The 83,984-nt window shown below is 73.3% G+C and carries 85 protein-coding genes and 1 pseudogene (1 of these 86 cut by a window edge); 42 read left to right on the forward strand and 44 right to left on the reverse strand.

Annotation, left to right across the window (positions count from 1 at the left end; translation table 11 throughout):
• Window positions 1-188, reverse strand: the start of a protein-coding gene (locus tag BLW04_RS08235; RefSeq protein ID WP_175483956.1) for a lysylphosphatidylglycerol synthase transmembrane domain-containing protein. Its footprint begins 1,018 nt before the window's first position; only the first 188 of its 1,206 coding nucleotides appear in the window; the start codon lies at window positions 186-188; its stop codon lies off the left edge, out of view.
• Between the two features lie 289 nt (window positions 189-477).
• On the opposite strand from BLW04_RS08235, the gene BLW04_RS08240 reads away from it, so the two are divergent.
• The 5 genes from BLW04_RS08240 (at window position 478) to BLW04_RS08260 (ending at window position 3,603) form a co-directional block, all read left to right on the forward strand.
• Window positions 478-963 (forward strand): DedA family protein, encoded by a 486-nt coding sequence (locus tag BLW04_RS08240; RefSeq protein WP_091538465.1) that lies wholly within the window; start codon window positions 478-480, stop codon window positions 961-963.
• Window positions 960-1,967: a histidine kinase dimerization/phosphoacceptor domain-containing protein gene (locus BLW04_RS08245; RefSeq protein ID WP_091538467.1), complete on the forward strand. Its 1,008-nt coding sequence runs from the start codon at window positions 960-962 to the stop codon at window positions 1,965-1,967. Before BLW04_RS08240 ends, BLW04_RS08245 begins: the two co-directional genes overlap by 4 nt.
• Window positions 1,883-2,236 carry a sensor histidine kinase gene (locus BLW04_RS08250; protein ID WP_091538469.1) on the forward strand — a complete coding sequence of 118 codons (354 nt, stop codon included), beginning with the start codon at window positions 1,883-1,885 and terminating at the stop codon, window positions 2,234-2,236. The genes BLW04_RS08245 and BLW04_RS08250 overlap by 85 nt, the downstream gene beginning before the upstream one ends.
• Complete coding sequence (locus BLW04_RS08255; RefSeq protein ID WP_091538471.1) at window positions 2,233-2,907, forward strand: response regulator; 675 nt, start codon at window positions 2,233-2,235, stop codon at window positions 2,905-2,907. Before BLW04_RS08250 ends, BLW04_RS08255 begins: the two co-directional genes overlap by 4 nt.
• Window positions 2,908-3,207: 300 nt before the next feature.
• Window positions 3,208-3,603: a nuclear transport factor 2 family protein gene (locus BLW04_RS08260; protein ID WP_091538473.1), complete on the forward strand. Its 396-nt coding sequence runs from the start codon at window positions 3,208-3,210 to the stop codon at window positions 3,601-3,603.
• 45 nt (window positions 3,604-3,648) lie between these two features.
• Here the strand turns inward: BLW04_RS08260 and BLW04_RS08265 are convergent, their stop codons facing one another.
• The 4 genes from BLW04_RS08265 to BLW04_RS08280 form a co-directional block, all read right to left on the reverse strand.
• A complete protein-coding gene (locus BLW04_RS08265) occupies window positions 3,649-4,512 on the reverse strand; it encodes a dioxygenase family protein (RefSeq protein WP_091538475.1) in 864 nt (287 codons plus the stop codon).
• A gap of 56 nt (window positions 4,513-4,568) precedes the next feature.
• On the reverse strand, window positions 4,569-5,540 hold the full coding sequence (locus tag BLW04_RS08270; RefSeq protein ID WP_091538477.1) for a zinc-binding dehydrogenase: 972 nt from the start codon (window positions 5,538-5,540) through the stop codon (window positions 4,569-4,571).
• A gap of 104 nt (window positions 5,541-5,644) precedes the next feature.
• Window positions 5,645-6,376, reverse strand: a complete 732-nt coding sequence (locus BLW04_RS08275; protein ID WP_175483957.1) for a citryl-CoA lyase — start codon at window positions 6,374-6,376, stop codon at window positions 5,645-5,647.
• Window positions 6,373-7,572, reverse strand: coding sequence for a CaiB/BaiF CoA transferase family protein (locus tag BLW04_RS08280; RefSeq protein WP_091538480.1), 1,200 nt, complete (start codon window positions 7,570-7,572; stop codon window positions 6,373-6,375). Before BLW04_RS08280 ends, BLW04_RS08275 begins: the two co-directional genes overlap by 4 nt.
• Before the next feature lie 240 nt (window positions 7,573-7,812).
• On the opposite strand from BLW04_RS08280, the gene BLW04_RS08285 reads away from it, so the two are divergent.
• Both BLW04_RS08285 and BLW04_RS08290 read left to right on the forward strand, forming a co-directional pair.
• Window positions 7,813-9,303, forward strand: coding sequence for an amidohydrolase family protein (locus BLW04_RS08285; RefSeq protein ID WP_091538696.1), 1,491 nt, complete (start codon window positions 7,813-7,815; stop codon window positions 9,301-9,303).
• 115 nt (window positions 9,304-9,418) lie between these two features.
• Complete coding sequence (locus BLW04_RS08290) at window positions 9,419-10,249, forward strand: IclR family transcriptional regulator domain-containing protein (protein WP_091538482.1); 831 nt, start codon at window positions 9,419-9,421, stop codon at window positions 10,247-10,249.
• Window positions 10,250-10,494: 245 nt separating this feature from the next.
• Here the strand turns inward: BLW04_RS08290 and BLW04_RS29530 are convergent.
• Window positions 10,495-10,791: pseudogene (locus BLW04_RS29530) on the reverse strand (FGGY-family carbohydrate kinase); the annotation flags it as partial.
• A gap of 80 nt (window positions 10,792-10,871) precedes the next feature.
• Entirely contained in the window at window positions 10,872-11,660 is a 789-nt protein-coding gene (locus BLW04_RS27430) for an FGGY family carbohydrate kinase (protein ID WP_371327779.1), read from the reverse strand.
• A 420-nt stretch (window positions 11,661-12,080) separates the two neighbouring features.
• Here BLW04_RS27430 and BLW04_RS27435 point away from each other — a divergent pair, with 420 nt between their 5' ends.
• From BLW04_RS27435 to BLW04_RS08350, 10 genes are all read left to right on the forward strand, one after another.
• Complete coding sequence (locus BLW04_RS27435) at window positions 12,081-12,728, forward strand: TfoX/Sxy family protein (RefSeq protein WP_217630917.1); 648 nt, start codon at window positions 12,081-12,083, stop codon at window positions 12,726-12,728.
• Between the two features lie 134 nt (window positions 12,729-12,862).
• Window positions 12,863-13,000, forward strand: coding sequence for a hypothetical protein (locus BLW04_RS27440; RefSeq protein ID WP_217630918.1), 138 nt, complete (start codon window positions 12,863-12,865; stop codon window positions 12,998-13,000).
• 74 nt (window positions 13,001-13,074) lie between these two features.
• Window positions 13,075-14,700: an acyl-CoA synthetase gene (locus BLW04_RS08315; RefSeq protein ID WP_091538489.1), complete on the forward strand. Its 1,626-nt coding sequence runs from the start codon at window positions 13,075-13,077 to the stop codon at window positions 14,698-14,700.
• Between the two features lie 61 nt (window positions 14,701-14,761).
• Window positions 14,762-14,950 carry a hypothetical protein gene (locus BLW04_RS08320; RefSeq protein WP_091538492.1) on the forward strand — a complete coding sequence of 63 codons (189 nt, stop codon included), beginning with the start codon at window positions 14,762-14,764 and terminating at the stop codon, window positions 14,948-14,950.
• Window positions 14,951-15,035: 85 nt separating this feature from the next.
• The gene (locus BLW04_RS08325; protein ID WP_091538496.1) at window positions 15,036-16,139 is read left to right on the forward strand and encodes a zinc-dependent alcohol dehydrogenase; all 1,104 of its coding nucleotides are present in this window, start codon (window positions 15,036-15,038) and stop codon (window positions 16,137-16,139) included.
• A gap of 89 nt (window positions 16,140-16,228) precedes the next feature.
• Window positions 16,229-17,314: a glycosyltransferase family 4 protein gene (locus BLW04_RS08330; RefSeq protein ID WP_091538500.1), complete on the forward strand. Its 1,086-nt coding sequence runs from the start codon at window positions 16,229-16,231 to the stop codon at window positions 17,312-17,314.
• Window positions 17,311-18,300: a Gfo/Idh/MocA family protein gene (locus BLW04_RS08335; RefSeq protein ID WP_091538506.1), complete on the forward strand. Its 990-nt coding sequence runs from the start codon at window positions 17,311-17,313 to the stop codon at window positions 18,298-18,300. Before BLW04_RS08330 ends, BLW04_RS08335 begins: the two co-directional genes overlap by 4 nt.
• 121 nt (window positions 18,301-18,421) lie before the next feature.
• Window positions 18,422-19,489, forward strand: a complete 1,068-nt coding sequence (locus BLW04_RS08340) for an extracellular solute-binding protein (protein ID WP_091538510.1) — start codon at window positions 18,422-18,424, stop codon at window positions 19,487-19,489.
• Window positions 19,490-19,492: 3 nt separating this feature from the next.
• Window positions 19,493-21,127, forward strand: coding sequence for an ABC transporter permease (locus BLW04_RS08345; protein WP_091538513.1), 1,635 nt, complete (start codon window positions 19,493-19,495; stop codon window positions 21,125-21,127).
• The gene (locus BLW04_RS08350; protein WP_091538517.1) at window positions 21,117-22,094 is read left to right on the forward strand and encodes an ABC transporter ATP-binding protein; all 978 of its coding nucleotides are present in this window, start codon (window positions 21,117-21,119) and stop codon (window positions 22,092-22,094) included. Before BLW04_RS08345 ends, BLW04_RS08350 begins: the two co-directional genes overlap by 11 nt.
• A 3-nt stretch (window positions 22,095-22,097) precedes the next feature.
• On the opposite strand, the gene BLW04_RS08355 is transcribed toward BLW04_RS08350, so the two are convergent.
• The 14 genes from BLW04_RS08355 to BLW04_RS08415 all read right to left on the reverse strand — a co-directional run bounded on the left by BLW04_RS08355 (window position 22,098) and on the right by BLW04_RS08415 (window position 32,287).
• Window positions 22,098-22,862: a DUF6390 family protein gene (locus BLW04_RS08355; RefSeq protein WP_254781178.1), complete on the reverse strand. Its 765-nt coding sequence runs from the start codon at window positions 22,860-22,862 to the stop codon at window positions 22,098-22,100.
• 44 nt (window positions 22,863-22,906) lie between these two features.
• The gene (locus BLW04_RS08360) at window positions 22,907-23,176 is read right to left on the reverse strand and encodes a HypC/HybG/HupF family hydrogenase formation chaperone (RefSeq protein WP_091538524.1); all 270 of its coding nucleotides are present in this window, start codon (window positions 23,174-23,176) and stop codon (window positions 22,907-22,909) included.
• A gap of 1 nt (window position 23,177) precedes the next feature.
• Complete coding sequence (locus BLW04_RS08365) at window positions 23,178-23,666, reverse strand: hydrogenase maturation protease (protein WP_254781179.1); 489 nt, start codon at window positions 23,664-23,666, stop codon at window positions 23,178-23,180.
• A gap of 1 nt (window position 23,667) precedes the next feature.
• On the reverse strand, window positions 23,668-23,934 hold the full coding sequence (locus BLW04_RS26600) for a hypothetical protein (protein ID WP_254781180.1): 267 nt from the start codon (window positions 23,932-23,934) through the stop codon (window positions 23,668-23,670).
• Window positions 23,935-24,026: 92 nt separating this feature from the next.
• Window positions 24,027-24,230: a hypothetical protein gene (locus tag BLW04_RS25810; protein ID WP_139306776.1), complete on the reverse strand. Its 204-nt coding sequence runs from the start codon at window positions 24,228-24,230 to the stop codon at window positions 24,027-24,029.
• Window positions 24,231-24,249: 19 nt separating this feature from the next.
• The gene (locus tag BLW04_RS29535; protein ID WP_091538531.1) at window positions 24,250-24,369 is read right to left on the reverse strand and encodes a DUF6893 family small protein; all 120 of its coding nucleotides are present in this window, start codon (window positions 24,367-24,369) and stop codon (window positions 24,250-24,252) included.
• Window positions 24,366-25,838 (reverse strand): hypothetical protein, encoded by a 1,473-nt coding sequence (locus tag BLW04_RS08380; RefSeq protein WP_217630919.1) that lies wholly within the window; start codon window positions 25,836-25,838, stop codon window positions 24,366-24,368. The genes BLW04_RS29535 and BLW04_RS08380 overlap by 4 nt, the downstream gene beginning before the upstream one ends.
• Window positions 25,835-26,476: a DUF6084 family protein gene (locus BLW04_RS08385; RefSeq protein ID WP_091538533.1), complete on the reverse strand. Its 642-nt coding sequence runs from the start codon at window positions 26,474-26,476 to the stop codon at window positions 25,835-25,837. Before BLW04_RS08385 ends, BLW04_RS08380 begins: the two co-directional genes overlap by 4 nt.
• On the reverse strand, window positions 26,473-27,141 hold the full coding sequence (locus tag BLW04_RS08390; protein ID WP_091538537.1) for a DUF5947 family protein: 669 nt from the start codon (window positions 27,139-27,141) through the stop codon (window positions 26,473-26,475). Before BLW04_RS08390 ends, BLW04_RS08385 begins: the two co-directional genes overlap by 4 nt.
• Complete coding sequence (locus BLW04_RS08395) at window positions 27,138-28,100, reverse strand: NifU family protein (protein WP_254781181.1); 963 nt, start codon at window positions 28,098-28,100, stop codon at window positions 27,138-27,140. The genes BLW04_RS08390 and BLW04_RS08395 overlap by 4 nt, the downstream gene beginning before the upstream one ends.
• 8 nt (window positions 28,101-28,108) lie before the next feature.
• Window positions 28,109-29,899 (reverse strand): nickel-dependent hydrogenase large subunit, encoded by a 1,791-nt coding sequence (locus BLW04_RS08400; protein WP_091538540.1) that lies wholly within the window; start codon window positions 29,897-29,899, stop codon window positions 28,109-28,111.
• A gap of 46 nt (window positions 29,900-29,945) precedes the next feature.
• A complete protein-coding gene (locus tag BLW04_RS08405; protein ID WP_254781182.1) occupies window positions 29,946-30,956 on the reverse strand; it encodes an NADH-quinone oxidoreductase subunit B family protein in 1,011 nt (336 codons plus the stop codon).
• Window positions 30,957-31,149: 193 nt separating this feature from the next.
• Window positions 31,150-31,866: a hydrogenase nickel incorporation protein HypB gene (hypB, locus tag BLW04_RS08410; RefSeq protein ID WP_254781183.1), complete on the reverse strand. Its 717-nt coding sequence runs from the start codon at window positions 31,864-31,866 to the stop codon at window positions 31,150-31,152.
• A gap of 91 nt (window positions 31,867-31,957) precedes the next feature.
• Entirely contained in the window at window positions 31,958-32,287 is a 330-nt protein-coding gene (locus tag BLW04_RS08415; RefSeq protein WP_091538546.1) for a hydrogenase maturation nickel metallochaperone HypA/HybF, read from the reverse strand.
• Window positions 32,288-32,393: 106 nt separating this feature from the next.
• Between BLW04_RS08415 and BLW04_RS08420 the strand changes: the two genes are divergently transcribed.
• Both BLW04_RS08420 and BLW04_RS08425 read left to right on the forward strand, forming a co-directional pair.
• The gene (locus BLW04_RS08420; protein ID WP_254781184.1) at window positions 32,394-33,695 is read left to right on the forward strand and encodes a hydroxyacid-oxoacid transhydrogenase; all 1,302 of its coding nucleotides are present in this window, start codon (window positions 32,394-32,396) and stop codon (window positions 33,693-33,695) included.
• A complete protein-coding gene (locus BLW04_RS08425) occupies window positions 33,692-36,532 on the forward strand; it encodes an FAD-binding and (Fe-S)-binding domain-containing protein (protein WP_217630920.1) in 2,841 nt (946 codons plus the stop codon). Before BLW04_RS08420 ends, BLW04_RS08425 begins: the two co-directional genes overlap by 4 nt.
• On the opposite strand, the gene BLW04_RS08430 is transcribed toward BLW04_RS08425, so the two are convergent.
• Together BLW04_RS08430 and BLW04_RS08435 are read right to left on the reverse strand one after the other, a co-directional pair.
• The gene (locus BLW04_RS08430; protein ID WP_091538552.1) at window positions 36,529-38,661 is read right to left on the reverse strand and encodes an alpha/beta hydrolase; all 2,133 of its coding nucleotides are present in this window, start codon (window positions 38,659-38,661) and stop codon (window positions 36,529-36,531) included. The genes BLW04_RS08425 and BLW04_RS08430 overlap by 4 nt on opposite strands.
• A gap of 50 nt (window positions 38,662-38,711) precedes the next feature.
• Window positions 38,712-39,839, reverse strand: a complete 1,128-nt coding sequence (locus tag BLW04_RS08435) for a class I SAM-dependent methyltransferase (protein WP_091538555.1) — start codon at window positions 39,837-39,839, stop codon at window positions 38,712-38,714.
• Between the two features lie 103 nt (window positions 39,840-39,942).
• Between BLW04_RS08435 and BLW04_RS08440 the strand changes: the two genes are divergently transcribed.
• Window positions 39,943-42,687 (forward strand): ATP-binding protein, encoded by a 2,745-nt coding sequence (locus BLW04_RS08440; RefSeq protein WP_091538709.1) that lies wholly within the window; start codon window positions 39,943-39,945, stop codon window positions 42,685-42,687.
• 18 nt (window positions 42,688-42,705) lie between these two features.
• Here BLW04_RS08440 and BLW04_RS08445 read toward each other — a convergent pair whose 3' ends face one another.
• From BLW04_RS08445 to BLW04_RS08455, 3 genes are read right to left on the reverse strand one after another with little or no spacing between them, the layout of a single operon-like run.
• The gene (locus BLW04_RS08445) at window positions 42,706-43,500 is read right to left on the reverse strand and encodes a glycerophosphodiester phosphodiesterase (protein ID WP_175483959.1); all 795 of its coding nucleotides are present in this window, start codon (window positions 43,498-43,500) and stop codon (window positions 42,706-42,708) included.
• A 40-nt stretch (window positions 43,501-43,540) separates the two neighbouring features.
• Window positions 43,541-44,365, reverse strand: a complete 825-nt coding sequence (locus tag BLW04_RS08450) for a DUF2182 domain-containing protein (RefSeq protein WP_091538562.1) — start codon at window positions 44,363-44,365, stop codon at window positions 43,541-43,543.
• Between the two features lie 4 nt (window positions 44,366-44,369).
• Complete coding sequence (locus BLW04_RS08455) at window positions 44,370-44,972, reverse strand: DUF1326 domain-containing protein (RefSeq protein WP_091538565.1); 603 nt, start codon at window positions 44,970-44,972, stop codon at window positions 44,370-44,372.
• A 212-nt stretch (window positions 44,973-45,184) separates the two neighbouring features.
• On the opposite strand from BLW04_RS08455, the gene BLW04_RS08460 reads away from it, so the two are divergent.
• Genes BLW04_RS08460 through BLW04_RS08480 form a run of 5 tightly spaced genes read left to right on the forward strand, consistent with a single transcriptional unit; the run spans window position 45,185 to window position 50,074 of the window.
• Entirely contained in the window at window positions 45,185-46,402 is a 1,218-nt protein-coding gene (locus tag BLW04_RS08460) for a substrate-binding domain-containing protein (RefSeq protein ID WP_091538568.1), read from the forward strand.
• A gap of 10 nt (window positions 46,403-46,412) precedes the next feature.
• On the forward strand, window positions 46,413-47,216 hold the full coding sequence (locus tag BLW04_RS08465; protein ID WP_175483960.1) for an ABC transporter ATP-binding protein: 804 nt from the start codon (window positions 46,413-46,415) through the stop codon (window positions 47,214-47,216).
• Window positions 47,213-48,070: an ABC transporter ATP-binding protein gene (locus BLW04_RS08470; RefSeq protein WP_217630921.1), complete on the forward strand. Its 858-nt coding sequence runs from the start codon at window positions 47,213-47,215 to the stop codon at window positions 48,068-48,070. Before BLW04_RS08465 ends, BLW04_RS08470 begins: the two co-directional genes overlap by 4 nt.
• Window positions 48,067-48,951 (forward strand): branched-chain amino acid ABC transporter permease, encoded by an 885-nt coding sequence (locus tag BLW04_RS08475; protein WP_091538572.1) that lies wholly within the window; start codon window positions 48,067-48,069, stop codon window positions 48,949-48,951. The genes BLW04_RS08470 and BLW04_RS08475 overlap by 4 nt, the downstream gene beginning before the upstream one ends.
• A gap of 1 nt (window position 48,952) precedes the next feature.
• On the forward strand, window positions 48,953-50,074 hold the full coding sequence (locus tag BLW04_RS08480) for a branched-chain amino acid ABC transporter permease (RefSeq protein WP_139306777.1): 1,122 nt from the start codon (window positions 48,953-48,955) through the stop codon (window positions 50,072-50,074).
• 60 nt (window positions 50,075-50,134) lie between these two features.
• On the opposite strand, the gene BLW04_RS08485 is transcribed toward BLW04_RS08480, so the two are convergent.
• From BLW04_RS08485 to BLW04_RS08495, 3 genes are all read right to left on the reverse strand, one after another.
• Complete coding sequence (locus tag BLW04_RS08485) at window positions 50,135-52,099, reverse strand: helix-turn-helix domain-containing protein (RefSeq protein ID WP_254781185.1); 1,965 nt, start codon at window positions 52,097-52,099, stop codon at window positions 50,135-50,137.
• Window positions 52,084-52,836: a 3-hydroxybutyrate dehydrogenase gene (locus tag BLW04_RS08490; RefSeq protein WP_091538575.1), complete on the reverse strand. Its 753-nt coding sequence runs from the start codon at window positions 52,834-52,836 to the stop codon at window positions 52,084-52,086. Before BLW04_RS08490 ends, BLW04_RS08485 begins: the two co-directional genes overlap by 16 nt.
• Before the next feature lie 122 nt (window positions 52,837-52,958).
• Complete coding sequence (locus BLW04_RS08495) at window positions 52,959-53,987, reverse strand: Atu2307/SP_0267 family LLM class monooxygenase (RefSeq protein WP_091538578.1); 1,029 nt, start codon at window positions 53,985-53,987, stop codon at window positions 52,959-52,961.
• 41 nt (window positions 53,988-54,028) lie between these two features.
• Between BLW04_RS08495 and BLW04_RS08500 the strand changes: the two genes are divergently transcribed.
• Window positions 54,029-55,561 carry an ATP-dependent DNA ligase gene (locus BLW04_RS08500; protein WP_091538725.1) on the forward strand — a complete coding sequence of 511 codons (1,533 nt, stop codon included), beginning with the start codon at window positions 54,029-54,031 and terminating at the stop codon, window positions 55,559-55,561.
• Between the two features lie 15 nt (window positions 55,562-55,576).
• Here BLW04_RS08500 and BLW04_RS08505 read toward each other — a convergent pair whose 3' ends face one another.
• The 4 genes from BLW04_RS08505 to BLW04_RS08520 are packed head-to-tail and all read right to left on the reverse strand — an operon-like array spanning window position 55,577 to window position 58,333.
• Entirely contained in the window at window positions 55,577-56,665 is a 1,089-nt protein-coding gene (locus BLW04_RS08505; RefSeq protein WP_217630922.1) for a sulfite oxidase, read from the reverse strand.
• A gap of 26 nt (window positions 56,666-56,691) precedes the next feature.
• Window positions 56,692-57,258 carry an MBL fold metallo-hydrolase gene (locus BLW04_RS08510; RefSeq protein WP_091538582.1) on the reverse strand — a complete coding sequence of 189 codons (567 nt, stop codon included), beginning with the start codon at window positions 57,256-57,258 and terminating at the stop codon, window positions 56,692-56,694.
• Window positions 57,165-57,536 carry an MBL fold metallo-hydrolase gene (locus BLW04_RS08515; protein ID WP_091538584.1) on the reverse strand — a complete coding sequence of 124 codons (372 nt, stop codon included), beginning with the start codon at window positions 57,534-57,536 and terminating at the stop codon, window positions 57,165-57,167. The genes BLW04_RS08510 and BLW04_RS08515 overlap by 94 nt, the downstream gene beginning before the upstream one ends.
• A 29-nt stretch (window positions 57,537-57,565) precedes the next feature.
• Window positions 57,566-58,333 carry a polyphosphate kinase 2 family protein gene (locus BLW04_RS08520; protein ID WP_091538587.1) on the reverse strand — a complete coding sequence of 256 codons (768 nt, stop codon included), beginning with the start codon at window positions 58,331-58,333 and terminating at the stop codon, window positions 57,566-57,568.
• A gap of 99 nt (window positions 58,334-58,432) precedes the next feature.
• On the opposite strand from BLW04_RS08520, the gene BLW04_RS08525 reads away from it, so the two are divergent.
• Window positions 58,433-59,293, forward strand: a complete 861-nt coding sequence (locus BLW04_RS08525) for an NAD-dependent epimerase/dehydratase family protein (RefSeq protein WP_091538590.1) — start codon at window positions 58,433-58,435, stop codon at window positions 59,291-59,293.
• Window positions 59,294-59,314: 21 nt separating this feature from the next.
• On the opposite strand, the gene BLW04_RS08530 is transcribed toward BLW04_RS08525, so the two are convergent.
• On the reverse strand, window positions 59,315-60,703 hold the full coding sequence (locus tag BLW04_RS08530) for an AAA-type ATPase lid domain-containing protein (RefSeq protein WP_254781186.1): 1,389 nt from the start codon (window positions 60,701-60,703) through the stop codon (window positions 59,315-59,317).
• 227 nt (window positions 60,704-60,930) lie between these two features.
• Here BLW04_RS08530 and BLW04_RS08535 point away from each other — a divergent pair, with 227 nt between their 5' ends.
• From BLW04_RS08535 to BLW04_RS08545, 3 genes are read left to right on the forward strand one after another with little or no spacing between them, the layout of a single operon-like run.
• On the forward strand, window positions 60,931-61,974 hold the full coding sequence (locus BLW04_RS08535) for an amidohydrolase family protein (RefSeq protein WP_091538593.1): 1,044 nt from the start codon (window positions 60,931-60,933) through the stop codon (window positions 61,972-61,974).
• Window positions 61,974-62,738, forward strand: a complete 765-nt coding sequence (locus BLW04_RS08540; protein WP_091538596.1) for a metal-sulfur cluster assembly factor — start codon at window positions 61,974-61,976, stop codon at window positions 62,736-62,738. Before BLW04_RS08535 ends, BLW04_RS08540 begins: the two co-directional genes overlap by 1 nt.
• A complete protein-coding gene (locus tag BLW04_RS08545; protein WP_091538599.1) occupies window positions 62,735-63,760 on the forward strand; it encodes an NAD(P)-dependent alcohol dehydrogenase in 1,026 nt (341 codons plus the stop codon). The genes BLW04_RS08540 and BLW04_RS08545 overlap by 4 nt, the downstream gene beginning before the upstream one ends.
• 18 nt (window positions 63,761-63,778) lie before the next feature.
• Here BLW04_RS08545 and mug read toward each other — a convergent pair whose 3' ends face one another.
• The 4 genes from mug to BLW04_RS08565 form a co-directional block, all read right to left on the reverse strand.
• Window positions 63,779-64,282, reverse strand: a complete 504-nt coding sequence (mug, locus tag BLW04_RS08550; RefSeq protein ID WP_091538604.1) for a G/U mismatch-specific DNA glycosylase — start codon at window positions 64,280-64,282, stop codon at window positions 63,779-63,781.
• 7 nt (window positions 64,283-64,289) lie between these two features.
• The gene (locus BLW04_RS08555) at window positions 64,290-64,907 is read right to left on the reverse strand and encodes an LURP-one-related family protein (RefSeq protein ID WP_091538607.1); all 618 of its coding nucleotides are present in this window, start codon (window positions 64,905-64,907) and stop codon (window positions 64,290-64,292) included.
• Between the two features lie 97 nt (window positions 64,908-65,004).
• On the reverse strand, window positions 65,005-65,382 hold the full coding sequence (locus tag BLW04_RS25815) for a hypothetical protein (protein ID WP_139306778.1): 378 nt from the start codon (window positions 65,380-65,382) through the stop codon (window positions 65,005-65,007).
• Between the two features lie 73 nt (window positions 65,383-65,455).
• Window positions 65,456-66,562, reverse strand: a complete 1,107-nt coding sequence (locus tag BLW04_RS08565) for an isocitrate/isopropylmalate dehydrogenase family protein (RefSeq protein ID WP_091538613.1) — start codon at window positions 66,560-66,562, stop codon at window positions 65,456-65,458.
• Between the two features lie 88 nt (window positions 66,563-66,650).
• Here BLW04_RS08565 and BLW04_RS08570 point away from each other — a divergent pair, with 88 nt between their 5' ends.
• The 4 genes from BLW04_RS08570 (at window position 66,651) to BLW04_RS26605 (ending at window position 70,042) form a co-directional block, all read left to right on the forward strand.
• The gene (locus tag BLW04_RS08570) at window positions 66,651-67,340 is read left to right on the forward strand and encodes a GntR family transcriptional regulator (RefSeq protein WP_091538617.1); all 690 of its coding nucleotides are present in this window, start codon (window positions 66,651-66,653) and stop codon (window positions 67,338-67,340) included.
• Window positions 67,337-68,557 carry an MFS transporter gene (locus BLW04_RS08575; protein ID WP_091538620.1) on the forward strand — a complete coding sequence of 407 codons (1,221 nt, stop codon included), beginning with the start codon at window positions 67,337-67,339 and terminating at the stop codon, window positions 68,555-68,557. Before BLW04_RS08570 ends, BLW04_RS08575 begins: the two co-directional genes overlap by 4 nt.
• Entirely contained in the window at window positions 68,554-69,024 is a 471-nt protein-coding gene (rraA, locus tag BLW04_RS08580; protein WP_091538624.1) for a ribonuclease E activity regulator RraA, read from the forward strand. The genes BLW04_RS08575 and rraA overlap by 4 nt, the downstream gene beginning before the upstream one ends.
• 712 nt (window positions 69,025-69,736) lie before the next feature.
• Window positions 69,737-70,042, forward strand: coding sequence for an HNH endonuclease signature motif containing protein (locus BLW04_RS26605; RefSeq protein WP_175483962.1), 306 nt, complete (start codon window positions 69,737-69,739; stop codon window positions 70,040-70,042).
• A gap of 13 nt (window positions 70,043-70,055) precedes the next feature.
• On the opposite strand, the gene BLW04_RS08590 is transcribed toward BLW04_RS26605, so the two are convergent.
• The gene (locus BLW04_RS08590) at window positions 70,056-70,493 is read right to left on the reverse strand and encodes a cupin domain-containing protein (RefSeq protein ID WP_091538627.1); all 438 of its coding nucleotides are present in this window, start codon (window positions 70,491-70,493) and stop codon (window positions 70,056-70,058) included.
• Window positions 70,490-70,807 (reverse strand): putative quinol monooxygenase, encoded by a 318-nt coding sequence (locus BLW04_RS08595; RefSeq protein WP_091538631.1) that lies wholly within the window; start codon window positions 70,805-70,807, stop codon window positions 70,490-70,492. Before BLW04_RS08595 ends, BLW04_RS08590 begins: the two co-directional genes overlap by 4 nt.
• Before the next feature lie 72 nt (window positions 70,808-70,879).
• On the opposite strand from BLW04_RS08595, the gene BLW04_RS08600 reads away from it, so the two are divergent.
• Both BLW04_RS08600 and BLW04_RS08605 read left to right on the forward strand, forming a co-directional pair.
• Window positions 70,880-71,965 (forward strand): Ldh family oxidoreductase, encoded by a 1,086-nt coding sequence (locus BLW04_RS08600; RefSeq protein ID WP_091538635.1) that lies wholly within the window; start codon window positions 70,880-70,882, stop codon window positions 71,963-71,965.
• Window positions 71,962-72,684, forward strand: coding sequence for a GntR family transcriptional regulator (locus tag BLW04_RS08605; protein ID WP_091538638.1), 723 nt, complete (start codon window positions 71,962-71,964; stop codon window positions 72,682-72,684). The genes BLW04_RS08600 and BLW04_RS08605 overlap by 4 nt, the downstream gene beginning before the upstream one ends.
• Here the strand turns inward: BLW04_RS08605 and BLW04_RS08610 are convergent.
• The 3 genes from BLW04_RS08610 to BLW04_RS08620 are packed head-to-tail and all read right to left on the reverse strand — an operon-like array spanning window position 72,678 to window position 75,268.
• Window positions 72,678-73,073 (reverse strand): universal stress protein, encoded by a 396-nt coding sequence (locus BLW04_RS08610; protein ID WP_091538643.1) that lies wholly within the window; start codon window positions 73,071-73,073, stop codon window positions 72,678-72,680. The two genes, BLW04_RS08605 and BLW04_RS08610, sit on opposite strands and share 7 nt — an antisense overlap.
• A gap of 45 nt (window positions 73,074-73,118) precedes the next feature.
• The gene (locus BLW04_RS08615) at window positions 73,119-73,826 is read right to left on the reverse strand and encodes a response regulator (RefSeq protein ID WP_091538647.1); all 708 of its coding nucleotides are present in this window, start codon (window positions 73,824-73,826) and stop codon (window positions 73,119-73,121) included.
• On the reverse strand, window positions 73,823-75,268 hold the full coding sequence (locus BLW04_RS08620; protein WP_254781187.1) for a sensor histidine kinase: 1,446 nt from the start codon (window positions 75,266-75,268) through the stop codon (window positions 73,823-73,825). The genes BLW04_RS08615 and BLW04_RS08620 overlap by 4 nt, the downstream gene beginning before the upstream one ends.
• 293 nt (window positions 75,269-75,561) lie before the next feature.
• Here BLW04_RS08620 and BLW04_RS08625 point away from each other — a divergent pair, with 293 nt between their 5' ends.
• The 6 genes from BLW04_RS08625 to BLW04_RS08650 all read left to right on the forward strand — a co-directional run bounded on the left by BLW04_RS08625 (window position 75,562) and on the right by BLW04_RS08650 (window position 83,300).
• Entirely contained in the window at window positions 75,562-76,566 is a 1,005-nt protein-coding gene (locus tag BLW04_RS08625) for a Bug family tripartite tricarboxylate transporter substrate binding protein (protein WP_091538652.1), read from the forward strand.
• Window positions 76,563-77,075, forward strand: coding sequence for a tripartite tricarboxylate transporter TctB family protein (locus tag BLW04_RS08630; RefSeq protein ID WP_091538656.1), 513 nt, complete (start codon window positions 76,563-76,565; stop codon window positions 77,073-77,075). The genes BLW04_RS08625 and BLW04_RS08630 overlap by 4 nt, the downstream gene beginning before the upstream one ends.
• Window positions 77,075-78,661, forward strand: coding sequence for a tripartite tricarboxylate transporter permease (locus tag BLW04_RS08635; RefSeq protein ID WP_091538659.1), 1,587 nt, complete (start codon window positions 77,075-77,077; stop codon window positions 78,659-78,661). Before BLW04_RS08630 ends, BLW04_RS08635 begins: the two co-directional genes overlap by 1 nt.
• A 138-nt stretch (window positions 78,662-78,799) precedes the next feature.
• Window positions 78,800-79,825 (forward strand): 3-oxoacyl-ACP synthase III, encoded by a 1,026-nt coding sequence (locus tag BLW04_RS08640; RefSeq protein ID WP_091538739.1) that lies wholly within the window; start codon window positions 78,800-78,802, stop codon window positions 79,823-79,825.
• Complete coding sequence (locus BLW04_RS08645; RefSeq protein ID WP_254781188.1) at window positions 79,822-82,326, forward strand: alpha/beta fold hydrolase; 2,505 nt, start codon at window positions 79,822-79,824, stop codon at window positions 82,324-82,326. Before BLW04_RS08640 ends, BLW04_RS08645 begins: the two co-directional genes overlap by 4 nt.
• A complete protein-coding gene (locus tag BLW04_RS08650; protein ID WP_091538662.1) occupies window positions 82,323-83,300 on the forward strand; it encodes an NAD-dependent epimerase/dehydratase family protein in 978 nt (325 codons plus the stop codon). The genes BLW04_RS08645 and BLW04_RS08650 overlap by 4 nt, the downstream gene beginning before the upstream one ends.
• Before the next feature lie 394 nt (window positions 83,301-83,694).
• Here BLW04_RS08650 and BLW04_RS08660 read toward each other — a convergent pair.
• On the reverse strand, window positions 83,695-83,984 hold a 290-nt coding region (locus tag BLW04_RS08660; protein WP_139306779.1), incomplete at its 5' end, for an integrase core domain-containing protein.

Genomic DNA, 83,984 nt, shown 5'->3' on the forward strand with positions numbered 1-83,984 from the left:
CTCCCCGCGCCGGTGATTTGCGGTACGACGAGGTACCCGACCACCGCCGCCAGCACGACCCACCTCGCGACCCGGCCGGTCAGCCGTCGCGCCCGCGGGGCGGTGCACGGCAGGGCGCTGGACGGCAGGGCGCTGGACGGCAGGGCCGGCCGGAAGGCGGGGAACGGGAGGACGGACTCGATGACCACGTGCTCAGCGTCGCCCGCCGGCTTCCGTCCGTCGTCGTCCTGCGGCAGGCTCTTTCCGTACTGCGTCCGCTGTACCGGCAGAGCCTGCGGCGGGACGACGACGGCGCACCGCTGGTCGGGGAGAGTCGAGGTATGACACCGCGGAGCCCCGGAACGAGCCGATGAGCGTCCTGGCCGGCGTCACGACGGCCGCAGAACAGGTCGTGGACAGCGTCGGCTACGCCGGCCTCGCCCTGGTGATGCTGGCCGAGAACGTGCTGCCCATCCCGTCGAGGTCGTCCTCCCCGTCGTGGGGCTGCAGGTCTCCGCGGGGCAGCTGCTGTTCTGGGCCGCCGCCCTGTCGGCGACCGCCGGGTCGGTGCTGGGGGCCTGGGCCCTGTACGCCCTGGGCCGGCTCGGCGGCCGGCCGATGGTGCTGCGGCTGCCCCGCTTCCTCGGCGTCACCGGGGACAGACTGGACCGCACGGAGTCGTGGTTCGCCCGGCGCGGGGACGGCATCGTGCTGCTGGCGCGACTGGTGCCCGGCCTCCGCAGCGTGGTGTCGATCCCCGCGGGCACGCTGCGCATGCCCGTGGGGCGCTTCCTGCTCTTCACCGCGGTCGGCTCATTCGCCTGGAACGCCGCGCTGATCGCCCTGGGGACGGCGCTCGCCGCATCGTGGGAGACGGTGCTCACCGCCGTCCTCTCCTCCGCCTCGACCTACGCGCTGGCGGCCATCGCGGTCAGCGGGCTGCTGGTGCTGCGCCGGGGCCGGGCACTCCGGGTGCGGCAGTGACGGCAGACTCCCGGTTCGTGCTGCCCGCCGCCGACGACCGACCTCCCGTGCCAGCGGGCCGCGCCGGGCCGCCGGCCGCTACCGGGGTGGGACCGCTGGTCGGCGCGCGACTGACGGCGCTGCGGCGGTGGACCGCGGCCCATCCGCGCCTGGTGGACGCCACGCTGGCCGCCGCGGTTCTCTTCCTCGCGCTGCCCGGCCAGTCCCGCGGAGATCGGGGCGGCGGGACCGCGGACGCCGGAACCCTGGCCTTGCTGGCCGTCGCCGCGATCGCCCTGGTGCTCCGCCGCAGCCATCCGCTGGGGGTGTGGGCCGTCGCGCTGCTCGCCGGGGTGGCTGCGGTGCTGCACGGCGGCGGGGGTCCCACCCTGGCGCTGCTGACGTTCCTCGCGCTGTACACCGTCGGCAGCCGCGCCCCGCTGCGCAGCACCGTCCTGGCGACGGCCGCCAGCACGGCGGCGTACGCCGTCGCCATGGCCGTGGCGGAGGGCGCGTGGCTGGACGAGCACGGGGACTCACCCGCCCTGTCGATCCTGGCCTTCAGCGGTGCAGCGGCCGCGGTCGGCGTCGCCGTCCGCAGCCAGCGCTCGGCCCTGGAGGCCGCCGAGGCCCGCGCGCGGCAGGCCGAGCTGACCCGTGAGGAGGAGGCCGAGCGCCGCGTCACCGACGAGCGCGTGCGGATCGCCCGGGAACTGCACGACATCGTGGCCCACCACATCTCGGTGATCAACGTGCAGGCCGGGGTGGCCCGGCACCTCCTGACGACCCGCCCGGAGCAGGCCCTGCTGGCCCTGGGCCTGGTCCGCGACGCGAGCAAAACCGTGCTGACGGAGATGTCGGCGGTGGTCGGCCTGCTGCGCACCGACGAGGAGGCGGGCCGACCGAGCCGACGCCGGGTCTGGCCCGCGTCGGGTCGCTCGTGGACTCCGCCCGGCAGGCCGGACTCGACCTCACCGCTACGTTCACCGGCGAGCCGGACGCGCTGTCGTCGATCAGCGACCTGACCGCCTACCGGGTCGTGCAGGAGTCGCTGACCAACGCCGTCAAGCATGGGAGCGGCACCGGAGAGCTGACGATCGACCACACCGCGGGAGGTGTCCGCATCGAGGTGCGCAACCCGGTCAGCGGCACCGGCCCGGCGTCGTCCGGCGGCGGTCATGGCCTGATCGGCATGCGGGAGCGGGTCGAGGCCGTGCACGGCCGGCTCGCCACGGGCCTCGGCCCGGACGGCGTGTTCACCCTGTCCGCCGAGATCCCCCGGGACCGGCCATGACGGTGCGCGTGCTCATCGCCGACGACCAGGTGCTCATCCGGTCGGGGTTCGCGGCGCTGGTCGACAGCGCGCCGGACCTGGAGGTGGTCGGTGAGGCCGGGAAGGGCGAGGAGGCGGTGCGGCAAGCTTTCGCGCTGCGGCCGGACGTCGTGCTGATGGACATCCGGATGCCGGGTATGGACGGGCTGGCCGCATCCCGGCAGATCACCGGGTCACCGGAACTCCCCGACGTACGGGTGATCGTGCTGACCACCTTCGAAGCCGACGAGTACGTCTTCGAGGCCCTGCGCTCGGGGGCCAGCGGGTTCCTGGGCAAGAGCGTCGAGCCCGAGGAGCTGCTCGACGCCATCCACGTGGTCGCCCGTGGGGACGCTCTGCTGACACCCCGGGCCACCCGCAGTCTGATCGCGCGCTTCCTGGCCCAGCCCCCACACGCCTCCCCCGGCCGGCCGGACGCGACGCTCGACGTCCTCACCGACCGGGAACGCGAGATGGTCGCCCTCGTCGCGCACGGGTCGAGCAACGAGGAGATCGCGGCCCGTCTGCACCTCTCCCCGCTGACCGTCAAGACCCACGTCAACCGGGCGATGAGCAAGCTGCGGGTCCGGGACCGCGCCCAGCTGGTCGTGCTGGCCTACCAGACGGGCCTGGTGCGGCCCGGCGACTCCTGACCTCTTCAGGTAGCGGCCACAGGTCCGCGCCGCCGGGCAGGCGCAGGTCGAACAGCGGGCAGTCCCGGCTGAACAGCGGCCGTCCGGTCGCCGAGGCCGGGTCCGGCCGGTCGACGTGGCTGCGCGTCCAGCTGATGGCCACGTCGCCGTCGCACAGCCGGCCGCCCGGCAGCGCCCTCCCGTGAAGCGGGCGGGTCTCCTCCCCCGGTTCCAGCGGAACGACCGTCACCGGAGCGTCACCGCCTCCACGGCGAGGAGTCCGGGCTGCGACTCGGGGTCCAGGTCCGGAATGATCGGCCCATGGGAGAGGGCGACGCGAACGGGTCCGAGGACGTGCGTGCGGTGCTGGCGGCGGAGGACCGCCGCTACCGGGCCATGACCGACGCCGACCTGACGACGCTCGGCGCGTTGTGCGCCGACGACCTGAGCTATGCCCACTCCAGCGGCGCCAGGGACACCAGGGCCGAGTACCTGGACAAGGTTCGCTCCGGCTACTACGTCTACCGCCGCATCGACCACCCGGTGGAACGCGTCGCCGTCGTCGGTGACACCGCGATCGTGGTCGGCAGAATGACCGCCGACCTGGAGGTCGACGGCACGCCCAAGACCATCGACAACCTGGCCCTCGCGGTGTGGACGAGGGGCGCCGGCGACTGGGCGCTGCTGGCCTACGCCCCGACGTCGCTGCCCGCCTGATCCTGGGCCGGCGCCTCAGGATGAGGCTCCTCAGGACCGGGCGCCTCAGGACCGGCGCTGCAGCACGAAGTCGTAGCGGCCCTCGACCCAGGGCGTGGCCGACGTCCCGCCTTCCGGGGTCGCGCCGGGCTCCCGCTGCTCGAACCGGACCACGAGCTCCTCCTTCGTGCCGAAGACGACATCGCTGTCCAGGTACTCCGCCCCCTCCTGGAACAGGTGGGTGATCAGCGGTTCGTGGCCCGGCACGTTGATCAGGAAGTGGACGTGCGCCGGCCGGAAGTGGCTGATCGCGGTTCGCTCAACCAGGTCCCCGACCGGCCCGTCCATCGGGATCGTGTACCCCTTCGGCGCGATGGTGCGCACGCAGTAGCCGCCGTCCTGCCGGGTCGTGTACTTGGCCCGCAGCCGTGCCTCGTCGACATCCGGCAGCTGCGACTCGTAGGCGCCCTCGGTGTCGGCCTGCCAGACGTCGAGCACACCGCCGGCGACCGGGTTCCCGTCGAGGTCGCGGACGGTCCCGGAGAGGTACAGGGGGGTACCGGGCACCCCGTCGGACATGTCCTCCCCGTAGCCGAGTTCGGGCGAGCCCTCGATGTGGAAGGGCCCGAGCACCGTCGCGGGGGTCGCCGCCGGATCGAGCCGGTGGTTCATCTGGACGACGAGCATCGACAACCCGAGGACGTCGGAGGCGAGGATGAACTCCTCCCGCTTGTCGTCGCTGATCTGGCCGGCCCGGGTCAGCCACTGCATCGCGGCCATCCACTCGGCCTCGGTCAGCCGCACCTCCCGGGCGAACTCGTGCAGGTGCCGCACCAGGGCCGTCATGAGCTCGGACAGCCGCGGGTCGCGCGCGGTGGCCCACCGCTCGACGGCCAGCTCGGTGATGTTGTCCTCGGTGACCAGTTGCACGGGGTCCTCCTGTCGGGTCGCACGGCCGGCTGCTGCCGGCCGTGTCGTGGGATGGGTCAGGGCGTCAGGACCAACCGCACGCCGGCCTGGCCGGCCGCCTGACGTCGCCACGCCGCCCGGGCGTCGGCCAGCGGCACCTGCTCGTGGGCCACGGCCAGGCGGCCGGTCCGGGCGTGCCGGAACACCGCCTCGAGCGCCTGCCGGCGCTGGCCGGGGCGCAGCGCGGCGTTGGTGTAGCCGAGGACGTCGACGGTGCGGCTGCGCAGCACGGCGGAGGAGAACTCGGCGAGGTCTCCGGCGGCACCACCGAGGTTGACCAGGCGCCCGCGGTCGGCCAGCACCCGGCAGGCTGCGGTGGCCGCGACGCCGAAGACCGGGTCGACGACGACGTCCGCGCTGCTCCCGCAGGCGTCCCGCAACCGGGCCGTGAGCTCGTCGACGTCCCCGGCGAGCAGCACGACCGCGTCGGCCCCCGCCCGCCGGGCCCGCTCCTGGGCCGCCGCGGACCGGCAGACGGCCACCACCCGCCCGGCGCCCAGCACCTTCGCCGCGGCGACCGCGACCTGCCCCACCGCACCACCCGCCCCGAGGACCAGCACCCGCTCCCCCGGCTGCAGGCGGCCACGCTCAGTGAGCGCCATCCACGCCGCGACGGCCGACATCCCCAGTGCCGCGGCCGCCGCGTCGGGCACCCCGGGGTCCAGGGGGACGACGGCGTCGTCCGGGACCAGGCAACGCTGGGCCAGGCTGCCGTTCCCGGCCCCGATGCCGGCGGACGTGGCGAAGAAGACCCGGGTGCCCGCGGGCAGGACGTCCGACCGGGCCACCACGCCGACGCCCTGGGTGCCCGGCACGTACGGGGTGACGGGCCGGCCGAAGTAGGAGGTGCCGGACGCGACCAGCTGGTCCAGCGGGACGATCGGCGCGGCGGTCACCGAGACCAGCGTGTGCCCGGCGGCCTCGCCCGGCTCGGGGTGGTCTCGGACGACCGGCTCCTCCCCGAGGGTGTCCAGCACTGCGGCGCGCACCGGTCCTCCCTGCGTCAGCCGTCGGCGGGCTCGACGTAGACGGCGTTGCGGTCCACGGCCAGGTACGCCTGCATGCCGATGGGCCGCCGGCGTTCCTCGGCGATCTAACCGAGGAGCCCGGCCGCGCGGGCCAGCAGCGCGAACCCGCGCAGCAGCTCCACCGGCAGGCCCAGGTCGGCCAGCGCCGCGCCGCAGACCCCGGCCCCGTTGAGCGGCAGCCGCCGGCCGAGCACCTGCTCGTGCACGCGGCCGATCGCCTCGAACAGCCGGAGGTGCGGCCCGCGCAGCCCCTCCTCCTCGGCGATCCGGACGAGCACGGGGGTCCGCGGGTCACGCTCCTTGTGCACCGGGTGCCCGAGGCCGGGGACGAACCGCCCGGCGGCACGGGTCTCGGTGACCGCCGCCAGGGCCAGGGCGTCCCAGCCGGCGTCGTCCGCAGGCAGCTCGGCACCCGGTCCGGAGGCGCCGTGCCGCTCGAGCACCTCGTGCAGGTAGGTGCCGCAGTCCTCGGTCACGCCGAGGAACCGGGAGCCGCCGCCGAGCAGTCCGGCGGCGAGCGCGCCCTGTAGGGAGTCCGGCGCGGAGAGGTAGGTCAGCCGGGCCGCGATCGCCGTCGGGGTGAACCCGTGGTCGGCCAGGGCGACCAGCACCGCCTCGAACACGCGGGTCTCCGACGGGGTCGGGCGACGCAGGGCCACCAGCCAGAACGCCAGTTCGCCGAAGCCGACCGACCCCATCAGGTCCGCGGTCAGGTCCTGCCCGAGCAGCCGGATCTCCTCGGCCGTGGAGGTGCCCAACGAGGTCGGGAAGGACAGCCCGGGGGCTTCGTCGGTCACGCGGTTCGCTCCTCGTCAGCGGGGTGGGCCGGCTCGCCCAGCCAGCGGCGGAGCTCGACGCCGTGCTGGTCCAGGGTGGGTGGGGGCAGCCGGTACTCCGCCGCCGTCGCGGAGAAGGTGATGGGGTTGCGCACCGACGGGACGGCGGCGGCCCCCTCCCCCACCGTGACCACGGGGTCCAGCCCCACCTCCTCGGCGAAGGCGACTCCCTGGTCGATGGTGTTGATCGGGCCGCAGGGGACGCCTGCGGCGATGATGTCCCGGAACCAGTCCAGCTTGGGGCGGGTCCGCAGCCGCTCGACCAGCAGCGGGCGGAGTTCGTCCCGGTGGGCGGTGCGGTCCTCGTTGCGCAGGAAGCGCGGGTCGTCGCGGAGCTCCGGCAGGCCGAGGACCTCGCACAGCCGGCGGAACTGCCCGTCGTTGCCCGCGGTGACGATCAGCTCGCCGTCGGCGCACGGCAGCGGCTCGTAGGGGAACAGGCTGGGGTGGCTGTTGCCCATCCGGAACGGCACGACGCCGCCGGCCACGAAAGCGCTGGTCTGGTTCACCAGGCCCGACAGCGCCGAGGACAGCAGGTTCACCTCGACGTGCTGCCCCTGGCCGGTCTCGCGGCGGGAGTTCAGCGCGGCGAGGACGCCGATCGTCGCGTGCATCCCGGCCATGACGTCGAAGAGCGCGACGCCGGCGCGGTACGGCTCGCCGTCGGTGTCGCCGGTCAGGCTCATGAACCCCGAGATGGCCTGCACGATGAGGTCGTACCCCGGCAGCGCCCGGCCCCCGGGACCGCTGCCGAAGCCGCTGATGGACGCGTAGACCAGGCCCGGGTTCCCAGTCGCGACGGTGTCGTAGTCCAGCCCGAAGCGGGCCAGCCCCCCGGGCTTGAAGTTCTCGACGAGGACGTCGGCCCGGCGCGCGAGTTCCCGGGCGAGCTGGGCGTCCGCCGGGTCCTTCAGGTCGAGGGCGACCGACCGCTTGTTGCGGTTGACCCCCAGGTAGTACGTGGCGACACCGTCGCGGACCGGGGGCTGCCAGGTGCGGGTGTCGTCCCCGCCCGGCCCCTCGACCTTGACCACCTCGGCGCCCAGGTCGGCCAGCAGCATGGTGGCGTACGGGCCCGCGAGGATGCGGGAGAAGTCGGCGACGAGCAGTCCGGCCAGCGGGCCGCCCCCGGGCGGATCGGCCAGATCTGCGGTCATCGGTCTCCCAGCGCTCGTCGTCCGGCCCGCAGGATCCCCGGACCATTGTCCGTGCGGCGTGCACCGCAGTGTTGGCGCGGCGACGAAGCGCTGTCAAGCCTCGGCCGATCCGCACTGCGGGCCCACGCCGGAAGCGCTTGACAGGCCCGATCCGGCCCGGCGAAGGTGTCGCTACTGGACCGGTTGACCGCGCAGCGGACGACGGTCCGGTTCCGTGACGACGACGTCCAGGAGGAACCGATGAGCCAGTCCGAGCCCCCGGCCGAGCCCCCCGTCGCAGGACGGCCGGTGGTCCTGCGCGGCGGGACCGTGCTGACCATGGGCGACGCGTCGACGGTCCTTCCCGACGCCGACGTCCTGGTGGTCGGCGACCGCCTCGCCGCCGTCGGATCGGGGCTCGACGTCCCGGAGGGCACCCGGGAGATCGACGCCCGCGGCGGCATCGTGATGCCGGGGATGATCGACACCCACCGCCACATGTGGCAGACCGCCATGCGCGGCTACGGGGCCGACTGGACGCTCACGCAGTACTTCGTCTGGTACTACCTCGAGCACGGCAAGCACTTCCGGCCCCAGGACATCGCCGCCGGCAACCGGCTCTCGGCCATCGAGTCCCTCGACGCGGGCGTGACCACGACCGTCGACTGGTCCCACGGGCTGCAGAGCGTCGAGCACGCCGAGGCCGCGGTCGAGGCGCTCCGATCGGTGCCGGGCCGGTTCGTCCTGGCCTACGGCAACATCCAGGCCGGGCCGTGGGAGTGGACCGCCGACCCCGCCGTCCGTGCGCTGCTGGAGCGGCTGCGCGACGGCGGCGACGACCTGATGGGCGTGCAGATCGCCTTCGACGTCACCGGCGACCCCAGTTTTCCGGAGCGGGCCGCCTTCGAGGCCGCGCGCGAACTCGGCATCCCGGTGACGACGCACGCCGGTGTCTGGGCCGCCACCAACGACGACGGCATCCGGCTCATGCACGAGCACGGGTTCATGACGCCCGAGACCATCTACGTGCACGCGGCCACGCTCACGGCCGATTCCTACCAGCGGATCGCAGCCACCGGCGGGTCCATCTCCGTCGCGACCGAGTCGGAGTGCAGCGCCGGGCAGGGGCACGCGCCCACCGCCCAGGTCCTGCAGTACGGCATCCCGGTGTCGCTGTCGATGGACACCAGCGTGTGGTGGAGCGGTGACATGTTCTCCGCCATGCGGGCGACGCTGAACGCCGACCGCATGGCCGAGCACATGGACGCCCATCTCAAGGGCGACACCATCACCCACCTGCGGCTGCGTGCCCAGCGCGTGGTCGAGTGGGCCACCCGCGGCGGCGCCGCTGCGCTGGGCCGCGACGACATCGGCAGCCTGCAGGCGGGCAAGCGGGCCGACGTCGTCCTGATCAAGAACGACCGCTCCCCCGTGTCGTTCCCGCTGCTGAACCCCTACGGCCACGTCGCCTTCCAGGCCCAGCGCGCCGACGTGCACACCGTCCTGGTCAACGGCCGGGTCGTGAAGTTCGCGCACGAGCTGGTCGGCATCGACCTGGCGCCGGTGCGCACCGAGATCGAGGACACCCTCGACCACCTGCGGTCGACGCTCGGCGAGGAGGTGTGGGCGCACGGGATGTTCCCCGAGCTGCCGTCGGCCGAGGCCGAGGTGCTGGATAACCCGTACCGGTACTCCGACTACAAGGACCAGTCCAAGCGCGCCGGCGGCGAGGAACGGGTCCTCGGGCGCTGAAGAAGGAAAAGGACCCCGCAGCCCCCCACCGCTCGCAGGCTCCCGGCGGGACCCAGCAGCGGGGCCGGGGCGGGGCCCTGCAGGGGGCCGACGAGGCCCAGGTAAGGAGGAGCGCATGGCCGGGCGAGGAGAAGGACCCGACTTCGTGGAGGCACTGGCGCGGGGGCTGGACGTCCTGGCCTGCTTCGACGCCGGCCACCGCAGCATGTCGCTGACGGAGGTCGCGACCGCCGCGGGGCTCGCCCGGCCCACCGCACGGCGGTTGCTGCTCACGCTCGAGGAGCTGGGCTTCGTCCGGTCCGCCGGCGGGGCGTTCCAGCTCACCCCGAAGGTCCTCACCCTGGGCATGGCCTACGTCGGCGCGCTGGGACTGTGGGACATCGCCCGCCCCCATCTGGAGGCGCTGGTCGCCCGCACCGGCGAGTCGTCGTCGATGGCCCAGCTCGACGGCTCCGACATCGTCTACGTCGCCCGGGTGTCGGTGCCGAAGATCATCGCGCTGCGCGTGGAGATCGGCACGCGCTTCCCCGCCGCCCGGACGTCGCAGGGGAAGGTGCTGCTCGCTGCCCTCTCCCCCGACCGGCTCGCCGCGACCCTGGCCGAGCCGAGCCGGTCGGGCCTGCCCCCCCACATCGGCCGGACGCCGGACCAGCTGCGCGACGAGCTGACCGCGATCCGTGCCCGGGGCTGGGCGCTGGCCGACGAGGAACTGGCCCTCGGGGTGCGCTCGGTCGCCGTTCCGGTCCGCGACCGGGACGGTGCCGTGCAGGCCGCCATGAATGTCACCGTGCACGCGGCCGAGACCAGCACCGAACAACTGCTGCGGGAACACCTGCCGCTGCTGCTCCGCGCGGCGGGTGACGTCGGTGCGGAATGGGCCCTGTGGCAGTCCCGGCCGCACGTCGAGGTCGCCCCCCGCAGCGGCGACGGCAGCGCGACCGCCTGAGCGAGGCCCGTGGTCCCGCTCAGTCCCGGCGCCCCGGCCATCCGGCGGCGGCGTGCCAGACGGTCTCCGCGCGGCGGCGTGCCAGACGGTCTCCGCGCCCGGCGTCGGGGTGAACGTCCGGACCTCCTGCGTGGCGCGCAGAACGGTCCCACAGCTCGGGGAGTCCGCCCGCCGGCCCGCCGGCGCGGGCCCGGACGCGCACGTTGCCCAGCGCGGCGGCCCCACCGGCCGGCCAGCACCGGCAGCCCGCAGGCGTCGGCGGTGAGCTGACAGAGCAGGGCGTTGCGGGCGCCGCCGCCGACCAGGTGGACGACGTCGACGTCCCGGCCGGACAGCTCGACCGCGCGGCGCACCGTCGCGCGGTAGGCCAGCGCCAGGCTGTCCAGGATGCAGCGCACCAGAATGCAGCGCACCGTCTCGGCCTGGCTCTGCGGCGGCGGCTGGCCGGTCTCGGCGCACACCTGGGCGATCCGCGCCGGCATGTCCCCCGGTGGCAGCAACCGGGCGTCGTCGCAATCGACGACGGCGGGAAAGGCCGACACCGGGCGGCGGCGTGCAGCAGGTCGGTCAGGTCGGCCGGCAGTCCCACGGCCTGCCAGGTGCGCACCGACTCCTGCAGCAGCTACAGCTCCATCACGGTGCGCAGGTAGCGGACCGTCCCGTCGACCCCGAGCTCGTTGGTGAACCCGGCCCGCCGGCTGGCCTCGCTCAGCACCGGCGCGGGCAGCTCCAGCCCCACCAGCGACCAGGTGCAGCAGGAGACGTAGGCGAAGCGCTCCGTCGCGGCCGGGACCCCCACGACCGCGGACGCCGTGTCGTGCGACCCCACGGCGGTGACCGGCACCGAGCCGGTGAGCCCGCTCTCGGCGAGCACGTCGTCGGTGAGGTGCCCGAGCCGGTCGCCAGGCCGGGTCAACGACGGGAACAGCCCGCGGGGCAGTTCCAGCCGGTCGATCACCTCCCAGGCCCACTCCCCCGTCGTGGCGTCGAGCAGGCCGGTGGTCGAGGCGTTGGTGACCTTAGCGCCCTCGCTCCTGGGCAGCCAGCAGGCCAGCAGGTCGGGCACGAGCAGCGCGCGCCGGGCGGCGGCCAGCCGGGCGGTGCCCCGCAGGGCGGCCAGCTGGAACACCGTGGTGAAGGGCAGGTGCTGCCGGCCGTTGACCCGGTAGAGCTCGTCCGTCGGGACGGCGGCGTGCACGTCGGGCACGGCGGTGGCGTGCCGACGGCGCGGTAGTGCACCGGGTTGCCGAGCGGGGCGCCGTTGGCGTCGAGCAGCCCGACGACCACCGCCCAGCTGTCGATGCCGACGCCGTCCAGGTCCGCCGACCTCCCGCCCGGCGGCGCGGAGGCCGTCCAGCACCCCGCCGTACAACGCCAGCACGTCCCAGTACAGCGTGCCGGCGACCCGCACCGGACGCGGTGGCGGCGACCTGGTACCGCACCGTCATGTGCGTGCCGCCGGCGACCTCTGCCAGGTCCACCCGACCGCGGACCGTCGGCAGGCCGCGGCCCCGCTCACCGAGGAGCCCGGCTCCCGTCGTGCCGGTGGACGAGTCGGCCGGCGAGCCGGCGCGGCAGCCGCCGGGTCGCACGGTGGGGGTCCTGGCGAGCGACTCCGACGCGGCGCCTCGGCTGCGGGAGCTGGGTGCCCGTGTGCGGGACTCGTGGCGCCCGCCCCGCACGCCGCATCCCAGCGGTTGCCAGACCCCGGGCCCGCCCCATCCGCGGGACCGCTCCCCTCCCCGCGATGCGCAGTTGGACGGCGGCGTGCCCTGCACCGGCTGCTGTCCTCGCGAACGCGGCGCGCAGCCGGTCCCGCACGGCCGGAGGCGTGCGGGCGGCTGCGAGCGCCGGCCGCGGGACGGGCGCCGCTCTCTTCTCCCGCTCCCAGCGCGCGGTCGAGCTGCGGGCCAGGGCGATCACGCCGGTCGTGGCGGCCACGAACCCGACGACGGTCACGGTCGGCCAGAACACGTGGGCCACCTCCCGGTGCAGCGCAGCGGTCCCGGCGCCCGGTCGTCCACCGCGCGAGCTGACCATCCCGCCGACGGGGCCGGGCAGCAAGGAGATGGACTCCGACGCAGTCCGAATCGTTGTGAACCGGTGCACGATGACCCGACGGGCGTCCGCCGAGCGCTGCACCCCAGGAGTCGCCATGGCCTACGACGCAGGACTCGCCGCGCGGGTCCATGAAGAGCTCGAGGGCCGTCCGGGCGTGACCCAGAAGGCCATGTTCGGCGGTCTCGCCTTCCTGGTGGACGGCCGGATGGCCTGTTGCGTGACCGGGGACGGTCTCCTGGTCCGACTGGCGCCGGAGGAGGCAGCGGTCGCCCTCGCCGACCCCGCCATCCGGCCGTTCGACATGGGCCGTCGCCGGATGGGGGGATGGGGCATCGTCGAACTCGCCGGCCTGGCCACGGAGGCGGACCTGCGCGGCTGGCTCGACCGAGGTGTCGCCCAAGCGAGCGCGCCCGGCTGATCGACCATCCCGAAGACCGCCGCGCGGCCGCCCGGTCCTACATCGAGTCGGTCGGCGGGCAGCTGCACGGGTTCCGGTACGCCTTCGGCCCCCATGACGGTTACACGCTCTGGTAGGCCCCCGACAACGTGTCCATGGCCGCGGTCGTCCTGGCCATCGGCGCCGGCGGTGCGCTCAACCCGTTGGAGACCACCGTGCTGCTGACGGTCGAGGAGACCATGGAGGCGATGGACAGGGCGCAGCAGGTCCGGTACCGGCCGCCGGGAGCGTAGCGCCTCCCGACGCGTGCGACACCATGTCCCTCCCGGCTCGACGACGAGCCCCCGGACGAGGGACCGCCCACGCCATGGAGCACCTGTTCACCCCGTCGACGTCCGCCGCGATCACCCGCACCCGCCGGCACTCGGTCGGTGACCTGCTGCACCGCACCGCCCGCCGGTACCCGGACAAGCTGGCCGTCGTCGCCGGCGGCCGCCGGTTCACCTTCGCCGAGTTCGACGTCGCGGTGAACCGCGCCGCCTCTGCGCTGGCCGGCCGCGGCCTGCGCAAGGGCGACCGCCTCGCGCTGCTCTCGCACAACTCGTGGCAGTACGCGGTCCTCGTCTTCGCGACGGCGCGGCTCGCGGTGGTCCTCGTCCCGGTCAACTTCATGCTCGGCGCCGACGAGATCGCCTACGTGCTCCGGCACTCGGGCGCGAGCGGCATGGTCGCCGAGGACGCACTCGTGCCCACCGCGGAGCAGGCACTGGCCACCGCCGGCGTGACGGGCGGGGTGCGGGGCTGGATCCCACTGACCGGCTCGGCGCCCGCTGCGGGCTGGGAGGACGTCGACGACTGGTGGACCGCCGGCCCGGACACCGCTCCGGACGTGACCGTCGACGACGACGACCCGCTGCGGCTGATGTACACCTCCGGCACCGAATCGCGGCCCAAGGGCGTGATGCTGTCGAGCCGGTCGCTGATCAGCCAGTACATGAGCTGCGCGATCGACGGCGGCATGAGCGCCGAGGACGTCGAGCTGCACTCCCTGCCGATGTACCACTGCGCCCAGCTGGACTGCTTCTTCTCCGTCGACGTCTACCTGGGCGCCACCAGCATCATCCTGCCCGGCCCGGACCCCGCGACGCTGCTGGCGACGATCGCGCGCGAGCAGGTCACCAAGCTGTTCTGCCCACCGACGGTGTGGATCTCGCTGCTGCGCCACCCGGACTTCGACAACACGGACCTGTCCAGCCTGCGCACGGGCTACTACGGCGCCTCCCCGATGCCGGTGGAGGTGCTGCGCGAGCTGCAGCGCCGGCTGCCGGACGTGCAGCTGTGGAACTTCTACGGCCAGACCGAGATGTCCCCGCTGGCCACGATCCTGCGCCCGCACGAGCAGCTGCCCCGGGCCGGCTCGGCCGGCCGGGCGGCGCTGAACGTCGAGACGATGCTGGTGGACGACGACGGCCACCCCGTGGCGCCCGGCGAGGTCGGTGAGATCGTGCACCGCAGCCCGCACGCCGCCCTGGGCTACTACAACGACGAGGAGAAGACCGCCGAGGCATTCCGCGGCGGCTGGTTCCACTCCGGTGACCTGGGGATCATGAGCGCCGACGGCTACCTGTCGGTCGTCGACCGCAAGAAGGACATGATCAAGACCGGCGGGGAGAACGTCGCCAGCCGCGAGATCGAGGAGACGATCTACGCACTGGACGGCGTCGCGGAGGTCGCGGTCTTCGGCATCAGCCACCCCTACTGGGTCGAGGCGGTCACCGCGGTCGTCGTCCCCAAGGCCGGCGGCGCGCTGACGGTCGAGGCCGTGCACGCTCACGCCGCGGCCACGCTCGCGGGCTTCAAACGGCCCAAGTACGTCGTCCTGGCCGACGCGCTGCCGAAGAACCCCAGCGGCAAGATCCTCAAGCGGGACCTCCGCGAGGAGCACGCCTCCCTCGCGCGGGGGACGGGGTCCGCCGGCACGGCCCAGCGGTAGTGCCCCGACGTCCGGGGACCCGACCCGGAGTGGTCACCGCTTACTGGGGTGGGGGGCGGACATGGCCACGGACCCACACGTCTTCCACCCCGGGCAGATCGTCGAGACCAGCGGCATCTACCGCTGCGACGTGGCGGAGGACGACCACTCCTTCGAGTCCACCGACGTCAAGGGCCATCGCTTCCCACCGCTCCCCCACGGGTGCCAGGGAGGCGGCTGGGTGCTGCAGCAGGCGACCGCGCACCATTGATCCGACGGGACGGGGCAACGGCCGCGGACCGTCACCGCCAGCTACCTGATCGCTGCTGTTCTGATCCGTACGGCGAGGAGACCCGATGGACCAGCGTGCCGTCCGAACGATCGGCGTGGTGGCACCCGGCCGACCGGCCATGCTCGACGACGTCGAACCCGCCCCCGGCCCCGGGCAGGCCTGGGTGTCCACCGAGTGGACCGGGATCAGCGCCGGCACCGAGGTCGCCCTGGTCCGCGGCACCGATCCGCAGCACCGGCTGTGCTGGGACCCGGACCTCCGGTCGTTCTCCTCGCACGGCCCCCCTGCCGGCTATCCGATCCGCGGGTTGGGTTACATGGAGGTCGGCCGGGTCACCGAGAGCCGAACGAAGACGCTCAGCGAGGGCTCGCTCGTCGCGATGGCCTTCGGGCACCGTACGGGGCGCTGTGTCGATCCGGCTGCCACCGTGGCGTTCCCGGTACCCGAGGACATGGACCCGCTGCTGGGCATCTACCTCGCCCAGATGGGCCCGATCTGCGTCAACGGACTGCTGCACGCCGCCGCGGACGTCGCCGGACCGGAGGCCGCGGTCGACGCCGGTGTCCGCGACCGGCACGTCCTGGTGACCGGGGCCGGCGTGATCGGACTGCTCACTGCGCTGCTGGCCGTCCACCACGGGGCCGCCGCGGTCGTCGTGGCGGAACCGTCACCCGAGCGTCGCGCGGTCGCGGAGGCACTCGGGCTGTCGGCCGTCGACGACTCGGACGGCCAGGCGTGGCTCGCTGTCAAGCAGCTGTGGCGGCACGGCCCGGGAGACCGCGGTGCCGACGTCGTCTTCCAGTGCCGGGGGCACGACATCTCCCTGGCCACCGCGCTGAAGGCCCTGCGCCCCCAGGGCACCGTGGTCGACCTCGGCTTCTACCAGGGTGGCGCGCCGTCCGTGCGGCTCGGTGAGGAGTTCCACCACAACGGCCTGGCGATCGTCTGCGCACAGATCTCCCGGGTGCCCCGCGGCATGGCAGTGGCCTGGACCCGGACGGCGCTGGCCACGGTCACTCTCGATCTGCTCCGTGCGCGAGGAGGTGACATCCGCAGGCACCTGGTGACCGATGTCGTTTCCTTCGACAACGGGCCGGAGTTCCTCGCCGATCTCGCCACGCGGCGCCGGGGCGGTTTGCAAGCGGTCCTCCAGGTCACCCCGGCGTGAGCTGGGCACACCCGGGGCGGGCACCGGGAGCTGGGTCGCCCGGACGGCGTTCGATCTGCTTCTACACGCCTTCAACCGAGCCGTCGGGGATGGGCGCGCACATGCTGGACCTGGTGGCGGAGTACGTGCCGGTCGCGGACGTGTCGGTCATGTTCCGCCCGACCGAGGGGGGCCGGCGGCTGTTGGCGGAGGCCGCCGCCCTGGGCGCGCGGACCGTGGCGATCCCGTCGCCGCGCGACCCCGACTTCGGCACCGTCGTCACGGGCTTCCTGACGTCCCATCCCGCGGACGTCTTCCACTGCCACGTCGGCATGGGCGTGGAAGACTTCGACGGCGTTCGCCTCGCGCGAGCGGCCGGCTGCGCGGCGGTCGTGCAGACCCAGCACCAGCCGTTCCTGCTGTCCCACCCCCGCAAGCGCGCCGGATGGCACCACGCCGTGGAGCAGGTGGACCGCCTCATCGCGGTGTCCGAAGCCCTGGGACGCACCTATGAACGGATCGGCGCCGCACCGGGACGCCTCACCACCGTCCCCAACGGCGTCGCCCCGCGGACACACCAGCTCGGCAGGGCAGCGGCCCGCGGCCTGCTGGGCCTGGGCAGGGAGCAGCCGGTCGTGCTGACGATCGGCCGGCTCGCACCCTTCAAAGGGCACCGTCACCTGATCGACGCCATCCCCCAGGTGGCGGCCCAGTTCCCCGAGGTCGTCGTCGTCCTCGTCGGCGACGGCGCACTGCGTGGCGCCCTGGCCAAGCACGCGGCCGGCCTCGGGATCTCCGACCGGGTGTACTTCGCCGGCCACCGACCGGACGCCCGCCTGCTGCTCGACGCTGCTGACGTGTTCGTCCTGCCCTCGCTGCACGAGGGGATGCCCCTGGTGGCGTTGGAGGCGATGGAAGCCGGGTTGCCCGTGGTCGGCACCCGTGTCACCGGAACGGAGGAGGTCGTCGTGGACGGAGAGACCGGTGCCCTGGTCCCGCCGGGGAACGCCACTGCGCTGGCCACGGCGATGGCCGCCCTGCTCCGGAACCCCGACCGGCGACGCGTGTCCGGTGAGGCGGGCCAACGCCGGTACCTGGAGCGCTTCACCCGCGACCGGATGGCCGCGGCCACCTGGGCGGTCTACGACGAGGCACTGCAGGCAGGCCGCAGCGACCCCTGCGGAGTGCAGCCGTGAGCAGGCTGCGGGTCGCCTGCGTCGGCACGGGCTTCATCGCCGGCCGGCACCTGAGCGCGCTGACCGGCTTCGACGACGTCGAGATCGTCGCTGTCGCTGACGCCGTGCCGGAACGCGCAGCGGACACGGCCGCCCGGTACGGAGCCCGCGCGTATCCCGATGGATCGGCGCTCCTGGAGTCCGAGGAGCTCGACGCGGTCTGGCTGTGCGTGCCCCCGTTCGCCCACGGCCCGCTGGAGGCAGCAGCCCTCGAGCGTCGGCTGCCGTTCTTCGTGGAGAAGCCGCTCGCCTCCGACCTGGCGACCGCCGTCCAGATCGCCGGCGCGGTCCGCGAAGCGCACCTGGTCACCGCGGTGGGCTACCACTGGCGGCACCTGGATCTGGTCCACCAGGCCGCCGGACTGCTGGTCGAGACCCCGGCGCAGCTGGTCACCGGCCACTGGCTGGACAAGACACCCCCGGTGCCGTGGTGGTCCCAGCGCACCCGATCGGGCGGGCAGGTGCTCGAGCAGACCACTCACGTCTTCGACCTGGCCCGACTGCTGGTCGGGGAGGTCGACACCATCACGGCCGCCGAGCGGACCGCCTCACGACAGCACGGCGACGACGGCGACGTCCCCACCGCGGCAAGTGCACTGCTCACCTTTGCCTCCGGGGCCGTCGGCACCATCTCCTCCGCGCGCATCCTCGGCCGGCGACACCGGGTGGGGCTGCAGCTCGTGGCCGAGGGCAGGGCCATCGACATCTCGGAGCGGGGGCTCACCGACCACGAACTCCGCGTGGCCACCGCGACGGGCGAGCGGGTCGACCAGTCGATCCAGGACCCGATCAGCCGGGAGGACCGGGAGTTCCTCGACGTGCTCCTCGGCCGGGCACCGCACACCCGGGTTCCCTACCAGGAGGCTCTGCGCAGCCACGCACTCGCCTGGGCAGCTGACCGGTCCGCGCGCGAGGGCGGCCCCATCCGGCCCGACCAACAGATCTGACCCAGGAGCCCGGGCGGTGCGTCGATCGAGCTCACGGTTGATCTCCCGCTGGCAGAACCGCGTCGGGGCCCCTTACATCCACGGCTGCGCGCCCGTAGCCTCCCCCGCGAGGTGAGCTCTCTTGACGGAGTCGGTCGCTCCACCTGCCGGGAGTCGCCGGCCACGCACCGCGCCCGCACTGGCGACTGCCCTGGTGCTGGTGCTCGCCGCCTGCGGTGGGACCAGCACCGGGGCGGGGTCGTCCGGCGGGGCAGGGTCGTCCGGCGGGGCAGGGTCGTCCAGTGAGGCGGCGTCACCAGAGGCGCTTACCCTCTACACCTGCGTCAGCGACACGACGATCCAGCCGGTCCTCGAGGCGTTCGAGAAGAGTCAGCCGGGCAGCACGGTCGACCTGTTTCGCGCCCCCACCGGGGAACTCAACGCCCGGGTGGCGGCCGACGTCCGGTCGGGCGGGCTGCGCGCCGACGTCATCTGGGGGTGTGACCCGCTGACCGTGCAGGCCTTCGTCGACCAGGGCCTCGTCGGCGGCTGGACCCCGCCCGGAGCCGACGCGATCCCCACCCAGTACCGCACCGACGACTACGTCGGCGCCGCCGTCCTCTACCTGGTGGCCGTGCACCGCACCGACGTCCCCGCACCACGTGCCTGGTCCGACCTGACCGGTCCCGACTACACCGGCGCGGTGGCCGTGCCCGACCCCTCCGTCGCCGCCTCGGCGCTCGGCGCGCTGGGCTGGTTCGCGGCGGCACCAGGCTACGGCCTGGACTTCTACCGGGACCTGAAGAGCAACGGGGCCGTCCAGGTGAAGACGCCGGACGACGTCACCACCGGCGTGGCCCAGGGCATCTACGACGCGGGCATGACCACCGCCAACGCCGCCTACGCGGCCCGGGACGACGGCTCCCCCGTGGACGTCGTCTGGCCAGAGCCTGGCGCGGTCGCCATCTATGGACCGGTCGCGCTCGCCACGCACAGCGCCGACTCGCAGGTCGCCCAGGACTTCATCTCCTTCGTCGTCGGCGCCGACGGGCAGCGGGTGCTCGGGGAGGCCGGCTCCTATCCCACCCGGCCCGGCGGGGCCGGCCCCACCGTGCCCGCGGACGCGCCGATCGTCTTCCCGGACTGGGCCACGATCGGGCAGTCCCGGGACACCATCCTCAGTAGCTACCAGCAGCTCTTCGGCGGCTGAGCGGTGCGCGGCGGCGGTTCGGCCCTGCCCCGGGCCGGCGCCACGGCCGCCGTCGTCGTCCCGCTCGCCGCCCTCGTCGCGTTCCCGTTGTTCCGGCTGGTCCAGGTGGCGTGGCAGGAGGGCGGCGGCGATCTCTCGGGCGTCCTCGGCGCGGACGGCCTGGGGACGGCGCTGCGCAACACCGTCGTCCTCGCCGCCGGCGTCACCCTCGCCGCGGTGCCGCTCGGGGTCGTGCTGGCGCTGGTGCTGCGCCGGTCGGACCTGCCCGGTCGAGCGTTCTGGCAGGCCACCGTCCTGGCGCCGGTGGTGGTGCCCGACTTCGTCCTCGGCTACAGCTGGACCCAGGCCTACGCGCGGGCGGGCTTCACCGACACCCTGCTGGGACTGTCCTGGGCCGGCGTCCAGGGCCCGCTTGGGGTGTGGCTCGTGCTGGTCGTCAACGCGTCGCCGCTGGCCTACCTGGTCGTCGCGGTCGGCCTGGCCGCCCGGGCCGAGCCGGACCTCGAACGCGCGGCCCGGGTCTCCGGCGCAGGCTCCGCGACGACGCTGGTCACCATCACGCTCCGGCTCGTGTTCCCGGCAGTGGCCGCCGCAGCCGTGCTGGTGTTCGTGCTGACCCTGGGCACCTTCGCGATCCCGCAGGTCCTCGGCGCGCCCGCCGGGTTCAGCACCGTCACCACGCGGATCTACGCCGACCTCTCCATCGGCGGCGACCCGGCGTCGTTCGTCGAGGCGGTCACTCTCGCCCTGCTGCTCGTCCTCGTCGCCGCGGCCACGGTGGCACCCGCCGACTCGATCCTCGGACCGCGGCTACGGGCTGCCCGGCCGGCCGACGCGCAGGCGGCACACCCGGTGCCCGGACGGCAGACGGTGCGGCGGGCCGAGGCCGTCGTCCTGGGCGGGTACCTGGCGTTCAGCATGTGCCTGCCACTGGCCGCGCTGGCGCTCTCCTCGGTCACCCGGGCCCTCGGGGTGCCGCCCACCCCGGCCAACTGGACCCTGGACTCCTTCCGGGGCGTGCTCACCGTCCGCACCCTCGAGGCGCTCGGCCGGAGCCTGGGCCTGTCCGTCGTCGCGGCGACCCTGCTCGTCGTGCTCGGCGGCCTGGTGGCGGTGGCCGAGCGGCGCCGCGCCGGCCGCGCGACCGCGTCCCTGATCACCCTGACCCTCGTCCTGCCCGGCTCGACGCTCGCAGTCGCGCTGCTGATCGCTTACGGGCGCTGGCTGTCCGGGTCGCTGGCGCTGATCCTGCTGGCCTACCTGGCCAAGCTGTGGGCCTTCGCGCACCGGCCGATCGCCGGCGCGCTGGACCGGCTGCCCCCCGCGGAGCTGTACGCCGCCCGGGCCAGCGGCGCCGGCGTGCTCACCGCCGTCCGCACCGTCGCGCTGCGGCCGTTGGCGCCGGCCCTGCTCGGGGCGTGGCTGGTCTGCTTCCTCACCGCCCTGCACGAGGTCACCATGTCCAGCCTGCTCTACGGCCCGGGCAGCGAGACGCTGGCGGTCATCGTGCTCAACAGCTCCGAGCTCGGCCGGATCGGGCCGACCGCGGCACTGTCCGTCGTCCTCACCCTGCTCGTCGCCGTCCCGGGGATCCTGCTGTGGTGGGCCAGCAACCGGCTGCGGACACGTGCCGGCTGAACCGGCGCTCGAGGTCCGGGACCTCGTCGTGGCCTACGGCCGGACGACGGCGCTGTGCGGGGTGAGCCTCAGCGTCGGGACGGCGGAGGTGCTGGCCCTGCTCGGCCCGTCGGGCTCGGGCAAGTCGACCCTGCTCCAGGCCGTGGCCGGGTTCGTCGTGCCCAGCGCCGGCACCGTCCGGCTGGGCGGGACGACCGTGGCGGGCAACTGCCGGCCGGTCCCACCGGAGCGCCGGGACCTCGGGGTGGTCTTCCAGAACTACGCGCTGTGGCCGCACCTGTCGGCGCTGGACACCGTGGCCTATCCCGCCCGGCGGCGCGGCGTCGGCCGGCCGCAGGCCCGCAGCGAGGCACGGGCAATTTTGGAGCGGCTGCGCATCGCGCACCTGGCCGACCGGAAGCCCGCCGAGCTCTCCGGCGGCGAGCAGCAGCGGGTGGGCCTGGCCCGGGCGCTGGCCCGCCGGCCCGCGGTCTACCTGTTCGACGAGCCGACCGCGCACCTGGACACCCACGTGCGCGGGGTCTTCCTCGCCGAGCTGGTCGCCCGCCAGCGCGAGGCCGGCGCCGCCGCCGTGTACGCCACGCACGACGCGGAGGAAGCGCTGGGGCTGGCCGACCGGGTCGCCCTGCTGTCCGAGGGACGGCTGTTGCAGATCGGCACGCCTCAGCAGGTCTACGACGAGCCCGTGGACCTGTTCGCCGCCCGGCTCACCGGCCCCGCGTCGCTGATCGACGCCCCGGACGGTGGGGGCACGGTGCTGGTGCGGCCCGGCTGGGCGCGGCTCGGGGGCCCGCTGGAGGCCGAGGTGCGCGCGGTCTGGTTCCGCGGCCCGCACTCCGACCACCTGGTCGCCGGCCCGTTGGGTGAGCTGCTCGTCCGGGAGCCCGGCCCGCCGCGGCACCCGGTCGGCGCCCGGGTGGGGTGGACGCTGCTGCGCAGCTGGCCGCTACCCGGGCCGACCGGGTGAGAGTCAGCCGAGCATCGCGGGCACCACCGACCGTGCCTGCCGGTCGTTGACGATCGCCAGGTGCCGCTGGGTGTAGCGGCGCAGCAGGGCGACCTGGCTGTCGGTCAGCCGGTCGCAGACCCACTCCCAGTGCAGCGACACCCAGTCCCCGGGGCGCACGCCGCCGACCATCCCCACGCCGTCGACCGACTGCACGACGGTCTCCGTCGTGCTCGGTCCCAGGCCCAGGACGTCGCCGTCCCAGGTGAGCGGCTGGCTCTCCACCACGACCTGGTCGCCGGAGACGGCCAGCACCCGCCCCCAGCGGATTCGGCACCGGTCGAGCACGGTGAGCGCGTGCGGCGCCTTGCGCCGGTCGGTGAGCAGGCCGGTGTAGGGGTAGATGCAGAAGACGGCGAAGCTGTGGTGCGGCACTCCCCCGGCGAGCACCCCCTCGGTGAGACTCCCGAACATCGCCCCGGTCATGTGCCGGAACCGGTCCTCCATGGAGTTGCCGACCGCCCGGGTGCCGACCTGGTCCAGCCGGCGGCTCCCGATCCAGTACGCCTCCACCACCCGGCGGTCCAACGGGTCGGCCAGTCCGGTGGCGCCGGCGATCAGCTGGAGGTAGGGCCAGGCCCCGGCGAACTGCTGGGCCATGGCCCGTAGGCCTTTGTCATCGACCCCGGCGACGCCGTGCTCGAAGAACTCCCCGGAGTCCGCCGGCCCGCAGAAGCCGTGGGAGTTGGGTGGAAAGGCGTAGCGGGCGAACAGCACCGGTCCTGGCACGACCCGTGGCCTCGCATCGACCCCGAGACCCGTCACCAGGCCGGTCATCGGTCCGCCCCGGCCTGCTCGACGGACGGGTCGCTGCGTGCGCGGCCCATCATCTCCAGGCCGGACATCGCCCGCTCGGCGCCGTCGGCGTCGGTGAGCTCGACCGCAAAGCCCATGTGGACGAGCACCCACTGCCCTGGCCGCGGCGCGTCGTCGAGCAGGCCGATGTTGATCCGACGGGCCACGCCCTCGATGTCGACGAGGGCGATCTGATCGCCGTAACCGTCGACCATGCCGACCACGCGGCCGGGAATTCCGAGGCACATCTCAGGACACCTCCGCCCGGGTCAGCTCGCGGGTCAGCAGGGCCTGCACCGTGCGCACGGCCTCATCGACTGCCTGCTCGACGGGCGGCGTGAGACCGATCCGCTCGTCGACGTCGGTGACCTGGCAGCCCACCAGCAGGGTGATCTGCGGAACCTTTCCGCCGAGCGCCGCCAGACTGGCCAGCACGGTGGCCGGGTCCATGCTGTGCGCGTCGACCTGCCCTCCCGCAGGAACGTCCTCCGCGCCGAGCTCCAGGACGACGATGCGGCTGGGGTCACCCCGGTCGGGCAGCGCGTCGATGAGGATCAGCCCGTCCCACGGGTCGAGCAGGTCGTAGGCCAGATGCAGCCCGCGGATGCCGTAGTCGACGATCCGGACCTCCTCAGGGAAATCGTGCTGCCCGGCCAGCCGGCGGACGACCTCGGGGCCGAAGCCGTCGTCGCCGAGGAGGACGTTGCCGATGCCGGCGACCAGCACGCGACCCGCCACGTCAGGGCTGGTCCTCTGCGCGCGAGGTGCCCTTGGTGTGTGCCGGCCCCACCCGGTCGTCGTCGAGGTCGGTCTCCGGCATCGAACTCGCCGGCTGCTCATCGGCGGGCGAACCGGTTGCCCCGCCCGGCGTGCTGCCGGGGTCGGGTGCCTTCATCTCGTCGTCCGCGACCGGTCCGGTGGCGCCGGCGGTCTTGGCGCCGTCCTTCGTCGACTTCTGCTTGTCGTCGACATCGGCCGTCTCCCGGCGCCCTTCATACGGTGGCACCGTCTTACCTCGGGTGTCGACGCCTTCTGGACCGTGTCGGCTGTCGGGCCCGTTCGGATCAACGGTCATGTTCTCCTCCTGTGGTCGTGGGCCTAGCGCCCGGTTGGCAGGTCGGGCGCATCAGGGTCTGAGGACTTCTGCGGCAGGACCGAGGTGTCGGACTTCTCGTCCGCTGTACCCGCGGGGCGGTCGACCGGGCCGCCGGACGGCTCGTCCGACCCGGTGTCGCGTGAGCCCTGGGGGCCGCGCTCGGTCTGCGGCTCCTCTTCGAGGTGCGCACCTGGCGTCTCGCTCATCGAGTCCTCCTCCTACCGCTCACATCGAGCGCACTTTCAGGTACCTGCGGATGTCGGGGATCGACTGGACCCCGACGACGACGGCGACCATGGCAACGACCGCGCCCAAACCCGCGGTGACCATGCCTAGGCTTCTCATGAGCGACTCTCCTCTCGCTGTACCGGGTCTGGTTTGGCTGGTTCTGGCTGGGCCGGACCTTCTGCTGAGGCACTGACGCCCAGCGGCTCGAGCTCGTCGGGCGCGAAGTAGAAGTACCGGCCGTACCAGTCGTGCAGATCCGCCGCCGGATCGTCGACGAGGACGAGGGCCACGTGCACGGCGCCATCGACGTCGGAGAGCACCGCGGTCACCCGGGCCACCTGATCGGCGAAGAACAGGTCCTGCGCGTCGGCTCGACGCGACGGGTGCACCCGCACCAGGCTGCCCCTGGCCACGGGAACTCCGTCGATCACGACCGCATCGGTCCCTGGCTGCACGTCGGCGTCGGCCTCGGGGTCCCACCAGGGGACGTCGCCGGTGCCGAAGCTGGGCGGCTCGGCGTTCCGGAGATCGGCGTCGCGCAGGTCGGTGAACGGCGTCTCGACAGCCTCCACCAGCGCCGCCGCGTGCGGATCGCGCAGGATGCCGTGCAGTTGTTGCAGGTCCGCGGCCGACATGTCGTCGCAGCGGTCGATGATCGCCCGTGCCAGTGGGTCGGTGGCCCGCGCCTCCGCCTTCTCCTCGTCGGTCAAGGTCATCACCCGCAGCGTGAGGATCTCGTCGATCTCGGTGCCGTCGAACAGCGCACCGGGGCTCTGCTCGGCCACTTCGGGGTAGTCGTAGAGGATGATCGGGGCGCCGAGCACGACGTCGGTCGCCCCCGGTGCGCCGGCCAGCACCGGCCAGCAACGCCGCTGGGAACACCTGGTGGCCGCCCCGCTCGCCTCGTCGGACGGCTCGAGGAGCGAGACGAAGTCGGCGCCCTGCGCCTTGAGCACGAGGTGCGCTCCGATCAGCGAGCTGCGGATGGCGGCGTCCTTGTTTTCTGCCGGCCCGGGATGTTGGTTGTCCACCGACACCGACAGCCGGAGGAAGTCGCCGTCGGCGGTGGTGTGCATCGCGACCCGGGCCGCCAGCGGCCAACGGCGGCGGAGAACCCGGCCCACGACGTGGCCGCGGGAGTCCGACAGTGGCTCGACGTCCTCACCCCCGGGAACCTCGAGCAGCGTCTCGACGGGATCGGCCAGGGCGTGCGCAGGCAGGGTGATCTCGCGCTCGACCGCCTCGTCCCAGCTGAGCACCGATAGCCCGTCCACGGTGAGCTCGTCGACCGGGACGAAGCGGCCGTCCGCGTCGAGCCGCTGTACCTCGCGGGCCTGGAGGTGCAGGAAGCGCAGGTGGACGGTGATCGAGCCGGGTCGCTGACCTGGCGCGAGCAGGCACTGCATCGCCATGCCCGGTTCCTCGCCGAGGCCGACCGCCGAGGCGCCGGGCGGGCCGAGCACACCGAACTGCCAGCGCGACTGGTTCTTCCGCGAGCTCGCGCGGTAGGGGTAGAGCAGGTAGCCCTCGTAGAGCACCGCGTCGGCAATCGTGCGGACCTTGTCGATACCACTGTCGGGGCTCATGACACGGTCTGCCCCTCGGCGGCCAGCAACGTCTGCACCGTCTCTTCCCAGCTGATCAGCCCGTGCCGCGAGCGGTAGTCGGCGAGCAGGGTGAGCACGTCGGAGTCCAGTCGCAGCCAGCCGGTGTGGGGAAAGAATGACGCGATCATCTGCTGCCACACCGCGACCGGAAGGTCATACCTGGCCTCGCAGTCCCACGGCACCGGCTGCACCCCGAAGCCGTTACTGCCCCGGGTGAACACGGTGCCGGAGAAGAGCAGCGTGATCGGCACCGTGCCCGCGTCGATGGCGTGCAGGTAACGCGAGCCGATCACGTCGAAGTCGTAGGTGCACGGCAGCACGAGGTCGACGTCGCAGCCGCCGGTGAATCCCTGCACGGTCGTGTTGCACTGCATCCACTGGAACGGCTTCAAGGTGTCCACCCACCTGTCCCGCTCCCCGAACAAGCCGCGCAGACCACGAGTCTCGGCCTCGTCGTAGTGCCGGCGCTGCGGCTCGATCCGCACCTGGCACCGCAGCGCGATGGCGTGGATCACCTGCCCGGTGGCCTCCTCGATCCGGAGTCGGGCGGTCAGCTGCGGAGCAACGGCGTACGGCTCGGCGAAGACGTCGAGCACGGCGAACGAGTAGTCGCTCATGGCGCGGGCTCCGGAACGGCACCGACCGAAGGCGCGGGCCGGCTGCGGACCTGCACCTGGGCGAAGAACGCATCCATCGCCTCGTGCACCTCGGAACCGCCGTCGAACCCTCGCCACAGCATCCGTAGCCGGCCGACCAGCTCGTAGCACGCGTCGATCGGCACCAGGTAGCACGAGCCGCTCGTCCCGTCGTCCCGGCGCACCAGCAGTGCCTCGACGTCGGGGCGCAGCACACCGAGCTCGGGGTTGTGCTCGACGATCCGGTCCCAGGCATCCAGCGGCAGATCGGACTCGGTGGCGCCGGCGGGGCTGGGGTAAAAAGCGATCGTGCGCCGTTGCACGGAGTTCTGGAAGAGGAAGGCCAGCCCGACCGGGATCTGCAGTTCGTCCCAGGCCCGCGCGTCCAGCGGAAGGCCGGGAAAGCGCAGGTACCGTTCGGGCACCGCCCGATAGCGCAGGTGCGCGTCCTGATCGGTGAACAGCAGGTAGCAGGCGCGGCACGTGCACATCAGCGCGCGGCTGTCCAGGTTCACCACATGGGAATGGGTGGCCGCGATCGACTCCGCGCACATCTCGCAGCGCTCGCCGACAACCGGCGCCGGCCGGTTCCGGGCGATCCGCCGCAGCGCGGCCAGCGGGACACCTGATCGACCGGGGCCGGTCATACCGCGACCGGGAACGGCACGGCGACCGAGACGGTGACCCCATCGGCCAGCAGCGGCAACGGGGCAAGATGGAGGCCCTCGGCGTCCAGGCAGACACCGGCCCGTCGCACGTCGTAGTGCGCGGCACAGCTGGGACAGCGCAGCACCGCGTCCCCGGTGGCGCCACCCAGCCGGCGGGCCAGTACGGCACCGCCCATCGACTGCTCGCAGCGGGCACACCGGTCCCGGAAGGCGAACAGGTCCGCGCCGATCCGGCACGCCACGATGGGGACAGAACCGGCGAGCACCCGAGTGACCCCACCGGAGGGCAGCCCGTCCAGCTCCGGGATCGGCTGCCAGGACGAGCCGCCGGCCGTCTGCGGACCGGCGGCCGACCCGAGCCGGGCGCGCAGCGATTCGACCGGGATCACCGGCCCGGCAGTGTCCTCCGTCGCGGTCTCGACCTCGATCGTGGTGATCTCGGGAGCAGCGGCCTCGATCGCCCCCTCGACGGCGAGCTTCAGGGTGACCGAGGAGGACGGGCAGCCGTCACAGCTGCCCAGCAGCCGCAGCCGGACGACCACCTCGCCGCTGTCGTCCTCGGTGACCTCGAGCAGCTCCACGTCCCCGCCGTGCGAGCCGAGGTAAGGCCGGACGCTGTCCAGCGCCTGCTCGACCCGAGTGACCACGTCGTAGGGATGCAGGCCGTGCACGAGCAGCAGACTGGCCACCAGATCGTCCTTGGCCAGCGCGTCCAGGACCACGTCGTCGAGATGGCCGAGGTCGTGCACGATGTCGAGCACCCGTTCCAGTCCGGCCCCGTAGAGGTCGGCCACCAGGCGGACGAGCTCCTCGGTCCGTTCCCGGGCGACGGCGCCACCCGACGCGCTGGCGTCGATCAGCGTGTCGATGCGCTCACCGGCCGCCCGCCAGTCCGGTGGCCCGTGATCGGCCGGCACGCCCTCCGTCTGCGCTGCCACTTCTCGCCTCAGCTGCCGGCGGACTGGGTGGGTGAGTGCAGCAGTTCCAGCTTCTTGCCCTCGCCCAGGAACATGTGCACCCCGCAGGGCAGGCACGGGTCGAAGCTGCGCACCGTGCGCATGATGTCGATGCCCTTGAAGTGCTCCCGGTCGTTCTCCTCGAAGATCGGCTGTCCCTGCACCGCGTCCTCGTAGGGCCCGGGGGTGCCGAAGGAGTCGCGTGGGCTCGCGTTCCAGGGGGTCGGCGGGTAGGGGTGGTAGTTGGCGATCTTGCCGTCCCGGATCACCATGTGGTGGCTCAGCACGCCGCGCACCGCCTCGGTGAAGCCGCAGCCGACACCGTCGGCGGGAACCTCGAACTTCTCCCAGGTCTTGGTCCGGCCGGCCCGGATCTCGACCAGCGCCTTCTCCGCGAAGTGCAGGGCGCAGGCGGCCGCGTACGCCTGGAAGTAGGTCCGGGCCCGGTTGCGCTCGATCGTGTTGCTCCACTGCGGGATCTTCCACTCGAACTCCACCGGGCCCTTGAGCGCGGTCTTCGGCAGGTTGATCTGCACGCTGTGGCCGGTGGACTTGACGTAACCGATGTCGACCAGCCCGGCCAGCGCCGTGGCCCACAGCCGTGCCAACGGGCCGCCGCCGGTGTCCAGGGCCAGGTAGTCCTTGCCGTCGAACCAGCGTGGCGACATGACCCAGCTGTACTTGTTGTCCAGGTCCCGCTTCTGCGGCTCGGGATTGGTGTGCTGGTTCCACGGGTGCCGCCGGTCGACCGGATTGCCGAGCGGGTCGTTCTTCACGAACATCTCCTGGTCCTCCCAGTCGTCGTAGTACGACGAGCCGAGCAGGATCCGGATGCCGAGGTTGATCTCGACCAGGTCGGTGGTGACCAACTTGCCGTCGACGACCACGCCGGGGGTGACGTACATCTTGCGTCCCCAGTCGGTCATGTCCTTGTACTCGAAGTTGCAGTGCTCGGGGTCCTGGAACGACCCCCAGCAGGCGAGCAGGATCCGCCGGTTCCCTACCTGCTCGTAGCCGGGCAGGGCCTCGTAGAAGAAGTCGAAGAGATCGTCGTGCATCGGCACGACCTTCTTCATGAACTCGACGTAGCGCTGCAGCCGGGTGATGTAGTCGGTCATCAGCTGGATCGTCGCGACTGTGCCCACACCACCGGGATAGAGCGTGGAGGGGTGGACGTGGCGCCCTTCCATCAGGCAGAACATCTCCCGCGCCAGGCGGCTGACCTGCAGCGCCTCGCGGTAGAACTCGCCGGTGAACGGGTTCAGCGAGCGCATGATGTCGCCGATGGTCTTGTATCCGTGGGCGTCGGCATGCGGCGACTCGGTCCGGTTGGCCTTCTCCAGCACCCCCGGATTGGTCTCGGCGACCATTTTCTCGCAGTAGTCGACCCCGACCAGGTTCTCCTGGAAGATGTTGTGGTCGAACATGTACTCGGCGGCCTCGCCGAGGTTGACGATCCACTCGCCGAGGTGCGGCGGCTTCACCCCGTACGCCATGTTCTGCGCGTAGCAGGAGCAGGTGGCGTGGTTGTCCCCGCAGATGCCGCAGATCCGGCTGGTGATGAAGTGCGCGTCCCTGGGGTCCTTGCCCTTCATGAAGATCGAGTAGCCGCGGAAGATCGAACTCGTACTGTGGCATTCGGCGACGATCTTCTGGTTGAAGTCGATCTTCGTGTAGATCCCCAGGCTCCCGACGATGCGCGTGATGGGATCCCACGCCATCTCGACGAGTCCGTCCTTGCCTTGGCTCATGCTGCTGGGCTTCGGGACTGTCGACGTCATCGCGCCGCCGCCTTCTCGTCGGGGGTCGGATTACCGGGTGCGGGGGTCACCACGTGCGGGTGGCGCCGGTGGAAAGGGTCCTGCCGGGCTTGCGCCACTTGGGCTCTCGGTCGAGCGTGCGCGTGGTGATGCTCCGCAGCCTGCGCATCGTCGACCCGTAAGGGCCCACTGCGTTCGTGGAGAGCTTGCCGCCAGGTGGCTCGTCCATGAACGGCATGAACTTGTCGGGGAAGCCGGGCATCGTGCAGCCGATACAGATCCCGCCGACGTTCGGGCAGCCGCCGATGCCGTTCATCCAGCCGCGTTTGGGAACGTTGCACTTCACCGTCGGGCCCCAGCAGCCCAGCTTCACGATGCACTTGGGCGAGCCGTACTCGGTGGCGAAGTCGGCCTGCTCGTAATAGCCGGCGCGGTCACAGCCCTCGTGCACGGTCTGCCCGAACAGCCAGGTCGGTCGCAAGGCGTCGTCGAGGGGAATCATCGGGGCCTGGCCGGTGGCCATGTAGAGCATGTAGGTCAACGTCTCGGACAGGTTGTCGGGCTGGATGGGGCAGCCGGGCACGCACACGATCGGGATGCCGGCCTTGGATTTCCAGTCCCAGCCCAGGTAGTCCGGCACGCCCATGGCCCCCGTCGGGTTGCCCGCCATGGCGTGGATCCCGCCGTAGGTTGCGCAGGTGCCGGCCGCCACGATCGCGGTCGCCTTCGGGGCCAGGCGGTCCAGCCACTCGCTCGTCGTCATCGGCTGGCCGGTGGCGGGATTGTTGCCGAACCCGCACCAGTAGCCCTCGTCGTGCAGCTTCTCGTTGGGAATCGAACCCTCGACGACGAGAACGAACGGCTCGAGTTCGCCGCGGTCGGCCTTGAAGAACCATTCGAGGAAGTCGTCGGCGCCCCCGTTGGGGCCGCACTCGAAGTCGATCAACGGCCAGTGCATGGCGATCTGCGGCAGACCGGGCAATGCGCCCAGCGCGATCTCTTCGATGCTGGGCTGAGTGGCGGCGGTCAGGGACACCGAGTCCCCGTCGCAGCTGAGACCTGCGTTGATCCACAGCACGTGGATGAGGGTCTCTTCGGCCTTCTGGGCTTCAGCTGTGGGCATCGACGCCACACTTCCCGTGGGGCCGGAGCGCCCGGACCCGCACGCTGCGTTGTTGCGGGGGACGAGATCTTCGTCTCTCTTGCGCAACCAGAGTCCTATCTAGGCCTTCCGCTCACCGCCCTGTCAAGAGAGGAGGCCGCGCGAAGCGTCACAGCGCGTTCAGCCAGTCGTACCAGGCACCGAGGCCGGACCCGTCGCGTACCGACAACGGAAGGACCGTCAGGGTCGGCTTGAGCCGGCGGGCATCGCGTGCGCACCGGTCCACGTCGAAGTCCACGTAGGGCAGGAGGTCGGTCTTGTTCACGACGACCAGATCAGCGGCGGCGAACATGTGCGGATACTTCAGCGGCTTGTCGTCGCCCTCCGTCACCGAGATGATCACGACCTTTGCACGCTCCCCGAGGTCGAAGAGCGCGGGGCAGACCAGATTTCCGACGTTCTCGAGAAAGACGAGACTGTCCGGCTTCGGGTCGAGTGCGCGAAGACCTCGTTCGATCATGGTCGCGTCGAGATGACATCCGGATCCGGTGTTGATCTGGATCGCCCGCGCGCCCGCGTCGCGGATTCGCTGCGCATCGAAGGTGGTCTCCTGGTCACCTTCGATCACGCTGATCTCACGCCCGACCCGGGCGCCTTTGAGGGTGCGCTCGAGCAGCGAGGTCTTGCCCGCGCCCGGCGAGCTCATCAGGTTCAGCGCGACGATGCCCCGCTCGGCCAGCCAGCTGCGGTTGTGCCCGGCCAGGTGGTCGTTCTTGGCCAACAGAGCGGTCTCGATGTCGACCGTCCTCGAGCGCGGCTCGTGCACAGGTGGGTGCCCGTGCTCGGTCGAAACACCGTGCCGGTGCCCGTCGGCCAGCCCCTCCACGCGGACGTCGGACTCTCCACAGCCACATGTGCCGCACACGCTCGACCACCTCTCCCGGCCGGCACCACGCCGGCGATCAGCTCGGCAACGCTCAGGCCAGCACGACCGACGCGACCGCCAGTTCCCGGCCGGCCAGCACCTCGACGTCGGCACTGCCGCAGTCGCACAGCAGGAGGAGGTCGGCGAGCACGAACTCTCGGCCGCAGGTGCGGCACCGGCCGCGTCCCTCCGGCTGGTCGAACTCGAGGACGGCGCCGTCGAGCGACGTCCCAGCGGTGACCAGCCCGAAGCAGAAAGCCATCGCGTCGGGCACGACGCCGGCCAGCCGGCCCACCCGGAGCCGGACGCTCGCCACCCGCGCACTCCCGGTGCGCTCGGTGACGGCGTCCACCACGCTCTGGGTGATCGTGAGCTCGTGCATCGCACTCCTGCCCGTACGGAGCGCGAACGCTACGCCGGACGGCCTCCCGGGTGAAGGGCCCGCTGGGGCAGGATGGGCAGCCCCGTCCGCTCAGCGAGGAGAGACGATGTCCGCGCCCATGTCCACGTTCCAGCCAGCGAATCCCGAAAGCGTCTTCACCTACGGCGCCCCGCACCTGAAGTTCGGCGTGGGCGCCGCCGACGAGATCGGCTACGACCTCGCCCAGACCGGGGCGAAGCGGGTGCTCGTCGTCACCGACCCCGGGGTCGCGGCCACCGGCCACCCGCAGCGGGTCGCCGACCAGATGACCCAGTTCGGCATCGACGCGCACGTCTTCGACGGCGCCCACGTCGAGCCGACCGACGAGAGCCTGCAGTTCGCCGTCGACTGGGCCCGGGAACACGGCCCCTGGGACGCGATCGTCGCGGTCGGCGGTGGGACGAGCATCGACACCGCCAAGGCGGTGAACCTGATGACGACGAACCCCGGCGAGCTGATGGACTACGTCAACAAGCCGGTCGGTGGGGGGAAAGCCCCCGTCAACCCACTGCACCCGCTCGTCGCCGTCCCCACCACGACGGGCACCGGCGCGGAGAGCACCACGATCTGCGTGCTCGACGTCCTGTCGCAGAAGGTGAAGACCGGGATCAGCCACGTCCGTCTCCGGCCCACGCTCGCCGTCATCGACCCCTCGCTGACCCGCACCCAGCCGGCCGGGGTGACCGCCGCAGCCGGCATGGACATCCTCTGCCACGCGCTGGAGAGCTACACCGCGCGGCCGTACACGACCTACGAGCACAAGAAGCCCGAGGAGCGGGTGCCCTACTGCGGCGCCAATCCGATCGCCGACATGTGGTCGGAGAAGGCGATGAGCCTGCTGGCGGAGTCCTTCCGCCGCGCGGTGCACCACGGGGACGACGACGAGGCGCGGGCCAAGATGGCGATGGCCGCGACCTTCGCCGGCATGGGCTTCGGCAACGCGGGGGTGCACATCCCGCACGCCAACGCTTACCCGATCGCCGGCCGGGTGAAGGACTTCAACCCCAAGGACTACCCGGCCGACCACCCGATGATCCCGCACGGCATGTCGGTGGCCCTCACCGCGCCGGAGGCCTTCCGGTTCACCTTCGACGCCTCCGCCGACCGGCACCGCCGTGCGGCCCAGTTGCTCGACCCGCGCGCCGAGGAGCCGAACGACCCCGCGGAGTACCTGCCGGCGGTGCTGTCGTCGCTGATGCGCGACATCGGCATCCCCGGGGGGATCGGCGCGGTGGGCTACGACGAGGGCGACATCGGCGACCTGGTCGAGGGCACGCTCAAGCAGCAGCGGCTGCTGGCCACGGCACCCAAGGAGGTCACCGCCGACGACCTCGAGGGCATCTTCCGCCGGTCGATCACCCTGTGGTGACCCGCGCGGCCAACTCGGAGGTGGCGGACGCCGAGCTGCTGGCCGGTCTGCACCGGGCGGGGGTCGCCGACGTCGACGGCTCCGGGCTGGCGCGGGCGCTGTACTCCAGCGACGCCTCGCTCTACCGCGTGCTGCCCCGGGCGGTCGTCCGCCCCCGGCACGCCGACGAGATCGTCGCGACCCTTGCGGTCTGCCGGGAGCTCGGCGTGCCGCTGACCGCCCGCGGGGCCGGCACGTCGATCGCCGGCAACGCGGTCGGCCCCGGCGTCGTGTTCGACACCAGCCGGCACCTGTCCCGGATCCGGTCGATCGACCCGGAGACCCGGACGGCGGTGGTCGACCCCGGCGTCGTCCAGGCCGCACTGCAGGCCGCCGCCCGGCCGCACGGGCTCCGCTTCGGCCCCGACCCCAGCACGCACAACCGCTGCACGATCGGCGGGATGATCGGCAACAACGCCTGCGGCTCGCGGGCGCTGGGCTACGGGCGGACGTCGGACAACGTCGCCGCGCTGGACGTCGTCACCGGCGCCGGCGCACAGCTGCAGCTGGCCAGCGCCGCCGCCGGCGCACTGCCCGACCCGCTGCAGGCGCTCGTCGACGCGCACCTGTCGACCATCCGCACCGAGCTCGGGCGCTTCGGCCGGCAGGTCTCCGGCTACGCGCTCGAGCACCTGCTGCCCGAGCGCGGCGGCGACCTCACCCGGGCGCTCGTAGGCAGCGAGGGCACCCTCGCCCTCACCCTGGGCGCCACCGTGCGGCTGGTGCCCGAGCCGGCCGTGCGCGCGCTCGTCGTCCTCGGCTACCCCTCGATGCCCGACGCGGCCGACCAGACCCCGGCCCTGCTCGCCTACTCCCCCACCGCCGTGGAGGGGCTGGACTCGCGCATCGTCCAGCGCCTGCGCGACGTGCCCGCCGCCGTCGTCCCCGACCTGCCGCGCGGCGAGGGCTGGCTGATCGTCGAGCTCACCGGCGACGACGCCGGCGAGGTGGCCGACCGCGCCCGGCGGATGGTCGCCGGCGCCGGGGCCGTCGACTCCCTGGTGGTGGCCGACCCGGCCGAGGCAGCGGCCATCTGGCGGATCCGGGAGGACGGCGCCGGCCTGGCCGCCCGGACCAGCGACGGGCATCCGGCGCACGCCGGCTGGGAGGACGCCGCCGTTCCGGTGGAGCAGCTGGGCGCCTACCTTCGCGACTTCGACGCGCTGCTCACCGAGCACGACCTGCAGGGGCTGCCCTACGGGCACTTCGGCGACGGCTGCGTGCACGTCCGCATCGACTTCCCGTTCGGCCAGCAGCACGAGGACGGCGGCCGGCCGCGGTACCGCGCGTTCATCACCGACGCCGCCCGGCTGGTGGCCCGCTACGGCGGGTCGGTGTCCGGGGAGCACGGCGACGGCCGGGCCCGCAGCGAGCTGCTGCCGCACATGTACTCCCCCGCCGTTATCGCGCTGTTCGAGCAGGTCAAGGGCGTCCTGGACCCCGGCGACGTGCTCAACCCCGGTGTCCTGGTCCGCCCCGCACCCTTCGACGCCGACGTCCGGGTCGCCGAGGTCGGCCCCCGGCGGCAGCACCTGGCGCTGGCCTACCGGCACGACGGCGGGGATCTCACTGCCGCGGTGCACCGGTGCACCGGAGTCGGGAAGTGCCGGGCCGACCTGACCGCCACCGGCGGCGTGATGTGCCCGTCGTACCCGGCCACCCGGGAGGAGAAGGACAGCACCCGGGGCCGCGCCCGGGTGCTGCAGGAGATGCTCGCCCCCGGTGGGCCGGTGCACGACTGGCGCTCCCCCGAGGTGCACGCCGCCCTCGACCTGTGCCTGTCCTGCAAGGGCTGTTCCCGCGACTGCCCCACCGGCGTGGACATGGCCGCCTACAAGACCGAGGTGCTGCACCAGTCCTACCGGCGGCACCTTCGGCCGCGGCCGCACTACGCGCTCGGCCAGCTGCCCCGCTGGGCCGACCTGGCCGCCCGCGCGCCCCGGTTGGTGAACGCGCTCATGGGCTCCCGGCCCGGCGGTGCGCTGGCGAAATGGGCCGCCGGTGTCGACCAGCGACGTGACCTGCCGGCTTTCGCCGCGCACACGTTCCGCGCGGGGTGGACGCCGCGAACCGATGACGACCGGCCGCCGGTGGCGCTGTGGGTGGACTCGTTCACCGACCACTTCGCCCCCGAGGTCGCCGTCGCAGCCGTCACGGTGCTGGAGTCGGCCGGCTACCGGGTCGAGGTGCCCCCGGCGGACACCTGCTGTGCGCTGACCTGGATCACCACCGGCCAGCTCGACGCCGCGAAGCGCATCCTGCGCGGCACGATCTCCACCCTCGCCGGCTACGCCGACGCCGGGATGCCGATCGTGGGTGTCGAGCCGTCGTGCACCGCCGTGCTGCGCGGTGAGGCCGCCGAGCTGGTCGACGACCCGGCAACCGTGCGGGTCGCCCGGGCCACCCGCACGCTGGCCGAGCTGCTGACGGAGACCCCCGGCTGGGCGCCGCCGTCCCTGGCCGGGGTCGAGGTGGTCGCCCAGCCGCACTGCCACCACCACTCCGTGCTGGGCTGGAGCACAGACGAACGGCTGCTGCGCCGGGCGGGTGCCACGGTCACCCGGGTCGGCGGATGCTGCGGGCTGGCCGGCAACTGGGGCGTCGAGCGTGGGCACCACGACGTGTCGGTCCGGATCGCCGAGCACGACCTGCTGCCCGCCGTCCGCGGCGCCGGCCCGGACGCCGTCGTCCTCGCTGACGGCTTCTCCTGCCGCACCCAGCTCGACCAGCTCGACGGCCGGACGGCGGTCCACCTGGCCCAGCTGCTGGCCGGCCTCCCGACCGCGCCGGCGGACTAGAGGAGGTCGGCCAGCAGCGCCGCGGCCCGGGCCGCCCCGTCGGTCTCCACCGGGCGGTAGGCCACCGACCGGGTGACCTCCTGCGCGATGACCTCGGCGAGCGCGTCGGGCTCGGCGGCCTGGGCGTAGTCCAGGCACCGCCCGGCCCCGTACCGGTCGAGCCGTTTGCGGACGTGGAAGGTCTGCTCGAAGTGCCGGCGCAGGGGCACGTAGACGAACGGCCTGCCCAGCGCGGTGAGCTCCATGCACGTCGTCAGGCCGCCCTGCACCACCGCGAGGTCGCAGGCGGCCAGGTGGCGGTAGAGGTCGGGCACGTACCCCAGCACCGCAACACCGGGGGTCCGGGGCAGCGACCGTGGGTCGATCCGCGGTCCGGTGACGACCACGAACCGCAGCTCCGGCACCCGACGCCGCACCAGCGGCACGGCGTCCAGCACCCGGTGCAGCAACGAGCCGCCCACCCCGGAGCCGCCCACGGTCACCAGGCACAGCGCCTCGCCCTCGCCCACCCCCAGGCCGCGACGGAGCCGGGCGGTCCCCGTCAGGGCCGCCGGGTCGAAGCCGGTCACGTATCCGGAGAAGTCGAAGTTCTGCTCGGTCCACTCCCGGATCGAGGGCAGCCCCGGACCGAAGCAGTCCTCGACGACGTCCTCGGGGTTGCCCACGAACACCGAGCGGTCCCGCACCCGCCGGAAGCGGGCCCGCTGCTCAAGCATCTCCGCGTTGAGGTCGGCGGTCAGCGCCGCCTCCCGCGCCCCGCCCTCGGGCATCGGCAACCAGCCGACGAAGTCCGTCATCCAGGCGAAGGCGAACCGCTTGAGCTCCGGGTTCTCGTGCAGGAAGTAGTCGACCTCCCACGCCTCGTCGCCCACGACGAGGTCGTAGTCGCCGTCCCGGACGACGTCGGCGAAGACCATGAAATTGTTCACCAGGATCTCGTCCATCCGGCGGATGGCCTGGAAGGCGTGCAGGTCGTGCTCGCCCGACTCGTGCTCCATGTGGCCCGACTCGTTCGCCAGCTCGGCGGACGCCGGGTGGATGCGCTCGCCCCGGTCGGCGAGCACCCGGGTGACCGGGTGCTGGGCGAGCCAGTCGATCTCCAGGTCGGGCTGCAGGAGGCGGAGCTCGGTGGCGATGGCGGTGTCGCGCTGGGCATGGCCCAGCCCGATCGGTGAGGAGAGGTACAGCGCCCGGCGCCTGCGCCGGGCCGCCCGGACCCACGTCGCCTGCTCCGTCGGGGGGCAGACCCGGTCGACGAACTCGCTGATCAGGTGGTTGATCCGCACCGGGTCACGGGCCGGTGGGCCGTGGCCGGCGCCGTCCAGGAGCACCAGCGAACCGCCGGTCAGCTCGGCCAGCATCTCCCCCACCTCCGGGCTGCGAACCCGGTCCCCCGTCCCGTGGACGACGGTCACCAGGCACCTGACGAGCCGGCACAACGGCTCCAGCGGCTCGCAGACCGCCCCGTCGCACCCCAGCCGGCCGGCCGTGGTGTCGGCCAGGGTGGCCGGGGAGATCTCCCGGCCCCAGCCGACGCAGTCCTCGACCTGCTTGGTCGAGTGCGGCTCGCTGAACATCTGGCCGAAGAAGAACTGCAGGAAGCCGTCGTAGTCACCATCGAGCCAGACGTGCTTGTTGTAGCTCGCCCACCCCTCGTGCCCGTCGAGCCTGGCGTTCCACGGCTGCAGGTCCCGGCCCGGCGTCCGTACCGGCAATCCGCAGGACGGCGCGATGGCGAACAGGCCGAGCATCCGGTCCGGCGCGGACGCGGCCACGTGCACCGACCACGCGGCGCCGCAGGAGAGCGAGACGAGCACCGCCCGGTCGGTGGCGGTCGCGTCCAGGACGGCGAGGGCGTCGGCCGCGTACTCGCCGTCGGTGTACGCGGCCGCCCCCGCCGGCCGGTCCGAGCGGCCGCTGCCCCGGCCGTCGAAGGTGACCACCCGGTACCAGCGGGCCAGGTGGCCGACCTGGGCCTTCCAGAACCGCGAGGACACGATCGACCACGTCGGCATCAGCAGCACGGTCGGGTGGTGGCCCTCGCCGAACACCTCGTAGGCCAGCCGGACGCCGTCCCGCTCGACGACGCCCTGGACGTCGGGCTCCCGTGCCCGAGCGACCTGGCCCACGCGGGCAGTCTGCTCCCTCCACGGCCCTGGTCGGACCCGATCGGCTCCCGTCACGGACGGACCTCGAGGACGTTGTTGAAGGGGGTCGCGGTCGCGGCACGGAACCGGCTGAACCCCCCGGCGGTGACGACGTCCTTGATCCGGGCCGGCCCGGCCTGCGTGCCCAGCGCCAGGCCGACGTCCTGGGACAGGGACGCGGGGGTGCACAGCAGCGTCGAGAAGCCGTAGTAGGCCCGGCCGACGGGGTTGAGGTTGTCCTCCACCCGGTCGCCCGCCATCGGCTCGACGATCATCCAGGTGCCGTCGTCGGCGATCGCCTCCCTGACGTGCCGCGCCGCCCCGACCGGGTCGCCCATGTCATGCAGGCAGTCGAACATGGTGACCAGGTCGTAACCGCTGCCGGAGAAACTGGCGGCGGGTGCGATCTCGAAGCGGACCCGGTCGCCCACGCCGGCCTCCGCGGCCCGGGACCGGGCGATCTCGATCGACCCGGCGTGGTAGTCCGAGCCGGTGAACGTCGAGCGCGGGAAGTGCCGGGCCATCAGGATGGTCGAGGCGCCGTGGCCACAGCCCACGTCGGCGACGGCCGCGCCCCGCTCGAGCTTGGCGACGACGCCGTCCAGGGCGGGGAGCCACTCGCTGGTCAGGTGTGCGTTGTACATCGTGCGGAAGAACCGCTCGCAGCCGACGTGCACGTCGCTGTTGTGTGCGTGCCACCCGATCCCGTCGCCGTTCCGCGCCGCCTCGATGACCCCGGCGGCGTCCCGCACCGTGCCGGCGGCGATCTGGAAGAACCCGGGCAGGTAGGCCGGGCTGCTCTCGTCGACCAGCGCGGAGGCGTGCTCCGCCGGCAGGGTGTACCGGCGGGTCACCGGGTCGTGCTCGACGTAGCCGCCGGCCGCCTGGGCGGCGAGCCACTCGCGCGCGTAGTGCTCGCTCGTGGCGGTCCGCTCCGCCAGCTCCGACGGGGTGATGCCGGCGCCGTCGGCCATCGCGCGGTAGTAGCCCAGGGCGTCGCCCATCACGACCAGCGCCGTGTTCAGCGTCGCGCCGACCTCGTCCACCGCGCGGAAGACGAAGGCCATCAGCTTGTCCGGGTCGACCGGCCGGGAGGCCGGCCGGGTCTGCGGCTGGGTCACCGGCTGGACGGTGGCGGTGGGTTGCTCGGTGGCGGTCATGACGGGCCCCTCTCGGGCGGTGGTGCGGTCGCCGTCGACCCTGGCCGCGCACGGGGTGTCGTCGCATCAGGGGACCCCCCTGGTCCGTCCCTACACTCGGCGGATGCTGGTCGGTCGCGCTCGCGAGCGCCAGGTGATCGAGGGCCTGGTGACCGCCGCGCGGGTCGGGCGGAGCGCCGTGCTCGTGCTCACCGGTGAGGCGGGCATCGGCAAGAGCGCACTGCTCGGCCACGCCGCGTCCTGCACCACCGGCATGCGGCTGCTGCGGGCCACCGGCGCCGAGTCGGAGTCCGAGGTGCCCTTCGGTGGGCTGCTGCAGCTGCTGCGGCCCCTGTTGTCACACCTCGACGCGATCCCGGCCCCGCAGGCCGATGCGCTGGCCGCGGCCCTGGCCCTGCGGCCCGGGACGGGCGGCGACCGGTTCGCGGTCGGCGCCGCGACCCTGAGCCTGTTGAGCAGGTCCGCCCAGGACGACCCGCTCGCCGTCCTGGTCGACGACGCGCACCTGCTCGACGAGCCCTCCGCGCAGGCACTGGTCTTCGCGGCCCGGCGGCTGACCGCCGACCCGGTGCTGCTCGTGGCCGCCGTCCGGGACGGGCACCCCTGCCCCATGACCGCGGCCGACCTGCCGGTGCTGCACGTCGAGGGCCTGTCCCCCGGGGCCTCCGGCGAGCTCGTCACCGCGACCGGCCGTCGGCTGGCCGATCGCGTCGCCGCGCGCCTGTACGAGGTCACCGGGGGCAACCCGCTGGCCCTGCTCGAACTCGCCGACGACGTCGAGGGCGTCGACGCCCTGCCGCCGGGTGCCCCCCTGCCGGTGTCCGCCTCGCTGGCGCGCGCGTTCGCGCGACGCGCCGACCGGCTGTCGGCACCGGCGCGCACCGCGCTGCTGGTCGCCGCCACCAGCGGCGGCGACCCCGGACTCACCGCCCGGGCCTGCCGGCTGCTCGGCGTCGAGGGCACGCCCCTCGACGAGGCCGAGACCGCCGACCTCGTCCGCGTGGACGCCGACGTCCTCACCTTCCGCCACGGCCTGGTCCGCTCCGCCGTCTACGCCGAGGCGTCCCCGGCAGAGCGTCGCGCGGTGCACCGCGCCCTGGCCGACGCCCTCCCCGAGGCCGACGTCGACCGCCGGGCGTGGCACCTCGGTGCGGCGGCGCACGGGCCCGACGAGGAGACCGCCCGGCTCCTGGACGCCGCGGCGACCCGGGCGCGGGACCGCAGCGCGCACGCGGTCGCGGCCGGGGCCTTCGAGCGCGCTGCCCGGCTGAGCCCGGACCTCGCCGATCGCACCCGCCGGCTGGTGTCGGCCGCGGCGTCCGCCTGGCAGGCCGGGACGGGGAAGCGGGCGAACACCCTGCTGGCCGAGTCGTCCGGTCTGCCCCAGCCGTCGGCTCTCCGGGTGCGGGCAGCCGGCCTCCGGGGCGCCATCGCCTCCCGGACCGGGTCGGTCGAGGACGCCCGGGACGTGCTGATGGCCGCGGGCACCGAGAGCGCCGACGCCGCGCCGGACACGGCGGTCCTGCTCTTCGCCGACGCGATCCTGGCCTGCTTCTTCCTCGCCGACACCGCCACGGTGGCCGACGCCTCGGCCCGCATCGACCGGCTGGTCGAACGCGTCGGGACCGACTCCGCGCGGTGGGTGGCCGCGATGGCCGGTGGCGTGGCCGGCGTGCTCACCGGCGCGGGCGGGCCCGAGCGGATGCGCTCCGCCGTCCGGCAGGTCACGCCCGGCGGACTGTTGCTGACCGACCCGCGGCTGGCGCCCTGGCTGGTCATCGGCCCGCTGTTCCTGCGGGAGAGCGGCACCGGCCGGGAACTGGTCGAGACCGTCGTGGCGGACCTCCGTCGCCGCAGCGACATCGGCGGACTGCCGTTCCTGCTGTTCCAGGTCGCCCGGGACCAGGCGACCAGGGACCGCTGGGACGTCGCCGAGGTCAACTACACCGAGGGCATTCAGCTGGCCCGGGAGGCGGGGCACACCACGGACCTGGTGGCCTGCCTGGCCGGCCTTACCTGGCTCGAGGCCCGCCAGGGGCGCGCGGTGGTGTGCCGTGAGCACGCCGCCGAGACGATGCGGCTCGCCGGATCGCGGCACCTGGCGCTGTTCCACGCGTGGTCCCTGTTCGCTCTCGGAGAGCTGGAGCTCGGCACCGGGCGGGTCGCGGACGCGATCAGTCACCTCGAGCGACTCGACCGGCTGCTCGGCGACCTCCGGCTCGTCGACGTGGACCTCTCCCCCGCCCCGGAACTGGTCGAGGCGTTCGTCCACGCCGGTCGCGCCGACGCGGCCGGCGACCTGGCCGACCGCTATTCCGCCCGGGCCCGGGCCAAGGGGCAGCCCTGGGCACTGGCCCGGGCGGCCCGGGCGGTGGCGCTGACGTGCCCCGCGCCGGCCATGGACGAGCAGTTCGCGCTGGCCCTGGCTTCCCACCGGCAGACGCTGGACGTCTTCGAGCTGGCCCGGACACAGCTGGCCCACGGTGCGCGGCTGCGCCGCGCCCGCCGCCGCACCGATGCGCGCGCACCACTGCGCGCCGCTCTGGCGACGTTCGAGTCGCTGGGCGCCGCCCCGTGGGCGGACCAGGCGGCGGTGGAACTGCGGGCCACCGGCGAGACCGCGCACCGCCGCACGGCCAGCGCGCTCGACCAGCTGACCCCCCAGGAGCTGCAGATCGGCACGATGCTGGCGGACGGGCGCACGACCAGGGAGGCGGCGACGGCGCTCTTCCTGAGCCCGAAGACCGTCGAGTACCACCTCCGGCACGTCTACCTGAAGCTCGGCGTGGCGTCCCGGGCGGAGCTGTCGGGCCGGCTCGCCGGTCCGGGAGCCGACGCGGCCGGCTGACGTGCGCCGCCAGGCCGGTCAGGCGGTCATCGCGAATGCGCCGAGGGCCTGCGGCACGTCGTCCACCACCACGGCATCGACTCCGGCGTCGACCAGCATCCGGGCCGGCTCCAGCTCGGGGCACCACACCATCACCTCACGGCCCGCGCCGTGGACCAGGGACAGCATGCGCGCCACCGCGGGCACGTCGACCTGCCCGGTGGCCCGGTCCACCCCGAGGGAGCCCACGTGCAACCCGAGGGCGTCGATGTCCAGGTGTGCGCACCCGGCCACGGCCATCTCCAGCGGGAACCGGTGCCAGGTCAGCCAGGCGAGGCCGACCTGCGGTGCCTCGTGGCGGATCCAGGAGAGCGCGGCCGGGTCGAAGGAGGAGACCACCACCGGCCGCCGGGTGGCCTCGTCGGCGACCACCGGGCTGAGCACGCCCGCCGTCGTGCGGTCCGACGGACGGGAGCCGTCGTCCATGGAGGACTTCAGGTCCACGTCCACCCCGACGTGCGCCGGCAGTTCCGCGAACAGGTCGGCCAGGCGCAGGGTCCCCCGCTCGTCGGTCTCGGCCCCGGAGAGGTCGGCCACGCGGACGCCGTCGGCGTAGGTGGGGTCGTGAGCCACGACGAGGGTGTCGTCCGCGGTCCGCCGGACGTCCACCTCCAGCCACGACATCCCCAGCCCGACCGCGCTGGTGAACGACCCCAGCGTGTTCTCCCGGTGCCCATCGACGACCCCGCGGCCGAGGCCGCGGTGCCCGATGACCGCTGGCTCGAACCCGAAGAGGCCTGGTGCCGATGGGTCGCCGTGCTCGAGCGTGGCCACGGGACCCAACCTAGACCCGGCGGGGCCGGTCAGCCCGCGGTCAGCCCCCCATGGGGGACATCCCGTGCACGGGGCCGTCGCCGGGGACGGTCAGCGCCGGGACCGCCTCTGGGGCGGCGAGCAGGAGCACCCCGAGGACGAGGAGGACCGCCGCCGTCCCGTACGTCGCGACCCGCCGCCAGGGGACGGTCTTCTCGACGGCGATCAGCCCGGCCACCACTGCCATCCAGGGCACGCTCATGACCCCCAGCGCGAAGAGCGCGGCCATCAGCGCCCAGCAGCACCCGACGCACCAGGCGCCGTTCCTGGTTCCCATCCGGAACGCTCCCACCCGCCCGTCGCGCCAGGAGCTGAGCAGCGACCCGAGTGGGCTGCGGCACCGGCCGAGGCAGACGTCCTTGAACGGGCTCAGCTCGTAGCCGGCCGCGACCAGCAGCGTGGCCCCGGCCACCGACCGGCCCGCGCGGTCCCAGGCGAGCACGTCCCCGGGGATGCGGGCTGCGGCCACGGCGATCGCGAAGGCCAGCACACCGGCGCCGGCCCACGTGACCAGGTAGCCCGCGGCGAACAGCAGCGGCGAGAGCGGGGACCGCTGCCTGGTCAGGCGGGAGTAGAGAGCGACCGTCGGTGCCACGGACGGGAACATCATCGCGGCCATCATCGCGACCCAGACCCCGAGGAACCAGCCGAACGCCCCGAGGCCGGTCCACGGCCCGGCGTCCATGCCGCGCATCCGGTCGACCGTCCACCACCAGCCGACGCCGGCCAGGGCGAACAGCAGCGCGACGAGGCCGAGGCGGACCCGAACCGCGGCGAGGGCCGGGGCCGGACCGCCGCCGGTACGTCCCCGCGCCGGAGCGCTCATCCGCTCAGGCGGACCAGGCGAACTCGGACGTCGACAGGCTGCTCCTGCCCTCGTACTCGATGCCGAAGGCGTTGATCCGCGAGCGCCGCGCCTCGGCCATGGTCAGATCGGATGCGACCGGGTGGAACCCGCCGGCGAAGCGGACCGGCGTCCCCGACTCGACCCCCCAGGGCACGATGTCCTCGATCTCGAAGTCGATCGCGTCCCCGACCCGGACGCTGTGCCGCAGCCCGTCGTCGCTGACCTCGATCGCCGCGCGCTCGACCCCGAGCACCTCACCGACGAGCGGGGCGAGCGCTCCCATCGGGCCGCCGAGCTGCCCACCGAAGAGCTGGGTGAGCTTGTCGAACTGCTCGTCGGTGGACTGGTCGTCGATGAACACCCCGAGCCGCCAGTTGCCGTCGGTCATGACCTTCGGCGTGTCGATCACCGCCGCCACCCGGCGCCCGGCGATGTCGGTGCCCTCGATCTCCCCCGTTCGGATGGAGAACACGAGCGTCGCCCGGCAGAAGTCATAGGTGGCGCCGTGGTCGAAGGACAGGCTGCACGGGCACATCAGCTCGCAGGAACAGGTTTCGACGTAGCTTCCGGTCAGGCTCCACGCCATCGCTGGCTCCCTCCGAGAGGCGCCGATCTCCACCCGTCGGGACGTGCGGGTCAACCGATTGCCGGACGGCTAGCCGCACGGGCGACGAACTGGCGGTCGACACCACTGCCCGGCGCGCGATCATGGGGCCTGGCTACATGGGCAGCACACAGGCGCAGTAGCACGATGTGGCACAGACCACCCGTGCAGAGCCGCACCCCTGGAGAAGTTCCGTGCACCGTCCCCGCTCCGTCACCCTGACCCTCGCGCTGGCCGGCGTCCTCGCCCTCGGCGCCTGCGGCAGCCCGAGCTCGTCGTCGTCCTCTGGCGGAGGCGGTGGCGGTGGCGACGCGGCCGGCGACAGCACGCCCGTGCAGGTCGGTCTCGTCTACTCGAAGTCCGGCCCGCTGGCCACCTACGGCGCCCAGTACCTGCAGGGCTTCCAGGCCGGGCTGGACTACGCCACCGACGGCACCGGCGAGGTCGACGGCCGCCCGATCGAGGTCATCGAGCGCGACGACGCCGGCGATCCGGCCAAGGCCGTCGCCGAGGCCACCGACCTGATCGGTCAGGGTGTGCAGATCCTCGGTGGCTCCACATCCTCCGGCGTGGCCACGCAGGTCGCGCCGCTGGCCGAGCAGAACGACGTGCTGTTCGTCTCCGGCCCGGCCGCCACCGACGCGATCACCGGTATCAACGGCAACACCTTCCGCTCCGGCCGGCAGACCTACCAGGACATCCTCACCGCGCAGTCCTTCATCGGCGATCCCGCGGGCAAGAGCGTCCTGGTCTACGCCCAGGACAGCGCGTTCGGCCAGGCGAACGTCGCCGCGGTCACCGCCGTGCTCGGTGGCGCGGGAGCCACCGTCACCCCGCTGCTCGTCCCGGCCAGCGCCACCGACCTCACGCCGTTCGCCGTCCAGGCCCGCGACGCCGGCGCCGATCTGACTTTCGTGGCGTGGGCCGGAGAGACTGCGCCGGCGATGTGGCAGGCCATGGGCCAGCAGGGCGTCTTCGATGCGACCACCGTGGTCAGCGGACTGGACCTGCGGGCTTCCTACCCGACCTACGGCGACCAGGCCACGCAGCTGAACTTCCTGTCCCACTTCTTCGCCGAGGCCGTGGACAACGAGGTCAGCCAGGCCATGGCCGAGCGGGTCGAGGCAGCCGGCGGCACGGTCGACATATTCACCCCCGACGGCTTCACCGCCGCGCAGATGATCGTGCACGCCATCTCCGAGGGCGGGGACGACGTCAACGCGATGATCGACTCCCTCGAGGGCTGGACCTTCGACGGCGTCAAGGGTGAGCTGACCGTCCGCGCCGAGGACCACGCGCTGCTGCAGCCGATGTTCCAGGCCACGCTCGAGGACCAGGGCGGCACGCTGGGCCCGGTCCTGGTCGACACCCTCGACCCGGAGCAGACCGCCCCGCCGGTCACCAAGCCCTGAGCGATTCCGCGTGACGACCCAGACCGAACCGGGTCCGCCCCGCCCCGCGCCGTCCGGCGGGGGCGGGCCGGTGCTCCGGGTCGCCGGCCTCACCTGCGCGATCGGCGGGGCGGTCATCGTCTCCGACGTCTCCTTCGACGTCGCCCCGGGTGAGTTCATCGCCGTCATCGGGCCGAACGGCGCCGGCAAGACGTCGCTGTTCAACCTGCTGTCTGGGCTTATGCCGGCCACCGGCGGCACGGTGACCCTCGCCGGGCACGACGTCACGACCGCCTCCCCCGCCACCCGCGCGCGGCGGGGGCTGGGCCGCACCTTCCAGTCCTCCTCGGTGTTCGCCGGGCTGTCGGTCGCCGAGAACGTGCGGCTCGCTGCCCAGGCCCGGCTCGGCGGCAGCCTCCGATTCTGGCAGCGGGTCCGACCGGACGACGAGGCCCAGCAGGTCGCCACCCGCTCGCTGGAGCGGGTCGGGCTCGCCGCCCGCAGCCGGGACCTCGCCGGGTCCCTGTCCCACGGCGACAAGCGGAAGCTCGAACTGGCCATCCTGCTGGCCACCGACCCGGCTGTCGTGCTGCTCGACGAGCCGATGGCGGGGGTCAGCATCGAGGACGTCGCCGGCCTCACCGAGGTCATCGGCGCCGTGCACCGGGAGGAGGGCAAGACCGTGCTCATGGTCGAGCACCACATGGACGTGCTGCTCGGGCTGGCCGACCGGGTCGCGGTGATGCACCACGGCTCGCTGCTGGCACTGGACACCCCGGCCCGGGTGACTGCCGACCCCGCCGTCCAGGAGGCGTACCTGGGGGACGCCCTGTGAGCACGACTGAGCCGACCGCCGCCCAGCGTCCGGTGGTGCTCCAGCTGACCGACGTGCACGTCCGGCTGTCCGGCAGCCACATCCTGCAGGGCGTCGATCTCACCGTCCGGCGCGGCGGGGTCACCGCGCTGCTGGGCCGCAACGGCGCCGGCAAGACGACCACCGTCAAGTCGGTGCTCGGGCTGGTACCGGCCGCCGGCACCATCGAGCTCACCGACGCCGCGGGCCGGGTGCACCGGCTCACCGGCCGGCGCACCCACGAGGTGGTCCGGCTCGGCGTCGGCTACGCACCGGAGGACCGGGAGGTTTTCGGCGGGCTCACCGTGGCGGAGAACCTGGCGCTCGCCGAGCGCCGCGGCTCGGCCCACCACCCCGACCGGGTCTACGAGCTGTTCCCCGAGCTCCAGCAGCGCAGCCGCCAGCTGGCCGGGACGCTGTCCGGCGGCCAGCAGCAGATGGTCGCGATCGGACGACTGCTGCTCAACGACAACCAGGTGCTGCTGGTCGACGAACCGACCAAGGGACTTGCCCCGCTGCTGGTCACCGAGGTCGCCGAGGTGTTGGCCCGCGCGGCCGAGGAGGTCACCGTGCTCCTGGTGGAGCAGAACCTGTCGGTGGTGCGGCGGATGGCCATCGACGCCGCCGTCGTCGACAACGGACGGGTGGTCTGGACCGGCTCGGCCTCCGAGCTGCTCGCCGACGCAGACCGCACCAGGGAGCTTCTCGGGGTCGCCACCAGCGCGCCGCTCGATGAATCGCGAAGCCATTCGTCGAGCGGGGCCGAAGGCCGCACTCGGGAGGATTTGCCCGCACGGCGCAGCCGTTCCGCTCCGGCACCGGAGGTGGGTGGATGAGCACCATCGTGCTGCTGACCGTCACGGGGCTGGGTCTGGCGGCGCTGTACTTTTTGGTGGCCTCAGGCCTGAGCTTGATCTTCGGCCTGATGGGCGTGCTCAATTTCGCGCACGGCGCGTTCCTGACCGTCGGTGCCTACGGCACGTGGTGGGCGGCGGGGCACCTGCCCGGTGCCGGGTCCACCGGCTGGAGCTTCGTGCTCGCCGTCGTCTTCGGCGTCGCGGTCGGGACGGCGGTGGCCGCGCTGGTCGAGCTGGCCCTGATCCGCCCGCTCTACGAACGGCACATCGAGCAGGTGCTCGTCACCGTCGGCCTGTCGCTGGCGATGGTGGCGCTGGTCCGGGCCATCTGGGGCGCCGACGCGCGCCCATTCCCCCGGCCGGAGTGGGCACAGCGGACGACGTCCCTGCTGGGCGCGAACGTGCCCAACGACCGGTTCCTGCTGATCGGCACCGCCGTGGTCGTGCTGGTCGCGGTGCTGGTGCTGCTGCGCTCCACCCGGATCGGCCTGGTCATCCGGGCCGGGGTGGAGAACCGCACGATGGTCACCGCGCTGGGCATCGACGTCCGCAAGGCCTTCACCCTCGTCTTCGCCGTCGGCGGGGCGTTCGCTGCGCTGGCCGGCTCACTGGGCGGGGTCTACCTGGGCTCCATCTCCCCCGGCCAGGGCACCTCGCTGCTGATCTTCGCCTTCATCGTGGTCGTCATCGGCGGGATGAGCTCGATCACCGGCACGGCGGTCGCCGCGGTGCTGGTCGGGCTGGTGCAGCAGTACGCCAACTACTACGCGGCCAGCGGGGTGGGCGACCTGTCGGTCGTGCTGCTGCTGGCCGTCGTCCTGCTGACCCGGCCCAGCGGCCTGAGTGCGAAGGTGGCCTGAGATGCGGTCGGTCCCGATCGGGCGGTTCGCACCGCTCGTCATCCTGGTGGTCCTCGCGGTGCTGCCGTACTCCACCCTGCAGGTGCCCGTCCTGTTCGACGGGCTGCTCAACAGCCCTGGCACGCTGCAGCTGCTCGCGCTCTGCCTGTTGTTCGGCGGGCTGGCGCTCTCCTACGACCTGCTGTTCGGGTTCACCGGGTTGCTGTCGTTCGGGCACGCGCTCTACTTCGCCGGCGGCACCTACGTGGCCAACCTCGCGCTCACCGAGCTCGGCTGGGGCCTGGGCGCGGCGCTGCTGCTCACCACCGCCGTCGGCACCGTGCTGCCGCTGCTGGTCGGTTCGGTCGCGCTGCGGGTCTCCGGGATCGCCTTCTCGATGGTCACCCTGGCCACCGCGCAGGTCGGCTCCATCCTGGTGCTCCAGGACCCGGGCGGGTACACCGGCGGCGAGGAGGGCCTGGCGCTGGACCGCGGGCAGGTCCCCGACGCCTTCGTCGGCGTGTTCAACACCGTCAACCTGTACTGGCTCGCACTGGTCTACCTGACGGTGGTCTACGTCGTGGTCAGCTGGGTGACCCGCTCGCGGGCCGGCCGGGTGTGGCAGGCCATCCGGGAGAACGAGCGCCGGGTCGAGGTGCTGGGCCTGCGGCCCTACACCTTCAAGCTGCTGGTGTTCGTTCTCGCCGGGCTCCTCGCCGCCCTGGGCGGTGTCGTGCACCTGCTGGTGCTCGGCGGGTCCACCCCCCGGACGACGACCTCGGAGTTCACCCTCAGCCTGCTGGTCATGGTGGTGCTGGGCGGGGCGGGCAGCCGGTGGGGGGCGGTGCTGGGCGGGGTGCTCTACACCTATCTGGACAGCCGGCTCACCGACCTGGCCTCCTCCCCCGCCGTCCAGGACCTGCCCGAGTGGCTGCGGGTCCCGCTCAGCGAGCCGTTGTTCCTGCTCGGGTCGCTGTTCGTCGTCGTGGTGTTCTTCGTGCCCGGAGGCATCGCCGGGCTGGTGGACCGGCTGCGTTCCCGGCGCCGCCGGGGCGAGGACGACGGGCCGGCCCCGGGCCGGGTGGTCGAGCAGCTGAAGGACCGGGTCGGCGCCGGGATGAGCGGCCCGCGCGACGGCATCTGACCCCCGCACATCGAGCCGGCCCCCGGGGCAGAAATGGCCATTTCTGCCCCCGGGGGCGGTTCAGCCGGCGGCCAGGCGGTGCAGCCGCAGGGCGAGCTGGACCTCCAGGGCCCGGTCCGGGGCCGACCAGTCCCGGCCCAGCAGCCGCCCCACCCGCTCCAGCCGTTGGGTGACGGTGTTGACGTGCACACCGAGGGCCTCAGCGGCCCGTGCGGGGCTGCCACCGCCGTCGAACCAGGCGCGCAGCGTGGCGGCCAGCTCGGTGCCGCGGCGGGCGTCGTAGTCCAGGACCGGCCCCAACTCCCCGGTGACGAAGCCGGCGACGTCGCGCCCCTCCCCCACCAACAGCCCGAAGAAGCCGAGCTCGTCGACCGCGGCCGCCTGCCCGGCGCGGCCCAGCGCGACCAGCGTGGTGGCGCACCGCTCCGCATCGGCGTGCGCACCGGCCAGCGCCTCGGGCCCAGCGGCCGGCCCGGCCGCGCCCACCGTGACCGGCCCGGCGCCGGCGCCGGTGAGGTCGCGCCGCACGGTGGCGGCGGCGTCTGCGGGCGGGACGTCGGGCAGGCAGAGCACCACGCGGCCGGCGTGCACGCCGGCCAGGCCGCCCCGGGTGGCGGCCAGGTGGGTGGCGGCCGCGCACGCGCGGGCCTGGGAGCGCTCCTCGACCCGGACGACGACGACCGCACAGCGCGCGTCGAGGTCGGCCCCGACCCGGCGGGCCCGCTCCCGCAGCCCCTCCGGGTCGCGTCCCGGGGAGGTGAACAGCTCGTCGAGCAGCTCGCCGCGGACCCGGTCCTCGGCCGCGGCGGCCGACCGGCGGAAGAGCAGCAGGAGCGCGGTCACCAGCGCGGCCCGTTCCAGGATCCGCTGGTCGGATTCCGAGAGCTCCGCCGCGCGCCGCAGCACCAGGCCCCCGAGCAGCTCGGAGTCCACGGTGACCGCGGCGGTCCACCACTCGCCGTCCCGGACCGTGCGTCCTGTGGTGGAGGCCAGCGCCAGCGTGCCCGCGGCGTCGGGCGACACCTGGGCACCGGTGCCCCGGTCACGCACCCCCCGGGCGTCGGAGTCGACGACGGTGACCGCACCGCCGAGCGCTTCGGTGACCGCCGCCGCGACGTCCTCGACCCCGCCGCCGTGCAGCACCAGGTCGATGAACCGGTCGTGCGCGCCGGCGGCCCGCTCGACCGACTCGGTGTGCGCGCGCAGCTCGCGGCTTGCGGTGGACAGCTCGTCCAGGGCGGTCCGGGTCTCCTCCAGCAGCCGGGCGTTGTCCAGCGCGATGGCCGCGTGCGCGGCCAGCGACCCCAGCAGGGCGACCTCGGAGCGCTCGAAGGACCGCACGCTGCGGTCGGCGGCGTAGAGGACGCCGATGACCTGGGACCCCCGCACCAGCGGCACCCCGAGGATCGCGACCAGCCCCTCGTCGTCCACCCCGCCGTTGATGTCGGTGGTGTGCCGGAACCGCGGGTCGGAGAAGTAGTCGTCGGTGGCGTAGGGCGACGCCGTCTGCGCGACCAGGCCGCCGAGGCCGGCGCCCATCGGCAGCCGCAGGGCCTGGAACCGTGCTGACACCGAGCCGTCGGTGACCCGCATGTACGTGTCGCGGCGGGCGTCGTCGTTGAGGGTCAGGTACGCGGTGTCGGTGCCGAGCAGCCGGCGAGCCCGTTGGACGATCGCGGTGAGCACCTGGTCGACCCCGTGCAGGGCGGCCAGGTCGTTGGCGGTGTCGAACAGGGCCGAGAGCTCGGACTCCCGTCGTCGGCGGGCGGCGAAGGCCTCGCGCACCTGCAGGGCGCGCAGCTTCACCTGCTCCAGCTCGGCCAGCTCGGCGGGCCCGGCGCCCGCGGCGCGTGCCTGGACGACGGGTCGCTCGAACTCGATGGCGGCGGCCTCTCCGAGTAGAAGCTCGAAGAACTCCCCCGCCACAGCCAGCTGACCGGAACCCGGGGCCGGCCCCCTGCAGGGGCCCGCCGCGAGCTGGCGAGTGGTGGGGGGCAGGGGGTCCTCCATCAGTGGGCGCTCCACCCGCCGTCCATGACCACGGAGGTGCCGGTGACCGAGGTGGCGGCGGGCGAGCAGAGCCAGGCGACGGCGTCGGCGACCTCGTCGGGCTCCAGCAGCCGCTTGACCGCCACCGGACCGAGCATGACCTCCCCGAGGACGTCCTCCTCCCTCATCCCGTGCGCCCTCGCCTGGTCGGCGATCTGTCCCTCGACCAGCGGCGTCCGCACGTAGGCGGGGTTGACGCAGTTCGAGGTCACCCCGTGCGGTGCCCCCTCCAGGGCGATCACCTTCGACAGACCCTCCAGGCCGTGCTTGGCGGTGACGTAGGCGGACTTGTACGGCGAGGCGCGCAGCCCGTGCACCGAGCTGATGTTCACCACCCGACCCCAGCCGCGCTCGTACATGTGCGGGAGCGCGCCCCGGACCAGCCGGAACGGCGCTTCCAGCATCAGCCGCAGGATCAGGGAGAACCGGTCCACCGGGAACTCGTGCAGCGGCGCCACGTGCTGCAGGCCGGCGTTGTTGACCAGCACGTCGACATCGAGGTCCAGGGCGTCGACCGCGTCGAGGTCGGACAGGTCGACGGTGACCGCCGTCCCGCCCACCTCGGCGGCGACGGCCTGTGCGCCGTCGGCGTCCCGGTCGACCACGACGACCGCCGCGCCGTCGGCGGCCAGCCGGACCGCGCAGGCCCGGCCGATGCCCGATGCCCCTCCGGTCACCATCGCCCGCCGGCCCGCCAGGGGTGTCGCTGTCATGCCCCGGACGGTAGACGGCGGATGCGACCCGCCCCACGTCGCCCGCGCACACAACGACTGAACTTGTCGTGGGGGGACGCCACACGGGCAGCGGGCGCTGCGACAGGGCGGTCGCACATGGTCTACGCCCCGGCCACCCGCGGCAGGACTTCCGTGCCCAGCAGCTCGATGCCCCGGAGCAGGCCGGCATGGGCCAGCCGCGGATTGGTCATCTGCAGCGAGATGCGGTCGACCCCGCCCAGCTGCCCGGCCACCCGGGCGATCTTGGCGGCCACGGTGTCGGGGTCGCCCAGAAAGAAGGCGCCGTCCGGCCCGGAGGTGGCGTCGAACTGCCGGCGGGTGGGCGGGGAGAAGCCCCGTTCCCGGGAAACCTTGGTGAACATCTCGTGCCAGCCCGGGTAGATGGCGTCCGCGGCGGCCTGGCTGCTCTCGGCGACGAAGCCGAACACGTGCAGCCCCACCTGCAGCGCCTCGGGCGGGTGCCCGGCCTGGGCACCGGCCCGGCGATAGAGGTCGACGAGCGGCCCGAACTGGCGCGGCTCGCCACCGATGATCGCCACCATGAGCGGCAGGCCGAGCAGCCCGGCACGGGCGAAGGACTCCGGTGTCCCGCCGACCCCCACCCAGATCGGCAGCGGGTCCTGCACCGGGCGCGGGTAGACGCCCTGCCCGGTGAGGGCCGGCCGGTGCCGACCGGACCAGGTCACCTGCTCCGAGTCCCGGATCCGCAGCAACAGGTCCAGCTTCTCGGTGAACAGGCTGTCGTAGTCGGCCAGGTCCAGGCCGAACAGCGGGAACGCCTCGGTGAACGAGCCCCGCCCGACGACCAGGTCGATCCGGCCCTTCGAGATCAGGTCCAGAGTGGCGAACTCCTGGAAGACCCGCACCGGATCGGCGGCGCTGAGCACGTTCACCGCGCTGCCGAGCCGGATGCGGAAGGTGCGGGCGGCCGCGGCGGCGAGGATGACCGCCGGCGCGGAGTCGTAGTACTCCGGGCGGTGGTGCTCGCCGATGCCGAAGGAGTACAGGCCCACCCGGTCGGCGAGCTCGATCTCCTCCAGCAGGTGCTGCATCCGTTCCTCGGCGCCGATGACGCGGCCCGAGGCGGGGTCGGTCACTGCCGAGACGAAGCTGTCGACGCCCACATGCATGGGCGCCAGTCAAGCAGGTGGGCGGCTGCGAGCATGGCGCCGTGCTCCTCGCCGACGTCCTCGGGACCTCCACCGCCGTCGCGGCCACCCGATCCCGGACGGCGAAGGCCGCGGCGATCGCGGAGCTGCTGAGTGGCGCGGCGCCCGGCGAGGTCGAGCCGGTCACCGCCTGGCTGGCCGGCGAGCCCCGTCAGGGGCGGCTGGGCCTGGGCCGGCGCACCCTGTCGACCGCGGCGCAGCCGCCGGCGCCGGCGCCGTTCCTGACCGTGGCCGAGGTCGACCGGGCCCTCACCGAGCTCGCCGCGACGACCGGCCCGGGCTCGGTGGCCCGGCGCGACGCGGTCCTCGGTGGCCTGCTGTCGGCCGCCACCGTCGATGAGCAGGGCTTCCTGGTGCGGCTCCTCACCGGCGAGCTGCGCCACGGGGCGCTCGAGGGCGTGGTGCTCGACGCGGTTGCCGGCGCCGCCGGCGTTTCCGCGACGAGCGTCCGCCGGGCCCTGATGCTCTCCGGCCGGCTGCCGGAGACCGCGGCAGCCGCGCTGGCCGGCGGGGTCGCCGCCCTCGACGCGGTGCACCTGGAGGTCGGCCGCCCGGTGCGGCCCATGCTCGCCAGCCCGGGCTCCTCGCTCGACGCCGCGCTCGCCGACCTCGGTCGCGACATCACCGTGGAGTACAAGCTCGACGGCGCCCGCATCCAGGTCCACCGGGACGGCGACGTCGTCCGGGTGTGGACCCGCACCCTGCGCGAGGTGACCGACGGCGTGCCCGAGCTGGTCGAGCGCATCCGGGCCCTGCCGTGCGAGACCGCCGTCCTCGACGGCGAGACCCTCGCCCTGGACGACGACGGCCGGCCGCGCGCGTTCCAGGACACGATGAGCCGCTTCGGTGCCGACGCCGCCGACGAGGGCGTGCTGCTGTCCCCGTTCCTGTTCGACCTGCTCCACCTGGACGGTCGCGACCTCCTCGACGAGCCGCTGTACGTCCGCCTCGATGCCCTGGCCGGCCTGCTGGCCGCCGACGAGCACGCCGCGCTGCGGATGCCCGGCGTCCGGCGGCCCGACGTCGAGCAGGCGGCGGCGGTGCTGGACGGTGCGCTCGCCGCCGGCCACGAGGGCGTCGTCGTCAAGGCCCTCGATGCGGCGTACGCCGCCGGCCGGCGCGGCCGGGCCTGGCAGAAGGTCAAGCCCGTGCACACCCTCGACCTGGTCGTGATCGGCGCGGAGTGGGGGTACGGTCGCCGGTCGGGGAAGCTGTCGAACATCCACCTGGGGGCCCGGGACCCCGACGGTGGCGAGCCGGTCATGGTGGGCAAGACGTTCAAGGGGATGACCGACGAGCTGCTGGACTGGCAGACGCGGACCTTCCCCGGGCACGCCCAGGAGCACGCCGACTGGGGGGTGCGGCTCCGACCGGAGCTCGTCGTCGAGATCGCCCTGGATGGCGCCCAGCGCAGCACCCGCTACCCGGGCGGGGTCGCGCTGCGGTTCGCCCGGGTGCTGCGGTACCGGCCGGACCGGACCGCGGCCGACGCCGACACGATCGAGGCGGTGCGCGCCCTGCTCGCCGGCTCCTGAGCCGAGTGGCCGGGCTCAGGTGGCGGTGACGCGCACCCGGGCCCAGGAGTTGTTGACGTAGCCCTTGGGATTCCAGAGGTCTTCCGGTTGCTGCGGTTGCAGCGCGCCGGTTGGGTCCCACGCCCGGGCGGTCAGTTCGGTGGTCCCCGGCGGCAGGTCGACGTCGATGCGCCAGTGTTGCCACGTCCATGGCCCGTCTGGCGCGTCGACCCGGGCCTGCACCCAGGTGACCCCCCGGTCGGCCGAGACGTCGACCCGCTCGACGGTGCGGTCCTCGCCGGCGTAGGCGTACCCGGTCACGGTGACCGGTCCGGCCGGCCGGGTCTGCCCGTCCCCGGGGGCGAGGATCTCGCAGTTGAGGGCCACCGGGCCCAGCGACGGCCCGGCGGCGGCGTCGGCCGTCCCCGGGTCCGCGGCGGGGGGCAGCAGCCGGTACGCGGTGGCCTGGAAGTGGCCGGGAAAGGATTCCGCGGACGCAGTGACGTGCTGCAGCCACTTCACGCTGCGCGCCCCGATCCAGCCGGGCACCACGAGCCGTACGGGCGCACCGTGCACGGGGGTCAGTGCCCGGCCGTTCATGGCCCAGGCCAGCAGCACCTCCGGCGAGGTCGCCTTGCCGACCGGCACCGAGGCGCCGTAGGCCTCGGGCGGGTCAGGGATGTGCGAGACGTCGGGAGCCTGGAAGCACACGTGCTGTGCCTCTTCCAGCAGACCCGCGGCGTCCAGCACGTCGCCCAGTGCGACCCCGGTCCAGGTGGCGGTGGATGTGGCCCCGCCCTGCCAGGGGTCCTCTCCGGGGATGTCCCGCACAGCGATCAGTCCCGCACGCCGGTTGCCGGCGCACTGCAGGGTCACCGGCAGCGTCCGCTCGACGAACCGGGCCTGCAGGTCGGCCAGTGACAGCTCCACCGGGTGCTCGACCAGGCCGTCCACCCGCAACCGCCACGACGTGGGGTCCAGATCGGGGACGGGGCCGTGGTTGCGGGAGTAGAACGTGTCGACCGCGGTGACGGGATGCCCGGCCAGGGCCGACACCGGGGGTTCGGCGTTGTAGGGGTCCTGCTCGTGCACCAGCATGTCCTCGCGCTTGTCCCACGAGCTCACGGTTCCTCCTGAGATGGTGCCGGGAATCAGCACCGGACGGTCATCAGATCGCCCGCCCAGTACACCGGGCCGTCGTACTCGCTGCGGATGAGTCGCTCCGCGGCCGCCTGCTCGTCCTCCAGCTCCGGCATCACGTGCGTGAGGAGCAGCGCCCGGGCCCCTGCCGCAGCCGCCGTCCGGCCGACCTCGCTGGGGGTGGCGTGCAGATCCCCGTGCGGGACGTCGCGCTCGGGCAGCGCCATGTCGTGCACCAGCAGGTCGGCCCCGCGGGCGAGCCCGGCCAGCGGCGGGTGATGACTTTGGACGTCGCCGCCGACCACGACGGCCCGGTCAGCGGCCTCGATCCGGTAGGCGACCGCAGGCATCATGCCGTGCGGCACCGCGACGGCCGAGACGGTGAACCCGGGACCAGCCAGGACCCTCGTGACAGAGGAGTCCTGGGGGTCACTGGGCACGTCGGTCGGTGCGAGCGCGAAGTCGGGGAACGTGTGCAGGTAGCTCAGGCACCCTGCGGTCCGAAGAGCAGGTCGCAGAACCGCGCGCAGCCCGGGTGCTGCTCCCGCCCCGCCGGGCCGGCGACCGCCAGCGGCCATTCCCGCTCGGCCATCGCCATGGCGAAGACCACCGGGGCCAGCCCGCCGCTGTGGTCGATGTGGGTGTGGGTGAGCAGGACCGCCTCCAGCGACGTGACGTCGACCCCGGCGCGGCCCAGCCGCTCGAAGGTCCCCCCGCCCGCGTCGACCAGCACCTTCGCCTGCCCGTCCAGCCGGACCACCAGGCCGGAGGAGGCGCGGTCCGGGTTGACGAACGGGCCACCGCTGCCGAGCACGGTCACCGACATCCCCCGGTCGGTCGGCGCCTCGATCCCCATCGCCCCGACCTGCCCTGTCCCCGTCCCGGTCAAACGGCCAGGGCGGCGTCCGGGTCGACACCCCGCGCGCGCAGGGCCGCTTCGATCGCCTCGCAGACGGTGCGGACCACCGCCACGCGCGCCCAGCGCTTGTCGTCGGCTGCAACGATGTGCCAGGGCGCCGCCGGTACGTCGGTGCGCTCGATCATCTCCTCGACGGCGGCCTCGTAGTCCGCCCGTCTCTCCCGGTTGCGCCAGTCCTCGTCGGTGAGCTTCCAGGCGCGGTACGGATCGGCCTGGCGGGACTCGAACCGGCGCAGCTGCTCCTGCGGTGACAGGTGCATCCAGAACTTGACCAGGACCGTCCCCTCCGCGGCGAGGGTGGCCTCGAGGTCGGCGATCTCGCCGTACGCCCGCTGCCAGGCCTCCTCCGGAGCGAAGCCCTCCACCCGCTCGACCAGCACCCGGCCGTACCAGGTGCGGTCCAGCACGGCCATGCCGCCCCAGCCGGGCAGCACCGGCCAGAACCGCCACAGGAAGTGGTGCCGCTTCTCGTCGAAGGTGGGGGCGGCGAACTGCGCTACCCGCACGTGCCGGGGGTCGAGGTGGTCGACGAGCCGCTTGATCGCACCGCCCTTGCCCGAGGCGTCCCAGCCCTCGAACAGCACGCACAGCGGCGGCCCGATCGTTCCCGGCCCGAGCTGGCCGCCGAGCAGCAGGCGCAGGCCGACCAGCCGCTCCTGGGCGGCGGCGAGCTGCGCCTTGGCCTCGGGCTTCTTCAGCCGCAGGGTCAGGTCCACGTCGTCCAGCCGGCTCATGGCTGCACCCTGCCAGGAATGGGGAGCACCCGCGGCCCGGTGTGCGGGCAGCACAGGCCTGGGTCAGGCTGGCCCGGACAGCGACGGCAGGGGGCTCACATGGCACGGGTGGCGGTCACCGGCAGCAGCGGCAAGCTCGGGAGGGCGGTGGTGCCCCACCTGGTCGAGCACGGCTGGGACGTCGTGGCCCTGGACCGGGTCGCCGGCCTGCGGGACGACGTCGTCTCCTCCACGGTCGACCTCACCGACTTCGGGCAGGCCGTCGAGGCGCTGAGCGGCATCGACGACCGTCACGACGGCGTCGACGCCCTGGTGCACCTGGCCGCAGTCCCGGCGCCCGGCCTGCTGCCCAACGCGGCGACCTTCGCCAACAACATGACCACCTCGTACAACGTCCACAGCGCCGCGCTGCGGGCCGGCGTCCGGAAGATCGTCTGGGCTTCCAGCGAGACCGTGCTGGGGCTGCCCTTCGACGAGCCGCCGCCCTACGTGCCGGTCGACGAGGAGTACGCGCCGCGGCCCACGACGACGTACTCGCTGGTCAAGACCCTCGAGGAGGAGCTGGCCCGACAGCTGTGCCGGTGGCATCCGGACCTGTCGATGACCGGGCTCCGGTTCAGCAACGTCATGTACCCCGAGGACTACGCCGCCTTTCCGTCCTTCGACGCCGACCCCTCGCTGCGCCGGTGGAACCTGTGGGGCTACATGGACGCCCGCGACGGCGCGCAGGCGGTCCGGCGTGCCCTCGAGCACGACGTCCCGGGGGCGGACGTCTTCATCGTCGCCAACGCCGACACGGTGATGTCCCGGCCGAACGAGGAGCTGCTGGCGGCGGAATTCGCCGGCGTCCCGCTCGCGCGCCCGATCGGGTCACACGAGACGCTGCTGTCGATCGACAAGGCGCGCCGGGTGCTCGGCTACGAACCGACGCACTCCTGGCGGGACGAGACCGGCTCGTAGGGTTCGGCTCGCGGCCCGCGGTCATGCCTCCGTCGGCTCACCGCCCCGTCCGGCCACCCTGAGCCCGTACTGGGCGATCTTGCGGTAGAGCGTCGCCCGGGACAGTCCGAGCTCGGTGGCCGCTTGCAACACCGTGGTGCCCGGGTGGGTCAGGCAGCGCAGGATCTCGTCCCGCTCGAGCTGTTCCAACCGCGTCAGCGACCGCGAGCCGGAGCTCAGCACCGCCGGCCGAAGGTGGCCCACGTCGGTGCGCGCGACGGCCTCCCGGACGACGGAGCGCAGCTCGCGGACGTTCTCCGGCCAGGCGTACCCCGCCAGGGCCCGGACGGCGCGGGGCGTGAACTGCACGTCGCGGTGCCGCAGCTCCCGGGCGAAGGAGCGGGCCAGCGGCTCGACGTCCTCGGGGCGGTGCCGCAGCGCCGGGACCTCGACGACGGCGTCCACCACCGCCGCGAGCGGTTCGGGCACCGCCGCGAACGACGGCGCGGTCAGCACCGCCGGGCGGACCACCCCCGGCTGCGCCGCCGAGAGCACCGCGGCCAGGTCGTCGGCGGCCCAGGCCGGGAGGGCGTCGGCGCCGGAGACGACCACGCAGGTGTCCCGGGCGCTCAGCTCCGGGGCCCACAGGGCCAGCCAGGAGTCCACGTCGACAGCGGCCGGTGGCCGGGCGACGAGCACCCGCTCACGCCGGCGGCCGCCGTGCCGGGCCAGCGTGGCCACCGCCGCCTTGCCCGCCCCCGGCTCCCCCACCACGGCGAGCAACCGGCCGGCCGTGACCGCCTGCCGGGCCGCCGCCACGGCGTCCCGCCAGGCCCGGGAGGGACACGGGTCGGCACCGGGCAGCCGGTCGGCGAAGACGTGGAACACCTCGCCGCGGGGCATCGGCCGCACCGGGTGACCACCGGCCCGCACGTGCATCAGGGCGCTGGTGTTGCCGGCGGCGGACTGGGCCAGGGCCAGCAGCAGGTCCGAGGAGGCGTCGGACCAGGTGGTCATGTTGATGCTGCCCACCAGGCTCCCGGTGCGCGAGTCGAGGACCGGGACGGCTGCGCAGGTGTACCGGCGCAGCGGTGCCACGAAGTGCTCTCCGGCGCGGACCAGCGAGGGCACCCGGTCGGCCAGGGCGAGCGCGAGCCCGTTGGTGCCGGCGGTCCGCTCGCCGAAGTAGAAGCCCGGGGCGAGGTGCACCCGGTCCAGCGAGCGGTTGATGTCCGAGTCGCCGGACCAGCGGGCCAGCACGAGGCCCTCCGCGTCGGTGATCATGAGCCCGACGGGCTCGTTCACCAGGGTTCCGTGCAGGTGTTCCAGCACCTCGGCGCCGCACTCGTAGAACAGCGAGTCCGTGGGGACCGCGTCGGTGAAGACCGCCTCGACCGCTTCCGGGGACACCCCGTAACGCTGGCTGCGCACCCAGGACGCCTGCACCCGCGGCCGGGCAACGCCGCCATGGCGGCCGGTTCCAGCCAGTTGAGCAGGGCCGTCGGGCACGGGGACCTCCGAACGCCTCGTTGCGTCCTGCCGACTGTAGGTGTCTCAAAATGAGACAGCACACCCCGTCCACCGGCGCCGCGTGGGCCTAGCGTGACGATTGTGTGATCCAGCTCGCACCCGACGAGCCGGCCGGTCGAGGAGGAACCGTGTACAGCAAGGACGGCGAGAACTACTTCATCGTGGACGCCCACGTCGCACTCTGGGACGCCCGCCCGGAGAACCAGCTCAACGTGCACGGCAAGCAGTTCATCGACTGCTTCTACGACTACCACCGCAACCTCAGCCCGGAGTCCGAAGTCTGGCCCTACGAGGAGTACCTCTACCAGGGCGGCGAGCGGCTGATGAAGGACCTGTTCACCGACGGCTACGTCGACCACGCGATCTTCCAGCCCGCCCGCCTCGCCGAGTTCTACGCGAAGGGCTTCGGGCAGACCGAGGAGGCGTTCGCGCTCAGCCAGGCGAACCCGGACAAGCTGACCTACAACCACTGGTTCGACCCCCGGGACGGCGAGCGCGGGCTGGACCAGCTGCGTGCCGACGCCGAGCGCTTCGGCCTCACGGGCGTGAAGCTCTACACCGCCGACTGGCACGGCGACTCCCGCGGCTGGAAGCTCAACGACCCGACGGCCTACCGGTACTTCGAGGTCTGCCGGGAGCTGGGCATCCGGAACATCCACGTGCACAAGGGCCCGACCATCCGCCCGCTGGACCGGGACGCCTTCGACGTCGCCGACGTCGACCACGTGGCCACCGACTTCACCGACCTGAACTTCATCGTCGAGCATTGCGGGCTGCCCCGGCTCGAGGACTTCTGCTGGATCGCCACCCAGGAGCCCAACGTCTACGCCGGTCTGGCGGTGGCGATCCCGTTCATCCACACCCGGCCGCGCTACTTCGCCCAGATCATGGGTGAGCTTCTGTACTGGCTCGGTGAGGACCGGATCTTCTTCTCCAGCGACTACGCGCTGTGGACGCCGAAGTGGCTCATCGAGAGCTTCGTGGACTTCCAGATCCCCGAGGACATGAGCGAGTACGGCCCGCTCACCACGGCGCAGAAGAAGAAGGTGCTCGGGCTCAACGCCGCCAAGATGTACGACATCCCGGTGCCGGCCGAGCTGCAGCTGCCCGACGCCGACGAGACCGCGACCGGGCCACGGCAGCCCGAGAGCGCCGACCTGGCGATGGCCTGATGACGGCGGTCCTGACGGCGGTGACCGAGGACGACGTCCGCACCGCGCTGGGTTCCGTCGTCGACCCGGAGCTGGACGAGCCGATCACCGACCTGGGCTTCGTCCGCTCGGTCGCCGTCGACGGCGGGACGGTGGAGGTGCACCTCCGGTTGCCGACGTCGTTCTGCGCGCCGAACTTCGCCTGGCTGATGGTCTCCGACGCCCGGGACGCCGTCGCGGGCGTGCCCGGGGTCGGACGGGTGGTGCTCGAGCTGGACGACCACTCCGACTCCGACCTGATCAACGCGGGGCTGGCCGCTGACGCCGGCTACCGGGGCACGTTCGGGCACGAGGCCGAGGAGAGCCTGGACGAGCTCCGGGCGACCTTCCAGCGCAAGGCCCACACCGCGGCGATGGAGCGGGCGCTCACCGCACTGCTGCGCGCCGAACCGGTCCGGACCGAGGCCGACCTGGGCGAGGTCACGCTGGCCGACCTCCCCGCCGGGCCCACCACCGAAGCGCTGCTCCGCCGGCGGGCCACCCTCGGCCTGCCGGTGGACGGGAGGGCGCCGGTCCTGGTCGACGCCGCCGGCCGGCGGCCCGACCGGGCCGAGGTGCCGCTGGCGGTGCGTAAGGCCCGGTCGGTCCGCATCTCGATCGACGGCAACGCGCACTTCTGCCGCGGGCTGCTCGCCACCCGCTACCCCGGCGCGGAGGACGACCAGTTCCCTCGCGCCGACGACCGTCCCCTCCTCCCCGTCCTGGTCCAGGAAGTGAGCTCATGAAGGCCGTCCGAGTCACCGGTTACCACCAGCAGCTGCAGATGGACGACGTCCCGGTCCCCGAGGCGACCGGTCCGCACGACGTCGTCGTGAAGATCGGTGGCGCCGGGGTGTGCCGCACCGACCTGCACATCCTCGAGGGGCAGTGGGCGGAGAAGTCGCAGGTCGCGCTGCCCTACACGATCGGCCACGAGAACGCCGGGTGGGTGCACGAGGTCGGCTCGGCGGTGACCAACGTGGCGGTCGGTGACAAGGTGATCCTGCACCCGCTGGTCACCTGCGGGCTCTGCCGCGCCTGCCGGGCCGGGGACGACGTGCACTGCGAGAACTCGCAGTTTCCCGGCATCGACAGCGACGGCGGGTACGCCGAGTACCTCAAGACCTCAGCGCGCAGCTGCGTGAAGATCGACGACTCCCTGGAGCCCGCCGACGTCGCTGCGCTGGCCGACGCCGGCCTCACCGCTTACCACGCGGCGGCGAAGGCAGCCAGGCGGCTGCGCGCCGGGGACCGGTGCGTGATCATCGGCGCCGGCGGCCTGGGACACATCGGAATCCAGGTGATGGACGCCATCTCGCCTGCCGAGCTGATCGTCGTCGACCGCAACCCCGACGCGGTGAAGCTGGCGCTGTCGATCGGCGCCAGCCACGGGATCGTGGCCGACGGCAGCCAGGTCCAGCAGGTGCTCGACCTGACTGGTGGACACGGCGCCGAGGTCGTCATCGACTTCGTCGGCGAGGGCGGTTCGACGAAGGAGGGGCTCGCGATGACCCGGCGGGCGGGCGACTACCTGGTCGTCGGCTACGGGGAGAACGTCGACGTACCGACCATCGACCTGGTCTCCGCCGAGATCAACATCATCGGCAACCTCGTCGGCAGCTACAACGACCTGGTCGAGCTGATGGCCCTGGCTGCGCAGCACAAGGTCCGGCTGCACACCGCGAAGTACGCGCTGGACGACTTCCAGTCCGCGATCGACGACCTGGACGCCGGCCGGGTCCGCGGCCGGGCGATCCTGGTGCCCTGAGGGGGAGGTGCGGGCCCGCTACGGGGCCCGCACCTCCCCGTACAGCCGGGCCAGGTCGGGGAGCTGGTGATGGGCGTTCAGGCCGCTGGGGTTCGGCACCACCCAGGTCACCGCACCGCCCACGTGTTCCGGCTGCGGCCCCAGCACGGCCCGGGGACGCTCGAAGGCCAGCCGCCAGGCGGTGATGCCCAGGACAGCGAGCACCCGCGGCCGGTACCGGGCGACGAGGTCGGCGAGCGCCGCGGCGCCCTCCCGCAGCTCGGCCGGTTCCAGTTCGGCCGCCGTCCGGGTCGGCCGGGCCACCAGGTTGGTCACTCCCAGGCCGTAGCGCGGGAGCTCGCCGTCCTCCTCGGGGCTCAGCCGGCGCGGGGTGAGGCCGGCCGCGTGCAGGGCCGGCCAGAACCGGTTGCCCGGCCGGGCGAAGTGGTGCCCGCGGCTGGCCGACAGCAGCGAGGGGTTGATGCCGCAGAACAGCACGTCGAGATCCGGGACGACGACGTCCGGCAGCGGCTTGTCCGGCACGTTCGGGTCAGCGGCTCTGCAGCGCGTCCAGGGCCACGGCCATGGAGGCGGCGACGCGGAAGTCGAGCCGCGGGTCGGGGACGCTGACGGTGTAGCGGTCCTTGATGGTCTTCTGCCGCTCGCTGACCAACACCGTCACGCCTTGGGTGTCGACGAAGTCGAAGTGGAAGACGAAGGGCACCCAGACGTCGCCCACGTAGGGGAGAACGCCCCACATCCGCCGGAGGATCGCGATCCCTAGCCGGCGCTCCTGGCCGACGGCTTCGATGCCCGGAGCCGACAGGTTCCAGGTCGAGCGCAGCAGGCTGGCCCCGAACTGCTTGCTGAACATGCCGAGCGGGTTGCCGTGCTCGTCGAAGACGTCATGCTCGGCCGAGACGTCGAGTCGCTGCCGGGCCTTGAAGGAGAACACCGGGCGGGTCTTAGACTCGTCGGCGTAGAAGACCACCTCCTCCTTGAGCTTCATCCGCTTCTGCTCGGCCAGCGCCAGCAGGTGCCCCTCGCTGCCGTCGGGGTTGGCGGCCAGCACCTCGTACCGGTTGACCATCAGCGTGATCCGCTGCTTGACGAAGAACGCCGGCACGACCATGGCGGCCGGTGGCTGGTGCCCGGGAGGGACGGTCATGGCGGAGCTCCTGTACGGGTCGGTCGCGGCGGAACGCCCATCCTGGCCCATCGGGGCCGATGCTGACCGCATGCCGCAACACCGCTGGCCCGCCCAGCTACCGCCGGACGAGCTGGGCGCCGTCGTCCACGGGCCGGTCGTGCTCGCCCGCTCCCCCGGCATCGCCGCCGGAGTGCGCTGCGTCTTGGCGCACCCCGGCGGTCTGCGGCTGCCGCTGGTCCTGCGCGCTCGGGATGTGCAGGCCGAGGCCGCGGCCCGCGCCACCTTCCTGCGCAACCGGGGAGACCACGAGGCGTGGTCCGGTCCGCTGCTCACCGTCGAGCTGGACGGGTTGTCGGGGGTCGCCGACCCACTGGGGCAGCGGTCCTCCGGCGGCGACGACGATTTCTCCCTCGACGCGGACTGCTGGCTCGGCGGGCTGCCGCCCGACGGCCGCGTTCGGCTGGCCGCGGGCGGTTCTGGCCGAAGCGAGCATCGTGCTCACCCTCGACGATCTGGACGACCTCGCCGACCGGGTCCTGTCGCTGCCCTGACCGGACGCCCGTTCCTCAGCCGCCGGCAGCCAGCTCGGCCACGACCGCCGCCGTGAAGCCGCTGGTCGTCGTCGAGCCGCCAAGGTCCGGCGTCGTGATGCCGCGGACCACGGTGGACCGGACCGCAGCGTGTACCCGGTACCCGGCGTCCCGCAGGACGGCGTCACCGCGCCGGTCGCCGAGCCACTCCAGGAGCATCGCGGTGGACAGCATCATGGCGATCGGGTTGGCCACGTCCCGGCCGGCGATGTCGGGCGCGGACCCGTGGGCCGCCTGCGCCATCGCCCGGTCGTCCGAGGTGTTCAGGGACGGCGCGGTGCCGAGCGAGCCGGCGAGCTCACCGGCCAGGTCGGAGAGCACGTCGCCGAACATGTTCTCGGTGACGACGACGTCGAAGTCCGCGCCCCGGCGCACCAGGTGCACCGTCGCCGCGTCGATGTGCAGGTCGTCCACCGCCACGTCCGGGTAGTCGCGGCCGACCTCCCGGCACACGTCCCGGAACAAGCCCATGGTCAGCCGGAGCACGTTGGCCTTGTGCACGACGGTCACCCGCCGGCGCCGCCGCCGGGCCAGTTCGAAGGCCGTGACGGCGATCCGCCGGACCGCGGTCCGGGTGAACACGCCCAGCGCGATCGCCACGTCCGGCGAGGGCATGAACTCCCCGGTGCCGGCGACGGTGTTCCGGTCGGCGTAGAAGCCCTCGGTGTTCTCCCGAACGACCACCAGGTCCATGCCGGGCACGACGGCACGGGCGCCCGAGAAGGCGACGGCGGGCCGAATGTTGGCGTAGAGGCCGAAATGCCGGCGGACCGTGCCGCTGGGGTTCAGCTGCGACCGGAAGGGCTCGGGATAGGCGGCGCTGTCGTGCGGCCCGAGCACCCACCCGTCCAGGGCCGCCAGGGCGTCCAGCGTCGCGGCCGGGGTCGGCGTCCCGTTCTCGTCGATTGCGGAGGCCCCGATCGGCAGGGGATGCCACTCGAGCGGGGCTGCTCCGGCGGCCGCGACCGCCGCATCGGCGACGGCCACCGCTGCCGGGACGATCTCCGGCCCGATGCCGTCGCCGATGAGCACCCCCAGGCGGGGGCCGATCGGGCCGCCGTCCGTGCGGTCGTTACCGGTCATGGCCCGAGGTTATAACCTGTTCGTCGAGCGCGGGGGCAGCGGTAGTTGGGCCGGCCTTTTCGGATTCACCCGTCATAAGGAGGGCAGGATGGCGGCGGCATCGCCACCAGCCGGGGAGTTCCCACGGAAGAGCGACCTGGCCTACGCCCGCCTCCGCGACCTGATCCTCTCCGGCGTGCTACAGCCCGGCAGCGCGCTGAACCAGGCGACCCTCGCCCGGACCATCGGGATCAGCACCACTCCCCTCCGGGAAGCACTGCGGCGCCTGAAGGAGCAGGGGCTGGTCGAGCTGGACGCCCACCGGGACGCCCGCGTCGCGCCGCTGGACGCCGCGGAGGCCCGCGACCTGCTGGAGCTGCGCCGCAGTCTCGACCCGCTGTCCGCCGGGCTCGCCGCCGAACGGCGGACCGCGTCGGACATCGCCGAGATCCGGCGGGCCCTGGAGGGCCTCGCATCCCTGCCCAGCGATCCCTCCCCTGCCCAACTGGACACACACCGCCGCTTCCACGCAGCCGTCTACCGGGCCTCGCACAACGACCTGCTCGTCGAGACCCTCGACGGCCTCTGGGACAAGAGCGACCGCTACCGGCGGCACGCCCTCGAGGTGGAGCGGACGGAGGAGGAGCGACAGCGCAGAGCCGAGGAGCACCGCCTCCTGGTCGAGGCGGTCGTGGACCGGGACAGCGAGGGTGCAGCCGCGCTCATGCACCGCCACGTCGAGTCCAGCCTGGGCGCACGGGCGGCCTGGCGGCTCGCCGGTGGGGCTGGCACACCGTGAGCGAGCCGCGCGGCCGACGGCTGCTCGGGCTGCTCCTGCTCCACTCCGCGCTGACCCAGGTGGTCACCTTCGTGCTGCGCCCGGCCGCGACCTACCGGGCCATCGAGCTCGACGTGCCGCCGGCCTGGCTCGGCGCGCTGACCGCCTGCTTCGCGGTGGTGCCGCTGTTCCTCGCCGTCCCCGCCGGCCAGGCCACCGACCGCCTCGGCGAGCGGCGGGTGCTGCTGGCCGGCTCGCTGCTCATGCTCGCGGCCGGTGTCGTGTTCGTCTTTGCCGGCGCCGGTGCTCCGGGCCTGGTCGCCGGCATCGCCGTCCTCGGGACGGCGCACCTGTTCTGCGTCGTGGCCCAGCAGGCGGCCGTGGCGAACGCGGCGGGGCCGGGCACCTTCGACACCGCCTTCGGCCGCTACACGTTCGCCGCCTCGCTCGGGCAGGCCATCGGGCCGGGGCTGATCATCCTGGCCGGCGGCGGGCAGGCCATCCCGGACACCGCGACCCTGTTCCTGGTCGCCACGGCGCTCGGTGGCGTCCTCGTCGTGTGCGCCGCCCCGATCCGCATCCCGCGCCGGGAGCGACCGACCGGGTCCGCCGCAGCCGGCGGCCTCGCGTCCCTGCTGCGGCTGCCGGGACTGCTGCGGGCGCTGGTCATCAGTTGCGTCGTCCTGGCGGCGGTCGACATCACGCTGGTCTACCTGCCTGCCCTGGGCGCCGAACGCGAGCTGGCCGCGGGCTTCATCGGCCTCCTGCTCACCCTGCGCGCCCTCGCCTCCATGACCTCGCGGCTGCTGCTCGGCCGGCTCGCCCGGTGGCTGGGCCGGCGGCGGCTGATGATCATCAGCGTCACGATGTCCGCGGTCGCCATGGCCGCGGTGGGGCTGCCCCTGCCGCCGTGGGCGACCGCCGTCCTCGTGGTCCTGCTCGGGCTCGGCCTCGGCGTCGGCCAGCCGCTGACGATGTCGTGGCTGGCGGAGACCGCACCCGCCGGGCTGCGCGGCCGGGCGATGTCGCTGCGGCTCACCGGCAACCGGCTCGGTCAGGTCGTCATCCCCAGCGCGGTCGGGGCGGTCGCGGTCGGCATCGGTGCGGCCGGGGTGCTCGGCACGACCGCCGTCGCCCTCGCCGTGGTCGCGGCCGCCGCACGCAAGCTGCAGACCGACGGCTCCCGCACCCCCGAGATCCCCGCACCGTCCACCCCGTCCGAGGAGCCAGCACGATGACTACAGCCACCGCCGACCTGATCGACGAGCACGGGGACACCCTGGGCTCCTGTGACCTGCAGTTGCGCCAGTACGGCGGCGTGCGGGCCTTCGCCGGCCCGGTGTCGACCGTGCGGTGCCACCAGGACAACGCCCTGGTGAAGTCCGTGCTGTCCGGTCCGGGCGACGGCCGGGTGCTGGTCGTCGACGGGGGCGGGTCGGTGCACACCGCCCTCCTGGGCGACCTGATCGCCCAGCTCGCCGTCGACAACGGCTGGGCGGGGGTCGTTCTTCACGGGGCCGTGCGGGACACCGCGACGCTGGCCGGGATGCCCCTGGGGATCAAGGCGGTGGGGTCCAATCCCCGGAAGAGCACGAAGACCGGCGCCGGCGAACGGGACGTGCCCGTGTCCTTCGGTGGGACCACGTTTCGGCCCGGCGACCGACTGTGGTCCGACGACGACGGCGTGGTGGTCCTCCCGGCCTGACGTGCATGGCTGCAACTGGACCGATCTCTGGTGGCCGCCCGGCCGCCGGGCCATCGATTGCACACTGCGATGACCGCGAGGTGCCTGGTCAGCGGCTTGCCTGAGGCAAGATTCGAACGCATGTCGACTGCAGTGACCTCTCCGGTCCAGGGGGCTGTTGTGCCGTCGGTGGGGTGGGCGTCCGGGCCGTTGGGTCGGGTGCAGGCCGCGGATCGGGCGATCGCCGTGCAGACGGCGGTCCGGGTGCGGGCGGTGGCGGAGTTCGCCGGGTCGCGGCCGGCGTCGGTGGACCGGCAGCCCGGTGAGCGGGGGTGTGCGTCGGCTGCGACCCGGGCGGCCCGGCCGGCGGTGCTGGGGCCGGTGAGCGAGTGGGCGGCGCAGGAGCTGATGGTCGCGTTGTCGATCACCCGGTCGGCGGCGGGAAAGTTGCTGGTCCAGTCGCTGACGCTGGTGGAGGTGCTGCCGGCGACGTTGGCGGCGTTCGAGGCGGGTGTGATCCACCCCGGGCACCTGTTTCCGTTCCTCGAGCGGGTCGCTGCGATCAGCGACCCTGGGGTGCGGGCTGAGGTCGAGGCCGAGCTGTTGCGGTGGTCGGCGGGGCGGGTGACCACGCCGGCGCAGGTGGCGGACAAGGCCCGGCGGCTGGTGCTGGCCCGCGATCCGCGCGGTGCGGCGCAGCGGCTGGTGCGGGCGATCCTACCGGCCGTCGGAGATGCTCGACCGGTTCGTCCGCGCCCGCGACCAACGCTGCCGGTTCCCCGGCTGCCGCATGCCCGTGCGCACCGGCGAACTCGACCACGACCGGCCCTACCCGCTCGGCCCCACCGCCGCCGGGAACCTCACCGGCTACTGCACCCACCACCACCGCGGCAAACACCAAGCCCCCGACTGGACCCACACCCTCCAGACCGACGGCACCCTCACCATCACCACCCCCACCGACCTCACCGCCCGCACCACACCGCCACGCCTCGACAGCCGACCCGACCTCCCCCATGAGGACCCGGCCCCGTTCTGACGGGCGCCAGCCGTCAGTGCGCCGGGGTGGCGCCGCGGTCGCTGTCCGACAGGTGCTCGAACGTCTCACCGGTGGCGGTGATCGTCCGGGTGACGTCGCGGCCGCCGTACACCCAGTAGATGGTCATCGCGCCGTCGCCGCGGTTGACGAAGCAGTGCGGGATGCCCGCCGGGACCCAGGTGGCCTGTCCGGCGATCAGGTCGAACCGCTCGTCCCCGACCGTCGCGGTCGCCTCACCCTCGAATACCAGCACCGTCTCTTCGACGTTGTGCGAGTGCAGCGGGATCCCCGTACCCGGTGAGAGGACGGTCATCCCGGTGGTGACCGCGTTCCCCTCGGCGTTCCACTTGCCGACGAACAGGATGGTGACGCCACCGTTGCCCCGGTCGAACCGCTCGATCTCCGCCGGACGCAGCACCTTCGACGGAGGTAGGGGCTGGCCGGCGCTCACGCGCGCTTCTCGGCCGAGTGGGTGAACAGCACAGAGCCGGCTGTGCTGACCCGGCTGTCCGGGACGAGGATGGCGGCCGCCGCGGTGCTCCAGTCGGCGAAGTGCGGGGACGCCCGATGGGCGGCGAAGGCGTCCTCGTCGGCGTAGAGCTCGTAGAAGACGAAGCGGTCCGGGTCGGAGTCCACCGCGCACACGTCGAACCGCAGGCACCCAGGCTCGTCGCGCACCGACGCCTCGGCGTTGGCGGCGATCGCGGCGAGGAACTCCTTCCGTCGCTCGGGGACGACCTGGACCTGGACGAGCAGGCTGAACACGAGGTGCCTCCCTCGACGGCGGGATGTATGCCAATCTGTATACAGGATGCCCGTCGATCAAGAGAGCCCGCCATGACCACCGGACGGATCGCCCCCGAGGCCCTGCGCGCGTTCGGCACGGCCGCGCTCACCGCCGAAGGCGTCCCCCCGGACGACGCCACTCTCGTGGCGGACAGCCTCGTCCAGGCCGACCTCTGGGGCCACCAGTCGCACGGTCTCCTGCGACTCTCCTGGTACGTCGCCCGCCTGCGCACCGGTGCGATGAACGCCCGCACGGACCCGGCCGTCCTCTCCGACACCGGTCCCCTCGTCCTGCTGGACGGCCGGCACGGCATCGGGCAGGTGCTGGCCGAGCGCGCCCGCGTGCTGGCGGTGGACCGGGCCCGCACGCACGGTGTCGGAGTCGTCGGCGTCCGCAACTCCAACCACTTCGGCACGGCCATGTACTTCACCCGCCGGGCCGCCCGGGACGGCTTCGTCTCCGTCCTGACCACCAATGCCAGTCCGGCGATGGCTCCCTGGGGCGGCCGGGAGAGGGTGCTCGGCACCAACCCCTGGTCGATCGCGGCACCGGGCCCGGACGGCCGGGTCGTCGCGGTCGACATCGCCAACACCGCGGTCGCCCGGGGCAAGGTCCACCTGGCGAAGAACCGCGGCGAGCCCATCCCCGACACCTGGGCGCTCAGCCCCGACGGCGCGCCGACCACCGACCCGGCGGAGGGCGTGCTCAGCGTGATCCTGCCGATGGCCGGCCACAAGGGCTACGCGATCACCTTTCTGATGGACGTGCTGTCCGGCGCGCTGACCGGTAGCAGCGTCGGTAGCAGCGTCGGTAGCAGCGTCGGTAGCAGCGTGCACGGACCCTACGAGCCGGCGCAGCCCAGCGGCTGCGGTCACCTCCTCCTCGCCCTCGATCCTGCGGCGTTCGGCGACCCGACCGGGTACCGGGCCCGCGTGCAGCAGCTCATCGACGAGGTCAAGGGCGTGCCCCTGGCGCAGGGCTTCGACGAGGTGTTCTACCCCGGTGAGGTGGAGGACCGCTCGGAGGCGGCAAACGTCACCGCTGGAGGAATCGAGCTGGCCGAGCAGTCGCTGGCAGACCTGAGACGCCTGTCCGCGGAGATGGGCGTCCCCTTCCCGGCCGGGACGGCGGCGTGACCACGGCTCGGCCGGCCGTCGAGGCGAGCAAGACCGACCACGTCCACCGTCAGCTCAAGGCGCAGATCGAGTCCGGCGAGCTCACCCCCGGTACCCCGCTGTCGGAACTCTCCCTGGTCGGCCGCACCGGCGCCTCCAGGACGCCGGTCCGCGAGGCGCTCCGGCGGCTGGCGGCGGAGGGGCTGGTCGACCTGGTCCCCCGGCAGGGCGCCCGGGTCTCGCGGATCTCCCCGCAGGGCGTGCGCGACCTCTTCGACTTGCGCGCCCTGCTCGAGTCCGAGGCGATGCGCCAGGCGGCCGACGCGGCGCAGACCGATCCCCGAGTGCGGTCGACGCTCACGCACCTGCGCGCCGGGTTCGCCCGGCTCCAGCAGGAGGCGCCCTCGGCCACCCGATCCGCGGCCTTCTACGAGCTCGCTTACCGGTTCGACGCGACGGTCGTCGACGCGACCAGGAACGAGCACCTGCGCCGCACCATCGCCGACCTGCGCCCGCACACCGCCCGGCTGCGCCGGCTCTCCCACGCCGACCCCGAGCGCATCGAGACCTCCGTGGTCGAGCACCTGCGGATGTGCGACGCCGTCCTCACCGGCGACCGCGCCGAGGCGGCGTCAGCGTGCGCCGACCACCTGGCGCAAAGCGTCCGGACCATCTTCGCGACCGTGCTGGACGGCCCCGGCGACCGGTCGATGGACCTGCAACCCGGGGCTGATCAGTAGGAGGCCTTCACCGCCAGCACCGGGCAGTTGGCGTCCAGCAGGATGCGCTGCGCCTGGCTGCCGGTGAGCAGCTTCCCGGTCGGCGTCCGCCGCCGCATGCCGATGACGATGACGCTGGCGTGCACCCGGTCGGCGACCGCGACGACCTCCTCGGCGCCTTCCCGACCCCGCACCTGCTGCTCGACCCCGTAGACGAGCCCGGTGGCGTCCAGCTTCTCGCGAACAGCCACCAGTGCCTCCGACGAGGCGAAATGGCCGTCGACGAACGCGTCGCCCCGGGAGGAGTTGACGACGTGCAGCGGTTCGCCGGTGCGCCGCGCCTCGGCGATGGCAGCGGTCAGTGCCGCCTCCCCCTCGGGGGTGGGCACATAACCCACGACGATGGTCATGCCGCAAGCCTGCTGCACCGCGCGCAGGTCGTCAGCATCGCGTGCCTAAGGATCGTTTCGGTCGTTGCGTTGCCGTCCGCGCAGGGTGAACCGGCGCTCCGGCCGCCCGGCCGTGCCGTACCGCTGCCGGACGTCGGCCTCCTGCTGGCTGACCAGCTGTTCCAGGTACCGCCGGGCGCTCACCCGGGCCAGGCCGGTCCGGGTGCTGCACTCGCTGGCCGACAACCCCACCACCCCGGCGTCGGCGAGGGCCTGCCAGACCAGTTCCAGCGTCTCCGGGGCGATGCCCTTCGGCGTGGTGACCACGGCCGTGCCGCCGCGGCGGGACAGCGTGAACAGGCGGTCGACGTCGGTCTGCGCGGCTTCGGCGAGGCCGCCCAGGTCACTGCGCAGGGCCGCGTAGTCGAGCAGGCGGTTCTCGAACGTCTGCCGGTCGAACGGCTTCACGAGGTAGTGCAGGACGCCGCCGTGCAGTGCACTGCGGATGCTGTCGACGTCCCGCGCGGCGCTGATCACGATGACGTCGGTCGGCGGCCCGCTCGCCCGCAGCTGCCGCAGGACGTCCAGCCCGGTCATGTCCGGGAGGTAGACGTCCAGCAGCACCAGATGGGGACGGCGCCGGCCGATCTCGGCCAGCGCCGCCGCCCCGGTGGCGGCCGTGCCCACGACCTCGAAACCCTCGAGCCCGGCGACGAAGCCGGCGTGGACCTTGGCAACCATGAAGTCGTCGTCGACGATGAGGACGCCGATCACGACCGCACCAGCGCTTCGGTGACCGGCAGCGTCGCCGTGAACCTCGACCCGCCGCGCGAGGTCACCGTGACGTCCCCACCGCGCCGGGTGCACACCAGGTGCACCAGGGACAGCCCGATCCCCCGCTGACCGGCGGGCGCCTCCTTCGTGGACACCCCGCGGCGGAAGACCTCCCGCTCCATCCCGGGGGGCACGCCCACGCCCGAGTCGCGCACGACCACCTCGACCTCTCCGTCGACGAGGCCCAACCCCGCCTCGACCCAGCGTTCGGCCGCGGTCGCGGCCGCGTCCATGGCGTTGTCGACCAGGTTGCCGGCGACGGTGGTGACGTCGGTGCTCAGCTCGTCGTCGAGCACCGGGAGAAACGACTCCGGCGCGATGCGCAGCTCCACCCCCAGCTCCGCAGCCTGGCTGGCCTTGGCGATCAGCAGGGCGGCGATCGAGGGGTCCCGGACGGCATCGGTCACCGCCGCGCTGAACTCCGACCGGCTGGAGCTGATCCGGTGCACGAACCGCACGGCCTCGTCCGCCTCCCCGAGCTCGATCAGCCCCGCGATGGTGTGCAGCCGGTTGCTGAACTCGTGTGCCTGGGCGCGCAGCGTGTCGGTGACGTGCCGGGTGAGGTCGAGCTCGCGGCGCAGCTCGAGCAGCTCGGTCCGGTCGCGCAGCGTGGTCACCGAACCGATGGCCCGGCCGCGGTTGGAGATCGACACCCGGTTCACGACGAGCACCCGGCCGGCGGCCGCGACGGCCCGGTCCCGCTCCACGTCGCCGCTGAGCAGGGCGTCCCGGACGTCCGCGCCGACCCCGAGGTCGTCCAGCGAGCGACCCAGGGCGTCGCCGGGGATGTGCAGCAATCGGACCGCCTCGTCGTTGACCAGGGTCACCCGGCCGCGCAGGTCCAGCCCCACCACGCCCTCCCGGATGCCGTGCAGCATCGCGTCCCGGTGCTCGACCAGTCCGGTGATCTCCGCCGGCTCCAGGCCGAGGGTCTGGCGCTTGACCCGGCGGGCCACCAGCAACGACCCCAGGATGCCGATCGCGCTGGCCAGTCCGAGGTAGGTCAGCAGGTTCGGCATCGCACTGGCCAGCCCCTCCACCAGCGACGGGTACTCCCGCGTCACCGCCACGAAGCCCAGCAGGCGGCCCTGCCCGCGGTCGCCGATGATCGGGACCATCGCCACGGCGGCCCGCCCGTCGCCGGTGGGCCGGTCGCCGGTCCAGGCCCGGCCCTCCAGAACCGTGCTGTTCCCCAGCCGCAGCCGGGTGCCCAGTTCGGCCGGGTCCGCGGAGGCGAGCACCGTCCGGTCGGCATGGGCGACCACCACCGAGGCCGAACCGGAGACGCTGCGGGTGCTCTCCGCCGCCACCCGGACGTAGGCCACCTCGCCGTCCGCCATCGCCTCCCGGACGGCGCGGGTGTTGGCCAGGGTCTCGGCCACCGCCAGTGCGCGCCGGCCCTCCGTCTCCTCCCCGCTGCGTCGACTGGGCGACCGAGACCGCGCCCACGCCCACCAGGACGACGCAGATGATCACCACCTGCAGCGCCAGCAACTGCCCCGCGAGGGAGAGGCGCCGGGTCACGTGTCCTCCTGACGTCGGGGCGGGGTCGAGGGCTGTGAGCGTGGACACAACGACCACAAAGCCCAATGCGCACGCAAGCGTGACACGTGCCGCGCCGGTTGCCATGTTCCCTGCACGCGGCGGTCACCCGCCCGACACACAGGAGGACGACATGCGCTCTGCTTCCCTGCGGAAGCTCGCCGCCGGCACCGTTGCCGCCGGTCTGCTGCTCACCGGCTGCGGCACCACCGCCGACGGCGGATCGGCATCAGGAGGCAGCGGGGACGGCCCGGTCACCGGCCTGCGGCTGATGGTCCCGAACTCCCCCGGCAGCGGCTACGACACCACCGCCCGGGCGGTCGCCCAGGTTCAGGAGGACGACGACATCGCCTCCGGCATCGAGGTGTTCAACCTCGAGGGTGCCGGCGGGACGGTCGGTCTCCAGCGCCTGGTGAACGAGAAGGGCAACGACAAGCTGCTCATGCAGATGGGCCTGGGTGTCGTGGGCGCCTCGTACACCAACAAGTCCGAGGCCACACTGGACCAGACCACCCCGGTGGCCAAGCTGATCGAGGAATCCGAGGCGATCGTCGTCCCGGCCGGCTCGCCCTACAAGACGCTCGACGACCTGGTCACCGCGTGGAAGGCCGACCCGGGCAACGTGCCCGTCGGTGGCGCGTCGAACCCCGGTGGTCCCGACCACCTGACCTCGATGCTCCTGGCGCAGGCCGTGGGGCTGGACGCGACGTCCGTCAACTACGTGGCGTACGACGGCGGCGGCGAGCTGCTGGCCGCCATCCTGGGCAACCAGATCGCCTTCGGCGCGACCGGCGTCGGCGAGGTGGCCGAGCAGGCCGCCGCCGGTGACGTCCGGATCCTCGCCGTCACCAGCGAGCAGGCCGTCCCGGACGTGGACGCCCCGACCCTGACCGACGAGGGCGTCGACCTGGTCTTCACCAACTGGCGCGGCCTCGTGGCGCCTCCCGGCCTGGACGACGCCCAGACGTCGGCGTTCATCGACATGGTCACCGCGATGCACGACAGCGACGGCTGGAAGAAGGCGCTCGCGGACAACGGCTGGACCGACGCCTTTCTGACCGGCGACGAGTTCGGCACGTACCTCACCAGCGAGAGCAAGCGCGTGGCCAGCGTGCTGAGCGAGCTGGGGCTGGCGTGACCTCTGCCGCCCCCGGCAGCGCTCCGGAACAGGGCCGCTCCGAGTTCGGGGTGGCCCTGTTCCTGGGTGCGCTCGGCGTGCTCGTCATCGTCGAGGCGCTGCTCCTGCCGGACAGCCTGATCGCCCGCGGACCGGTCGGCCCCGCGGCGGTGCCCGTGGTGGTCGGCAGCCTGCTGGTGATCGTCGCCGTCCTGCTCGGCGTCGACGTCGCCCGGTGCGGACGCGGCGAGCCGGAGGGCGGCGAGGACGTCGAGCTGGCCGGCGGCAGCGACTGGCTCACGATCGGCCTGCTCGTGGCCGCGTTCGCGGCGAACGCGCTGCTCATCGAGGGCCTGGGCTGGCCGATCTCCGGCGCGATCCTGTTCTGGGGCACCGCCTTCGCCCTGGGCAGCCGGCACTACGTCCGGGACGCGGTGATCTCGCTCGTGCTGTCCGTGGGTTCCTGGTACCTGTTCGTCCTCGGTCTGGGCATCGGCCTGCCCGTGGGCATCCTGAGGGGGATTCTCTGATGGACGCACTCACCCAGCTGATCAACGGCTTCGGCACCGCCCTGACGCCGGAGAACCTGCTCTACGCCTTCCTCGGCGTGCTGCTGGGCACCGCGATCGGCGTGCTCCCGGGCATCGGGCCGGCCATGACGGTGGCCCTGCTGCTGCCGCTGACGTACGCCCTGCCCGCCACCAGCGCCATCATCATGTTCGCCGGCATCTACTACGGCGGCATGTACGGCGGCTCCACCACCTCGATCCTGCTCAACACCCCGGGTGAGAGCGCTTCGGTGGTGACCGCCATCGAGGGCAACAAGATGGCCAAGAACGGCAGGGCGGCCCAGGCCCTCGCCACGGCCGCCATCGGCTCGTTCGTCGCCGGCACCATCGCGACGCTGCTGCTGGCGCTGCTCGCGCCGACCGTCGCCCGGCTCGCCATCAAGATCGGTCCGGCCGACTACTTCGCCGTCATCCTGCTGGCCTTCATCGCGATCACGTCCGTGCTCGGCAGCTCCCGGGTCCGCGGGCTCGCCTCCCTCGGTCTGGGTCTGACCATCGGGCTCATCGGCATCGACGCCACCTCGGGTCAGCAGCGGCTCACCTTCGGCGTCCCCCAGCTGGCCGACGGCATCGACATCGTAATCGTGGCCGTCGGGCTCTTCGCCGTCGGCGAGGCGCTGTGGACCGCCGCCCACCTGCGCCGCCGGCCGATCGAGGTCATCCCGGTCGGCACTCCCCGGATGAGCCGGGAGGACTGGCGCCGGTCCTGGAAGCCGTGGCTGCGCGGCACGGCGATCGGCTTCCCGTTCGGTGCCATCCCGGCCGGCGGCGCGGAGATCCCGACGTTCCTCTCCTACGTCACCGAGAAGAAGCTGTCCCAGCACCCGGAGGAGTTCGGCCACGGCGCGATCGAGGGCGTCGCCGGCCCCGAGGCGACCAACAACGCGTCGGCCGCCGGCGGCCTCGTGCCGATGCTGACCCTGGGTTTGCCCACCACGGCGACCGCCGCGGTGCTGCTGGTCGCCCTGCGGACCTACGGCATCCAGCCCGGTCCGCGACTGTTCGAGACCGAGCCCGTGCTGGTCTGGGGCCTCATCGCCAGCCTCTTCATCGGCAACACGATGCTGCTGGTGCTGAACCTCCCGCTCGCACCCCTCTGGGCGCGGCTGCTGCGGATCCCCCGACCCTACCTCTACGCCGGGATCCTGTTCTTCTCCAGCCTGGGCGCGTACTCGGTGAACGCGTCGTCCTTCGACCTCTTCCTGCTGCTGGCCATCGGTGCGCTGGGCTTTCTGATGCGGCGCTTCGGGCTCCCGGTCCTGCCGGCCATCATCGGGGAGATCCTCGGGCCGTTCGCCGAGGAGAAGCTGCGTCAGGCGCTGCAGATCAGCAACGGCGACCTCTCCGGCCTGGTGACCCCGGTGTCGGTGGTCATCTTCGTCATCAGTGCGCTCCTGCTGCTGTCCCCGCTGGTGCGCCGGCTACTCCCCCGCAAGGCCACCCCGCCGGTGCTGACCGAGGTCGGCGAGGTCCTCGAGGAGACCCACCACCACGAGCAGGTCGTTGCCGCGGACGACGGACGGGCCGGGCGCCCACCGAGCGCCTGAGCGAGCGATGGCCGTCGCGGGCAGCTGCCCGCGACGGCCATTCGTCGTCGGGCATACCGCCCGTCCACCCGGGGTACTGGGAACTCTTTCAGGGCGCCGTACGAGTATGGAGCCGATCTCTACTCGACAGGACCTGCGATGCGCGGCAACACGACCCACCGTTTCTCCAACACCGCCGTCCTCACCGTGCAGACCGCCGACGCCGCCCGCGTCGTCACCTCCGCGGAGCTGGACGAGCGCCTGACCGACACCTACCAGCGGGTACGGCTGCGACCGGGCCTGCTCGAGCGGCTCGTCGGCATCCGCGAACGACGCTGGTGGCCTGACGGCGTCACCTTCGTCGACGGCGCGGCCATGGCCGGGGCCAAGGCCATCAGCGAAAGCGGCATCGACCCCTCCGACATCGGCCTGATGGTCAACACTTCGGTGAGCCGCCAGCACCTCGAGCCCTCGACGGCCACGGCGGTGCACCACGCCCTCGGGCTGCCGAGCTCGTGCCAGAATTTCGACATCACCAACGCCTGCCTGGGGTTCGTCAACGGCATCGAACTGGCCGGCGCGATGATCGACGCGGGCTTCGTCGACTATGTGCTCGTCGTCAACGGTGAGGACGCCCAGACCGTCCAGGAGATCACCCTCGACAACCTGTCCCGCCCGGGGACGACGTCCCGCGACGTCATCTCCCAGTTCGCCACCCTCACCCTCGGCTCCGGTGCCGCGGCCATGGTGCTGGGTCGGGCCGACCGGCACCCCGAGGGCCACCGCGTCGTCGCGGCGGTCAGCCGGGCGGGCACCGAGCACCACCAGCTGTGCATCGGCGACAACGACGGCATGACCACCGACCTCAAGGGCCTGCTCGACGCCGGCCTCCAGCTGTCCGAGGACCTCTGGACCGAGGCCGCGGCGGACTTCGACTGGTCGCAGGGCATGGACCGCTACGTCATCCACCAGGTCTCCCAGGTGCACACCGATGCGATCTGTACGCGGCTGGGCATCGACCCGACCCGGGTGCCCCGGACGTTCCCCGAGCGCGGCAACATCGGCCCCGCGTCGGTGCCGGTCACCCTGGCCGGCGAAGTGGACACCCTCGTCGACGGCGACCGCGTCCTGCTGATGGGCATCGGCTCCGGCCTCAACGCCTGCTGCCTCGAGATTGCCTGGTGACCGCCCCCGACCTGCCCCCCGCGCTGCCCGGTCTCGACCCCGCGTGGTCCCGATCGGTCACCGTCGCCGACTCGGCCGGGGTCAAGCACACCTGGCACGTCCTGGACAACGGCGTCCGGGAGCCGGTGGGCACGCTGCTGTGCATCCACGGCAACCCCACGTGGTCCTACCTCTGGCGCCGGCTGCTCGCCGGCGCCCCGCCCGGCTGGCGGGTGGTCGCTCCCGACCACCTGGGCATGGGGTGGTCGCAGCGGCTGTCCGAGCCACGCAGCCTCGCCCAACGGGTCACCGACCTCGGCGACCTCACCGATGCGCTCGGGGTGACCGGGCCGGTGGTCACCGTCGGGCACGACTGGGGCGGGGTCATCTCCCTCGGCTGGGCGCTCGACCACCGGGCACAGCTGCGCGGCGTCGTCCTCGGCAACACCGCGGTCGCCATGCCGCCGGGCGACCTCGGCCCGGCTTTGATCCGGCTCGCGCACGCCCCCGGCGTCCGCGCGGCGATCACCGTCGGCACGCCGGTCTTCGTCCGGGCGGCGACCGCGCTGTCCTGGCCCCCGCTGCCGGCCGACGTCCGCAACGCCTTCGCCGCGCCCTACCGGACGGCCGCCCGGCGCCGGTCGGTCGGGAACTTCGTCGCCGACATCCCGTTCCACCGCGGCCACCCGTCCCGCCGGGTACAGGAGGCAATCGCCGAGGGCATCCGCACGCTCGACGTCCCGGCGCTGCTGCTGTGGGGGCCGCGCGACCCGGTGTTCGCCGAGAGGTACCTGGCCGACCTCCGGAAGCGGCTGCCGCAGGCACAGCTGCACCGCTACGAGGGCGCCTCGCACCTGCTCCCCGAGGACGCGCCGCAGTACGCCGGGGCCGTCGTCCAGTGGGTGACCGACCTCGACACGGCGGCCCCTCCCGCGGCGCCGGCAGCGGAGCCGACCGCCGGCCGGCGGCTGTGGTCCGCGCTCACCGACCGGGCGGACGACGACTCCCCGGCGGTGGTCGAGGTGGGCGGGTCGACCACCAGCTGGGTACAGCTCGCCCGCCGCGTCGAGGACCTCGCCGCCGGGCTCGCCGCCGCCGGCGTGCGCCCGGGACACCGGGTCGCGCTGCTCGTCGAGCCCTCGGCCGACCTGACCGCCGCCGTCTACGCGGTGTGGCGGGCCGGCGGCGTCATCGTGGTGGCCGACAAGGGACTCGGCCTGTCCGGCATGCGCCGGGCGCTGCGCAGCGCGTCCGTCGACCACGTCATCGGCAGCCGGGCGGGGCTCGCCGCGGCCCGGTTGATGCTGCTGCCCGGCTCGCGCATCCCGGTCGGCGACCTGCCCGATCTCGCCGAGCGGGGCCACAGCGCGCCCGCACCCGCCGGCGGCGCCCCGGACGACGACTGCGCCGTGGTGTTCACCTCCGGCGCCACCGGCCCGGCCAAGGGCGTCGTCTACACCCATCGGCAGGTCCTGGCCCAGCTCGAACTGGTGCGCGCCACCTACCGGCTCACCCCCGACGACCGGTTCGTGGCCGCCTTCGCCCCGTTCGCCCTGCTCGGGCCGGCGCTGGGCATCGGCTCCGCGGTGCCCGACATCGACGTGACGGCACCGGGCACGCTCACCGCGACAGCGCTGGCCGAGGCCGCCGCCGCGGTCGACGCCACCGTCGTCTTCGCCTCCCCCGCCGCCCTGCGCCGCGTGGCCGAGACCGGTGCCGGGCTGTCGGCGCGGCACCGCGCGGCGCTGGACCGGGTCCGGCTGCTGATGTCGGCCGGGGCCCCGGTCCCCTCCGCGCTGCTCCGCGCGGTGCGCGAGGTCCTGCCTGCGGCGTCGGCGCACACGCCGTACGGGATGACCGAGGCGCTGCCGGTCACCGACGTGGAGGCCGGCGAGATCGAGGCCGCCGGCGAGGGCGAGGGCGTCTGCGTCGGCCGGCCACTGCCCGGCGTCCAGGTCCGGCTGAGCCCACTGTCGCCGGCCGGCCTCGCCGACGGCCCGCTGACCGAGGAGGCGGGCCGGACCGGCGAGGTCTGCGTCCGCGCCGCGCACGTCAAGGACCGGTACGACGCGCTGTGGGCCACCGAGCGCGCGTCGTCCCGGAACCCCGGCTGGCACCGCACCGGCGACGTCGGACACCTGGACGAGGCCGGCCGGCTGTGGATCGAGGGCCGGCTGCCGCACGTGGTCAGCACCGCCGCCGGCGTGGTCACCCCGGTCGGGGTGGAGCAGCGCGTGGAGCAGCTGGACGGCGTCCGGGCCGCCGCGGTGGTCGGGGTCGGGCCGGTCGGCGCCCAGGTGGTGGTGGTCGTCGTCGTGACCGCCGTCCCGCGGTCGCGGCGCCGAGGGCTGGAACTGGCCGATACGTCGCTCGCCGATGCGGTGCGGGCCGCCGCCGGCACGGAGGTCGCCGCGGTGCTGGTGGCGGCCCGGCTGCCGGTCGACGTCCGCCACCAGTCCAAGGTCGACCGGGCCGAGGTCGCCCGCCGGGCGGGCCGGCTGCTGGCCGGCGCCCGACCGTGAGGGTGCTGGTCACCGGCGCCAGCGGGATGCTCGGCCGGGCGACGGCCGACCAGCTCATCGCCCGCGGCGACGACGTGACCGTCCTGCAGCGCCGGCCGGCCGGGCTGCCCTGCGCCGAGGTGCTCGGCGACATCGCCGACGATGCCCTTGTGCGCCGCGCGGCGGGCGGCCAGGACGCCGTCGTCCACCTGGCCGCCAAGGTCGACGTGGTCGGCCACTGGGCCGAGTACGCCCGGGCGAACGTCGACGGCACCCGCACGGTGGTCGCCGCCTGCCGGTCCGCCGGTGTCGGCCGGCTGGTGCACGTGTCGTCCCCGTCGGTGGCGCACGCCGGTTCGGCGCTGGTCGGTGTCGGCGCCGGGCCCGCCGACCCCGCGGGCGCCCGGGGCAACTACGCGCGGTCCAAGGCGGTGGCCGAGCTGGACGCGCTGGCCGCGGACGCACCCTCGCTGGGCGTGCTCGCCGTCCGCCCGCACCTGGTGTGGGGGCCGGGCGACACGCAGCTGGTGGCCCGGATCGTCGAGCGGGCGAGAGCCGGGCGGCTGCCGCTGATCGGCTCCGGCGCGGCCCTCATCGACACCACGTACGTCGACAACGCCGCGTCTGCACTGGTCGCCGCGGTCGATGCGGCAGCGCACGGCGAGGCGCTGGTCGTGTCGAACGGCGAACCGCGTCCGGTCGGTGAGGTCCTCGAACGGCTGTGCGCCGCGGCCGCGGTGCCCGGGCCGCGGGGAGCCGTTCCGTTCCGGGCCGCCTGGCTGGCCGGCGCCGCGGTCGAAGCCGGATGGGCGCTGACCCGGCGCACCACCACGCCGCCGCTGACCCGCTTCCTGGCCGAGCAGCTGGCCACCGCGCACTGGTTCGACCAGCGGCGTACCCGAGCCGCGCTGGCCTGGCGGCCGCAGGTCGACCTGGCGGAAGGGTTCACCCGGCTGTCCCGCTGGTACGCGGTCCCGACCCCGACAGCGGCCTGACGCCGGCGGCGCCTCACGTGGGACGGGGTCATTGGGCCCCTGCCGCTTCCCGGTGTCGCCGGCGGATTCGCTGGCATACGGCTCGCGGCGCTTGCCGGCGTGCGCCTCGGCCTGCAACCGCTCCTGCAGGTGTGGGTAGTGCAGCTCGAACGCGGGTCGTTCAGAGCGGATCCGCGGGATTGCGAGGTAGTTGTGCCGCGGCGGCGGGGAGGACGCCGCCCACTCCAGGGAGTTGCCGTGCCCCCAGGGGTCATCGCGCAGCGCCTGCGGCCCGTGCTTCCAGGAATGCACCACGTTGAAGGCGAACGGGATCGTGGAGGCGCCGAGTACGAAGGAGAAGGTCGTGGGTGGAGTTGACCCGCTTTCGCGGACACCTCGTCACTGCGGACACGGATTAGGCCGCAGCTTTTCGTGCAGTGTGCGCCTGCTCGAAACGAGCGGGTGAGACCTGGCCGAGGGAGGAGTGCCGGCGGCGCGGGTTGTAGAAGGTCTCGAGGTAGTCGAAGACGGCGAGCTTGGCCTGCCGCCGAGTCTCAAACCGGCCGCGTGGCTGCTGGTCGAACAGTTCGCACTCGATGGTCGCGAAGACGCTCTCCGCCATGGCGTTGTCGTAGCAATCCGCGACCGATCCCATGCTGGCCAGGGCGCCGTGACGTCTCAGTTCCCGTTCGAGCTGGTAGCTGC

Source organism: Modestobacter sp. DSM 44400 (genome assembly GCF_900107175.1).
Classification (GTDB): domain Bacteria; phylum Actinomycetota; class Actinomycetes; order Mycobacteriales; family Geodermatophilaceae; genus Modestobacter.

Excerpts from the sequence above, each read along its gene's own strand:
- BLW04_RS08255 (WP_091538471.1), top strand. The coding sequence starts at position 2,233 with ATGACGGTGCGCGTGCTCATCGCCGACGACCAGGTGCTCATCCGGTCG.
- BLW04_RS08260 (WP_091538473.1), top strand. The coding sequence starts at position 3,208 with ATGGGAGAGGGCGACGCGAACGGGTCCGAGGACGTGCGTGCGGTGCTG.
- BLW04_RS08280 (WP_091538480.1), bottom strand. The coding sequence starts at position 7,572 with ATGACCGCAGATCTGGCCGATCCGCCCGGGGGCGGCCCGCTGGCCGGA.
- BLW04_RS08285 (WP_091538696.1), top strand. The coding sequence starts at position 7,813 with ATGAGCCAGTCCGAGCCCCCGGCCGAGCCCCCCGTCGCAGGACGGCCG.
- BLW04_RS08290 (WP_091538482.1), top strand. The coding sequence starts at position 9,419 with ATGGCCGGGCGAGGAGAAGGACCCGACTTCGTGGAGGCACTGGCGCGG.
- BLW04_RS27440 (WP_217630918.1), top strand. The coding sequence starts at position 12,863 with ATGGCCGCGGTCGTCCTGGCCATCGGCGCCGGCGGTGCGCTCAACCCG.
- BLW04_RS08315 (WP_091538489.1), top strand. The coding sequence starts at position 13,075 with ATGGAGCACCTGTTCACCCCGTCGACGTCCGCCGCGATCACCCGCACC.
- BLW04_RS08320 (WP_091538492.1), top strand. The coding sequence starts at position 14,762 with ATGGCCACGGACCCACACGTCTTCCACCCCGGGCAGATCGTCGAGACC.
- BLW04_RS08325 (WP_091538496.1), top strand. The coding sequence starts at position 15,036 with ATGGACCAGCGTGCCGTCCGAACGATCGGCGTGGTGGCACCCGGCCGA.
- BLW04_RS08330 (WP_091538500.1), top strand. The coding sequence starts at position 16,229 with ATGGGCGCGCACATGCTGGACCTGGTGGCGGAGTACGTGCCGGTCGCG.
- BLW04_RS08360 (WP_091538524.1), bottom strand. The coding sequence starts at position 23,176 with ATGTGCCTCGGAATTCCCGGCCGCGTGGTCGGCATGGTCGACGGTTAC.
- BLW04_RS25810 (WP_139306776.1), bottom strand. The coding sequence starts at position 24,230 with ATGAGCGAGACGCCAGGTGCGCACCTCGAAGAGGAGCCGCAGACCGAG.
- BLW04_RS29535 (WP_091538531.1), bottom strand. The coding sequence starts at position 24,369 with ATGAGAAGCCTAGGCATGGTCACCGCGGGTTTGGGCGCGGTCGTTGCC.
- BLW04_RS08380 (WP_217630919.1), bottom strand. The coding sequence starts at position 25,838 with ATGAGCCCCGACAGTGGTATCGACAAGGTCCGCACGATTGCCGACGCG.
- BLW04_RS08385 (WP_091538533.1), bottom strand. The coding sequence starts at position 26,476 with ATGAGCGACTACTCGTTCGCCGTGCTCGACGTCTTCGCCGAGCCGTAC.
- BLW04_RS08390 (WP_091538537.1), bottom strand. The coding sequence starts at position 27,141 with ATGACCGGCCCCGGTCGATCAGGTGTCCCGCTGGCCGCGCTGCGGCGG.
- BLW04_RS08400 (WP_091538540.1), bottom strand. The coding sequence starts at position 29,899 with ATGACGTCGACAGTCCCGAAGCCCAGCAGCATGAGCCAAGGCAAGGAC.
- BLW04_RS08415 (WP_091538546.1), bottom strand. The coding sequence starts at position 32,287 with ATGCACGAGCTCACGATCACCCAGAGCGTGGTGGACGCCGTCACCGAG.
- BLW04_RS08420 (WP_254781184.1), top strand. The coding sequence starts at position 32,394 with ATGTCCGCGCCCATGTCCACGTTCCAGCCAGCGAATCCCGAAAGCGTC.
- BLW04_RS08435 (WP_091538555.1), bottom strand. The coding sequence starts at position 39,839 with ATGACCGCCACCGAGCAACCCACCGCCACCGTCCAGCCGGTGACCCAG.
- BLW04_RS08440 (WP_091538709.1), top strand. The coding sequence starts at position 39,943 with ATGCTGGTCGGTCGCGCTCGCGAGCGCCAGGTGATCGAGGGCCTGGTG.
- BLW04_RS08450 (WP_091538562.1), bottom strand. The coding sequence starts at position 44,365 with ATGAGCGCTCCGGCGCGGGGACGTACCGGCGGCGGTCCGGCCCCGGCC.
- BLW04_RS08455 (WP_091538565.1), bottom strand. The coding sequence starts at position 44,972 with ATGGCGTGGAGCCTGACCGGAAGCTACGTCGAAACCTGTTCCTGCGAG.
- BLW04_RS08475 (WP_091538572.1), top strand. The coding sequence starts at position 48,067 with ATGAGCACCATCGTGCTGCTGACCGTCACGGGGCTGGGTCTGGCGGCG.
- BLW04_RS08480 (WP_139306777.1), top strand. The coding sequence starts at position 48,953 with ATGCGGTCGGTCCCGATCGGGCGGTTCGCACCGCTCGTCATCCTGGTG.
- BLW04_RS08490 (WP_091538575.1), bottom strand. The coding sequence starts at position 52,836 with ATGACAGCGACACCCCTGGCGGGCCGGCGGGCGATGGTGACCGGAGGG.
- BLW04_RS08495 (WP_091538578.1), bottom strand. The coding sequence starts at position 53,987 with ATGCATGTGGGCGTCGACAGCTTCGTCTCGGCAGTGACCGACCCCGCC.
- BLW04_RS08510 (WP_091538582.1), bottom strand. The coding sequence starts at position 57,258 with ATGGCCGCTGGCGGTCGCCGGCCCGGCGGGGCGGGAGCAGCACCCGGG.
- BLW04_RS08515 (WP_091538584.1), bottom strand. The coding sequence starts at position 57,536 with ATGGGGATCGAGGCGCCGACCGACCGGGGGATGTCGGTGACCGTGCTC.
- BLW04_RS08520 (WP_091538587.1), bottom strand. The coding sequence starts at position 58,333 with ATGAGCCGGCTGGACGACGTGGACCTGACCCTGCGGCTGAAGAAGCCC.
- BLW04_RS08525 (WP_091538590.1), top strand. The coding sequence starts at position 58,433 with ATGGCACGGGTGGCGGTCACCGGCAGCAGCGGCAAGCTCGGGAGGGCG.
- BLW04_RS08540 (WP_091538596.1), top strand. The coding sequence starts at position 61,974 with ATGACGGCGGTCCTGACGGCGGTGACCGAGGACGACGTCCGCACCGCG.
- BLW04_RS08545 (WP_091538599.1), top strand. The coding sequence starts at position 62,735 with ATGAAGGCCGTCCGAGTCACCGGTTACCACCAGCAGCTGCAGATGGAC.
- BLW04_RS08555 (WP_091538607.1), bottom strand. The coding sequence starts at position 64,907 with ATGACCGTCCCTCCCGGGCACCAGCCACCGGCCGCCATGGTCGTGCCG.
- BLW04_RS25815 (WP_139306778.1), bottom strand. The coding sequence starts at position 65,382 with ATGCTCGCTTCGGCCAGAACCGCCCGCGGCCAGCCGAACGCGGCCGTC.
- BLW04_RS08565 (WP_091538613.1), bottom strand. The coding sequence starts at position 66,562 with ATGACCGGTAACGACCGCACGGACGGCGGCCCGATCGGCCCCCGCCTG.
- BLW04_RS08570 (WP_091538617.1), top strand. The coding sequence starts at position 66,651 with ATGGCGGCGGCATCGCCACCAGCCGGGGAGTTCCCACGGAAGAGCGAC.
- rraA (WP_091538624.1), top strand. The coding sequence starts at position 68,554 with ATGACTACAGCCACCGCCGACCTGATCGACGAGCACGGGGACACCCTG.
- BLW04_RS26605 (WP_175483962.1), top strand. The coding sequence starts at position 69,737 with ATGCTCGACCGGTTCGTCCGCGCCCGCGACCAACGCTGCCGGTTCCCC.
- BLW04_RS08600 (WP_091538635.1), top strand. The coding sequence starts at position 70,880 with ATGACCACCGGACGGATCGCCCCCGAGGCCCTGCGCGCGTTCGGCACG.
- BLW04_RS08610 (WP_091538643.1), bottom strand. The coding sequence starts at position 73,073 with ATGACCATCGTCGTGGGTTATGTGCCCACCCCCGAGGGGGAGGCGGCA.
- BLW04_RS08625 (WP_091538652.1), top strand. The coding sequence starts at position 75,562 with ATGCGCTCTGCTTCCCTGCGGAAGCTCGCCGCCGGCACCGTTGCCGCC.
- BLW04_RS08635 (WP_091538659.1), top strand. The coding sequence starts at position 77,075 with ATGGACGCACTCACCCAGCTGATCAACGGCTTCGGCACCGCCCTGACG.
- BLW04_RS08640 (WP_091538739.1), top strand. The coding sequence starts at position 78,800 with ATGCGCGGCAACACGACCCACCGTTTCTCCAACACCGCCGTCCTCACC.